We start from the raw sequence: 115,343 nt of genomic DNA, 5'->3' as shown, positions 1-115,343 counted from the left end.
TCGTTCTGCCTTACTGCGGTGCCGATCCGGTACTCTGCAAACGTCTGGAAGACGTTGGCTGCGCCGCCGTTATGCCGCTGGGCGCGCCTATTGGCTCTAACCAGGGGCTGGAAACCCGGGCGATGCTGGAGATCATCATTGAGCAGGCCACCGTGCCGGTGGTGGTGGATGCGGGTATTGGCGTACCAAGCCATGCGGCGCAGGCGCTGGAGATGGGGGCGGATGCGGTGCTGGTGAACACGGCCATCGCGGTTGCCGACGATCCGGTCATGATGGCGCGCGCGTTTCGCATGGCGGTGGAGGCTGGCCTGCTGGCACGGCAATCAGGCCCTGGCTCGCGCAGTTTTCAGGCGCAGGCCACCAGCCCGCTGACCGGTTTTCTGGAGGCAATCTCATGACCACCTTTACCGACCGCTGGCGGCAGCTTAACTGGGACGACATTGCCCTGCGCATCAACAGCAAAACGCCGGTCGACGTCGAGCGCGCACTGAATGCGCGCCATCTGACCCGCGACGATTTAATGGCCCTGCTCTCCCCTGCGGCCAGCGCTTATCTGGAGCCGATGGCCCAGCGCGCCCAGCGTCTCACCCGACAGCGCTTTGGCAACACGGTGAGCTTTTACGTCCCGCTCTATCTCTCAAACCTGTGCGCCAATGACTGTACCTACTGCGGCTTCTCCATGAGCAACCGCATTAAGCGTAAGACGCTTGATGAGGAAGAGATCGCGCGCGAGTGTGCGGCGATCCGGGAAATGGGCTTCGAGCATCTCCTGCTGGTCACCGGTGAGCACCAGGGCAAAGTCGGGATGGACTACTTCCGCCAGCACCTTCCTGCCATTCGTCATCAGTTCGCCTCGTTGCAGATGGAAGTGCAGCCCCTGTCGCAGGATGAGTATGCGGAGCTCAAAACGCTCGGACTGGATGGAGTGATGGTCTATCAGGAAACGTACCACGAAGCGACCTACGCCCAGCATCACCTGAAGGGCAAGAAACAGGACTTCTTCTTCCGCCTTGAAACGCCGGACAGGCTCGGACGTGCCGGGATCGACAAAATTGGCCTTGGTGCGCTGATTGGGCTTTCCGATAGCTGGCGCGTGGATTGCTACATGGTGGCGGAACATCTGTTGTGGCTTCAGCAGCACTACTGGCAGAGCCGCTACTCCATCTCCTTCCCCCGGCTGCGCCCGTGTGCTGGCGGGATTGAACCGGCCTCACTCATGGACGAGCGCCAGCTGGTACAAACGATCTGCGCGTTTCGCCTGCTTGCCCCGGAGGTTGAATTATCGCTCTCAACACGTGAATCACCGGCGTTCCGCGACCGCGTGATCCCGCTTGCGATAAACAACGTGAGCGCATTTTCCAAAACACAGCCGGGCGGTTATGCCGATGATCACCCTGAACTGGAGCAGTTTTCCCCGCATGATGGACGACGTCCGGAAGCAGTCGCCGCGGCCCTGAGCGCTCAGGGGCTGCAGCCGGTCTGGAAAGACTGGGACAGCTGGCTGGGAAGAGCCTCGCAATTACGCTGAAACATACTGCAACTCCGCAGAAATAAAACGAGTCGGCACGGAGAGTCACAACCGGATGATTGTCAGCTATCGTCCGGTTTTTTATTGTCATGTGGTCAGCAACGGACGCTGACCAGGGCGAAAAGCTTCTTCCTCGTTTCGCCCTGCCTCTGACTTATCGTGCACACTGAATTTCTGATTTTATGAGTAATTTCTTAGCCATTCTTAAGATAAATCATCTCGTCTGAAATCGTGTTCCGTATAATTCACAGCTAACCGCAGGACTGCGACTATGCTGAGAGGATATCGGCAGACGAAAAGCATTCACCCTCAGGAATGATGTACAACTCATGGCACTTCACAGCAAAAAACTCTCTTTTACCCGGCCAATAATGGCCAGCTTCGCGGGGATACTGTGCAGTTTTGCACTGATCGCTGTCGTGGTTACGCTTTCGCAGCGAAAGGATTTTCTTGAGGATTATCATAAAATTAATGGTAATTTTACGCATAATCTGGCGGTTAACTATACCGAATCAATGTTGCGTGAAAACGACTATATTCTTGGTCGTTCTGCGATGTACTTTTCCCGCAACGAGATACTGAATGAGACGCTGAACGTCAACCCGACGCAAGGGTTGCAGATGTTGATGCATTTGCAAAACCTGATGCCGACCGTGTCATCCATCTCGCTGGCCGACACGGAGGGGCATTATTTGCACGCTCCAGAAGCGCCTCCCACGGAAAAGAGTAAAAACGTCGATCCGCGGACGCGCCCGTGGTTTGTCGCCCACGCGGAAGCCAGTATTTTCAGCCATTATACCCACCCTTATATGGACTACTTTACCGGGCATCCAACAGTCACGCTTTATAAGCCGTTGATTTCAACAGAAGGCAGACTCAAGGGAACCCTCGCCTTTCATCTTGATTTGGCGTCGATGGGGTATACCCTTCGACAGATGGTGGCTCCTGTACAAGGGGAATTCTTCGTCGTCGAGCGCGATGGAACCGTGGTGCTTCATCCTGACACGGGCGCGCTGTTCAAAAAATACGTGAGCGAAGCGCTGATGGACAAAATGACCAGCGGCGAGGGGCATTTATACGACCGGAAAAGTAAAACCTGGTATTACTACTACTCCTTCACTAACCCGGATTGGTTTGTCATCTACCGGGTCTCTGGCGCGACCCTGACGGATATTACCCGCCACGAAACCACTATCGTTGGCTGGGGATTTGCACTGGCGGCAATTATTATCATTCTCTTCGGTTTATACCTTCGCCATGCCTCGCGTACCGTGTTAATGCATATTATCAACGCCATCAAAACTGGCGACGTCAGCCAGGCACCGCGTCTGGAAGCGATGCTGAGTCATACCATCCAGTCGAATAAAGAGCGTGAGATGGCATATGTCCGCCAGGCAACCCATGATGCGCTAACAGGCTGCAAAAACCGCCGCGCGTTCGATACCGATGTGGAAGAGTTAATGGCGGCTCAACAGCCTTTCGCACTGGCGCTGGTGGACATCGATAACTTCAAATCAATCAACGATACCTGGGGCCACCTTAGCGGCGATATTGTCCTGCGTAACGTGGCGCGTGAAGGGATCCAGATCATGCAACCGCACCACATCTCGGTGTACCGGTACGGTGGAGAAGAGTTTGCGGTGGTCTTCCAGGCTGCGCAAATTGCTAATGCAATCTCGTTGCTGGAAGCGTGGCGTACCACCATTGAAAAACGCGTCTGGCGGGAAGAAAACCTGCAGGTCACGTTCAGTGCAGGCCTGGGGGAATGGCATTTCGAACCGCTGGAGCAATTTGTCGGGAGCGTGGATAACGCACTTTACAGCGCAAAACAACAGGGTAAAAACCGCATCCTTCAGACCTCCATCCGTTAATTTCACCCCTCCCACGCTTTCCGTTTCGACGGGCAGCGTGCACTTTCATGCAAAATTGTAACCGGTTTCAGAAAATCACCCATTTCTTTGTGATGCCTGACACACAATCGCGGTAAAGCGGTTGTTGAAGCGGTCTGCACGGGATAATTATCAATAAACACATGTAGATCGAGGCTGATTATGAAGAACATCGTTTTATGCTGTGCAGCGGGAATGTCAACCAGCATGCTGGTTCAACGTATGAAAGACGCCGCGCAGAAAAAAGGGGTTGAAGTCACCATTAAGGCCGTTCCGGTTGCGGAGTTTAAAGATAATATCGCGACGGCTGACATCGTATTGCTGGGGCCACAGGTTAAATACGAGCAGGCTAAACTTCAGGCGCAGGCCGATCCGCTGGGTAAAAAGGTCGCGGTGATCGACATGATGGATTACGGCATGATGAAAGGTGATGTCGTCCTGGAAAAAGCGCTTAAATTACTGGAGTGACCCGTGGAAGATTTAGAAACAACGATCATGGAACTGCTGGTCAACGCGGGAGCAGCGCGCAGTGCTGCCCTTACGGCGTTGCAGATGGCCCGTAAAGGTGACTTTGACGAAGCCGAAAAGGCGATGGAAGAGTCGCGTGAATACGTGAAACATGCCCACACCATCCAGACGCAGCTGATTGGTCTTGATGAAGGGACCGGAAAGCTGCCGGTTAACCTGATCACCGTCCACTCTCAGGATCACCTGATGAACGCGATGGTCATTCAGGACCTGGCGGGCGATATGATTGAACTGTATCGTCGGCTACCGCTGATAAACTGAAAAATATGCAGACATAAAAAAACCCGCCGAAGCGGGTTTTTTATTTGCTGAATCAACGATTACTCGTTGTCAGAACCACCCAGACCTGCGTTCAGCAGTTCTGCCAGGCTCGCGGATGCATCTTCAGCAGTTACCTGCGGTGCAGCTGGCAGTTCGCCTGCAGCACGACGACGCATACGATCCTGATGGTACGCATAACCGGTACCAGCCGGGATCAGACGACCTACGATAACGTTCTCTTTCAGACCGCGCAGTTCATCACGCTTACCTGCTACAGCGGCTTCGGTCAGGACACGCGTGGTCTCCTGGAACGATGCTGCAGAGATGAAGGACTCGGTTGCCAGAGACGCTTTGGTGATACCCAGCAGATCGCGCGAGAAGGTCGCAGCGATTTTGCCGTTCGCTTCCAGATCGCGGTTAGCGATCTTGACGCGTGAGTATTCAACCTGCTCGCCTTCCAGGAACTCAGAGCTGCCCGCGCTATCGATGGTTGCTTTACGCAGCATCTGACGAACGATAACTTCGATGTGTTTATCGTTAATCTTAACGCCCTGCAGACGGTATACGTCCTGTACTTCGTTAACGATGTAACGAGTAACAGCATGCACACCACGCAGACGCAGGATGTCGTGCGGCGCTTCTGGACCGTCGGAAACCACGTCACCACGTTCTACACGTTCACCTTCGAACACGTTGAGCTGACGCCACTTAGGAATCATCTCTTCGTACGGCTCGCTGCCATCTACTGGGGTGATAACCAGACGGCGTTTACCTTTGGTCTCTTTACCGAAGGAGATGATACCGCTGATTTCAGCCAGGATTGCAGGCTCTTTCGGACGACGTGCTTCGAACAGATCCGCAACGCGTGGCAGACCACCGGTGATGTCCTTGGTACCGCCGGATTCCTGAGGAATACGCGCCAGGGTGTCACCAGAACTGATCTGTACGCCATCTTCCAGCTGTACAATCGCTTTACCCGGCAGGAAGTACTGCGCAGGCATATCGGTACCAGGGATCAGAACGTCGTTACCCTGAGCATCAACGATTTTCAGTGCAGGACGCAGATCTTTACCACCGGCAGTACGCTCAGCAGAGTCCAGAACGACCAGAGAAGACAGACCGGTCAGCTCGTCGGTCTGACGAGTAATGGTCTGGCCGTCGATCATGTCAGTGAAGCGGATGAAACCACTTACTTCGGTGATAACCGGCATGGTGTGTGGATCCCAGTTTGCAACGGTTTCACCGCCAGCAACCTGCTCGCCATCACCTTTCGCCATAACAGCACCGTAAGGCACTTTATAGCTCTCTTTGGTACGACCGAATTCGTCGATCAGCTTCAGCTCGGTGTTACGAGAGGTCACAACCAGCTTGCCTGCGGAGTTAACAACAGACTTCGCGTTGCTGAGCTTGATGCTACCTTTGTTTTTCACCTGGATGCTGGATTCAGCAGCCGCACGAGATGCCGCACCACCGATGTGGAACGTACGCATCGTCAGCTGTGTACCCGGTTCACCGATGGACTGTGCCGCGATAACACCGATTGCTTCACCTTTGTTGATGATGTGGCCACGCGCCAGGTCACGACCATAGCAGTGCGCACATACACCGAAATCGGTGTCACAAGATACAACGGAACGAACTTTCACAGAGTCAACAGAGTTCGCTTCCAGCAGGTCACACCACTGTTCGTGCAGCAGCGTGTTGCGTGGAACCAGAATGTCTGCGGTACCCGGCTTCAGAATGTCTTCCGCGGTTACACGACCCAGTACGCGATCGCGCAGCGGCTCTTTAACATCACCACCCTCGATAACCGGGGTCATGGTGATACCTTCGAGGGTGCCACAATCGTCTTCGGTCACAACCAGATCCTGCGCAACGTCAACCAGACGACGCGTCAGATAACCGGAGTTCGCTGTTTTCAGTGCGGTATCCGCCAGACCTTTACGCGCACCGTGAGTAGAGATGAAGTACTGGAGTACGTTCAGACCTTCACGGAAGTTCGCGGTGATTGGCGTTTCGATGATGGAGCCATCTGGCTTCGCCATCAGACCACGCATACCTGCCAGCTGACGAATCTGTGCTGCAGAACCACGCGCACCGGAGTCGGCCATCATGTAAATGCTGTTGAAGGAAACCTGCTGCTCTTCTACGCCGTCACGGTTAATCACGGTTTCGGTTTGCAGGTTATCCATCATCGCTTTGGATACACGATCGTTCGCCGCAGCCCAGATATCGATAACTTTGTTATAGCGTTCGCCCGCGGTAACCAGACCAGACTGGAACTGCTCCTGGATCTCAGCAACTTCGGCTTCCGCTTCAGAGATGATCTCGTGTTTCTTCTCTGGGATAACCATGTCATCGATACCAACAGATGCACCTGAACGCGCTGCATATGCAAAGCCGGTGTACATTGTCTGGTCAGCGAAGATAACCGTCGGCTTCAGACCCAGAATGCGGTAACAGGTGTTCAGCATTTTGGAGATCGCTTTCTTACCCAGCGCCTGGTTGACGATGGAGAAAGGCAGACCTTTCGGTACGATCATCCACAGAATGGCACGGCCAACGGTCGTGTCTTTCAGGCTGGTTTTCGCAACGAATTCGCCGTTAGCATCTTTTTCATATTCAGTGATACGCACTTTGACACGCGCATGCAGAGAGGCCAGGCCAGCGCGATAGATACGCTCAGCTTCTTTAGGGCCAGTCAGCACCATGCCTTCGCCTTTGGCGTTAACACAGTCACGGGTCATGTAGTACAGACCCAATACAACGTCCTGAGAAGGAACGATGATTGGTTCACCGTTCGCTGGAGACAGGATGTTGTTAGTAGACATCATCAGCGCACGCGCTTCGAGCTGGGCTTCCAGCGTCAGCGGTACGTGAACAGCCATCTGGTCACCATCGAAGTCGGCGTTATATGCCGCACAAACCAGCGGGTGCAGCTGGATAGCTTTACCTTCGATCAGTACCGGTTCAAATGCCTGGATACCCAGACGGTGCAGTGTTGGTGCACGGTTCAGCAGTACCGGGTGTTCGCGGATAACTTCGTCCAGGATATCCCAAACGACAGCTTCTTCACGCTCAACCATTTTCTTAGCGGCTTTGATGGTGGTGGCCAGGCCACGCAGTTCCAGCTTGCCGTAGATGAACGGTTTGAACAGCTCCAGTGCCATTTTCTTCGGCAGACCGCACTGATGCAGACGCAGGTATGGACCTACGGTGATAACAGAACGACCGGAGTAGTCAACACGCTTACCGAGCAGGTTCTGACGGAAACGACCCTGTTTACCTTTGATCATATCGGCCAAAGATTTCAGAGGACGTTTGTTAGAACCGGTGATCGCACGACCGCGACGACCGTTATCCAGCAGGGCATCTACCGCTTCCTGCAGCATACGTTTTTCGTTACGTACGATGATGTCCGGCGCAGCCAGATCCAGCAGACGTTTCAGACGGTTGTTACGGTTGATAACGCGACGATACAGATCGTTTAGATCCGACGTTGCGAAACGACCACCATCCAGCGGAACCAGCGGACGCAGATCTGGCGGCAGAACCGGCAGAACGGTCAGGATCATCCACTCTGGTTTGTTCCCAGACTGAACGAATGCTTCCAGCAGTTTGATACGCTTGGTCAGCTTTTTACGCTTGGTTTCGGAGTTGGTTTCGTTCAGCTCTTCACGCAGCTGCTCGCACTCTTGCTCCAGGTCCATGCTTTTCAGCAGGGCCTGAATAGCTTCCGCACCCATCTTCGCGTCGAATTCGTCACCGAACTCTTCCAGCGCGTCCAGATACTGTTCTTCGGTCAGAATCTGGTGGCGTTCCAGATTCGTCATACCGCCTTCGATAACCACATAAGATTCGAAGTACAGAACACGTTCGATATCGCGCAGCGGCATATCCAGCAGCAGGCCGATACGGGACGGCAGAGATTTCAGGAACCAGATGTGCGCAGTTGGAGATGCCAGTTCGATGTGGCCCATGCGCTCACGGCGCACTTTGGTCTGGGTCACTTCAACGCCGCACTTCTCACAGATCACACCACGGTGTTTCAGGCGCTTGTACTTACCGCACAGGCACTCGTAGTCTTTTACTGGCCCGAAAATTCGTGCACAGAAAAGGCCGTCACGCTCAGGCTTGAACGTACGGTAGTTGATGGTTTCCGGCTTTTTAACTTCACCGAAAGACCATGAACGGATCATGTCTGGCGAAGCCAGAGCAATTTTGATCGCATCAAACTCTTCGGTTTTAGTCTGCGCTTTCAGAAACTTTAATAAATCTTTCACGGATTTGCTCCCGTCGGAGTTAGCACAATCTGGTGTCGGGGGTTAGCCCGACACCAGTGACCTGTTTGAGCGAGAATTACTCGTCTTCCAGTTCGATGTTGATACCCAGCGAACGAATCTCTTTCAACAGTACGTTGAAGGACTCTGGCATGCCCGGTTCCATCTGATGATTGCCGTCCACGATGTTTTTATACATCTTGGTACGACCGTTCACGTCATCAGACTTAACGGTGAGCATTTCCTGCAGGGTGTATGCTGCGCCGTATGCTTCCAGCGCCCACACTTCCATCTCCCCGAAGCGCTGACCACCGAACTGCGCCTTACCACCCAGCGGCTGCTGAGTAACCAGGCTGTAAGAACCGGTAGAACGAGCGTGCATCTTGTCGTCGACCAGGTGGTTCAGTTTCAGCATGTACATGTAACCTACGGTTACCGGACGCTCGAACTGTTCACCGGTACGGCCATCAAACAGCGTAATCTGACCAGACGTTGGCAGACCACCCAGTTGCAGCAGCTCTTTGATTTCAGCTTCTTTTGCACCGTCGAATACCGGCGTTGCAATCGGCATACCTTTGCGCAGGTTCTCTGCCAGACGCAGCACTTCTTCATCGCTGAAGGTGCTCAGGTCGACTTTCTGACGAACGTCGGTACCCAGATCGTAGGCACGCTGGATGAATTCGCGCAGTTTCGCGACTTCTTCCTGCTGTTTCAGCATGGCGTTGATCTTATCGCCGATACCTTTCGCAGCCATACCCAGGTGGGTTTCCAGAATCTGACCGATGTTCATACGAGACGGTACGCCCAGTGGGTTCAGTACGATATCTACCGGCGTACCGTTAGCATCGTGCGGCATATCTTCGATCGGGTTGATCTTAGAGATAACACCCTTGTTACCGTGACGACCTGCCATCTTATCACCAGGCTGGATCTGACGTTTAACAGCCAGATACACCTTAACAATCTTCAGCACGCCTGGTGCCAGATCGTCGCCCTGAGTGATTTTACGGCGTTTCGCTTCGAGTTTTTTCTCGAACTCGTGTTTCAGTTCGTCATACTGCTCAGCCAGCTGTTCCAGCTGATTTTGTTTCTCTTCGTCGGTCAGGCCCAGTTCCAGCCAGCGATCGCGTGGCAGTTTGTCGAGCTTCTCAGCTTCAACGCCACCGGCAACCAGCACCGCATAGATACGGCTGAACAGACCCGCTTCGAGGATCTGCAGTTCTTCAGACAGGTCTTTCTTAGCCTGTTTGAGCTGCATCTCTTCGATTTCCAGCGCACGCTTATCTTTCTCAACGCCGTCACGGGTGAAGACCTGAACATCGATAACCGTACCGGAAACACCGTTTGGTACGCGCAGAGAAGAGTCTTTAACGTCAGACGCTTTCTCACCGAAGATAGCACGCAGCAGTTTCTCTTCTGGCGTCAGCTGGGTTTCACCTTTCGGCGTTACCTTACCAACCAGAATGTCGCCGCCGGTCACTTCTGCACCGATGTAAACGATACCGGATTCATCCAGTTTGGAGAGCGCAGCTTCACCCACGTTAGGGATGTCAGCGGTGATCTCTTCTGGCCCCAGCTTGGTGTCACGGGACACACATGCCAGTTCCTGAATGTGGATGGTAGTGAAACGATCTTCCTGAACCACACGCTCGGAGACGAGGATGGAGTCTTCGAAGTTGTAACCGTTCCACGGCATGAACGCTACGCGCATGTTCTGACCGAGCGCCAGTTCACCGAGGTCAGTGGACGGACCGTCTGCCAGCACGTCGCCGCGCTCAACGGGTTCACCCAGAGACACACAAGGCATCTGGTTGATACAGGTGTTCTGGTTAGAACGGGTGTATTTGGTCAGGTTATAAATGTCGATACCTGCTTCGCCCGGGTACATCTCGTCTTCGTTAACTTTGATAACGATACGGGAAGCATCCACGTACTGAACAGTACCGCCACGTTTAGCCACCGCAGTAACACCGGAGTCAACGGCAACAGCACGTTCCATACCGGTACCAACCAGCGGCTTATCAGCACGCAGAGTTGGAACGGCCTGACGTTGCATGTTCGCACCCATCAATGCACGGTTGGCGTCATCGTGTTCCAGGAACGGGATCAGGGACGCACCGACGGATACCACCTGCTGGGTGGATACGTCCATGTAGTCAACCTGGTCGCGGCTGAACAAGCTGGATTCGCCTTTGCTACGGCAGGTAACCAGATCTTCTACAAAGTGGCCTTCGTCATCCAGGTTGGAGTTCGCCTGAGCGATAACGTAGTTGCCTTCTTCGATAGCAGACAGGTAGTGAATTTCGTCAGTTACAACACCGTCGGTCACTTTACGGTACGGCGTCTCAAGGAAACCGTATTCGTTAGTCTGTGCGTACACGGACAGGGAGTTGATCAGACCGATGTTTGGACCTTCAGGCGTTTCGATTGGACATACGCGACCGTAGTGAGTCGGGTGTACGTCTCGAACTTCGAAGCCTGCACGTTCACGGGTCAGACCGCCTGGGCCGAGTGCAGAGATACGACGTTTGTGCGTGATCTCAGACAGCGGGTTGTTCTGGTCCATGAACTGAGACAGCTGGCTGGAACCGAAGAACTCTTTCACTGCTGCAGAAATCGGCTTGGCGTTGATCATATCCTGAGGCATCAGGGTATCCAGATCGCCCAGAGACAGACGCTCTTTCACCGCACGCTCAACACGTACCAGGCCAACGCGGAACTGGTTTTCCGCCATTTCGCCGACGGAACGGATACGACGGTTGCCGAGGTGGTCGATATCGTCCACTTCGCCTTTGCCGTTACGGATATCGATGAGCTTCTTCATCACTTCGATGATGTCGTCTTTGCTCAGGATACCGGAACCTTCGATCTCATCACGCAGCAGAGAACGGTTGAACTTCATACGACCAACCGCGGACAGATCGTAGCGGTCTTCGGAGAAGAACAGGTTCTCGAACAGGCTTTCAGCCGCTTCGCGAGTTGGTGGTTCACCAGGGCGCATCATACGGTAGATTTCTACCAGCGCGCTCAGACGATCGGTCGTTGGATCGACGCGGATAGTCTCAGAGATATAAGGACCGTGGTCCAGATCGTTGGTGAACAGCGTTTCGATGCGTTTGTGGCCAGACTGGCTCAGCTTAGCCAGCAGATCCAGGCTCAGCTCCATGTTCGCCGGGCAGATCAGCTCGCCAGTTGATTCATCAACGTAATCTTTCGCGGCTACTTTTCCAGCAATGTATTCAACCGGAACTTCGATGAGTTTGATATCATCTTTTTCCAGCTGACGGATGTGGCGCGCGGTAATACGGCGGCCTTTTTCCACATACACTTTGCCGTCGGCTTCGATGTCGAACGACGCGGTCTCACCACGCAGACGCTCTGGCACCAGCTCCATCTGCAACTTGTTGTCGCGGATTTCAAAGATTACTTTCTCAAAGAACAGGTCCAGGATCTGTTCAGTGGTGTATTGCAGCGCACGCAAAATGATGGTCGCAGGCAGTTTACGACGACGGTCGATACGGACAAACAGGTTGTCTTTAGGATCGAACTCGAAGTCCAGCCAGGAACCACGGTAAGGAATGATACGCGCGTTATACAGTACTTTACCGGATGAGTGTGTTTTACCTTTATCGCTGTCGAAGAAGACACCCGGGCTACGATGCAGCTGGGAAACGATAACACGCTCAGTACCGTTGATGACGAAAGTACCGTTGTCTGTCATGAGTGGAATTTCACCCATGTAGACTTCTTGTTCTTTAATGTCTTTTACGGTGCCTTCTGGCGCTTCGCGCTCATAGATCACCAGACGCAGTTTTACGCGCAGCGGTGCGGAATAGGTCACGCCACGGATCTGACATTCCTGAACGTCAAACACCGGTTCGCCAAGGCGGTAGCTGACGTACTGCAGCTCGGAGTTACCGCTGTAGCTCTGAATCGGGAACACGGAACGGAAGGCTGCTTCCAGGCCGTACTGCCCTTCAGGATCTTGCTCGATAAACTTCTGGAACGAGTCAAGCTGGATAGAAAGGAGATATGGAATGTCCAGAACTTGTGGACGTTTACCAAAATCCTTACGAATACGTTTTTTCTCGGTATAGGAGTAAACCATAGGGTTCCTCAGCTCGCTGACAAGTCGACCCATCTGTCCGACGAAGGGACAGTTTGTGCAACACCATTTTGTGGACCGGAAAATTGAATACTTTCCGCAATACCTGTTGCTATCACGCTTAAATCATTTCGTCGCGATTTACACAGAGCGCGCACCCTGTCGCAATATATTAAGTCGTCGATAGAAACATGCATTGTCAGGACAACCAGTAGTCAAACAGTGTGAAATGCTACTGATGCCTTACAGCGCAAAAAGGCTGGTGACTAAAAAGTCACCAGCCATCAGCCTAATGACTTAGGCTGCAACCAGAAAAGTTGGCTTATTTAACTTCAACTTCAGCGCCAGCTTCTTCCAGAGATTTTTTCAGTGCTTCTGCGTCGTCTTTGCTCACGCCTTCTTTCAGCGCAGCTGGAGCAGCTTCTACCAGGTCTTTAGCTTCTTTCAGACCCAGGCCAGTTGCGCCACGTACTGCTTTGATAACAGCAACTTTGTTAGCGCCAGCAGCTTTCAGAATTACGTCGAATTCAGTTTTTTCTTCAGCAGCTTCAACCGGGCCAGCAGCTACAGCTACAGCAGCAGCAGCGGAAACACCGAATTTTTCTTCCATTGCAGAGATCAGTTCTACAACGTCCATTACGGACATAGCTGCAACTGCTTCAATGATTTGATCTTTAGTGATAGACATTTAAATTGTTCCTGAAAATCAGAATAAGTTTATACGTAAGCAAATGCTTTATAAAGATAACTGCGATTAAGCAGCTTCTTTCGCATCGCGAACAGCAGCCAGAGTGCGAACCAGTTTGCCAGCCGAAGCTTCTTTCATGGTTGCCATCAGGCGTGCAATTGCTTCTTCGTAGGTCGGCAGGGTTGCCAGGCGATCGATTTGCGATGCCGGGATCAACTCACCTTCAAAGGCTGCAGCTTTGACCTCAAATTTTGCATTCGCTTTCGCGAACTCTTTGAACAGACGAGCAGCAGCGCCCGGGTGTTCCATAGAGTATGCAATAAGGGTCGGACCAACAAACGTGTCTTTCAGGCACTCGAAAGGAGTACCTTCAACTACGCGACGCAGCAGGGTGTTACGAACAACACGCATGTATACGCCAGCTTCACGACCTGCTTTACGCAGTTCAGTCATTTTGTCTACAGTAACGCCACGGGAATCCGCAACTACTGCAGACAGCGCGCCTTTGGCTACTTCGCTGACTTCAGCAACAATCGCTTGTTTGTCTTGAAGATTTAAAGCCATTAGCTTTGCTCCTGGATGTTTGCCGGAACTCATGTTCCGGAACTCACTTCACTCTCCCCAACGGAAAGAGCGTCTTAATACGGTGAGCAGAAACAAGCCAGAGTATCCAAAAATAATCTTAGCGTTCTGTCACCGTCTACGCAGGGCATTAAGTTTCTTGCGAAACACCTGCGGTCTTCGACGGAGGCCTGGATTAGGCCAGGCTCCAACGAACAAATCTTTTAGCCGCTAACTTTTGTTAGCAAACGTGGGGGTAAGATTGTAGACAAAATCACCGCCCACGTAAAGGCATTAGTTTGCAGCAGCGCTCAGGCCAGCCTGGTCAACTGCAACACCTGCACCCATGGTGGTGGAGATGCTAACTTTCTTGATGTACACGCCTTTCGCCTGAGTTGGTTTTGCTTTTTTCAGCGCAACCAGCAGAGCTTCCAGGTTTTCTTTCAGTTTGTCAGCGTCAAAGTCCACTTTACCGATGGTGGTGTGGATGATGCCGTTTTTGTCGTTACGATAACGAACCTGACCTGCTTTAGCGTTCTTAACAGCTTCAGCAACGTTAGGGGTTACAGTACCCACTTTCGGGTTTGGCATCAGGCCGCGTGGACCCAGAACCTGGCCCAGCTGGCCAACAACGCGCATTGCATCTGGAGAAGCAATAACAACGTCAAAGTTCATTTCGCCTTTCTTGATCTGGTCAGCCAGATCTTCCATACCTACCAGTTCAGCGCCGGCAGCTTTAGCCGCTTCAGCGTTTGCACCCTGAGCAAATACAGCTACGCGTACGGAACGGCCAGTACCGTGTGGCAGTACAGTTGCACCACGAACGTTCTGATCAGATTTACGAGCATCGATGCCCAGGTTAACAGCAACGTCAACGCTTTCAACGAACTTAGCGGTAGCCAGTTCTTTCAGCAGAGCGATAGCTTCGTTGATGTCGTACTGTTTGGTCGCATCAACTTTGTCACGGATCACGGACATGCGCTTGGTCAGTTTAGCCATTTCTTAGTCCTCCACTACCAGGCCCATGGAACGTGCAGTACCTTCGATTGAGCGAGTCATCGCTTCAATGTCGGCACCAGTCATGTCGGCAGCTTTGGTCTGCGCGATTTCCTGCAGCTGAGCGCGGGAAATTTTACCCACTTTGTCTTTGTTCGGTTTACCGGAACCAGACTTGATACCCGCCGCTTTCTTCAGCAGAACTGCTGCTGGAGGGGTTTTGGTAACGAAAGTGAAAGAACGGTCAGCGTATACAGTGATAACAACTGGGATTGGCAGACCTTTTTCCATGGATTCGGTTTTGGCGTTGAACGCTTTACAGAATTCCATGATGTTCACACCCTGCTGACCCAGAGCTGGACCAACTGGTGGACTTGGGTTCGCCATACCTGCTGCAACCTGCAGCTTGACGTAGGCTTGTACTTTCTTAGCCATTCTAAAATCCTCTGATTGGGTGATAACGCCTCAAGGAGGCTCCCCGTGAATAAAATCGTTTTACAGGCCGCAGCCCATAAAAACAAAAGGCGCGAAATTGTATTCCAATCTCGCGCCTTGTGCAACGATTAAATCGTCGCTTTTTTGATCGCTGCTTAGGCTTTTTCTACCTGGGCAAAGTCCAGTTCTACCGGGGTCGCACGACCGAAGATAGAAACGGACACTTTCAGGCGGGACTTTTCGTAGTCCACTTCTTCAACCACGCCATTAAAGTCAGCAAACGGACCGTCATTAACACGAACCATTTCACCCGGTTCAAACAGCGTTTTCGGACGCGGCTTATCACCCACCTGCTGCAGGCGGTTCATAATCGCATCAACTTCTTTGTCGCTGATTGGTGCCGGACGGTCAGACGTGCCGCCGATAAAGCCCATCACGCGCGGTACGCTGCGCACCAGGTGCCAGCTCGCGTCGTTCATAACCATCTGAACCAGCACGTAACCCGGGAAGAATTTACGCTCGCTTTTGCGACGTTGGCCGCCACGGATCTCGACCACTTCTTCGGTCGGAACCATAACTTCGCCAAATAACTCTTCCATGTTGTGTAATTTGATATGCTCACGCAGCGACGTTGCTACGCGGCCTTCAAAACCGGAAAACGCCTGAACGACGTACCAGCGCTTTTTAGGGGCTTCAGACATCTCAGAACCTCAGGCCAGTGATAAAGGATACCAGGCGAACCAGAATACCATCCAGTCCCCACAGGATCAGTGACATTACAGCGGTAACCGCCGCTACGATCAGCGTGGTGTGCAATGTTTCCTGGCGAGTCGGCCAAATTACCTTGCGGACTTCGGTACGCGCTTCGCGAGCAAAAGCGACAGTCGCTTTGCCTTTTGTCGTCAACAGCGCGACACCACCCGCTGCAGCAATCAGAATTACCACTGCAAGCGCGCGTAGCGGCAGCATCATGTCACGATAAAGGTAGTTGCCGACAATCGCTACAATCAGCAGCACGGCTACGACTACCCATTTCATCGCTTCCAGGCCGCGCCCGCTCCCTTGAGCTTCGGTATTCGCACTCATAAACCAACCTGTCAGAAGTATTCTACAAACATTTTCACCCCGCTATTGCGAGGCAAACCAAATCGAAATGCTAATTCGCTTTTCGGATTATACGCTCTCTGCAGAGCCTGTCTCAGCAATGATTATGACAAATTTAATCACTGATGAGCCAGGTTCTGATCTGAAAGCGTGCAAAAAGGGCATCAAATGATGCCCTTTTATTGCGCATTGCGTCAAATGTTATCAGCAATTAGCCGAGAACTTTAGCAACCACGCCCGCGCCAACGGTACGGCCACCTTCACGGATTGCGAAACGCAGACCGTCGTCCATCGCGATTGGGTGGATCAGCGTCACAACCATCTTGATGTTGTCGCCTGGCATTACCATCTCAACGCCTTCTGGCAGTTCAATGGTACCGGTCACGTCAGTTGTACGGAAGTAGAACTGTGGACGGTAGCCTTTGAAGAACGGAGTATGACGGCCGCCTTCGTCTTTGGACAGGATGTACACTTCAGATTCGAACTTGGTGTGTGGCTTGATTGAGCCTGGCTTAGCCAGTACCTGACCACGTTCGATTTCTTCACGTTTGATACCACGCAGCAGAACACCTACGTTCTCACCAGCACGGCCTTCGTCCAGCAGTTTGCGGAACATTTCAACGCCAGTACAGGTAGACTTAGCAGTCTCTTTGATACCAACGATTTCAACTTCTTCGCCAACTTTGATGATACCGCGCTCAACACGACCGGTAACAACGGTACCACGACCGGAGATGGAGAATACGTCTTCGATTGGCAGCAGGAACGGCTTGTCAATCGCACGCTCTGGTTCTGGGATGTAAGAATCCAAGAAGCCAGCCAGTTCGATGATTTTCGCTTCCCACTCTGCTTCGCCTTCCAGCGCTTTCAGCGCGGAACCACGAACGATTGGAGTGTCGTCGCCTGGGAAATCGTACTGAGACAGCAGTTCACGAACTTCCATCTCTACCAGTTCCAGCAGCTCTTCGTCATCAACCATGTCACATTTGTTCAGGAACACGATGATGTAAGGAACGCCTACCTGACGACCCAGCAGGATGTGCTCACGAGTCTGAGGCATTGGGCCGTCAGTCGCAGCAACAACCAGGATCGCGCCGTCCATCTGCGCAGCACCGGTGATCATGTTTTTAACATAGTCGGCGTGGCCTGGGCAGTCTACGTGTGCGTAGTGGCGAGTCGGGGTGTCGTACTCAACGTGAGAGGTGTTGATGGTGATACCACGAGCTTTTTCTTCTGGTGCGTTATCGATCTGGTCGAATGCACGAGCAGAACCACCGTAGGTTTTAGCCAGAACGGTAGTGATTGCAGCGGTCAGCGTTGTTTTACCATGGTCAACGTGGCCGATAGTACCGACGTTAACGTGCGGTTTTGTACGTTCAAACTTTTCTTTAGACATCGATTGTCCCTCTAAGACACGGATAAATCGGTGATATCACCACATCAACCAGGCGAAATGCCTGAATTGTTGAATACAGTAAAATTGAAACAGAGAGAAACGGGAAGGAGAAGTGAAGTGGTGCTGATACCCAGAGTCGAACTGGGGACCTCACCCTTACCAAGGGTGCGCTCTACCAACTGAGCCATATCAGCACGTATTGGAGCGGGCAGCGGGAATCGAACCCGCATCATCAGCTTGGAAGGCTGAGGTAATAGCCATTATACGATGCCCGCATCCTGAAACTCGGCTACCCAGTTCTTTCTGTAACAAAAAAAGAGATTTCTCTCTTTTTAGGTTCGAGCTGATTCAATTTTCAAACCAGCTCCGGCGGCTTAACGCTGCCAGAAAGTGGTGGTGGGGGAAGGATTCGAACCTTCGAAGTCTGTGACGGCAGATTTACAGTCTGCTCCCTTTGGCCGCTCGGGAACCCCACCGGACTTGATGGTGCCGACTACCGGAATCGAACTGGTGACCTACTGATTACAAGTCAGTTGCTCTACCTACTGAGCTAAGTCGGCATCAAGTAGCGCGCATTCTATGGAGACATGCGCAGTCATGCAACTAAAAAATTGCATAAAACGTTCTTTCGCTCACATTTTATTCGAAACCAGGGTTAACCGCTGTAAATTCATCCACTCAAGGTCAAAAATTCAACATCAGCGCCCGATTTACACCACTTATACCGTATCGTGATGACTCCCGCGTAAAGCATCGCTTCCCCATATTTTTTCTTATTATTCCTGTCATCTGGTGTTAACCTCCTGCCCATTGTCCAAAATTAACTATGTTGAGCCCGGACGCGCTGTGTTGTGCTGGCTCACTGAAGCATGCTTATGAGCAAAAAAGAGCAAACGTTAATGACACCTTATCTTCAGTTTAACCGTAGCCAGTGGGCTGCACTGCGTGACTCCGTCCCGATGACGCTGACGGAAGGCGAAATCGCACGGTTAAAGGGGATAAACGAAGATCTGTCGCTGGAAGAAGTGGCAGAAATCTATTTACCACTCTCGCGCTTGCTTAACTTCTATATCAGCTCCAACCTGCGCCGTCAGGCGGTGCTGGAGCAGTTCCTCGGGACGAACGGCCAACGCATTCCTTATATCATCAGCATTGCAGGCAGCGTGGCCGTCGGTAAAAGCACCACCGCACGTGTATTGCAGGCGTTACTGAGCCGCTGGCCAGAACACCGCAGCGTGGAGCTCATCACCACTGACGGTTTCCTGCACCCGAATGAGGTGTTAAAGGAACGCGGGCTAATGAAGAAGAAGGGCTTCCCGCTCTCTTATGATATGCACCGTCTGGTGAAGTTTGTCTCTGACCTGAAATCGGGCGCGCCTAACGTGACTGCTCCGGTCTATTCGCACCTGATCTACGATCGCATCCCGGGTGGAGACAAAACGGTGGTTCAGCCGGATATCCTGATCCTCGAAGGGTTAAACGTCCTGCAAAGCGGGATGGATTATCCTCACGATCCCCATCATGTGTTTGTCTCTGACTTCGTCGATTTCTCTATTTATGTCGATGCGCCGGAAGACCTGCTGCAGAACTGGTATATCAACCGCTTCCTGAAGTTCCGCGAAGGGGCGTTCACCGATCCTGACTCCTATTTCCACCACTACGCCCAGCTCTCTGAAGAAGAAGCCATTAATGTGGCGCGAGGGCTGTGGAATGAGATCAACTACGTGAACCTGAAAGAGAACATTCTGCCCACACGTGAGCGCGCCAGCCTGATCCTCACCAAGAGTGAGAAACACGCTGTCGACCAGATCCGTCTGCGCAAGTAATCACGCAGACATAAAAAAACCGGCTTAGCGCCGGTTTTTTTATTGATGGATTACGCCATCGGCTTTTCGCCATTCTCATCCTGATCGACCGCGAAGCAGGCAACCAGCTGACCGCCATAATCCTTGAGCTGTGGCTGCAACTGGGTGCACGGGCCAAAGCGGCGACTGCAGCGGGCGTTGAATGCACAGCCTGGAGGCGGATTCAACGGGCTGGGCAATTCACCCGTCAGCTTGATACGCTCACGACGATCGTCAGGGTTCAGACGCGGGGTCGCAGACAGCAGCGCCTGGGTGTACGGGTGACGAGGATGAGTAAAGATCTGCTCTTTTGTCCCCTTCTCCACGCAGCGCCCCAGATACATCACCATCACTTCGTCGGCAATGTGCTCCACAACCGACAGGTCGTGCGAAATAAACACGTACGACAGCCCCATGTCCTGCTGCAGATCCATCATCAGGTTCAACACCTGCGCACGCACAGAAACGTCGAGGGCTGATACCGGCTCATCGGCGATGACCACGTCAGGGTCGAGCATCAAACCACGCGCAATCGCGATACGCTGGCGCTGGCCGCCAGAGAACATATGCGGATAACGATCGTAATGCTCGGTCTTCAGGCCCACTTTCGCCATCATCGCCAGCGCTTTTTCACGACGCTGCTCTTTGTTCAGATTGCTGTTAATCAGCAGGGGCTCTTCCAGAATCTGTCCCACTTTTTTACGCGGATTCAACGATCCGTACGGGTTCTGAAACACAATCTGGATTTTCTGACGGCGCAGTTTCTGCGCCTGCGGATCGTGCTTGAGCAGGTCCTGTCCCTGATAATAGAGCTCACCGCCGGTGGGGACTTCAATCATCGTCAGCAAACGACCCAGCGTCGATTTGCCACAGCCTGACTCACCGACCACCGCCAGCGTTTTGCCGCGTTCAAGGGTAAAGGATACGCCATCCAGCGCTTTCACAAGGCGTTCAGGCGCAAACAGCCCCTTTTTCACCGGATAGTATTTTTTCAGGTCGATAGCCTGCAACAGCGGTTGTTGCTTGGTGGCCTGTTGCGTACTCATAGTGTTGGCCTCCCGGCATCATCGAGTGGGTAGTGGCATTTCGACTGACGACCGTCAGCAAGCAGGTTGAGCTCTGGCTCTTCTGCACGACATTTGTCTGTAGCATACGGACAACGCGGATTAAGCAGGCAGCCCTGCGGTCGGTCATATTTACCCGGTACGACGCCCGGAAGTGATGCCAGACGCGCTTTGTCCTGGGCAAACTCCGGCAGCGCACGCAAAAGCGCCTGCGTATACGGGTGACGCGGCGCGCGGAAAATATCGTGCGAATGTCCAGTCTCGATCACCTGACCTGCATACATCACGATAATTTTGTGCGCCGCTTCGGCCACCAGCGCCAGGTCATGCGTAATCAGCACCAGCGCCATGTTCTCTTTCTGCTGCAGTTCCAGCAGCAGCTCGATGATCTGCGCCTGGATAGTCACGTCCAGTGCCGTTGTCGGTTCATCCGCGATCAGCAGTTTTGGCCGACAGGCAATCGCCATGGCGATCATCACACGCTGGCTCATCCCACCGGAGAGCTGGTGCGGGTAAACGTCCAGACGCGATGCCGGGTCAGGGATACCAACCTGATTCAGCAGATCGATCGCACGCTGACGCCGGGTCTTCTTATTCCCGCCCTGGTGCACCTTGATGGCTTCCATAATCTGGAATCCCACGGTGTAACAAGGGTTCAGGCTGGTCATTGGGTCCTGGAAGATCATCGCCACTTCCGCACCGACCAGCTGGCGGCGCTGCTTTTCGGAGATACGCTGCAGGTCCTGACCGTTAAACTCCAGACTTTCGGCCATCACACGGCCGGGATAATCAATCAGCCCCATGATGGCCAGTGAACTGACCGACTTACCGGAACCCGACTCACCCACAATGCCGACCACTTCGCCCTGATTTACGCTGTAGCTGATGCGGTCCACGGCGCGAAACGGAGTGCCTTCGTCACCGAAGTGCACCGATAATTTATCTACATTTAATAACGCCATCTCGTGCCTCTTACTGCTTCAGTTTGGGATCAAGTGCATCACGCAGGCCATCACCCATCAGGTTAAATGCCAGCACCGTCAGCAGGATTGCCAGACCCGGGAAGGTCACAACCCACCAGGCGCTTTGGGCGAACTGCAACACATCGGAGAGCATGGTGCCCCACTCCGGTGTTGGTGGCTGCGCACCCATGCCCAGGAAGCCAAGAGCGGCCATATCAAGAATGGCGTTAGAGAAACCGAGCGACGCCTGAACAATCAGCGGCGCCAGGCAGTTCGGGAAGATGTTGACGAACATTTGACGCATCGCGCCAGCACCCGCCACGCGGGAGGCCGTTACGTAGTCGCGGTTTACTTCCACCAGCACCGCCGCACGCGTGAGTCGCACATAGTGGGGAAGCGCCACGAAGGTTAATGCCAGCGCGGCGTTACTGATCGACGGACCAAAAATCGCCACCAGTACCAGCGCCAACAGCAAGCTGGGCAGCGCCAGCATGATGTCGACGATACGCATGATGATGTTATCGATAATGCCGCCGAAGTAGCCAGCAACCAGACCGAGTACGATCCCCATAACCAGCGACAACACGACCACCAGGCAGCCGACCAGCAGCGACAGACGCGCACCGTACATCAGACGCGACAGCACATCGCGGCCCACGTCATCGGTACCCAGCAGGTGCGACAGGCTACCGCCGTCCTGCCATGCTGGTGGTGCCAGCAACGCATCACGGAACTGATCCGCCGGGTTATACGGTGCGAGCACGTTGGCAAACACCGCAATCAGGATCATGACAGAGACATAAACCAGCCCCACCACCGCGCCTTTGTTGCGCTTGAAGTAGTGCCAGAATTCCTGCAGCGGCGTCATGGGAACCGGTGCAGTAACCACTTTATTTTCAGAAATGTGTGACATGATGGCCCCTTACTTCTTATGACGAATACGCGGGTTCACCACGCCGTAGAGCAAATCGACCAGCAGGTTGACGAGAATAATCATCGTCGCGACCAGCAATACCCCGCCCTGCACTACCGGATAATCACGGCGTTGCAGTGCGTCAATCAGCCAGCGTCCGAGGCCCGGCCAGGAGAAGATGGTTTCGGTCAGGATCGCCCCCGCCAGCAACGTCCCCACCTGCAGACCAATAACAGTCACCACCGGCAGCATGGCGTTACGCAGGGCGTGAACGATAATGACGCGCATACGCGTCAGACCTTTGGCGCGTGCGGTGCGAATGTAATCCTCACCCAACACTTCCAGCATTGAAGAACGGGTCATACGCACGATAACCGCCAGAGGAATGGTGCCGAGCACCATCGCAGGCAGGATCATATGTGCCACCGCATCAATGAAGTTACCCTCTTCGCCCCAGATAGCCGTATCGATCAGCATGAAACCGGTCAGAGGATTCGTATCATCCAGGAAGACCATATCGCTGACGCGTCCGGAGACCGGCGTCAGGTTTAGCTGCACCGAGACCAGCATGATCAGCATCATGCCCCACCAGAAGATAGGCATGGAGTAACCCGTCAGCGCCAGGCCAACAGCCGTATGGTCGAAAATAGAGCCACGCTTCACGGCAGCCAAGACCCCAACAGGGATACCCACCGCAGTGGCGAAAATCATGGCGCAGACACCAAGCTCCAGTGTCGCTTTAAAACGCGGCACGAACTCGTCCCACACCGGAAGACGGCTTTTCAGCGAAATCCCTAAATCACCGTGCAACACGCCCCAGATATAGTTGAGGTATTGCTGCCACAGTGGTTTGTTCAGGCCAAGCTCAGCCAGCAGCTGTGCATGGCGTTCAGGTGAAATACCACGCTCGCCCGCCATAATCATTACCGGGTCGCCGGGGATCATATGGACGAAGGCAAAAGTGAGAAGGGTGATACCGATAAACGTGGGGATAACAAGTCCCAGACGTCGGAGGATGAACTGCAACATAACCCGGATTCTCTCTGATGACGTACAACCAGTTGGCGTGACGTCTGTATTGCTCACAAATGTAAATTCCCTCTCTCTTCAGGAGAGGATTAGGGTGAGGGAATGCATGCACGCCCTCACCCCTGCCCTCTCCGTGAAGGAGAGGGTGAACACCCTACTTATTATTCAACAGAGACGTTTTCGAAGTGGTGTTTGCCCAGTGGATCAACCACGTAGCCCTTCACTTCTTTACGCACTGGTTCGTACACGGTGGAGTGAGCCACAATCAGAGCCGGAGCCTGATCGTGCATCACAACCTGAGCCTGTTTGTACAGCTCGATACGTTTGTTGTGATCGTCGGTCGCACGCGCCGGCTGGATCAGGTCTTCAAACGGCTTGTAGCACCAGCGAGAGTAGTTAGAACCGTCTTTCGCGGCTGCACAGCTGAACAGGGTAGCGAAGAAGTTGTCCGGATCCCCATTGTCACCGGTCCAGCCCATCATCACCGCCTGATGCTCACCCGCTTTGGCACGCTTCAGATACTCGCCCCACTCGTAGGTCACAATCTTGGCCTGAACGCCCACTTTAGCCCAGTCAGCCTGAACCATTTCAGCCATACGGCGTGCGTTCGGGTTATACGGACGCTGTACTGGCATCGCCCACAGCTCAACGGTAAAGCCTTTCTCCTGGCCTGCTTCTTTCAGCAGCGCTTTCGCTTTCTCAGGATCGTAGGTGTAGTCTTTAACGTCGTCGTTATAGCCCCACATGGTTGGTGGGATCAGGTTCTTGGCGGCAACACCCGCGCCCTGATAGACCGCTTTAATGATCGCTTCTTTATTCACCGCATAGGTCAACGCCTGACGGACTTTCACGTCATCAAACGGTTTCTTCTCGGTGTTGAAGGAGAGGTAACCCACGTTCAGACCAGCCTGCTCCAGCAGGTTGATGTTTTTATCCTGCTTCATGCGCGCGATGTCAGCCGGGTTCGGGTATGGCATGACCTGGCATTCATTTTTCTGCAGTTTTGCGTAACGCACAGAAGCATCAGGCGTGATGGAGAAGACCAGACGATCGATCTGCGGCTTGGTGCCCCAGAAGCCCGGGAAGGCTTTATACAGAATACGGGAATCTTTCTGGTACTGCAGAAGCTGGAACGGACCGGTACCGATTGGGTTCAGGTCCACTTTCTCCGGGGTGCCGGCTTTCAGCATGTTGTCCGCGTACTCTTTAGACAGAATAGAGGCGAAGTCCATGGCCAGGTCAGCCAGGAATGGTGCTTCCGGACGCGTCAGCACGAACTGAACGGTTTTATCGTCCACTTTTTTCACTTCAGCGATCAGGTCCTGCAGGCCCATCCCTTCGAAGTATTCATAGCTGCCGCCAGACACTTTGTGATACGGGTTCTGAGCGTTTTTCTGACGGTCGAAGGAGAACACAACGTCATCGGCGTTAAAATCGCGCGTTGGTTTGAATTCTTTGTTGTCCTGCCACTTCACGCCCTGGCGCAGGTGGAAGGTATAGGTCTTACCGTCTTCGCTGACGTCCCACTTCTCCGCCAGACCTGGGATCACTTCCGTGGTACCGGTTTTGAATTCAACCAGACGGTTATAGATAGGCACAGAGCTTGCGTCGTAAGTCGTACCAGAGGTAAAGAGCTGTGGGTTAAAGCCTTCCGGCGAGCCTTCAGAACAGTAAACCAGGGTTTTTGCCTGTACGCTTGCTGCCACGGTCATAGCCACCAGGCTCAGACCAAGCTTTAGCATCCCTGACTTCTTCAAGGAAATACTCATTATTCTGCTCCAATGTGATGTTTTGCTTTGTTGTGTTACGCCGCCAGACCTTTATTTATTTTTTACCCGGTCCGGTCGGTGATGCCCGAAGGCGTTTAAGGGATGGAGAATCCTTTCAGAAGAGCGTTTGAGTTGCAGCGCAGATCGTCCCTGAAATGCCCCTCATGCCCTACAATCTGTCAACAGAATGTGAAAACGTCAATACAGGTGACGGGGATTTACGCTGAGTGTGAGAAACCGCAAACAAAGATTAAAAAAACTATGTATGCCAGTTTTCAGCAGGGAAATTTATGCTACTCGCTATGTTGCAGCACAATTATCTTCATATTTCGCAACAATCAGTGATTAACTTTTATTCAGATCGGGTAAATTTTCTTGCAGAACGGTGATTATCTGAGCACTAAATACCGCGAACGTTAAAACGCACAGCGAAAAATGCTGAGGTTATCCATAAGCAACGCGAAAAAAGATCAATCTATATATAAAAAAATACAATGGATTATGTCACAAAATCGTTAACAGACAGGAAGAAGGCGGGATAAGGGGCGTTTTGGTGAATCAGGATGAGTAAGCTGCTAATGCAAAAAGGGCTAACCTTGCGGTTAGCCCTTCTTTAAATGTGGTCGGCGAGAGAGGATTCGAACCTCCGACCCACTGGTCCCAAACCAGTTGCGCTACCAAGCTGCGCTACTCGCCGAATGCGGAGCGCATCTTACTGCTGAGGTGCGCCCCCGTCAATCCCTTAAATTAAAAAAGCCCTTCAACTGGCGATATTCTCGCCAGACGCGTTACTGCGCGGCTTTCGCCTTGCTATCAGGAAGTTTGCACCAGTTGTTATTTTCGTTGATACCGCCGTCAGGAGAGGTATAACCCAGGCAACCCAAAATGGTGTCATACAGCTCAACATGACGACGCGGCACCTTCATGTCTGCCTCTTTTTTCAGGTGGGCAAACATCTTCGCTTTCTCCGGGTCTTCGAGGTACTTGTCCGACATCCACACCATCATGGGCACGCGGAACTGTTCCGGAGGAGCCATATTACGTGGCGTACCATGCAGGTGCTCAAATTCATTAATTGACTCACCGTGATCCGCTGCATAGAACACAATCGCTTTCTTATCGCGTACCTGGTCAATCACCGAATCGATAAAGTGATCCACATACAACACTGAGTTATCGAAAGAGTTAATCAACTGGTCTTTGGTACAGTCTTTATCCACACCAATACATTCCGGCGTCCACCTGGCAAAGCTACGCGGATAACGTTGGGTGTAATTAAAGTGCGATCCTTTGGTATGCAGAATAATCATATGCTTTCCATCAGGATTCCCATTAAGAGAGAGCTTCATCTCATTAATCAGCAACATATCATCGACAGACTTGCCACGGTTACGTGGCTCCGCACCGATTTGCTCACGATAGGCAATGTTCTGCGCCATGGTGTTACTGTAGAACCACATCTCGCTTTGCATTGCATACAGAGCGGAAGTAAAGCCGAGCTGGTGAAGCACCGAGAAGACATTTTGCTCTTTCAGTGTTCGCTGCGGGTTATCGCTCGCTCCACCCTCGCGCACAAACATGCAGCGTAAGGAGAGCTTGGTGGCGGTATCACAGGAGTAACCGCGATAGGCAACCAGGTTTTTCTCCTGAGCCAGTTTAGGCGTGGTATCACGGTCATAACCCAGAATGCCCATATGATCCCAGCGTGTCGTTTCACCAATGATAAAGACGACATAGGTATCATCGATATCTTTTGGCGCGTCATAGGTAAATTTCTTTGCCGGGTTCAACAACGATTTGTTATCAGAGGATTCATCCACCTGTGCCCAGGCATACAGCCCCAGTGCGGAAATCCAGTTTGACGGCAAATAAGAATTTGCAACCACACCACCGTAGCTTGGCATGTCCACGCCAGACGTACGCTCATAATTTTTCTGCTTCACTTCCAGCAGGCGAATCGGCCCCCAGACCATCAACCCAGCGAGCAGCACAATCGCGACACTTCTGAAACGTTTCCCCGGCGTGCGAATCTGGTGTACCAGCGTGTACCGGCAGCGGTTGCTCCAGATGAGCAGCAGAGGCAAGGTACTGACTGCCACCAGCCAGAGAATAAAGTGCAGACCAACGACCTCTTTAGAGAGATCTATATCCGTCGTCATCACCGAAGCAATAATGCCGTAGCCAATGACAACGTTCATAAAAGTCATGTAATAACTGGCACCAGCGGAGCACAGCACAATAAACGTTGCCAGTACTCGCCATACGCGGCGGCCAAACAGGGTGAGAACCCGGAATAAAAAGAAGGTGACCAGTACAGCAGCGACCAATTCGACAACCGCTGCAACTCCTTTCCAGACGGTAAAATCGTGCGCATACCCGTCAAACCGACGGAAAAAAACTGCGCCATTCATAAACAGGCCGATGTACAACGCCAGCAAAAAGCAGAGCTTTTGTTGCGCCATCGATTTAATGTATTTCATGCAAGCTACCCGGAAAAAGGGACGGTACCACCGCCCACTCGGTATTAAAAGTAGGCAGATTAGATATACGCTCAGGGGATCGTTAATCAGAAACGTCTACAAGCGTGGTAAGTAGACCACAGGGATGGGAAAAAGTGGCAACAGAGAATGTGATCGGTGCAGTTATTTACAAAAAAGCAAATCCTGAAACCGACGTTTTCATCTAAGTCTCAGTTTTTAAGATAATAAAAAGGCCGGATAACCGGCCTTTTTTTGTTGTTGTCAGGCATGCGCTTCGTTAAAGACTTCACGCTGCGGCTGGCGAATGGTGGTCGACAAGGCCAGCGAGATTATCAGCAAAGCAAATATCACGCAGAAGGTCACATAGAACCCGCCGAACAGCGAGGCGATTAACGAGCCGCAGATACTGCCGATGCCAAAGCCCAGATAGATAACACCATAGTTTTTCGCCAGATTGTTCAGGCCGAAGAACTCACTGACCAGCGACGGGAAGACGGTAATCGTGCCGCCGAAATTAAAGGCCACACAGGCAATTGCGGCGAAGAACGTGGCTTCGTTCAGTGGGGCAAACAACAGCGCCGCCATCCCAACCAGCGAGACAACCTGCCCGATGGTAATCACGCGGATACGGGCAATTTTGTCAGACAGAATCCCGAGCACCAGACGGCCAGAGAGGTTGGCAATGGAGATGACGGTGACCGCATTCGCTGCTGTTGCCGCATCCAGTTTCACCATTCCCTGAGCAATATCTTTCGCCACCCCAATCACATACAGACCGCTCATGCAGGCTGTCAGGAACATGACCGCCAGCATCCAGTACTGTGGTTGACGCATAGACTGCGCGAGGGTGAAATCATTCTCCACCACACCGTTAACGGTTTTCACCTCTTGCTGCGGCGCATCTTTCATCAGCGTGGCGCCGAACAGGATCATGACCAGAACGATAGCGCCCCAGATCATGAACGTTTTTTCGAGCCCCACGGAAGCAAGCAGGTGGGAATCAATAAATTTAAAACCGAGGCTCCCCAGGCCATAGGACCCGATGGCAAACGCAGAGATTAAACCTTTACGTTCCGGGAACCACTTCACACAGTTTGACAGGGTCAGCAGATAACCTGCACCGTCGGCAAGTCCCACCAGCACCCCGGCGCTCAGCCACAGCATCATCAGGTTACTGGAATGCGCCGTCAGGAAAAAGCCCACGCCCAACAAGATACCCGATGCCATCGTCACCCGCTTCACGCCGAATCGCTCCTGCAATTTTCCCGCGACGGAAGATGAAAGCGCCAGCCCGAGGCTCAGCAAGCCGAAGGAGAACGCCACCTGGCTGACCGGTGCACCAAGCTTATCGGAAAGCGCACTGTTAAACAGGCTCCAGGTATAGACCGACCCCAGCGCAAACTGGGTCACGATGGTGCCAAAAAGCGTTAGCCAGCGCGTACGGTTGTAAGTTGATGTGTTCATGGCAGTTGTCCTGCAAGAGAAAGTAAGGGAATTCGCTGAGGACAACGATAAACAAAACCTTAATATGCCTGGGGTAAAACGGCATGAAATGCAGGAGGAATGGAATGAAATGCCATAAATCGGGAATGAATGACCTTGCCGGGGAATGAAGCGACAGCGTGTTAGTGACTGCTATCGCTACAACCCCCACGGCTATTGTATTCAGGATGTTATCGGCACGTTTAAAAAAGTAACAACCTTAAAAATTAGCGCTCACGCCCAGGGTGTACATAAACTCCTCACCGGTGGTGGTGTATTCCCCTTGTGCCAGCGACGCATAGGCCGCCATATGCGTGTTAAACGGAATATCCGTTCCGACGGTTACATCCATCCAGTTGCCGCTTTGCGTCGGTGCCGGCGTCTGTGGCATCCCAAACTGGGATTTCCACTGGTTTTCACCAAACTGCTGGTTATAGCTTATCTGCGCCCACGGGCGAAGCTCGCCGTACTGTGTATCCACGCGCCAGCCGAGCGTGCTGACGCTAGCATGCCAGAGTGGGTCGGTAAGCCCCTGCGTCGTCGCGCTGTCACCAAATTCGTTGATCATCATCGGTGCCGTGCCGTCATAACGCCACGCCATCACCGGACCGGTCGTGATACGCCCTGACACCGGAATGTTCCAGCCCACGCTCATGGCCCCTGCCGGCGTGGAACCCGACGGTAAACTCAGGGCAAGCCCGGGGGCATTTTGTGATGACTGAATCCGCTCGGCGAGAATATCCTCATAACGCGGTTGGTGATCCGCATCCCATGTATAGCGTTCCGCCGTATTACTTTGGGCGTCTGAAACGATATATTCCTGTTGCCAGGCAAATGCTGTATTACAAAAAAACAGACAGGCTGAAATCCCCGCCAGGCCAGAAACAGCATGGCGACCACTGATTTTTTTTATCATCATCAAAGCGACTCCAGAGAGAGCCGAATTCGGCGATATTTGTCATTGTTTAGGAAGAGTTTTGCGGGCATATGGCCCTGTATTAACTATTGTCTTTATAGTAGACACGTCAAGCCTGACAGAATGAAAATTTTGCGATAACCGTTTCATTAAGGGAGATAACCGATGCAGCGTTGCGGTTGGGTAAGCCAGGATCAGCTTTATATCGACTATCACGATCGGGAATGGGGCGTACCGGAGACAGAAGGGAAAAAGCTTTTTGAGATGATCTGCCTGGAAGGTCAACAGGCGGGCTTGTCATGGATTACGGTGCTTAAGAAACGTGAAAACTATCGTAATGCCTTCCATCAGTTCGATCCGGTCGCCGTCGCTGCCATGACCGAGGACGATGTGGAACGGCTGGTCCAGGATGCAGGCATCATCCGCCATCGCGGTAAGATCCAGGCCATCATTGGTAACGCGCGCGCTTATCTGGCGATGGAGCAAAACGGAGAACCGTTCTCAGAATTTGTCTGGACGTTTGTGAACAACACGCCGCAAATTACCCAGGCCGCCACGCTCGCGGAAATCCCGGCCTCCACCCCGGCGTCGGATGCGCTCTCTAAAGCGCTAAAAAAACGCGGCTTTAAATTTGTCGGCTCCACCATCTGTTACGCCTTTATGCAGGCCTGTGGCCTGGTCAACGACCACGTTACCGGCTGCGTCTGTCATCCAGGGAGGCACCATGATCCGCAAATGGGAAAGTGATAATGCCGGGCCACTCCTGAGTCTGTGGCTTGAAAGCACCACGGAGGCGCACCCGTTTATCAGCGCAAGCTACTGGAAAGAGAACGAAGGTATGGTGCGGGATGTTTACCTGCCCGCCGCCGAAACCTGGGTATGGGAAGAAAATGGAATGCTGCGCGGCTTTATCAGCGTCATGCAGTCCCAGTTTGTGGGCGCGCTGTTTGTCTCAACTGACTTTATTGGTCGGGGTATTGGGCGTGCGCTGCTGCACCATGTTCAACAGCGCTTCCCGTATTTAAGCCTGGAGGTCTACCAGAAAAATGTCCGGGCGGTGAATTTCTATCATGCACAGGGTTTTCGCATTGAAGACAGCGCCTGGCAGGATGACACTCAGCACCCAACGTGGATCATGAGCTGGCAGGCGGATCAAACGCCGTGAGCGTAAGCTCGGGTCCCTGATATTTCTCGACCCAGGCCAGCGCCGTGTTCCCCGCGCAGCCATTCCCCAGCTTCGAGCTGGGGAGATCTTTGGTCAGAACGTTTACTGCACCGTTTTTACAAATACCGCCTTCGCTCGGCTCCAGGTCTGGCCATGCCCCCTGGTGAATGCAGATAACGCCAGGTTTAATCCCGTCGCTCACTACCGCCCCTGCCAGCACCTGGCCACGCTGATTCCAGACGCGAACCACGTCACCGTCAACGATCCCACGCGCGCGCGCATCTGCGCTGTTCAGGGTCACGGGCTCTCGCCCGGCAACCGCATACCGCTCGCGCAGTGATGAATAGTTAAGCTGGCTGTGCAGGCGATGGGCAGGATGGGCCGATAACACCTGCAGCTGTTCCGGCTGGGCATTACCGTGCCACTCGTCCGGCTCAAGCCACGTTGGATGCGCCGGACAGTCGGCATACTTAAATTGGGCGATACGCTCGCTGTAGATCACAATCTTCCCGCTCTCGGTTTTCAGCGGATGGTTCTCCGGGTCGCGGCGGAAATCGGCGAAGCGAACAAACTGCGCATTCTGTTCGCTCTCCGGCATCTCAATAATCTGGTTCGCTTCCCAGAACTGTGCAAATGGCGGCAGCGTCACGCCCTGCGGGGCCCCGCGCTGGCCTGCAATCTGGTAGAACGTCTCCAGCCACTGCAAATCCGTTTTGCCCTCGGTAAAACGCTCGCGCCCCCCCGTTTCCCACAACTCGCTCAGCTCAGCAAACACCTCAAAATCATCACGCGCCTCATCACGCGGCGCTACGACGCGCTTCATCGGTACCATATGCTGATTGCTGTAGTCACCGGTCATGGTGAGGTCGTTACGCTCAAACGAGGTGGTCGCCGGCAGCACAATATCGGCATGTTTGGCTGAGGCGGTCCAGAAGCATTCTGAGATAACCACCAGTTCTGGCTTCTGCCAGGCGCGGATCAGGCGATTCGTGTCCTGGTGATGAGTAAAGTTCGCGCCGCCGGCCCACCAGACAAACCGGATATCCGGGAAGTGGCGATCCAGACCGTTATGCTGATAAAACCCGCCCGGGTTTTCCAGGGCTTCAACAATGCGCGCCACCGGGATTTTATCCACGGCATCCACACCGCCCTGAACCGAGCCCTGCAGAGAAGCCAGCACTGCCGCTTTGCGGGTTGGGTTGCCGCCATTGGCGAAGTGATAAGAGAGACCAAACCCACCGCCCGGCGTACCGATTTGCCCGAGCATGGCGGCCAGCGTCACGAGCATCCAGTGTTTCTGCTCACCGAACTGCTGGCGCTGCATCCCCCACCCAGACATTAACATCGTGGTGTTTTGGTGGAATAACGCTGCCAGTTCACGCAGTTTGGCCGCAGGAACCCCACAAATCTCTGCCGCCCACTCTGCCGTTTTGGCAATACCGTCTGTATTGCCCGTCAGATAGTCGGCGAAGTTGTCAAAACCGGTGGTACAGCGTGCGAGGAACCCGGTATCGTGCCAGCCGTTCTCCACCAGCGTATGGGCAATGCCCAGCATCATCGCCACGTCGGTGCCCATGTGCGGGGCAATCCACTCGGCGCTGTCGCCAAAGAAGTCCATGGTTTCCGAGCGCATCGGGTCAATGCAGATGATGCGCTTGCCGCTTTTACGCAGCGCATCGAAATACGGGATCCCCTGCTCGTCACTGGCATTCCACGCGATTTTCAGGGTGTTGAGCGGGTTGGCGCTCCACAGCACCACCACATCGGTGTGCTCCAGCACCAGCGGCCAGCTGGTCTGCTGCTGATACACTTCGTTACCGCCCACCACGTAGGGCATGATCGCCTGCGCTGCGCCGGTGGAGTAATCCCCAAGATGGCCAGTATACCCCCCGGCCAGACTCATATAGCGCTGCAGTAACGTCGAGGCCTTATGCAGCACGCCGTTTGAGCGCCAGCCGTAAGATCCGGCAAAAATGGACGACGGGCCATACGTGTCGCGAATACGTTTGTGCTGCGCATGGATCAGCGCCAGCGCGTCATCCCAGCTCACCCGGACAAACTCATCCTGACCACGAATACCCTGCGGCTTGTCTGGCGACGCCAGAAATCCTTTACGCACCATCGGCCAGCGCACGCGCGTTTTGCTGTGCACCTGATCGCGAACGACGGTCTGTAAAGAGTTGGGATGTTGCGTTGGCAATGCCCCGCGAGACGACAGAACATTTTCGCCATCGGTTTCGACCAGCATCGGCCCCCAGTGGGCGGCGGTCAGAATCGTTTTTGTTGAGGTGCTCAAGCGTGCGCTCCTGGTTGCGTGCAGGTTTTACGGCCTTCTTAGTGAGGCAGTTTATGGTTTGTCACAAATTTCAGAGTTATACCCGGAATTTTCTCCGTATCTGGACGTCATAATCAACTGCCACGCGCGTCGTGGCAAAGAATAAAAAGGATTAAGGAAATAAGATGAAAAAACGCGTATTCGTTATTGCCGCTCTGGTGAGCGGTGCACTGGCTGTTTCTGGCTGCACAACAAACCCTTACACCGGTGAAAGCGAAGCAGGTAAATCCGGCATCGGCGCGGGTCTCGGCTCGCTGGTAGGGGCTGGTGTGGGCGCACTCTCCTCCTCCAAGAAAGACCGCGGTAAAGGCGCGTTAATTGGCGCAGCGGCAGGTGCAGCCCTGGGCGGCGGCGTGGGTTATTACATGGATGTGCAGGAAGCAAAACTGCGCGACAAAATGAAAGGCACCGGCGTGAGCGTGACGCGCAGCGGCGATAACATCATCCTGAATATGCCAAACAACGTCACCTTCGACAGCAGCAGCGCAACGCTGAAACCTGCGGGGGCGAATACCCTGACCGGCGTGGCAATGGTGCTGAAAGAGTACAACAAGACCGCGGTGAATGTGATCGGTTATACCGACAGCACCGGCAGCCAGGATCTGAATATGCGCCTGTCTCAGCAGCGTGCCGATTCTGTGGCCAGCTCGCTGATCACGCAGGGCGTTGCAGCAAACCGCATCCGCACCAGCGGCATGGGCCCTGCAAACCCTATCGCCAGCAACAGCACGGCGGAAGGCAAAGCGCAGAACCGTCGCGTTGAGATTACCTTAAGCCCAATTCAGTAAGGGCTGCCCCCCTCTTCCAGGGGGAGAGGGGATAAGGGCATCATGCCGCCACGTCGGCATGAACCGCTTGCCATCGCTAATTTTCCCGCTAAGGTGTTCTCACTCACTTCAGGGAATTCAGCGATGAGCAAACCAACACGGGCCACAATCAGCGACGTGGCGAAAGCCGCAAACACCGGTAAAACCAGCATTTCACGCTACCTCAACGGCGAGAAACACCTGCTGTCCGATGCGCTGCTCGCTCGTATTGAACAGGCCATTGCCGATCTCGACTACCGCCCGAGCCTTATGGCGCGCGGGCTCAAACGGGGTCGTACCCGTCTTATCGGGCTTATCATCGCCGATATCACCAATCCCTACTCCGTTAACGTATTGAGCGGAATTGAAGCCGCCTGTCGCGAAAAGGGCTTTACGCCGCTGGTCTGTAATACCAACAACGAAGTCGATCAGGAGCTGCATTACCTGGATCTGCTGCGCAGCTATCAGGTCGAAGGGATTGTGGTAAATGCCGTGGGCATGCGTGAAGAGGGTTTAAACCGCCTGCAGCAATCCTCCCTGCCGATGGTTCTCATCGACCGCAAAATTCCGGAATTCGCCTGCGATGTCGTCGGGCTGGATAACACTCAGGCGGCGACAACCGCCACTGAGCATCTGATTGAACAGGGCTTTGAAGCCATCCTGTTTCTGAGCGAACCTCTGGGCATGGTCAACACCCGTCGTGAGCGACTGAGCGCGTTTCGTGCCACGCTGGAGCGTTACCCCGGCGTGATTGCCGAGAATGCCGAAACGCCACTTCATGAAACCGATCAGCTCGACAATACCCTGCGGCAGTTCCACACCCGCCATCGCGGAATGCGTAAAGCCGTTATTTCTGCCAACGGGGCGCTGACCCTGCAGGTCGCCCGCTCGCTTAAGCGCATTGGCCTGCACTGGGGAAGCGATATCGGTCTGCTGGGGTTCGACGAACTCGAGTGGGCAGAACTGGCTGGCGTCGGGATCACCACCCTCAAACAACCTACCTGGCAGATTGGCTATGCCGCTGTTGAACAAGTGGTTCGTCGTATTGAAGGCACCAGCGATGCCGTTCGCGAACAGGTATTTTCTGGCGAGTTGATTGTTCGCGGCTCCACCGCCCGTTAATTTTCCCTTGTGATACCGATCATAAATTCAACATCCTGACCTTTTCTTTGGAACCGGTTCCATCTAGCGTAATAGTATTGATGTATTGCGATGGAGTCCGACGATGGGCAGAAAAATCATGGTGGTCACCGCCGCGTATGGCGCGGAACAGGTGCGACAGGCAGGTGGTCAACGGGCAATGCTGCCCGTCATTGCGGGCGCGGGTGCCGACGGCGTCGAGATCCGCCGCGAGCTGTTTAACAGCGAAGAGCTGCTGGCGCTGCCCGCGCTGGGTGAATCCATTGAGCTGCTGGGCCTGCTGGCATGCTACTCCGCCCCTGCGGCCCTGTTTATGCCCGATGGCACCCTCAACCCTGACCTGCCCCGTTATCTCAGCGAAGCCAGTACCCTGAATGCGCTGTGGCTCAAGGTCTCACTGGGTCATTTCAGCGACACCCAGCCGCTTCACGCCCTGCGTGCCCTGCTCGATGAAAGCGGTATGGCCCTGGTGGTGGAAAACGACCAGACCGACTGCGGCCAGCTTGCGCCGATGCAGCGCTTCAAAGCCGCCTGCCGGGACATGGCGCTGCCCGTCACGCTGACGTTCGACATGGGCAACTGGCTGTGGGTGGGCGACTCCCCGGAAGAAGCCGCGCGCCATCTGGCCTCCGCAGTGAGCTATATCCACGTTAAAGCCGCCGTGCCGCATAAAGAAAATTTCCGCGCCGTGGCGCCGGATCGGGCCGATGCGCGCTGGCTGGATCTGCTTTGCCAGCTGCCCGCCGATGCCCCGCGTGGTATCGAGTTCCCGCTGGAAGGGGCGGATTTAACCGCCGTCACCCGTCATTACGTAAACCTGCTGCGTGAGGAGTAAACCATGCACAAGACGCTGGATGTGATCACTATCGGCGAAGCCATGGCGATGTTTGTCGCCACCGAAACGGGCGACCTGAGTACGGTGGAGCACTTTATCAAACGCGTGGCGGGGGCTGAGCTGAACGTCGCGACCGGCCTGGCGCGCCTGGGTCTGAACGTCGGCTGGGTCAGCCGCGTGGGGGATGACAGCTTTGGCCATTTCGTTCTCGATTCGCTGAAAAAAGAGGGCATTGATGCTTCCGGCGTCACCCTTGATGGACGCTTCCCGACCGGTTTCCAGCTTAAATCGAAAGTCGAAAATGGAACCGATCCCATTGTGGAGTATTTCCGTAAAGGGTCTGCGGCGAGCCACCTCTCAGTCGAGGATTACCACGCCCACTATTTCGCCTCCGCACGCCATCTGCATCTGAGCGGCGTGGCGGCTGCGCTTTCAGCCAGCTCGTATGCATTACTGGATCATGCCGCAACCACCATGAAGGCTCAGGGGAAAACGATCTCATTCGATCCTAACCTGCGCCCGGTGCTGTGGAAAAGCGAAGCGGAAATGATCGAGAAGCTGAACCGTCTGGCGTTTCAGGCTGACTGGGTTCTGCCGGGCGTGAAAGAAGGAATGATCCTGACCGGTAAGAACACCCCTGAAGGGATTGCCGATTTTTACCTTAACAAAGGGGTAAAAGCGGTGGTGCTGAAAACCGGCGCCGATGGCGCCTGGTTTAAAACGGCTAACGGCGAGCAAGGCGCAGTCGCGGCCGTGAAGGTCGATAACGTGGTTGATACCGTCGGCGCTGGCGATGGTTTTGCCGTGGGGGTCATTAGTGCCCTGCTGGAAGGCAAACCGCTGCAGCAGGCCGTCGCCCGGGGCAATAAAATTGGCTCGCTGGCAATCCAGGTGCAGGGCGACAGTGAAGGATTACCGACCCGCGCACAGCTGAACGAATAAATTCCGTTTCCCTCCCCCTCTCCTCAGGTAGGTCAGGGGGAAACAAAACAAACCACCGTGTACCCTACATACAACGGCGGTACAAACCTCAACAACAGAGGCAAGCCTATGAACAGTTCGACCAATGCAGTAAAACGCTGGTGGTACATCATGCCAATCGTGTTTATCACGTACAGCCTGGCGTACCTTGATCGTGCCAACTTCAGTTTCGCGTCCGCGGCAGGGATCACCGAAGACCTGGGGATCACCAAAGGTATCTCTTCGTTGCTGGGTGCCCTTTTCTTCCTGGGCTACTTCTTCTTCCAGATCCCCGGCGCTATCTATGCGGAGCGTCGCAGCGTCCGCAAATTGATTTTCGTTTGCCTGATCCTGTGGGGTGCCTGCGCCTCACTGACCGGCGTGGTGAATAATATTCCTGCTCTGGCAGCCATTCGCTTTATTCTTGGGGTCGTTGAGGCAGCGGTAATGCCCGCGATGCTGATTTATATCAGCAACTGGTTTACAAAATCCGAGCGCTCACGAGCCAATACTTTCCTGATCCTCGGTAACCCGGTCACCGTGCTGTGGATGTCGGTGGTTTCTGGCTACCTGATCCAGTCCTTCGGCTGGCGCGAAATGTTCATTATCGAAGGGGTGCCGGCGGTTATCTGGGCATTCTGCTGGTGGATGCTGGTAAAAGACAAACCTGCGCAGGCGAAATGGCTCTCCGAAGATGAAAAAGCCGCTCTGCAGGCGCAGCTGGATAAAGAACAGCAAGGCCTGAAAGCGGTGCGTAACTACGGCGAAGCATTCCGCTCGCGTAATGTGATTTTGCTCTGCGCCCAGTATTTCACCTGGAGCATTGGCGTGTACGGTTTCGTACTGTGGCTACCATCGATTCTCCGCAATGCCGGTGAAAACCTTGGCATGGTGGAAGTGGGCTGGCTGTCGTCCGTGCCTTACCTCGCAGCAACAATCGCCATGATCATTGCGTCATGGGCATCGGACAAAATGCAGAACCGTAAGCTGTTTGTCTGGCCGCTGCTGCTGATCGCTGCCTTTGCCTTTATTGGTTCCTGGGCCGTCGGCGCGAACCATTTCTGGGTCTCTTACACCCTGCTGGTGATTGCGGGCGCGGCAATGTACGCCCCTTATGGACCGTTCTTTGCGATCATCCCGGAGATGCTGCCGCGTAACGTCGCAGGCGGCGCGATGGCACTGATTAACAGTATGGGAGCGCTGGGCTCGTTCTGCGGCTCCTGGTTTGTGGGTTACCTGAACGGAGCAACCGGCAGCCCGTCCGCATCGTACATATTTATGGGGGTAGCGCTTTTCGCCTCCGTGTGGCTTACTCTGATTGTTAAGCCTGCTAATAATCAACAATTACCTGTCGGCGCACGCCACGCCTGAATCCTTAAAAATCAACGGAGATTAGCATGAAGCCGTCCGTCATTTTGTATAAAGCACTGCCGGAAGATCTGCAGAAACGCCTTGAGGAACACTTCACCGTTACCCAGGTGAAGAACCTCAGCCCGGAAACCGTGGCACAGCACGCCGATGCGTTCGCCAGCGCCGAAGGTTTGCTGGGTTCGAGCGAAAAAGTGGATGTCGCCCTGCTGGAGAAAATGCCGAAGCTTCGTGCTACCTCTACCGTTTCCGTGGGCTATGACAACTTCGACGTGGATGCCCTTAACGCCCGCAAGATCCTGTTGATGCATACGCCACATGCGCTGACGGAGACCGTGGCCGACACGCTGATGGCGCTGGTCCTCAGCACGGCGCGTCGTGTGGTCGAAGTGGCCGATCGCGTCAAAGCTGGCGAATGGACAAAAAGCATTGGTCCGGACTGGTTTGGGGTGGATGTTCATGGCAAAACGCTGGGCATCGTTGGCATGGGCCGTATTGGCCTGGCCCTGGCGCAGCGAGCACATTTTGGTTTTAACATGCCGATTCTGTATAACGCGCGTCGTCATCACAGTGAAGCCGAAGAACGTTTTAACGCCCGCTACTGCGAGCTGGATACGCTGCTGCAGGAAGCCGATTTTGTCTGTTTGATCCTGCCGCTGACGGACGAAACCCGTCATCTTATCGGTAAAGAGGCGTTTGAAAAAATGAAGAAAACGGCCATTTTCATCAACGCGGGTCGTGGCCCGGTGGTGGATGAGAAGGCGTTGATTGAGGCTCTGCAACAGGGTGAGATCCATGCTGCCGGTCTTGACGTGTTTGAACAGGAACCGCTGCCGGTGGACTCACCGTTGCTTTCATTGCCCAACGTGGTGGCCCTGCCCCACATCGGCTCAGCAACCCATGAAACACGCTACAATATGGCTGCAACCGCGGTAGACAACCTGATCGCTGCCCTTAGCGGAAAGGTGGAAATCAATTGCGTTAACCCGCAGGTTCAGCGATAGAAATGAAAAAACCCGCCAGAAGGCGGGTTTTTAAAATTTGTGCTACTGGGTTGGAAGCTTACAGGCTTACAACGTTACCAGCTGCTGGGCCTTTAGCGCCGCTTTCGATGGTGAAGGAAACTTTCTGACCTTCATCCAGAGATTTGTAGCCTTCGTTCTGGATAGCAGAGAAGTGTACGAACACGTCTTTAGAGCCATCGTCAGGAGTGATGAAGCCGAAACCTTTATCAGCGTTGAACCATTTTACCAGACCAGTCATTTTAGCAGACATAGAATTACCTTAATTAACAAATATATTGTGCCTTCCGGCTTGATGGATTGTGTTACAGATTTTTAAGCGATGAAGGAAGGGTCACTACGAAGGGTATCTATGGATAACAATCTGGACTGCTTTACTAAACTGCTTTAGGTCTGTGTAACAAACCGACCTGTATAGTTATACCGATGTGGTAGAAGAATAACAAGCGTTATTTTCGCCCGGAATAAAAAACCCCGCCTGAGGCGGGGTTTTCCGATTTATTCTGTGGCAGCGACCGCTGCACTCCACGCCTGACTAAAGGCCTGGTGCTGGGAGGCCAGTGGCCCAATCAGCGCATTATACTGGCTTGCCTGCTGCGAGGTCGGGAACTGAATACCGTTGGCCACAAAGCTCACCTGAGTGCCCTGCTGGGAGATGAAGTCCCCCACCTGAACCAGCTGCTGCGTGAAAATTTGCGCGGCTGGGATCAGCGGTTGCATCGCTTCAGAAGGTTTCGACACTACTTTCTCATACACTTTGTCGAAGACCGGTTTGAGATCGTCGCCCTGCTTCAGCGCGGAACGTGACGCGTCCGCCTGCATTTTCGCATTCTGCAGCTGTTGGCTCAGCACGCCGAGCGCACCGTTGGACTGGCGCAGCGGTTCACGTTGCGTCATGTAATCCTGCGGGACGCGAATAGCGTTCACGCTATCCACAACCGGACGGATACCGGAATCCATCGCCTGGCTCACCTGCTGTGAATAACCATAAAGAATGGCGTAATCAGACACGAAGGGGCCAAACTGTTTTTTCTGATCCGCAGTCAGCGTCGGCAACCGTTCACCGCTGCGCATCACCGTATTCTGTAGAAAATCGATAAACGCTTTGCGCTGATCGCCTTCTTTATCAAAACACCCACTCAGGCTAACAACCATCAACAACGCCGCAATAGGCGCAAACCAGCGAGAGCAGGACTTTCCTGTCGCCATTTCATTACTCCTTTCACCCAAAAAAGCGCACACCGGCACATGCGTGCCCGACGCTGACAAGGATAGTCCAGGTCAGCCCTGCAAGATACTCTTTTCATGCAAAACGGCTATTGCCGTTTTATTTCTTACTATTTACAAAAAAATACCTGGCGAAGCCGACATAAGCGTAATCAGGTAATTAGTCTCACCCTGGCAACGGCTGAAACGCATAAAGCGATCGTTACCGCACGATTAATCACATCCGTGACGATCCGTCGTTTGTATTAGGGACTATTCTTAACAGGCTCTCTGATGTTCTTGATCCCGGTATGTGATTTAAGAGGAGTCCTCAATGGAATATAAAGATCCTGAGCTTGAGCTGCTGAGCAGCCTGGAACAGATTATTTTTAAAGATGTACCGCAGACGTTAACCCTGCAACAAAGATCCAATCCCTTTAAAGAATATGAGCAATTGCGCAAAGGGACTGGATTAAAAACTGAAGAATTCGCCAGAGCGATGGGTGTCAGCGTGGCTATGGTGCAGGAGTGGGAGTCAAAACGCGAAAAACCCACCCCAACCGAGCTAAAGCTGATGCGCCTGATTCAGGCCAACCCTGCACTCAGCAAGCATATAGCATGATGCAGTAAAGTGGGTTACCGCCCCCGCCTTTGCGGGGGCTTGTGTTTTAAAGGGGGGCACACCGCCAACCCGCCTCTTCCCAGACCAGTTCATGCGTCAATGCTAACCCCCGCAAAAAAGCCTCATCGTGAGAAACCACCAGCAATGCCCCGGGGAAACCGGCCAGTGCGGCTTCAATCGCCTCGACCGAGGCCAGATCCAGATGGTTGGTCGGTTCATCCAGCAGTAAAAGCTGCGTAGCGTCTTCACGCCACAAGACACAGGCCAGAGCAGCCTTGAGACGTTCCCCGCCGCTCAGCTCAGCCAGCGGAAGCGCCACTTTGTCAGCGCCCAGTTGAAGCTGCGCTAAACGGGTTCGCAGCACACCCTCTTCCAGAGGTGTATGACTCAGATTGAGTTGCGCCATCACCGACTGCGAAAGATCGAGCTGCGACAGATGTTGATCGAGATAAGCGCAGTTTACCGATACCTTACACGTTCCTGAGAGCGGAGCCACTTCGCCGAGAATGACTTTTAAAAGCGTCGATTTACCGCAGCCGTTTGGTCCTTTTAGCGCCACGCGCATCGGTCCGTCCATTCGCCAGTTGGTCGGCGGGAGAGTGACGTGTGGCAGCACCAGCCCCTCCATCACCAGCACCTGTTTCCCCTCAGCAATCTGGCTTCCAGGCAACGTGAACATCACCGGATTCTCCTCTTCAACTCGCTCCCGGGCCTTGTTCACCGCGGCATTCAGCGCTTCATGTTGATCGCCATGCTGTTTTTTCCAGGTGCCAATGCGCTCTTTGGCGGCCATTTTGTATCTGACCCGCTCGAACGAGGCGATATTAAGGTTATCGACCGTACGTAACGTCTTCGCCGAACGCCGCTGGCTTTCGTCATGCTCTTTTTGCATCCGTGCGCGGGTGCGTTTGCGCTCTGTTACCGCATGTTCCAGTGCCGCACGGGCTGCCTGCTGTTCGGCGTCCCGCTGATGCGTATAGTCGTCGTAACTGCCACCGTAGTGGCGAAGACCCGAGGCGCTCAGTTCAAGAATACGCGGTACCTTCGCCAGCAGTTCACGGTCGTGGGAGGCCACCAGCACGCCCCCCTGATAACGGGCGAGCTGGTCGTAGAACCACTCACGTCCCTGCCGGTCGAGATGGTTGGTGGGCTCGTCCAGCAGCAGATAATCCGCATCAGCCGTAAACGCGCCACAGAGCAACGCGCGAATGCGCTCGCCGCCGCTGAGTTCCATGGCTGATTTATCCGGGTCAAATGGTGGAAGTTTTGCGTGGAAAAACGCCTCGCTCAGACGTTCTGCTACATCCCAGTGTCCGTCGAGTAACGCCAAATCATCTGGCTGGTAATCACCGCTGTCGATGCGCTTACGCGCCGCAAAAATCGCCTCATACCCCAGCAGCTCAGCAAGCGTGGTTCGCGGGGAGATATCGGGCTGTTGTGCCACATAAGCGTGCGTTGCAAAACGTTCGATATGACCGCTGGCAGGTTCATCACACCCTGCCAGCAAACGTAGCAGACATGTTTTACCGCTGCCGTTGCGGCCAACCAGCGCGCACAGTGACGGCGCCAGAGAAAGATTCAGCGGACCAAAAAGGGTATCGCCCGTCGCAAACTGACAGGACACCTGATGCAAAATAAAAGAAGGGGATTGCGCAAAATGAGCCATAAGCACTCCTGAATGAAATCAAAACATCCCCTGCCGACGCGGTCGCGTTTAGCAAGGATCGAAATTCATCAGTCGTGTTTGTTCATTTTCGGGATGCGCTCCTGAGGGAGAAATATAACGAGAAACAGGATAACGGTAATTTGCTGACCATTTCAAGGTGAATTTTTAGGCGATTGCACTGCGCTTAGCTGGTCCATAAAAAAACGAGACATAAAAAAAACCCGCCGAAGCGGGTTTTTTCTCAACTGCTGGTCCGTCACCGGGCACATGCATGTTACTGCAGCAGCGAAATATCCGCCACGCGCAGGAACAGCTCACGCAGTTTTTCGAGCATAGAGAGACGGTTGATACGCAGCTCTTTATCTTCCACGTTCACCATCACTTTCTCGAAGAAGGCATCGATGACATCACGCAGTTCCGCCAGCTCCACCAGGGCTTCCTGGTAGCGGCCTTCGGCGAAATACGGCTCCAGCTTGTCACGCAGTACCACAACCTGCATCGCCAGGGCGATCTCTTCTGGCTCTTTCAGCGTCGCAGCGTTGACACGCTCGTTCAGCGTTTCGTCGGATTTCGCCAGAATGTTAGAGACACGCTTGTTAGCCGCGGCCAGTGCAGATGCCGCTTCCAGCGTACGGAAGTGGGAAACCGCCTTCATACGCGCATCGAAATCTGCCGGACGGGTTGGACGACGTGCCAGTACCGCCTGAATGGTATCGACGGTGTAACCTTCGTCCTGATACCACGCACGGAAGCGACCAAGCATAAAGTCGATCACATCATCGACCACGTTGGCGTTGGTCAGCTTATCACCGTACAGACGTACCGCTTCTTCAGTCAGGGTCTGCAGATCCAGGTTCAGGTTCTTTTCAACGATGATACGCAGCACGCCCAGGGCAGCACGACGCAGCGCAAACGGGTCTTTGTCGCCTTTTGGATGCTGACCGATGCCAAAGATACCTGCAAGGGTGTCCATCTTATCGGCAATCGCGACCGCACAGGCCACCGGATTAGACGGCAGCGCGTCACCCGCGAAGCGCGGCTGATACTGCTCGTTCAGGGCCACGGCCACATCTTCCGCTTCACCGTCGTGACGCGCGTAGTGCATCCCCATCACACCCTGGGTGTCGGTAAATTCGAACACCATGTTGGTCATCAGGTCACACTTGGACAGTAAACCCGCGCGCGTTGCGTGGTTCACATCCGCACCGATTTCACGTGCGATCCAGCCAGACAGCTCCGCAATACGGTCAGTCTTGTCGCGCAGCGTACCCAGCTGTTGCTGGAACAGCACGGTCTGCAGACGTGGCAGGTGATCTTCAAGACGCTTTTTACGGTCGGTGTTGAAGAAGAACTCGGCATCCGCCAGACGTGGACGCACCACTTTCTCGTTACCGGAGATAATCTGGATCGGATCTTTTGATTCAATGTTCGCCACGAAGATGAAGTTTGGCAGCAGCTTGCCGTCGTTGGCGTAAACCGGGAAGTACTTCTGGTCACCCTTCATGGTGTACACCAGCGCTTCAGCCGGCACGGCCAGGAATTTCTCTTCGAACTTCGCGGTCAGTACCACTGGCCATTCAACCAGAGAGGTTACTTCTTCCAGCAGGCTGTCGCTCAGATCCGCTTTACCGCCAATCTTACGCGCCGCGTCTTCCGCATCCGCCTTGATTTTGGCTTTACGCTGTTCGTAGTCAGCAATAACTTTACCGCGCTCCAGCAGGATCTGCGGATACTGGTCAGCATTGTCGATGGTGAACTCAGGCTCGCCCATGAAGCGGTGCCCACGGATCACGCGATCGGACGCCACACCCAGGATGGTAGCCGGAATAACAGTATCGCCCAGCAGCAGCGTCACGGTGTGCACAGGACGCACAAAGTGCACGTCGCTTGCGCCCCAGCGCATCAGTTTTGGAATCGGCAGCCTGGCCAGCGACGTGGCGATCATGTCAGGCAGCAGCGCTTGCGCACTTTCACCTTTCACATGAGCACGGTACAGCAGCCACTCGCCTTTATCGGTGGTCAGACGCTCAGCCTGATCGACGGTGATACCACAACCACGCGCCCAGCCTTCAGCCGCTTTGCTTGGCTTGCCTTCAGCATCAAATGCCTGAGCAATCGCCGGTCCACGTTTTTCAACTTCACGATCCGGCTGAGACGCCGCCAGGTTCGCCACTTTCAGCGCCAGACGACGCGGAGCAGCAAACCATTCAATTTTACCGTGTGCCAGGCCAGCGTTATCCAGCTCAGCAGTCACGTTCGCAGCAAAAGATTCAGCCAGGCTGCGCAGGGCTTTTGGTGGCAGCTCTTCGGTGCCAATTTCCACCAGGAAAGTTTTCTCAGACATGGCCGCCTCTTATTTGTTTCGGTTGCACATCGGGAAGCCAAGGGCTTCACGGGACGCATAGTACGCTTCTGCAACGGCTTTGGTCAGGGTACGAATACGCAGAATGTAGCGCTGACGTTCAGTCACGGAGATGGCTTTGCGGGCGTCCAGCAGGTTGAAGCTGTGGGCGGCCTTCAGAATACGCTCGTAAGCAGGCAGCGGCAGCGGAGACTCCAGCGCCAGCAACTGCTGCGCTTCTTTCTCGTACTGCTCGAAGCAGGTGAACAGGAAGTCCACATCCGCGTATTCGAAGTTATAAGTGGATTGCTCCACTTCGTTCTGATGGAACACGTCGCCGTAGGTGGTTTTACCCAGCGGGCCGTCGCTCCAGACCAGGTCGTAAACGCTGTCTACGCCCTGAATATACATGGCCAGACGTTCCAGACCGTAGGTGATTTCGCCGGTAATCGGTTTACATTCCAGACCGCCAACCTGCTGGAAGTAAGTGAACTGCGTCACTTCCATACCGTTCAGCCACACTTCCCAACCCAGACCCCAGGCACCCAGCGTTGGGTTCTCCCAGTTATCTTCCACGAAGCGGATGTCGTGAATGGTTGGATCCATACCCAGCTCTTTCAGTGACCCGAGGTACAGTTCCTGAATGTTGTCTGGCGATGGCTTAATCACCACCTGGAACTGATAGTAATGCTGCAGACGGTTCGGGTTTTCGCCGTAACGGCCATCGGTCGGACGACGTGAAGGTTGCACATAAGCAGTCGCCATTGGCTCCGGCCCCAACGCGCGTAAGCTGGTCATTGGGTGTGAAGTGCCTGCGCCTACTTCCATGTCCAAAGGTTGAACAATGGTACAGCCCTGACGAGCCCAGTAATCCTGTAAGGTCAGGATCAGGCCCTGGAAGGTCTTGGTATCAAACTTTTGCATAGTATGTCGTGCTGGATACGTGTGGTTTTAAATGGAAGGGACCAGTATACCCGCTGCCTGCAAGATATACAGTACGAAACGGGTTTGTTTAGGGAAAATTGGGGAAATAAGCCACCACGCCAGGCAGCTGCCGGCGTCTGGCTGTTGATTATGCGAGCGGCTTAGCGCATGGAGAGATGTAAAAACTGACCGTCTGCGTCAAACGAACAGACAAAGCCCTCTTTACGGGACGTATGGCCTTTCAGCTCATAACTCCCCTGGAATCGCTCAAATCCGGTGACATCAATGTTCTGCGCATCCGAGTTATAGCGGCGCGCAGCCTGATCCTTACAGAACTGCTCCATATTCAGGGAGCGTTCCGGGCTGATTTTTCCCTGCTGTGCTTTTTGCACGGGTGCAGAGGGTGGCGTACTGCATCCTGCCAGGATAAACAGCAGAAAGAGTGACGCCGCACGCTTCATCATCATTTTTATTACCGCCCTGTTCAGTGGCTGTTATTTTTAGTAGCAAAGCTTTTATAGATTATGCCCTGGCATTCTGCGAACCTCGCGGCTTTCAAACAAGGCTGCTCAATAAAACTCAGAATTTTCCAGAGAGAGGCTTCAATACAATCGCAGTCACACTGAATTTACAAGGGATGATGAGGAACTGATGTCGTCAAAAATTAGCTGGATTGATAATCTGCGAGGAATAGCGTGTCTGATGGTGGTCATGATCCACACGACGACCTGGTATGTTACCAATGCGCACAGTATCAGCCCTGTTAACTGGGATATAGCCAATATTCTTAACTCCGCGTCGCGGGTCAGTGTGCCGTTATTCTTTATGATTTCCGGCTTTCTCTTTTTTGGCGAGCGTAGCGCGCAACCGCGTCATTTTATCCGCATCGCCGCCTGCCTGGGCTTCTACAGCGCCGTGGCCTTGCTCTATATCACCCTGTTCACCTCGATTAACGCCGGGCTATCACTCAAATACCTTCTGCAAAAACCCGTCTTCTACCATCTGTGGTTTTTCTTCGCCATTATCGTTATCTATCTGGTTTCCCCACTGATTCAGGTGAAAACCGTGAGCGGGAAAATGCTGCTGGCGCTGATGGTGGTCATTGGCATCATAGCCAACCCGAATACGGTCTCGCAGAAAATTGATGGTTTTGAATGGTTACCGGTCAATCTCTATATCAACGGCGATACCTTTTACTACGTGCTCTACGGCATGCTGGGGCGAGCTATCGGGATGATGGACACCCAAAAACGCGGCATGAACGGGCTATGTGCAGCGTTGTTTATCATCGGCGTGATCGTGATTTCGCGTGGAACGCTGCATGAACTGCAATGGCGCGGCAATTTTGCCGATACCTGGTACCTGTATTGCGGCCCGATGGTCTTCATCTGTGCCGTATCCCTGCTTACACTCGCCAAAAACACCCTGAACGCACGCCCCCTTCCGGTGCTGAGCGTTATCTCCCGACACTCGCTCGGAATATACGGTTTTCACGCGCTGGTGATCCACGCCCTGAGAACGAGAGGGGTCGAGTTCAAAAGCTGGCCGGTGCTGGATATCCTCTGGATTTTCACCGTCACGCTGATGGCGAGCCTGCTGCTGTCAATGCTGCTGCAGAAGGTCGACACCCGCCGCTTCGTCAGTTAACGCTGCGCTGTCGGGCACGATGATACTGGCGCGGGGAGGAAAACCCCGCGGCCAGTGAGGCCTGTTCCACGCCACGCCCTTGCAACAGCCACTGTTCAGCCACCGCCAGACGCAACTGCTCCAGATAGTCGCGAACGCTTATCCCTAAATGCGTCTGAAAAAGCCGCGTTAAATGGCGCGGGCTGACATGCGCCAGAGCGGCAATCTCGGGTAAAGCCCAGGCTTTGTGCGGCTCGGTGGTAAGCGCATCCTGCGCACGATGAATGGCCGGGTGAAGATGATTACGGTAGCGTAACCATGGCGACAGCTGGGGATCGTCCCCCGAGCGACGAAACCAGACCACCATTTCGCGCGCCACGGCCAGCGCTTTTTCTGCGCCACACAGACGGTTAATCATATGCAGCGCCAGGTCGATGCCCGAGGTGATGCCGGCGCTGGTCCAGATATTCTCATCCTGCACGAAGATCCGGTTTTCTTTGATGATTGCCGTCGGAGCCGCCGTACGCAAACGGCTTATAACGTCATGATGCGTTGTGCACTGCCGGTGGTTCAGCAAGCCCGATTTTGCCGCCAGCAACGCCCCTGAACAGACACACATGACGGTGATATCCTGACGATGAATGTGCGGCTGCAGGCGCATTAACCAGTGCTGAATCAACTGCGCCTGCGGCGTTGAAAACTGAAAGCGGGAGTCGCTTACCCCCGGCAGCACCAGCAAACTGCCCTCAGGCAGGCTTTCCGGCAGCGGCTGAATACCGCCCATCATCAGACTAATCGACGTCGGAACCTCTGCCTGCGGACCAATGTAATGCAGGCGAAACGCGTCCCCTGCCAGCACAAAGGTCTCTGCCGGGCCCGTCATGTCTAATGACAGCACCCCGGGCAACATCACAAACCAGACGTCGATGCTCATTACAGTGACTCCAGCGTCTCCGCAACCGTTTTAATGTCGGCAAACCGCCCGGCCAGTACCGTCTCGGTACGATGACGCAGTTCCTCTGCGCTCAGGGTTATCCCCTTGTGCGTCATTGGAAACGTGAGCGTTGCCTCGCTAACAAAGGTCACAGCATAGCCCAGATCGGATGCCACCCGCGCAGTGGTTTCACAGCATTGTTCCGTGCGAATGCCGCACACGATGAGCTGATTAATGTCTCGCTCACGCAGCCAGCGGTCAAGCCCGGTATCCGTGAACGCATTATGGACGTGTTTCTGGAAGACCACGTCCGGCTGATGACGTAAAAAGGCCATCGGTTTGACATAGCCGCTTTGCAGTGTGAACGGACCGTCTTCATCTACATGGAAAATATCAACGACAGGAATGCCACGCGCCTGGCAGCCCTCAATCAGCCCCAGCATCGCCTGCTGAAAGGCAGGAATCTCGTCCTCCTGCCAGTAATGACGATGATGAAAAGACTGCTGAGTATCGATGTTGATTAATGCAGTACGTGACATGTTGAATCTCCTCGCCAGTGGGTATGACACCATACTGGCAAGGAAATAAAGGCCCGCACAGACCAAAAAAGGACAACCTCGTGCCTCTGACAGACAACCGTATTTACGACATCAGCGGCAGCAGCTGTTGGTAGATTTTGCGAAAGACCTCGCGTCTTTGCGCATAACGCGCATGACGTGCCGCATCAGGCAGATGCGCCTGTTCCAGTTGAAGCTGCGGTAACAGCTGAGAAAGCGGCGTTTCCGGGTTCATGGCAATCTGTGCCAGTCGCGCTGCACCGAGCGCAGGCCCCACATCACCACCGGTACGAAAATCGAGCTGCAGTCCGCTGATATCAGACAGCATCTGGCGCCAGTAGCTGCTACGCGCACCGCCGCCAATCAGGGTGATACTCGCCGGCGTCACACCGCAGTCATGCACCACGTCCATTCCGTCCGCCAGGGCATATCCCACGCCTTCCAGAACGGCACGAGCCAGTTCCGCCGGACCATGCTGATGGGTTAACCCAAAGAATACCCCTTTCGCTTCCGGGTTGTTATGCGGCGTGCGCTCGCCGGAAAGATAGGGTAAAAACCAGACGGTACCCGCACTTTCATCCGCCTGCTGTGCAGCAGCAATCAGTGCCGGAACATCAGCCATCCCGGTCAGTTTCGCGGCCCAGTCAAGGCAAGAGGCGGCGCTCAACATAACCGACATCAGATGCCATTTTCCCGGCAGCGCATGGCAGAAACTGTGAACGGCACTTTCAGGATTACTGCGATAACCCTCGCTGACCGCAAAATAGACGCCAGACGTTCCCAGCGAAAGCATCGCCTGCCCGGCTTCCACCATCCCGACCCCCACGGCACCCGCCGCGTTGTCACCGCCACCGGCCACCACCGGGACAGCGGGCATATTCCAGCGTTCTGCGACGGCAGGCTGTAAGGTACCCGTTATCTCACTGCCCTCATAGAGCGCTGGCATATGTTCGCGAGTCAGATGGCAGGCATCGAGCATGGCCTCGCTCCAGTCACGTTTGGCCACGTCGAGCCACATCGTGCCGGCAGCGTCGGACATGTCGCTGGCGAAATCACCCGTCATGCGAAAACGCAGATAATCTTTTGGCAGTAAAACTTTCGCCACCTGACGGAAAATTTCCGGCTCATGGCGGTGTACCCACAGTAACTTTGGTGCGGTAAAACCGGGCATCATCAGGTTGCCGGTAATACTGCGGGAGGTGGGTACTCGCTCTTCAAGGAGTGCGCACTCTTCCGCACAGCGACCATCGTTCCAGAGAATGGCCGGTCGCAGAACGTGATGCTGACTGTCCAGTAACGTCGCGCCGTGCATTTGCCCGGCAATGCCGAGGGCTTTTACGTCACGCAGACTGTGCTGTTCACCTAGCGCTTTGATTGCACGATCCGTTGCCAGCCACCACTGCTCCGGATCCTGTTCCGACCATAGCGGATGCGGACGTGAGACCTGCAGCTTTTCTGTCTGCGTTGCTAACACGTCGCCCTGCTCGCTTAACAGGATGGCTTTCACACCCGATGTGCCAAGATCAATCCCGATATACATTCGGTGACTCCTTTAACAGAAATGCCCGGTGGCGCGACGCTTACCGGGCTTACGTTATTATCTACTCGCTGTTATTTATCGAACAGGTAGTGATTAACCAGGTTTTCCAACAGCTCCTGATGCCCGCTCTGATGCTGCGGCGCCAGTTGATGCTGTTCAGCGTACTTCGCGACGTCCGCAAGCGATAACTGGCCTTTCAAAATTTGCTGACCCAGCTCACTGTTCCAGCCGCTATAACGCTTCGCGACACGTTTATCCAGTTCACCGTCTTCAATCATACGGGCGGCGACTTTGAGCGCCAGCGCCATGGTATCCATTGCGCCAATATGGCCGTAGAACAGGTCGTATTTGTCGGTGCTCTGACGGCGCACTTTGGCATCGAAGTTCAGCCCGCCGGTGGTGAAACCACCCGCTTTGATAATTTCATACATCACCAGCGCATTCTCTTCCACGCTGTTCGGGAACTGGTCGGTATCCCAACCCAGTTGCGCATCGCCGCGGTTAGCATCAACAGAACCGAAGATACCCAGCGCGATAGCAGACGCGATCTCGTGATGGAAAGAGTGGCCGGCCAGCGTGGCATGGTTGGCTTCAATGTTAACTTTGATCTCTTTTTCCAGGCCGAACTGTTTCAGGAAGCCGTACACGGTAGCAACGTCGTAGTCGTACTGGTGCTTAGTCGGTTCCTGAGGCTTCGGTTCGATCAGCAGCGTGCCGCGGAAACCGATTTTGTGTTTATGGTCGACCACCATCTGCATAAAGCGGCCAATCTGCTCGCGCTCCTGACGCAGGTCGGTGTTGAGCAGGGTTTCATAGCCTTCACGACCGCCCCACAGCACATAGTTTTCGCCGCCCAGCTGATGCGTGGCGTTCATTGCGGTAACCACCTGCGTTGCCGCCCAGCTAAACACTTCCGGATCCGGATTGGTTGCCGCACCCGCGCCATAGCGTGGGTTGGTAAAGCAGTTGGCCGTGCCCCACAGCAGCTTCACGCCGCTTTGCTGCTGTTTAGCCGCCAGCACATCCACCATCTGCGCGAAATTATTCAGATACTCTTTCAGTGAGGCGCCTTCCGGCGACACATCCACGTCATGGAAGCAGTAGTACGGCACGTTCAGTTTGTGGAAGAATTCAAAGGCGACATCGGCTTTACGCTTCGCCAGCTCGATGGCCTCACCCGGCTGCTGCCATGGACGGTCAAAGGAACCCACGCCGAACATATCGGCTCCGTTCCAGCAGAAGGTATGCCAGTAACAGGCGGCAAAGCGCAAATGATCTTCCATGCGCTTACCCAGCACCAGCTCATCCGGGTTGTAGTGACGAAATGCTAAAGGATTGGTTGTTTTCGGGCCTTCGTAACGAACACGATCGAGTTGGTCGAAATAAGCTTGCATATTGAGCTCCATAATCAGGGTATGCGGCGAGTCGTTGATACAGGAGTAATAGTGAATAGACATTTTGGCTTGCTCAATTACGTTATTTCACACTGCTATTGAGAGAATGCACAACTGTGCGCTGGCTCGCAAAATAATGTGCAGGCAAACTATTTTTCGGTCCCTCTTCCATAATCAAATGTAATTAAGACGTTACGTATTTTAAAATTCGATCGCGGTCATAAATTCAGAAATAAACCAAATATCATAATGCGAAGATAAAAATCTGTAATTGCCAGCCCGCCTTTCCCCGTTAAAAATTTGCTGCGTCCCAGCAGTGAATGTTTCTTTTATCTCAGCAACACATACCCCTACAAAAAGGCCCTATAATTATGAAGATAAAGAACCTGTCCCTTACTCTCTGCACTACGCTCCTCCTTGCAAGCTTTGCCGGACATGCCAAGGAAGTCAAAATTGGCATGGCGATTGACGATCTCCGCCTTGAACGCTGGCAGAAAGATCGCGATATTTTTGTGAAAAAAGCGGAATCACTTGGCGCGAATGTGTTTGTGCAATCCGCGAACGGCAACGAAGAAACGCAAATGTCGCAAATTGAGAATATGATCAACCGCGGCGTCGATGTGCTGGTCATTATCCCTTATAACGGCCAGGTATTAAGTAATGTCGTTAAAGAAGCCAAACAAGAAGGCATAAAAGTCTTAGCCTATGACCGCATGATTAATAATGCGGATATCGATTATTATATTTCGTTCGACAATGAAAAAGTGGGTGAATTACAGGCTAAAAGCCTGATCGACAAAGTACCTCAGGGCAATTATTTCCTGATGGGCGGCTCGCCGGTTGATAACAACGCCAAGCTGTTCCGCGAAGGGCAAATGAAAGTCCTGAAGCCGTATATCGACAGCGGTAAGATTAAAGTGGTCGGCGATCAGTGGGCGGATGGCTGGCTGCCAGAAAACGCGCTGAAAATCATGGAAAACGCCTTAACCGCCAACAACAACAAAATCGATGCTGTCGTCGCATCCAACGATGCCACCGCAGGGGGCGCAATCCAGGCGCTCAGCGCCCAGGGGCTGGCAGGAAAAGTGGCTATTTCGGGTCAGGATGCCGACCTCGCGGGCGTCAAACGCATCATGGCAGGCACACAAACCATGACCGTCTACAAACCGATTACCCAGCTTGCGAATACGGCGGCGGAAATTGCCGTGGAGCTGGGAAATGGTAAGCAACCTAAGGCAGACGCGACGCTGAATAACGGGCTTAAAGATGTTCCGGCTCGTCTGCTCACCCCCATTGAAGTCAATAAAGAGAACATTGACGCCACCGTCATTAAAGACGGTTTCCACAAGAAGAGTGAACTGTAATCCAGCGCGCCCCTGCTCTGCGGGGGCGCATAGAGTTGTACTGTTCTTCCCTCGGGTCATGTGGAGCAGTTATGCCTTATTTACTTGAAATGAAAAGCATCACCAAGCGCTTTGGCGCGGTGAAAGCGGTCGACAACGTCAGTCTGCGGCTCAATCCCGGCGAAGTGGTCTCGCTGTGTGGCGAAAACGGATCGGGCAAATCGACGTTGATGAAAGTGTTGTGTGGGATCTACCCGCACGGCAGTTACGAAGGCGAAATTGTCTTTGCCGGTGAAGTGATTCAGGCGACACACATTCGCGATACCGAACGCAAAGGCATCGCCATCATCCACCAGGAGCTGGCGCTGGTGAAGCACCTCACCGTGCTGGAGAACATTTTTCTGGGGGCCGAAATTTCACGTCATGGCGTACTGGATTACGACACCATGACGCTACGCTGTGAAAAACTGCTGGCCCAGGTAAGTCTCGCGATTTCCCCGGATACGCGCGTCGGTGATCTTGGCCTCGGGCAACAACAGCTGGTTGAAATCGCCAAGGCGCTGAACAAACAGGTAAGGCTGCTGATCCTCGATGAGCCAACGGCCTCCCTCACCGAGCAGGAAACGGCCGTCCTGCTCAATATCATTCGCGATCTGCAAAACCACGGCATTGCCTGCATCTACATTTCGCACAAGCTCAATGAGGTAAAAGCCATTTCGGACACCATCTGTGTGATCCGCGACGGTCAGCACATCGGCACACGTGAAGCTGCCGGCATGAGTGAAGATGACATCATCACCATGATGGTGGGGCGCGAGCTCACGGCGCTCTATCCAAACGAACCGCACACCATGGGTGACGAAGTGTTACGCGTGGAAAACCTCACCGCGTGGCATCCCGTTAACCGCCACATCAAGCGCGTTAATGACGTCTCGTTTTCCCTTCACAGCGGCGAAATCCTCGGTATTGCGGGGTTAGTCGGGGCCGGGCGCACTGAAGCCGTCCAGTGCCTGTTTGGCGTGTGGCCGGGCCGCTGGGAAGGCCGTATTTTTATCGACGGACAGCCGGTAAAAATCGAGAACTGCCAGCAGGCGATTGCCCACGGTATCGCCATGGTACCGGAAGATCGCAAGAAAGATGGCATCGTCCCGGTCATGGCGGTGGGTAAAAACATCACGCTTGCCGCGCTCGATAGGTTCTCCGGTGCGCTGAGCAGCCTCGATGATGCTGCTGAGCAGCAGTGCATTCTCCAGTCGCTCGCCAGACTCAAGGTCAAAACATCCTCCCCGGAACTGGCCATTGGACGCCTGAGCGGGGGCAACCAGCAGAAGGCAATCCTGGCGCGCTGCCTGCTCCTCAACCCACGCATATTGATCCTGGACGAGCCGACGCGTGGGATCGATATCGGCGCCAAGTACGAAATCTACAAACTGATTAATCAGCTTGTACAGCAAGGGATTGCCGTCATTGTCATCTCGTCTGAGTTACCCGAAGTGCTCGGCCTGAGCGATCGCGTGCTGGTCATGCACGAGGGAAAACTGAAAGCCAATCTGATTAACCAGAGCCTGACGCAGGAGCAGGTGATGGAAGCCGCTTTAAGGAGCGAACGTCATGTCGAAAAGCAATCCGTCTGATATTAAAGTCGCTGTTCCGACGCCCGGCGCGTTTGCCGGACTAAAAGCGCTGAACCTGCAGGTTTTCGTGATGATCGCGGCGATTATTGCCATCATGTTGTTCTTTACCTGGATGACCGATGGCTCGTACTTAAGCGCGCGTAACGTCTCTAACCTGCTGCGTCAGACTGCCATTACCGGCATCCTCGCGGTGGGCATGGTATTCGTGATCATCTCGGCGGAAATCGACCTGTCGGTGGGGTCGATGATGGGTCTGCTCGGTGGCGTGGCGGCCATTTTTGACGTCTGGCTTGGCTGGCCACTGCCGCTGACCATTGCGGTTACGCTGGTGCTGGGTCTGCTGCTGGGTGCCTGGAACGGCTGGTGGGTTGCCTACCGTAAAGTCCCGTCGTTCATTGTCACGCTGGCGGGGATGCTGGCCTTCCGCGGGATCTTAATTGGCATTACCAACGGCACCACCGTCTCCCCTACCAGCGCAGCCATGTCACAAATTGGTCAGAGCTACCTCGCCGATAGCGTCGGCTTTACGTTCGGTGTGATTGGGTTGCTGGCGTTTGTGGCCTGGCAGTGGCGTGGACGAATGCGCCGTAAGGCGTTGGGTCTGGCATCGCTAGCGTCAACGTCCACAGTCGGTCGTCAGGCACTCACTGCGGTCATTGTACTGGGCGCAATCTGGCTTCTGAACGACTATCGCGGTGTCCCGACGCCAGTATTGCTGCTGGCACTGTTGCTGCTGGCCGGGATGTTTATGGCCACGCGTACCGCGTTTGGTCGCCGTATTTATGCCATCGGCGGCAACCTTGAGGCTGCTCGCCTTTCAGGGATCAACGTCGAGCGCACCAAACTCGCCGTCTTCGCCATTAACGGCCTGATGGTTGCTATCGCCGGGTTGATCCTCAGCTCGCGTCTGGGGGCGGGTTCTCCCTCGGCCGGGAACATCGCCGAGCTGGATGCTATCGCCGCCTGCGTCATTGGCGGCACCAGCCTCGCAGGCGGTGTCGGCAGCGTGGCTGGCGCGGTGATGGGGGCATTTATCATGGCTTCGTTGGATAACGGGATGAGTATGATGGACGTCCCGACGTTTTGGCAGTATATCGTCAAGGGGGCCATTCTTTTGCTGGCAGTCTGGATGGACTCTGCAACCAAGCGACGAGCCTGATAACAATATTGTGACTTATTTGGGAAGTTAGCCATGTTTGAAAAGCGTCACCGCATCACGTTGTTATTCAATGCCAACAAAGCCTACGACCGTCAGGTGGTGGAGGGCGTTGGTGAATATTTGCAGGCGTCGCAATCCGAGTGGGATATTTTTATCGAAGAAGATTTCCGAACCCGTCTCGAAAACATCAAAGAGTGGCTGGGCGATGGGGTCATCGCTGACTACGACGACCCCGTCATTGAGCAATTGCTGACTGACGTCGACGTTCCGATTGTTGGCGTCGGCGGGTCTTACCATGCGCCCGAACACTATCCGCCGGTTCACTATATCGCCACCGATAACCATGCGCTGGTTGAGACCGCCTTCCTGCATTTGAAAGAGAAAGGCGTCCATCGCTTCGCGTTTTATGGTCTACCGTCAACCAGCGGCAAGCGCTGGGCAGTTGAGCGCGAACATGCTTTCTGCCAGCTTGTCGCGCAGGAGAAGTACCGCGGCGTGGTTTATCAGGGGCTGGAAACCGCGCCGGAAAACTGGCAGCACGCGCAAAACCGACTGGCGGACTGGCTGCAAACTCTGCCGCCGCAAACCGGCATCATTGCCGTCACGGATGCTCGTGCCCGCCACGTTTTGCAGGTCTGCGAACATTTACACATTCCGGTGCCGGAAAAAGTGTGCGTCATTGGCATTGATAACGAGGAGCTGACGCGTTACCTCTCTCGCGTGGCGCTCTCGTCCGTGGCACAGGGTACGCGTCAGATGGGCTATCAGGCGGCAAAGTTACTGCATCGTCTGCTGGATAAAGAAGCGTTGCCGCTTCAGCGCTTACTGGTTCCCCCTGTCCGTGTAGTTGAACGCCGTTCAACGGATTACCGCTCCTTAAGCGACCCGGCAGTTATTCAGGCCATGCACTACATTCGCAACAACGCCTGCAAAGGGATTAAGGTCGATCAGGTGCTGGACTCGGTGGGTATTTCCCGTTCGAATCTGGAGAAGCGGTTTAAAGAGGAAGTGGGCGAAACCATTCATGCCGTCATCCACGCCGAGAAACTGGAGAAAGCACGCAGCCTGCTGATCTCCACCTCATTGTCGATCAACGAAATCTCACAGATGTGCGGTTACCCGTCGCTGCAATATTTTTATTCGGTGTTCCGAAAGGAGTATGAAAGTACGCCAAAAGAGTACCGGGAGCGTCACAGCGAAGTGATGATGTAGAAAAAAGAGAAAAGAAAACGCCTTCCGATGGAAGGCGTTTTTTTTGAATTACATATGTGCGGCGATTAAGCGCTGGTTATCCTGGTACATCGCGAACAGATAGTTGTTATAGCTCTGTCCCTTGGTCGAATAACCTTTCAGCTTGTGGATCATCGTGCTGGCCGTCACTTCCTGATCCGCTTTACGCAGCTGAGCGCGCGATTTACGGAACGATGAGTAGGCCGGATGCGTGTTCAGATTCACCACGTAGGCATTCACGGAATCTTTCACCGATTCAAACTGAGAATAACCTTTCACCTTACCTGGAGCATTGTTACAACGCCCCTTGATACATTTCATACCAAACAGGTTGTTGTTATTACGCGCCAGTTTCGAGGTACCCCAGCCACTTTCGGCTGCAGCCATGGTCGCAACCATGCTCCCCGGGATAATGTCGACACGCTCTAAGAGAGAGTTCCACGGCACACGGCGCGTGTTACCGTTCCAGCTCACCTTGTAGCGTTTGGTGATATCTTTCAGGCGCGCGCGTTCTGATGGCGACCAACGGCTGTCGTACTGTTTGGCAATCAACCAGTTACGATCCGCAGTAATCGCGGCGTTTTGACTTGTGATGTAAGGCATTACCGTCCGGAGAAACGCTTTTTTCCTTGGTGTTCCGGAAGGGTATTTTCGCAAATCAGGAAGTGAACTACTCTTTGCACTATTGCGAGAATACTCTTGTTTACTGCTAACCTTACTACTTGTCGTCTTTATTACGTGGGCTTTCTTACTCGTTGTATCCGTGTGCGTCTTCGCAAGCACCTCACCCGAAAATGCCATGGTGAGTAACATGAGTATCGCGGCCCCATATCGTCGAATGGGAGTCGATATCATTAGGTCTCCTGGTCGGATATAAACATTCCAACACCTTATTTTTTTCACAAATTTGAGAGCGGAATCTCAAATCATAACAAAAATAGACTGCAAGAGCACGTATAGAAATAGTCCAATTCCGAAACTATGTCACCTGAAACCTGCTCACATAAGCATCAATTCTGAAAAATTGTGCGCGAACTCGCAGATAACTTCCTAATTTTGCGCGGGATCACTCATCCTCACGCGTCATCCTTGCAGAAAGCCCCGGGGGATGAGTTTTTACCCCACACCTGATGGCACACTGGTCAAAAATGCCGCGACAGGAAAATGGAATGAAACGCACCGCATTAGCTTTTCTGATGTTACCCGCACTGGCTCATGCTGACTGGTCATCACCGGGTTTCAACGCCTTTAGCGCCGAAGGTACCGGGATATTCACCAGCCAGGCAAAGCTTGCGAAGGGTACTCGCCCTCTTACGCTGAGTTTTGACAACACGTGCTGGCAGCCAACGGATGCAATAAAACTCAATGAGATGCTGTCGCTTAAAAAATGTGACGGCACGCCGCCGCAGTGGCGACTGTTCCGCGACGGCGAGTATCAGATGCGTGTCGATACCCGCTCCGGTACGCCCACACTGATGCTGACTATTCAGAGCGCAACGGAACCGTCGCTTGCAAACGTTACCCGCCAGTGTCCGAAGTGGGACGGTAAACCCCTGACGCTTGAAGTTGGCAACGATTTCCCGGAAGGATCGGTGGTCCGTGATTTCTACAGCAAACAGACTGCAACAGTGCAGAATGGAAAAATCACCCTGCAACCCGCCGCCAACAGCAACGGCCTGCTGCTGCTTGAACGCGCCGAAACCGACAAACCTGCGCCGTTTAGCTGGCAAAACGCCACCGTCTATTTCGTGCTAACTGACCGCTTTGTCAACGGCGATCCCTCTAACGATAACAGCTATGGACGCCACAAAGATGGCATGCAGGAGATCGGCACCTTCCACGGTGGCGATCTCAAGGGGCTTACAACCCGGCTCGATTATTTACAGCAGCTGGGCGTGAATGCGCTCTGGATAAGCTCCCCGCTGGAGCAGATCCACGGCTGGGTTGGCGGTGGCACCAAAGGTGACTTCCCCCACTACGCCTATCATGGCTACTACACCCAGGACTGGACCACGCTTGATGCCAACATGGGCACCGAAGATGATTTACGCCACCTTGTCGATGAAGCGCATAAACGCGGTATCCGCATCCTGTTTGATATCGTCATGAACCACACGGGTTACGCGACGCTCGCAGACATGCAGGCGTTCCAGTTTGGGGCCCTTTATCTGCAGGGTGATGAACTGAAAAAAACGCTGGGCGAGCACTGGACGGACTGGAAGCCGGGAGCAGGCCAAAGCTGGCACAGCTTCAACGATTACATCAACTTCAGCGACAAAGCCGCCTGGGAAAAATGGTGGGGTAAAAAGTGGATCCGCACCGACATTGGCGATTATGACAATCCCGGCTTCGACGATTTAACCCTGTCGCTGGCATTCCTGCCGGACCTGAAAACGGAGTCGACGACCCCTTCCGGTTTACCCAACTTCTACCAACATAAACCTGATACCCACGCGAAGGCCATTTCGGGCTACACCCCGCGTGATTACCTGACCCACTGGCTCAGCCAGTGGGTACGTGACTATGGCATTGACGGTTTCCGTGTGGATACGGCAAAACACGTGGAGCTCGAGGCCTGGCAGCAGTTGAAAGATCAGGCAAGCCAGGCGCTGGCAGCCTGGAAAGGCGCGAACCCCGACAAAAAACTCGACAACACCCCGTTCTGGATGACCGGCGAGTCATGGGGCCACGGCGTGATGCAAAGCGATTATTACCGCCACGGGTTTGACGCGATGATCAACTTTGATTATCAGGAGCAGGCAGCAAAAGCGGTCGGTTGTCTGGCGGACATCGACCTGACCTGGCAGCAGATGGCGGAAAAACTGCAAAGCTTCAATGTCCTGAGCTATCTCTCGTCGCATGACACACGCCTTTTCCGTGAAGGCGGCCAGCGTGCCGCAGAGCTGCTCCTGCTCGCCCCGGGCAGCGTACAAATTTACTACGGCGATGAATCCGAGCGGCCATTCGGACCGACAGGGTCCGATCCATTACAGGGCACCCGCTCGGATATGAACTGGCAGGACGTGACGGGCAAGCAGGCCTTAACCGTCGCCCACTGGCAGGTTCTGGGCCAGTTCCGCGCCCGTCATCCCGCAATAGGTGAAGGCAAACAAACCACGCTGTCGCTGAAAGAAGGCTACGGCTTCGTTCGCGAGCACAATGGCGATAAGGTCATGGTGGTGTGGGCGGGTAATCAATAACGACGCCAACCGGTTCCCTCTCCCCCTCCGGGAGAGGGATATTTCACCAGAACAATCCACTACCTAAATACCTTCCCACCACATAAAACAACAATCCCGACCGCATCTCTCGATTTGCACCAGCACGGTGCTAGCGTTATGGTTACCCACTTTCAAAATAAGCTCGACAGATCACCTGCTATGACGTTTTCACTTTTCGGCGACAAATTCACCCGCCATTCAGGCATTACTCGCCTGATGGAGGACCTCAACGACGGGCTGCGCACACCAGGCGCCATCATGCTCGGCGGCGGAAACCCGGCTCAAATCCCGGAGATGAACACCTATTTTCAGACGCTGCTGGCTCAGATGCTGGAAAGCGGGAAAGCAACCGATGCGCTTTGCAACTACGACGGCCCACAGGGTAAAACCGAACTGCTGACACTGCTTGCTGAAATGCTGCGCAAAGAGCTGGGTTGGGATATCGAACCACAGAATATTGCACTGACAAACGGCAGTCAGAGCGCATTTTTCTACTTGTTTAATCTGTTCGCAGGCCGTCGTGCCGACGGCACCACCAAAAAAGTGCTGTTCCCGCTGGCGCCAGAGTACATCGGCTATGCCGATTCCGGCCTCGAAGAGGATCTGTTCGTCTCGGCGCGCCCGAATATTGAGCTGCTGCCAGAAGGCCAGTTCAAATATCACGTCGACTTTGAACATCTGCATATTGGTGAAGAGACGGGCATGATCTGCGTATCACGTCCAACCAACCCAACGGGCAACGTCATCACCGACGACGAACTGATGAAGCTGGATGCGCTGGCGAATCAGCACGACATCCCGCTGGTGATTGATAACGCTTATGGCGTGCCGTTCCCGGGGATCATCTTCAGCGAAGCACGTCCGCTGTGGAACCCGAACATCGTCCTGTGTATGAGCCTTTCCAAGCTGGGTCTGCCGGGCAGCCGTTGCGGGATCATCATCGCCAATGAAAAAATCATCACCGCCATTACCAACATGAACGGCATTATCAGCCTTTCCCCGGGGGGAATCGGCCCGGCGATGATGTGCGAAATGATCAAACGTAATGACCTGCTGCGCCTGTCGAACGAGGTTATCAAGCCGTTCTATTACCAGCGGGTACAGGAAACGATCGCCATTCTTCGCCGCTACTTACCGGAAGAACGCTGCCTGATCCACAAACCTGAAGGGGCGATTTTCCTGTGGCTGTGGTTTAAGGATCTGCCGATCACCACCGAGCTTCTCTACCAGCGCCTGAAAAAGCGCGGCGTGTTGATGGTGCCGGGTGATTACTTCTTCCCGGGGCTGGATAAGCCGTGGCCGCATACGCATCAGTGCATGCGCATGAACTACGTGCCCGATCCGGAGAAAATCGAAGCGGGCGTGAAAATTCTCGCCGAAGAGATCGAGTACGCCTGGCGCGAAGATAGCCAGTAACGCGTTACGCCAGATTATGCAGCCGTTCGGTGCGTAATCTGGCGGGGTCAACGCAGCGCAGCGCGTGGGTTGGGCACGCCTCCACACAGGCGGGTCCAGCCTCGCGATCTGCGCACAAATCACATTTCACCGCCTGAACGCGGTTCCCCACTCGCTGAACCTGCATCGCCCCAAACGGGCACGCTACCACACAACTTTTACAGCCAATACAGCGCGCCGGCTCCACCCGCCAGGCACCCGCGGTGTGGCGAATCGCCTGTGTCGGACAAACAGTGGCACAAGGGGCATCTTCACACTGATGGCAACCCACAGCCGTAGTGAATGCACCGCCTTTGACCACCCGAATGCGGGGCGTAAACGCGCCTGCAGAAAGCATTCCCTGATGCGACACCACGCAGGCCACTTCGCAGGTACGGCAGCCAATGCATTTTTCCGTATCAGCCAGGATAAATCGGTTCATCTGTCACGCTCCGCGCACGTTAAAACCCAACTCTTTTGAGATAGCCTCTGCCGTTTCCCGCAGCGGTTTCAGCAGGTTTTTTTCACCAATTTGCTTCATGCGGGACGTCGAGAGCGAAATGGAGATCGCGTACGGCACGCGGCCATGAATATCAAACACCGGTACGGCAAGACAGGAGACGCCCAGCTCGTTCTCTTCTTTATCCATCGCCATGCTGTGCTCGCGGATTTCCGCCAGCTCGTCATACATCGCGCTCAGTTCGGTAATCGTGTTGCGGGTGAGCGGCTGGATCTGCTCCTGATGGCTCTGCCAGTAGCTCGCCACATAGTCCTGATGACCAAACGCCATGTAGATTTTGCCCATCGCCGAACAATAAAGCGGCATATGCTGACCGATGTAAGCGCGCGTGCGCAGCATACCGGTTGTGGGCTCCAGCTTATAAATCAGAATCGCGTGATCGTCCTCGCGGCTTGAGAAGTTCACCGTCTCACCGGTGGCGATATTCAGCGTCTCAAGGTGCGGGGCCGCCACGTGAATGATATTCAGCGACGACAGCGCCTTTTGCCCGACGGCGATAAATTTGGTGGTCAGGCGGTAGCTGCCCGCCGCAGGCGCCGGGGTAACGTACCCGCACGACTGTAACCCCTGCAGTAAGCGGTGCACGGTGCTTTTATTCAGCCCTGCCAGTTCCGATAAATGGGCCAACGGACACCCGTTCGGGTAGTTGCTGAGGATCTCAATCAGCATCAGGCCGCGAAACAAGCTCTGGCTACCTGCTGGCCTCTCTTTTTCTTGCGTCATTTCGCTCTCTTTCGTGCTCATCCAATGGCTCCTTTTTATCGCGTCCTGATGGTAGCGCAAAGTGTGGTTCAGTTCACGATCTCAACAGAAAAAACACAACCAGTTGATTTTAATTGATTTTGAAAATCATGAATGTCGTTGATCTGGCAAAATTTGATCGCTATATTTGAAATCAGATTTCGCATAGTGAAATTTAGCGATAAAAAAGCACTCGCACTTGCCCCGACAAAAACAGGAGAACAGGGATGAAAGTGACCTTTGAAGAGTTAAAAGCGGCGTTCAGGCGGGTCCTGGTCGATCGCGGCGTAAAAGCGGACACCGCCGACGCCTGCGCGGAGATGTTTGCCCGCACCACGGAATCGGGCGTCTATTCACACGGGGTTAACCGCTTCCCTCGTTTCATTCAGCAGCTTGATGCCGGCGACATCATTCCTGATGCCCAGCCAACACGGGTGACCTCGCTAGGTGCCATCGAACAGTGGGATGCCCGACGTTCGATTGGCAACCTGACGGCGAAAAAGATGATGGATCGCGCCACCGAACTGGCCGCCGACCACGGTATCGGCCTTGTGGCACTGCGAAACGCCAACCACTGGATGCGCGGCGGCAGCTACGGCTGGCAGGCCGCAGAGAAGGGGTACATCGGGATCTGCTGGACTAACTCCATTGCCGTCATGCCAGCCTGGGGCTCGAAAGCGTGCTGCATCGGCACTAACCCTCTGATCGTGGCGATTCCGTCTACGCCGATCACAATGGTCGATATGTCGATGTCAATGTTCTCCTACGGCATGCTGGAAGTGAATCGCCTGGCCGGACGCACGTTGCCGGTGGATGGGGGCTTTGATGATGAAGGGCACCTCACCAGAGAACCTGGCGTGATCGAGAAAAACCGCCGCATTCTGCCGATGGGCTACTGGAAAGGATCGGGCTTATCCATCGTCCTCGACATGATCGCAACCCTGCTCTCCAACGGATCCTCCGTTGCGGAAGTGACCCAGGACAACAGCGACGAATATGGCGTGTCACAAATCTTTATCGCCATCGAGGTCGATCGTTTGATCGACGGACCCACCCGCGATGCCAAACTGCAGCGCATCATGGACTTTATCATCAACGCCGAGCGGGCTGATGACAACGTCGCGGTTCGACTGCCGGGTCATGAATTCACACGTCTGCTCGAAGAGAACCGCCGCAACGGCATCACCATTGACGACAGCGTGTGGGCGAAAATCCAGTCTCTGTAAGGAGTGGGCCATGATTTTAGGACATATATCGCAGCCAAATCCGTGTCGCCTGCCGCGGGCGATAGAGAAAGCACTCGATTTTCTGCGCACCACGGATTTCACGGCGCTGGCACCTGGCGTGGTGGACATTGACGGACGTAACATCTTTGCTCAGGTGCTCGACCTCACCACCCGGACGTGGGATGAGAACCGTCCCGAAGTGCACCGTCGCTATCTGGACATACAGTTTCTGGCATGGGGTGAAGAGAAAATCGGTGTCGCCATTGATACCGGCAATAACGAAATAAGCGAATCGCTGCTGGAACAGCGGGATATTATTTTTTATCACGGCAGCGAAAATGAATCATTTATAGAAATGACGCCCGGCACGTACGCCATATTTTTTCCGCAGGATGTTCACCGTCCTGCCTGCATTAAAAATAAGGTATCGGCAATTCGTAAAATTGTGGTGAAAGTAGCAATCAGCGAAATAGATTAATTTTCTGAACTCTATTGGGAATGCGAAATGACTAACACCGGTTTTATAATTGGTGCGTACCCCTGCGCACCCTCGTTTCACCAGCAAGGGGAACAAGAAGAGCAGGACTTCTGGCGAGCGCTTTCCGATACGCCAGATATTCGCGGGCTGGAGCAACCGTGTCTTGAGGATCTCCATCCGTTGGGTGACGAATGGCTGTTCCGCCATACGCCGGGAGACTGGCAAATGGTGGTTACCGCGGTGATGGAAACCATGCGCCGCCGCGGCACAAATGGCGCGTTTGGCCTGGCCTCTGCCGATGAAGAACAGCGCAAAGCCTGCGTTGAATATTACCGCCATCTGCTGCGAAAGATTGATGCCATCAATACTCGCTTTCCAGGCAAAATTATTGCCCTGGAGATGCAAGCCGCGCCGCAGGCGGGAAACCCGTCTGTTGAACAAGCTACCGCTGCGTTTTCCCGTTCTGTACGTGAAATCACCTCATGGGACTGGTCATGCGACCTGGTGCTTGAACACTGCGATGCCATGACCGGCCCCGCGCCACGCAAGGGTTTTTTGCCCTTAGCGCAGGTGCTTGAGGTGGTGAAAGAAACGGATATCAGCGTATGCATTAATTGGGCGCGGTCGGCTATCGAAGGACGCAATACCACGCTGCCGCCTGAACATGTTAAAGCTGCACTTGAGGCCGGGAAGCTGGGCGCACTGATGTTCTCCGGGACCTCCGTTCGCGGAGCGTACGGCGAATGGCAGGATCTGCACGCGCCATTTTCCCCGTTCTGCGCCGACAGTTTAATGACCACCGAACAGGTAAAAGCACTTTTTACTGCGGCGAGCGCCGCAACATTGAAATTCTCCGGTATTAAATTACTGGAAATAAATGCTAATGCTAACGTCAGCCATCGCATCTCTATTTTGCGCGACGGCATTAGTGAAATGAAAAAAGCAACGCAATAACAATAAAAATCTTATTCCGGTTACATTCACTGAGATATTAAATATGAATATTTCTACTCATGCTCTACAAGCGGATATTCCGCGCCAGCGCTGGTTAAGAATCATTCCGCCTATTCTTATCGCCTGTATTATTTCATATATGGACCGCGTGAATATCGCATTTGCGATGCCAGGCGGTATGGATGAAGAGTTAGGTATCTCTGCCACCATGGCAGGCCTGGCGGGTGGGATCTTCTTTATCGGTTATCTGTTCCTGCAGGTGCCCGGCGGCAAGATTGCCGTGCATGGCAGCGGTAAGAAGTTTATTGGCTGGTCGCTGGTTGCCTGGGCGGTGATTTCGGTCCTGACCGGCGTTGTGACCAACCAGTATCAACTGCTGGCACTGCGCTTCTTACTCGGTGTGGCAGAAGGCGGGATGCTGCCCGTGGTGCTCACGATGATCAGTAACTGGTTCCCGGATGCCGAACGCGGCCGCGCCAATGCGATTGTCATCATGTTTGTTCCCATTGCGGGGATCATCACCGCGCCCCTGTCGGGCTGGATTATCACCGCACTTGACTGGCGCTGGCTGTTCATCATTGAAGGGCTGATGTCCATTGTGGTGCTGGTGCTCTGGGTGTTCACCGTCTACGACCGCCCGCAGGAGGCTCGCTGGATCTCCGAGGCCGAGAAAAATTATCTGATACAAACGCTGGCCGCAGAACAGCAGGCTATTGCCGGAAAAGCGGTGAAAAATGCCTCGCTGAGGGCGGTTCTGTCCGACAAAACCATGTGGCAGCTGATTGCCCTGAACTTCTTCTACCAGACCGGGATTTACGGTTACACCCTCTGGCTGCCGACCATTCTCAAAGAGCTGACGCATACCAGCATCGGCCAGGTGGGAATGCTCGCCATCCTGCCTTATGTCGGCGCCATTGCGGGCATGTTCCTGTTCTCCTCACTGTCTGACCGTACCGGCAAGCGCAAGCTGTTCGTCTCCCTGCCGCTGATTGGCTTCGCGCTCTGCATGTTCCTCTCCGTGGCGTTGAAAGAGAACATCTGGCTGGCCTATGCCGCGCTGGTGGGCTGTGGCTTCTTCCTGCAGTCCGCTGCGGGTGTGTTCTGGACGATTCCGGCGCGCCTGTTCAGCGCAGAGATGGCCGGTGGCGCTCGCGGCGTGATTAACGCCCTGGGTAACCTCGGTGGGTTCTGTGGCCCTTACGCGGTGGGCGTGCTGATCACCCTCTACAGCAAAGATGCCGGGGTGTATTGCCTCGCGGTTTCGCTGGCGCTGGCCTCGCTGCTCGCCCTGATGCTACCGGCGAAATGCGATGCCGGAGCGGAACCCAACCCCGGCGTGAACCCGCATAAGCACGCAGCCTGATCCCCCCGCCCTCTCCTGAAGAGAGGGCGTAAGACAAGAGAGTCAACGATGAGTGAAAAAGAGCCCTTCTGGCTGGGTATCGATTGTGGCGGAACGTATCTGAAAGCCGGTCTGTACACCCGCCAGGGCCAGGAAGTCTGTATTGAGCGCCGCGCGGTTGCCACACTCAGCCCACACGCAGGCCACGCTGAGCGGGATATGCACCAACTCTGGCAGCAGTGCCACACCACCGTCGCCCTGCTGCTTAAGAAGGCCGACATTGGCGGCGCACAAATCAAAGGCGTCGGGATATCGGCACAGGGTAAGGGACTGTTTTTACTGGACGATCATGACCAGCCGCTCGGCAACGCCATGCTCTCCTCTGACCGCCGGGCGCTGGAGATTGTACAGCGCTGGCAGCAGGACGGTATTCCTGAAAAGCTTTATCCGCATACGCGCCAGACGCTATGGACGGGGCATCCCGCCTCCCTCCTGCGTTGGGTGAAAGAGAATGAACCGCACCGTTATCAGCAGATTGGCTGTGTGATGATGGCGCACGACTACCTGCGCTGGTGCCTCACCGGCGTTAAAGGGTGTGAAGAGAGCAACATCTCTGAATCCAATCTCTACAACATGAACACCGGGCAGTACGATCCGCAGCTCACACGCTGGCTCGGCATCGATGAAATTGACGGCGCACTGCCGCCGATCGTCGGTTCAGCAGAAATGTGCGGGGAAATCACCACTCAGGCCGCCGCCCTGACCGGTCTCGCAGCGGGTACACCCGTTGTGGGGGGGCTGTTTGATGTGGTTTCCACCGCGATCTGCGCCGGGTTACATGACGACAGCACGCTCAACGCCGTGATGGGCACCTGGGCTGTCACCAGCGGGATCGCCAACGGTATAGGCCATAACGAGCCGTATCCCTATGTGTATGGGCGCTACGTTCATCCGCAGCACTACATCGTTCACGAAGCCAGCCCCACCTCGTCCGGTAACCTCGAATGGCTGACCACACAGTGGGGCGACATGTCATTCGATGCGATCAACCAGGCCGTGGCCAGCCTGCCGAAAGCCGGAAGCGATCTGCTCTTCCTGCCGTTCCTCTATGGCAGCAACGCCGGGCTGGAGATGACCTGCGGGTTTTACGGCATGCAGGCCCTACACACCCGCGCGCATCTGTTGCAGGCGGTCTATGAAGGTGTGGTCTTCAGCCATATGACCCATCTTAACCGCATGCTACAGCGCTTCACGCACGTGCAGGCATTGCGCGTAACCGGCGGCCCTGCCCATTCAGATGTGTGGATGCAAATGCTCGCGGACGTCAGCGGTCTGGCAATAGAACTGCCGCAGGTCAAAGAGACCGGCTGTTCCGGCGCGGCGCTGGCCGCGCTGGTGGGTACCGGCGTTTATCCCGATTTCCGCACCGCGCAGCAGGCTGTCAGACATCACATTCGCGTCATCACACCCGACAAGCATGCCCATGCGGCCTACCAGCGCAAGTATCAGCGCTACCAGTTACTGATTTCAGCACTACAGGGCTATCACGCCCATGTTAAGGAGCACGACCTATGAGCCGACCATTACTGCAGCTGGCGCTCGACCATACCTCACTTCAGGCCGCACAGCGCGACGTCGAGCGGCTTGCGGATCATGTCGATATTATCGAAGCAGGCACCATTTTGTGTCTCACCGAAGGGCTTAATGCCGTGCGCGCACTGCGCCAGCAGTGCCCGGAAAAAACGATCGTGGCTGACTGGAAAGTGGCCGATGCCGGAGAAACGCTGGCTGAACAGGCGTTTGGCGCAGGCGCGAACTGGATGACCATCATCTGCGCCGCGCCGCTGGCAACCGTCGAGAAGGGTCACGAGGTGGCTCTGCGCTGCGGCGGGGAAATTCAGATGGAGCTGTTTGGTCACTGGACGCTGGATGATGCGCGTGAATGGCACCGTATCGGGGTCACACAGGCCATTTATCACCGTGGGCGCGACGCACAGGCCAGCGGCCAGCAGTGGGGCGAGGCGGATCTCGACAGCATGAAAGCCCTCTCGGATATCGGCCTGCAGCTCTCGATCACCGGCGGCATTACCCCCGCCGACCTGCCGCTGTTTAAGCAGATCAATGTGAAAGCGTTTATTGCCGGACGGGCACTGACAGGCGCTGCCAACCCACCGCAGGTGGCCCATGCATTCCATTCACACATCCGCGACATCTGGGGGGAGTAACCATGCGTCAGCATCCGTTAGGTATCTACGAAAAAGCGCTGCCGAAAGCGCTCACCTGGCCAGAGCGCCTGGTGCTGGCAAAAAGCTGCGGATTTGATTTTGTCGAGATGTCGATCGATGAAACTGATGAGCGTTTGTCCCGCCTTGAATGGAACACCGCGCAGCGCGCCTCTCTGGTTGAGGCGATGCTGGAAACCGGGGTCGCGATCCCGTCGATGTGTCTGTCTGCCCACCGCCGTTTCCCGTTTGGTAGCCGGGACGAGACCGCCCGCGAACGCGCACGCGCCATCATGACCAAAGCCATCCGTCTGGCGCGCGATCTCGGTATTCGCACCATCCAGCTTGCCGGGTATGACGTCTATTACGAAGAACATGACGAAGGTACCCGGCAACGCTTTGCCGAAGGGCTGGCATGGGCCGTGGAGCAGGCCGCCGCCGCGCAGGTCATGCTGGCAGTGGAGATCATGGATACCGCGTTTATGAACTCCATCAGCAAATGGAAAAAGTGGGACGAAATGCTCGCTTCGCCATGGTTCAGCGTTTATCCGGACGTCGGCAACCTGAGCGCGTGGGGTAACGATGTGGCCGCCGAGCTGACGCTGGGCATCGATCGCATCGCCGCCATCCACCTGAAAGATACCCAGCCCGTGACTGAACAAAGCCCCGGACAGTTTCGTGACGTACCGTTCGGCGAGGGGTGCGTCGATTTCGTGGGCATATTTAACACGCTGAATCAGCTCAATTATCGCGGCGCATTTCTGATTGAAATGTGGACTGAAAAAGCCAAAGAGCCGGTACTGGAAATCATCCAGGCACGCCGCTGGATTGAAGCCCGGATGCAGGAAGGAGGAATGACATGTTAGAACAACTCAAAGCCGAGGTCCTGGCGGCAAACCTGGCGCTGCCCGCCCACCAGCTGGTGACTTTCACCTGGGGCAACGTCAGTGCGGTGGATCGTGAACGCGGCCTGATGGTGATTAAACCCTCCGGCGTGGAGTATGACGTGATGTCCGCAGAGGATATGGTGGTGGTGGACATTGCCACGGGTCAGGTGGTCGAGGGGGTTAAAAAACCCTCTTCCGACACGCCAACCCACCTGGCGCTGTATCGCCGTTACCCTGAAATTGGCGGCATTGTGCATACCCATTCCCGCCACGCCACTGTCTGGGCGCAGGCAGGGCAGGATTTACCGGCATGGGGTACCACGCACGCTGACTATTTTTATGGTGCGATCCCCTGCACGCGGTTGATGACCCCGGCTGAAATTGCGGGTGAATACGAATACCAGACCGGTGAAGTGATCATCAAAACCTTTGAGGAGCGCGACGTAAACCCGATGCAGATCCCGGCGGTGCTGGTGCATTCTCACGGCCCGTTCACCTGGGGAAAAAATGCGGCCGATGCGGTACATAACGCTGTGGTGCTGGAAGAGTGCGCCTTTATGGGGCTGTTTTCACGCCAGCTTGCGCCACAACTACCGACGATGCAGCAGGAACTGCTCGATAAACATTACCTGCGCAAGCATGGAGCAAATGCCTACTACGGGCAGTGATTACCCGGAATTAATATGCTCCTTACAGTACCGCCGTTTCCAGACGGCGGGCGTTAAGCCGGTATGCTTTGAAAATATCTGCCGGAAATACCCGACATCATTAAAACCGCAGCGGGTTGCCACTTCGGTCAGGGACGCGGAGTCGTTCAGCAACAGCTTTTCTGCCGCCCTGACGCGCTGGCGATGGATCGCCTCCGTCAGGGTTAAGTGAAAGGTCCGGCGAAATACGCGTCCCAGATAATCGGCATTGCAGTGCAAGGCTTTTGCCAGTTGCGATGTGGAAAGCGGCAGATGAAACTGCGTGCGAATAAGCTGTTTTGCCTTCCATGCCATGGCCGCGCCGGCTTCATCGGCTCTGTCTTCATAACCTGAGGAGATCGACACTTGCTGTAAAATCAGCAGCAAAATCATTTCCAGCGCCACGCTTCGCTGTAATTTTTCCTGCTCACTCAGGAATTGCCGGAATAGCGCAATCACATATTGAGCATCGCGCACGCAGCAATGTTGTTCAATGGCCACCGGAAAAGCATGTGGCAAAGGCGACGATTGCGCTTCGACCTCAAAATGCAGCCAGTAGAACCGCAGGTCCGCCGGGAAATCTTCTGTCCCCACGTGTCGACGCGCCGGCCAGAGCAGTAAGCTCTCTCCCGCTTTCACCTCAAAGAGCGTGTTTTCTTCCTGGATCGTTAATGTCCCTTTTTCGACGAAGATAATCTCCCACGAGGTTAATTTGCGCGCCGGATGCCGGCCCACGCCCCGGGAAATAAAGAGCCCACCATTTTGCACTTTAATCGGAAGCGCTATGGATAATTCAAGCATGGATATTCACCATTCCGCTCTAATTGCCATTAATATTCATCTTATGCTTTGATTATTAATGAATATCTTCCTGCCTTCCCGATCGAAATCACAAATTTATCATCAGGTCGGAATCGTCACCTTTTTATACTTTTCCCTTCCCTTGTTGGCCTGAGCGTTCGGTGCAGAATGAATGGGGTACCTTGCATAAATACGATAAAAATCGATTACCGAGGAGTTACCTCATGACTTCCACACCGATTACAGAATCACAGGTCGTACAAGGGGCTATGGATGACCGCCTGTCAGTCCGCGAAAAAATAGGCTACGGCCTGGGTGACGCGGGTGGCACGGTCATTACCTGCCTGATCATGAATTTTCTTACCTTCTTCTACACCGACGTTTTTGGTCTGACGCCTGCGCTCGTTGGCACGCTGTTTATTGCCCTGCGCGTGTTTGATGCCATTTCCGATCCGGTGATGGGGGTGATTGCCGACCGAACACAAAGCCGTTGGGGGCGTTTTCGCCCGTGGCAGCTGTGGGTGGCGCTTCCTGTCGGGGTTATCGGTGTACTGACCTTCACCGTGCCTGACGCCAGCATGGGGGTGAAAATCGCCTGGGCGTTTGGTACCTATCTGCTGTTGTCAGTGGGCTATACCGCCATCAACGTGCCCTACTGCGCACTGATCAACACCATGACCACCCGCCACAGCGAGGTCATCTCCTGCCAGTCATGGCGCTTTGTGCTGTGCGGTGTGGCGGGCTTTTTGGTCTCTGTTGGCCTGCCGTGGCTGGTCGCAGCGCTGGGCGAGGGCAACGCTGCCCGAGGCTATCAACTCGGCGTTGGGGTGTTGTGCGCCATCGCCGTGGTGATGTTCCTCTGCTGCTTCTTCTGGGTGCGTGAGCGCGTCCCGCTGGCGCTGATGGGCAAATTCACCTTACGCGAGCACCTGGCCGGCCTGCGCAACAACGATCAGCTCCTGCTGATGCTGGTGATGTCATTCCTGCTGATCAACGTCTTCAACATTCGTGGCGGCGGCTACATGTACTTCATCACCTACGTGCTCCAGGGCAGTACCGCTTATACCTCGCTGTTCTTCACGATGGTGACCTTTGCGGCCATTCTCGGCGCGGTGATCGTGAATCCCCTTTCTCGCCGGAATGATACCGTCAAACTCTATTACTACACCAACCTCGTGCTGGCCGCGCTCGCGGCGGGAATGTGGTTTCTGCCAGGCGGTCCGGCTCATCAGACGCTCTGGCTGATCGTTATTCTGAGTAACGGCGTCATTCTCGGTTTTACCCTGCCCCTGCACTTCTCGCTGATGGCATTTGCAGATGACTATGGTGAGTGGAAAAACGGGGTACGTTCATCTGGCATGAACTTCGCTTTTAATCTGTTTTTCATCAAGCTCGCCTGGGCGTCCAGCGCCGGGATCATCAGCCTGGTGTTTATCGCCGTCGCCTACCAGCCGGGCGCGGGCAACCAGACGCCAGCCTCGTTGCAGGGAATTACTGCGATGGAGACACTGCTCCCCGCCCTCTTCCACCTGCTGCTGGCGGTCTCAATCCGCTGGTGCAGACTCAACAATCCCATGATGTCGCGCATTGCCACCGATCTGCGCCAGCGTCACGTATCGTCCTGAGGAGAATGACATGTCCATAATGGAAGCCGACCTGCACACACTGAACATCAACGACCCGTTTCTCGGTCAGTATCAGCGGCTGGTGCGTGATGTGGTGATCCCCTACCAGTGGGATGCGCTAAACGATCGCGTTACCGAAGCCGAACCGAGTCACGCCATCACCAACTTCCGCATTGCGGCAGGGCTGGAACAGGGGGAGTTCTATGGGATGGTGTTTCAGGACAGCGACGTGGCGAAATGGCTGGAAGCCGTCGCGTGGTCGTTGTGCCAGAAGCCCGACCCGGAACGTGAAAAAACCGCCGATGAGGTGATTGAGCTGATTGCGGCGGCGCAGTGTGACGATGGCTATCTCAACACCTACTTCACGGTGAAAGCACCCGGCGAGCGCTGGACGAACCTTGCCGAATGCCACGAACTGTACTGCGCCGGACATATGATTGAAGCCGGCGTGGCCTATTTTCAGGGGACCGGAAAACGCCGTCTGCTGGAGGTGGTATGCAAACTGGCGGACCATATCGACCGGGTCTTTGGCCCCGGCGAGGAGCAGCTTCACGGTTATCCGGGCCATCCGGAAATTGAGCTCGCGCTTATGCGGCTTTACGACGTCACTCAGGAACCGCGTTACCTGGCCCTTGTGAAATATTTTATCGACACGCGCGGCACACAGCCTCATTTCTACGATATCGAATATGAGAAACGGGGCCGGACATCGTACTGGAACACGTACGGCCCGGCGTGGATGGTCAAGGACAAAGCCTATAGCCAGGCGCATCAACCGCTTGCCGAACAACACACCGCCATCGGCCACGCGGTTCGATTTGTCTATCTGATGGCGGGCATGGCGCATCTTGCTCGCCTGAGTCATGACGAGGATAGACGCCAGGACTGCCTGCGGCTGTGGAATAACATGGCCCAGCGACAGCTCTATATTACCGGCGGGATCGGCTCGCAAAGCAGTGGCGAAGCCTTCAGCAGCGATTACGATTTGCCTAACGATACGGTATATGCCGAAAGCTGCGCCTCCATTGGCCTGATGATGTTTGCCCGCCGGATGCTGGAGATGGAAGCGGACAGCCAGTACGCCGACGTGATGGAGCGTGCCTTATACAACACGGTACTGAGCGGCATGGCGCTGGACGGTAAACATTTCTTCTATGTGAACCCGCTGGAGGTACACCCTAAAACGCTGGCATTTAATCATGTTTACGACCACGTTAAGCCGGTTCGCCAGCGCTGGTTCGGCTGCGCCTGTTGCCCGCCCAATATCGCCCGCGTGCTCACTTCGCTGGGCCACTATCTCTATACCGTTCGTCAGGACGCGCTCTTTATCAACCTCTATGTGGGGAACGACGTCGCCATACCGGTAGATGAGGGCACCTTACAGCTACGGATTAGCGGTAATTATCCGTGGCAGGAAGAGGTCAACATCGAGGTCACCTCACCTGCCCCGGTGACCCACACGCTGGCACTACGTTTACCGGACTGGTGCGCAAGCCCGGCTGTGTCACTGAACGGCGAAAGTGTCACGGGTGATGTCTCCCGGGGGTATCTGTACCTCACCCGCCGCTGGCAGGAGGGAGATACCCTTACGCTGACCTTACCCATGCCGGTCCGCCGCGTGTACGGTAACCCGCTGGTACGCCAGCAGGCCGGCAAAGTCGCGCTGCAGCGTGGCCCGCTGGTCTACTGCCTGGAAGAGGCCGACAATGGCGCGAACCTGCATAACCTCTCCCTGCCTGAGCAGAGCGAATTTCGGGTCTTTGAAGGAAAAGGGATCTTTGCGCACAAGATACTGATTCAGGCGGAGGGCATCGCGCGTCACGCTGATGAGGAAGGCACGCAGGCACTGTGGCAGTACGATCGCGCCCCGGTGCAGCGCCAGCCCCGGACGTTGACCTTTATTCCGTGGTTCAGCTGGGCAAACCGGGGAGAAGGGGAAATGCGGATTTGGGTGGATGAGGCCTGAAGGCATCTGTCCTGTCAGCCTCACCCCAACCCTCTCCCACAGGCGCGGGAGATAAAAACCGAGGCCGGGTAGGCAATCGCCACCCGGCTTTAGATCAGAAACGCCAGGACATGCCGGTCATCAGCGCGAAACTGTCTTCGCGGTCGATCATCGGACTGTTCTTCACGTCGTCAGGTAACACGGTATAGACCGCGCTGGCGTTGATAAACAGATTCTGGGTTAACTGATATTTAGCCGCGAGACCCACATACGGCGTCCAGCTATCACCTGCGGTGTATTCATTGAGGCCTGAGCGGCGAGACTCATTGCCGGATACGCCGTAGTAGTAATCGTTATAGCTTTCGTCGCTGTAGAAAATACCTACCGATGGCGTCAGCGTCAGACGTTCCATCCGAACCGGACGGAAGTATGAGATTTCACCGATCACGCCGCCGCTCTCATCCATCGCATCACCCGAGACCGCCACTTTCAGCGAGCCCCAGTGTTCATGGCGGTAGTACGCCCCGCCGAGAAACGCTGATGCTTTACGCTCATCGAGGTGTTTCATCTGAGCGTCGTCGTTATCTTCAGGATCAAATCGCAGTGGCATCCACGATGCGGTCATGCTGAATTCATTTTTTTCGTCTTTCCACAGGATCCATCCGCCAGTGGTCTGGCGAATATAAAACCGGTCGCCTTCATAGCTAATTAACGGTACCGCCGTGGTATTTTCGTTATATCCTTTATAAGGCGACTCATTAAATACAGCCCCCGCCCCAAGTGAAAAGTCACCAGCCATTGCAGATGATGTTGCAAATAACGTGGCTGCGATGAGTAAATTGTATTTAATAGTCATTACATGTAATCCATTTAGACGCCAAACAAGCGAGGCGAATAATAATGGTTACAAATTTGCCAATGCAACGCTGCAGTTTATATAATATTATATATAAAAACATATAGATGGGTGCGCATGATGAATAAGTTCCAGCTAAAGCCACGCGAGTTAAAAATTATTTCCGTCATCGCAGCCACCCACAGTATTGGCGATGCCGCCGCCCTGCTGGGTATGGCACAGGCTAACGTCAGTAAATACCTTTCTGATTTTGAAACGCGTGTCGGTCTTAAGGTATTTGAGCGCACGACCCGTCAGCTGGCGCTAACCCAATTTGGCGAAGCGTTACTCCCCTACATTGACGCCACGCTGGATAAAAATAGCCAGCTCATTAATTTCATTGCTGATTATAAGCATGAGAAGCGCGGAAAAGTGACCATTTACGCCCCAACGGGTATCGTGATGTATCTGGCGCGACACGTGATCCATCAGATTGAGGACATCGGTGATATCCGCATCTCGTTAAAAACGTACAACCTGGATCGTAATGAATATTCCGAAGGGGTCTCGTTCCCCGATGATTGCGATATTCTCATTACCTATGCTCAGCCGAAAGATGAAAGTCTGGTCGCCAGTGTGTTAACGAAATATTCCGTCACGGCATTTGCCACAGAAGAATATTTGAAAAACCACCCCTTAACCGGACCTGAAGATTTAATGAATCACTCCTGTATTTTAATAGACTCGATGCTGGTGGATGAGGCGAACATCTGGCGTTTCCGCGTCCACGGTAGTGAGACCGTATATGATTACAGAGTGACCGGAAATTATATTTGCGACAATACGCAGACGGCGCTGGAACTGGCACGAAATAATCTCGGTATTGTTTTTGCGCCGAAAGAAAGCCTGAAAAAAGAGCTTAAGAGTGGTTCTCTGGTTCCCTGCTTCCCCCATCAGGAAGAGTGGTGGCTCGACCTGACGGCGATATTCCGCAAACGTGAATACCAGCCCTGGCGCGTGCAGTACATTCTGGACGGCGTACTGAACTGCCTGCGTCAGCAAATTGCTCAGGCTGCCCAGGGGCAACCTGAGCTGGAGGGTTAGAACAGCCCCAGTGGTTTATCGGAATAACTCACCAGCAGGCATTTCGTCTGCTGATAATGCTCCAGCATCATCTTGTGGGTTTCACGCCCGATGCCCGACTGCTTATAGCCCCCAAAGGCCGCGTGCGCCGGATAAGCATGGTAGCAGTTGGTCCACACGCGCCCGGCCTGAATGCCCCGCCCCATTTTATAAGCCAGATTACCGTTGCGGCTCCAGACGCCAGCCCCGAGGCCATACGGCGTATCGTTAGCAATCTCCAGCGCCTCTTCCATCGTTTTGAAGGTGGTGACGGCCAGCACCGGTCCGAAAATTTCCTCCTGGAAGACGCGCATGTTGTTTTTGCCGAACAGGATCGTCGGCTCCAGGTAATATCCGTCCTGCAGATCGCCGCCCAGCATTTTACGCCGACCGCCGGTCAGGACATCCGCCCCTTCTTTCTTGCCAATATCAATGTAGTTGAGGATAGTGTCCATCTGCCCGTGCGAGACCTGCGCGCCCATCTGGGTCACGTTATCAAGCGGGTTACCGCTGCGGATAGACTCGACGCGGCGAATGGCTCGCTCCATAAAGCGCTCATAGATAGACTCCTGCACCAGCGCGCGGCTTGGGCAGGTACAGACTTCACCCTGGTTAAAGGCAAACAGCGCAAAGCCTTCCAGGGCTTTATCGAAGAAGGCATCCTCTTCCTCCATGACGTCGGCGAAGAAAATGTTCGGCGATTTACCGCCCAGCTCCAGGGTCACTGGAATGATGTTCTGGGTCGCGTACTGCATGATCTGCTGACCCACTTCCGTCGACCCGGTAAACGCGACTTTGGCGATCCGTTTTGAGGTCGCCAGATATTCCCCTATCTCACCCCCCGCACCGTTCACCACGTTAATCACGCCTGGCGGGAGAAGGTCGCCAATGACTTCCATCAGCAGCAGGACTGACTGCGGGGTCAGGCGGGCCGGTTTGAGCACAATGCAGTTACCCGCCGCCAGCGCGGGCGCCATTTTCCAGCTCGCCATCAGCAACGGGAAGTTCCACGGAATGATCTGCCCCACCACGCCCAGCGGTTCGTGGAAGTGGTACGCCACGGTGTCGCTGTCTACCTCGCTAATTCCGCCCTCCTGAGCGCGAATACAGGAGGCAAAATAGCGGAAGTGGTCAATGGCCAGCGGCACGTCTGCCGCCATTGTTTCACGGATTGGCTTGCCGTTATCCCAGGTTTCCGCCGTTGCCAGCAGCTCCAGATTCTGTTCCATCCGGTCAGCGATTTTGAACAATATCGCCGCTCTGTCCTGAACAGAGGTATGCCCCCATTTGTCTTTGGCTTTGTGCGCGGCGTCCAGCGCCAGGTCGATATCCCCCTTGCTGGAGCTGGCTATTTCACACAGCGGCTGGCCGGTAACGGGCGTCAGATTGGAATAGTATTCGCCGCCGACGGGTGCAACCCAGTCGCCGCCGATAAAGTTTTCATAACGGGGCTTCAGCTTGAGGGGAAAACCATACTCGCCAGGCTGGATACGCGATGAGGGAGGATTGTTTGTCATAACCGTCTCCTTGCTGTTGGTGTACAACAAGGGTAGTTCCGGCTGGCGATTTTCTCGCCAGCCGGTAACGGTGTTTACGACGGGGGTCACGGAGTTTCAGGAAATAATAACGAATCCCGCAATAAATGATCGTTGCCACGACGACGGGTAAAGCCGATGCGGTTGAAATATTCCAGGATCTGAATCGCCAGCTTGCGCCCGACGTTCAGCCGATCGCGGAAATCTGCTGCACAGGTCGTGCCTCGCGCCTGATCCAGCTCGCGGATCAGGTTAGCAAACGCCACAATGCGATCGTTACGGTAATAACGATCTTTCACGATCGCGACAATTAACCCCTGCTGCGCCGCATGGCGCAATACCTGGCGCATCACCTGTTCGTCGGTATTCGTTTCACGTGCGAGATCGCGAACCCACCAGGGCTCGTCGCCAAACAGCGGGGCCACTTTCTGCCATATCGCCTCTTGCCCGGCGTTAAACCCGGCTTTGTGATCCGGCAGATGCAGCCAGCCATGGTGGCTTTTTATCAGCCCACTTTCGCGCATGTTTTCAATCAGCAGCAGCACCAGCGCATCGTTTTCCATCGGCAACGCCATGCGTCGCAGGCGTTCACGTCCCGGGCCGGGTTCATCCTGATGTTGTTCATGGTAAGTGGCGAGCGTGGTCAATACCTTGCGCTGCCAGCATGCTGCGACCGGGGCATTCAGTAAATTGTTACCCGCCTGAATAAAACCAGGCTCCTGGGTCAGCAGGCGTAATCCTTCCGCGCTGAGCTGACGAGCCCATGCGAAATCGCTCAGATTGACGGCACCGCGCTCAAGATGAACAAGCAACGCGGCTTTATCATCCGCGGCCTGCGCCAGCGCTCCCAGCCATTGCAGATACTCCGGCTTGCGCTTGCCGCGACGCGGCGGGTTGAGCGTGACCACCCGCGCCCCGGCCAGCGTCTCCCGGGCCGAAATGTCACGCAGTACCAGACGGTCATTATCCGCGAGCCACAGTGGCGAATCGAAAACCAGTTCGGCAAGGTCGTTTTCCAGCAGTGACACGCGCCCGGTGATATGGCTGGCCGCGTGGTGGATATGCAGCGGCTGCCATTGGGTCAGCGGCACATGCGTCTGCAGGGCGACGATCGCCCGCTCAGAAGGCTCTGGCGGTACACCGGCCAGCAGCCAGTCGCCACGGTTAAGCTTCTCTTTTTCCGCATCGCCCGCAATATTGAGCGCGATGCGCTGCCCGGCATGGGCATGCTCTACGGGCTGGTTCTGCGCATGCAAACCGCGCACACGCATCGGGGCGTTGGCACCCGTGAGCCATAAGGTATCGCCCACGTTCACTTCACCGCTCAGCGCGGTACCGGTGACCACCAGCCCCGCGCCTTTAACGGTAAAGGCCCGGTCGATCGCCAGACGGAAACGATGATGGCTGGCATGCTCGCGTGAAGTAAGCTGCTGCAAATGGTGGCAAAGTTCGTCAATACCGCGCCCTTCTGTCGCCACGGTGACGAATAATGGCGCATCGGCAAATCCATACTCCCGCAAGGTCGCCTGCACGGTTTCGCGTACCCCGTTGAGTCGCGCCTCATCGACGCGGTCAGCTTTGGTCAGCGCAACGGTCAGCTGCGGGTTGCCCGTCAGCTGTAAAATTGCCAGATGTTCACGCGTTTGCGCCATCACGCCGTCATCACAGGCCACCACCAGCAGAGCATGATCGATGCCACCGACGCCCGCCAGCATGTTAGAAAGAAACTTCTCGTGTCCCGGTACATCAATAAAACCCAGCACCCGGCCATCAGGCTGAGGCCAGTAGGCATAGCCCAGATCGATGGTCATGCCGCGTTTTTTCTCTTCCGGCAGACGATCGGCATTCACCCCGGTCAGGGCCTGTAATAAGGTGGTTTTTCCGTGGTCGACGTGACCGGCGGTGGCAATAATCATTTCAACAGCATCTCCAGAAATCGCGCTTCATCTTCAAGACAGCGTAGATCCAGCCACATTCGGCCATCGTAAATGCGCCCGATAACCGGTGCTGGCAAGGCACGCCAGCGCGCCGACAAAGCGTCAAGCTGGCTGCCGCGTCCGTCACGGGGTGTAAATGTGAGCGCCGCGCTGGGCAGCCTGTCCACCGGCAGTGAACCGCTGCCGATCTGCGACTGACAAGCTTCAAGGCGCATGTCAAAATCGGGGTAGTGCGGCGCAACGTGTGGCAATAGCAGTTCACCCTGGGCGCGAATTGAGGCGGCATCACGGGCCAGCAGGCGCAGCGTGGGCAGACGTTCAGCCAGTTTTTCCGGGTGGAGATAAAGGCGCAGCGTCGCTTCCAGCGCAGCAAGCGTCATTTTATCGGCTCGCAGTGCACGCTTGAGCGGGTGCTGCTGCAGCTTCGCAATAAGCGCACGTTTACCCACGATAATCCCCGCCTGCGGTCCGCCAAGCAGTTTGTCGCCGGAGAAACTCACGAGACTGACGCCCGCCGCAATCATCTCCTGCGGCATGGGCTCTTTTGGCAGACCGTACTGGCTCAGATCGACCAGCGAACCGCTACCGAGGTCGGCCACCACCGGCACACCCAGCTCACGGCCCAGCTCCGCCAGCTCCGCCTCTTCAACGGTTTTGGTGAATCCGGCTATCTGATAATTACTGGTGTGAACCTTCATCAGCAGCCCGGTATTTTCATTCACTGCCGCGCGATAATCTTTTGCATGCGTGCGGTTGGTGGTGCCCACTTCATGCAGGGTACAGCCCGCCTGGCGCATAACATCCGGAATGCGAAACGCACCGCCAATCTCGACCAGCTCGCCACGGGAAACCACCACCTCTTTACCGCTGGCGGTCGCTGCCAGCATTAATAGTACCGCCGCCGCGTTGTTATTCACGATGCAGGCATCTTCTGCGCCGGTCAGCTCGCAGAGCAGGTCCGCCAGCGCCCGATCGCGATGTCCGCGCCCTGCGCCGTCCAGATCGTACTCAAGCGTCACGGGGGAACGCATGGCCTGCACGACCGCAGCGACGGCCTCTTCTGCCTGTTGAGCGCGACCAAGGTTGGTGTGCAGCACGGTTCCCGTCAGGTTGATGACCGGGCGTAACGCGCTTTGTGCTTTCTCCTCGAGCCTCAGCTCCACTTCCTGCCCCCACGCCGCACACCAGTCCGGCAATGCATTTTCTGTCTGAATATGGCTGCGGGCTTCGTCCTGAAGCAGACGTAATATTTCAACCGTCGCGGTATGGCCGAACCGCGCAACGGCAGCATGCACGCGCGGCTCGCGAAGAAGACGGTCGGTTGCAGGGATCTGGCTGTACAGGGAGTGATGAGTTGTCATGAAAGCGCCTGGCGAGTAAATATCATCCCCCCTCCCGACGGGAGAGGGAGTCAACATAAGAAGGGATTGTACCGCCTCCTGCTGCGAAGTGTTATAACCCGCATCAAGCCTTTGGCGGTTCGGTACGGGCAAAGCTCTCGCGCTGAAAGAGTGTTTCTGCAAGCTTCACCAGCAACGGACGGTCGACGCACCAGCCGGGGGAAACGCGGCGGAAATTGAGATAACCGATGGCGCAGGCAATGGCTATCGTCGCCAGGTTCAGACTATCGGGTTGAATTTTTCCCTCCCGGATAAGCTGTTCGCACCAGTCCAGGCTGCGGCTGATTTTTTCACGCTGGCGTAACAGTTCCGTTTCAGACTGCTGAGCGGCGGGTCTTGCCTGCTCGCGTACGGACGTTAACGCCGCATCCATAATACCGTCGGCCAGCGCTTCAATTTGCTTCATTGCCAGCGCCGCGTTTGGATCGGCCGGTAACATCGCCGGGGCCACGCCGAGCAGCTCGATGTACTCCGCAATAATGGGGGAATCAAACCAGTACTGGCCTTCGTCTGTTACCAGCGCCGGCACTTTTCCCAGCGGGTTGTACTGCGCCACACCGTTTTCAGCGTGATAAGGCTGTTCATTGACGAACTCGAATTCAATCCCTTTCTCCAGCAGGAGAATCGAGATTTTTCGCACGAAGGGACTGGTGTAGCTGCCGATAAGTTTCATTGCCTGATCCTTGATGCCGAAAAAAGTCAGTATGGATCAAGCGATGAAAAAAGGGCAGGTATGCGTGTCGCATTCCTGCCCTGAAGGGGTTAGTGATCGAGATAGAGGTAGTGCATCCAGCTGGTCATACGCAGCAGCACCTTACGCATTACCGAGACGTGAGCAAAGTGATCCGAATAGACCGCCACCTGAGCATAAATGCCGTCGGGCAGCGCATCGACATCAGCATTCGGCTCCAGCTCGATAGTGCCTAATACGCCATCGGTGCCAGGGATCACGGTCAGCGACTGCAGCGCACCCTGCGCCTGGTATGACCCCCCCGGCACCACCGGCAGAATACTGGTGAGCTTGCCGGAGAAGACCTGGCCCGGCAGCGCGTTGAAGACCACTTCCGCTTCGTCGCCCGGCTTCAGACGCAGCAGCGAGTTCTGACGGAACTGGGCCACAATCTGGCGTTTCTGTTCAGGAATAAAGACCATGACCGGGCGCAGCGGCAGCGCGGCAGCATAGGTCCCCGGACGAATCAGCACCTGCGTGATATAGCCATTGCTCGGCGCACGCACCACGGTCTGATCCAGGTTGTATTTCGCTTCAGCAAGCTGAGCACGCAGGGAAGCAACCTGGGATTGCTCACCGTTGACCATACTGTCTAACTGACTTTGTATTTGCGTCTGTTCAGCCACCGAGCCTTTTACCAGCGCATCCTGCGCCAGATAGTTTTGCCGTGCGTTGTCGATATCGCTTTCAGAGAACGGGTTAACCTTTGCCCGGCTGCCCTTCAGGTAGCGCTGGTAATCTTTATACAGGCGGTCACGTTCAGCGGACACGCGCGTGGTATTGGCGACCGCTTCCGCAAGCTGCGCTTTGAGATTGTCGATATTGTGCGTGGCGGTGACCAGGTCGGCCTGCAGTCTGTCGACGCGCGCCTGATAGCGGCCCGGATCAAGTTTAAATAACACTTCGCCTTTTTTAATTAGCTGGTTATTTTTATCGGTAACTTCACTCACTACCCCAGTAACCTGCGGCGTAATCGGAATGGAAATAACCGCTTTTTGCGCCGTAAAGGTATAGGGATGGTTATAGTTCATCAACAGGATAAGCCCGGCGACAATAAACACCCCACCTAATGTTGCGGTCGCGAGGGTCCACTGGTTTACCGGAATACGGAATATTTTAAAAATGGCCCAGGCAAAGGCCACATAGGTCAAAATAATCAGCAGATCCATGATTAGTGCTCCAGCGTGTTCTTGTCAGCCGTGGGAGGTACTGCTGCCAGTTTTTGTTCTAATTCGGCCACACGTTTAGTCAGAGCATCCATACCCGGGACCTCATCAGGTTTTGAGATGTGGTTCTGCATCCCCCAGCCGCGATCTTCGCGGTACAACGTGGCCCAAATCCACAGGAACGGCCAAATCGCATGGAGCGTAAACAGGCTAATCCATCCCGCCGTATGAATGGCATCCGCATGGGGATGATTCCGTTTTTTGGCCATATTATAAGGAATATCATGGATGGCGATGATTCCGTAAAAAAGAACCAGAAATACAAAAATCAATACGCCCAGCGCAAAATAGTTGAGAAACATATTCTCCTCACTTAAACAACGTCAACTCATTAAATTAATAAAACGGTACGCAACCTAATTAATTTTTTATAAATACGAGGTGTACTTATATTCCAGAGCCGGGGAGTATCGTTTTTTATAATATCTCCATGCAAGTTTATAAGCGTGTCAAAATATATCCTGAATAATAATAGACTTAACCTTACAATATGAGCGTAACGTACCTTATTGCTTTTCGCCATACCACACATGAAAAGTCATTTTTTAGCTTTATGTGTGACTTCATGACATCCTGGCGTTGAATCGCCAGGCAGAATTTGTCGCCGATCACATCCGGAGAATTCTGCATAAAAATTTTTTGTGAAATTAATCACAATCCAGAAACAAACTCACGACAACCAAATGTGATTTACATCACAGAAGTGGGTGGTTTTTGCTTTATTTATCGCCATCGTATTTTTTTTATCCACCATTTTTGTGATGAAGATCACTTCATTCATGTCTGCACCCCCTACATTTACGTGATTCATATCACACAAATTTCCGTCGTCTGGACAGTTGAACGATTCAGTGCCAGATTTCACAGCATCAGAACAGGGCCCGGCTACCTCTGCCGCCTCATTAACAATAAACCTCGGGCCGCAAGCCTAAGCGTAAACAGAAGAAGGGGTGTTTTATGTCATCCGATTTCAAGATCAAAGTTCAAAGCTTTGGTCGTTTCCTCAGCAATATGGTGATGCCAAATATCGGCGCGTTTATCGCGTGGGGTATCATCACTGCGTTGTTCATTCCGACAGGGTGGTTGCCTAACGAAACGCTGGCGAAACTTGTTGGCCCAATGATTACCTACCTGCTGCCGCTGCTTATCGGGTTTACCGGTGGTCGTCTGGTGGGTGGAGACCGTGGTGGCGTTGTGGGTGCCATCACGACGATGGGGGTTATCGTCGGTGCGGATATGCCGATGTTCCTCGGTGCAATGATTGCGGGCCCTCTGGGCGGCTGGGCAATTAAGAAATTCGACGTCTGGGTTGATGGCAAGATCAAATCCGGCTTCGAAATGCTGGTGAACAACTTCTCTGCGGGCATCATCGGTATGATCCTCGCGATTCTGGCGTTCCTCGGCATTGGCCCTGCGGTTGAAGTGCTGTCCAAAGTTCTGGCGGCAGGCGTTAACTTCATGGTTGCGCACGACATGTTGCCGCTGGCGTCTATCTTTGTTGAACCGGCGAAAATCCTGTTCCTCAACAACGCCATTAACCACGGTATCTTCTCACCGCTGGGCATTCAGCAGTCTCATGACCTCGGCAAGTCCATCTTCTTCCTGATTGAAGCCAACCCGGGCCCGGGCATGGGTGTTCTGCTGGCGTACATGTTCTTTGGTCGCGGCAGTGCGAAACAGTCTGCGGGCGGTGCGGCTATCATCCACTTCCTGGGCGGTATCCACGAAATTTACTTCCCTTACGTGCTGATGAACCCACGTCTGATCCTGGCCGTTATCCTCGGCGGTATGACGGGCGTGTTCACCCTGAGCGTGCTGGGCGGTGGTCTGGTTTCTCCGGCCTCTCCAGGCTCCATCCTGGCGGTCCTGGCGATGACCCCGAAAGGTGCCTATTTCGCTAACATCGCAGCCATCTGTGCGGCAATGGCCGTCTCCTTCGTGGTCTCTTCTATCCTGCTGAAAACCAGCAAAGTGAAAGAAGATGACGATATCGAAGCGGCAACCCGTCGTATGCATGACATGAAAGCCGAATCAAAAGGCGCCACGCCGCTGGCGGCGGGCGATGTCTCTAACGACCTGAGCCACGTACGTAAAATCATCGTGGCCTGTGATGCAGGTATGGGTTCCAGCGCCATGGGTGCCGGCGTGCTGCGTAAGAAAGTGCAGGATGCGGGTCTGACCAACATCTCCGTCACCAACAGCGCCATCAACAGCCTGCCTGCAGATGTTGACCTGGTGATTACGCACCGCGATCTGACCGAACGTGCGATGCGTCAGGTTCCTCAGGCACAGCACATTTCGCTGACCAACTTCCTGGACAGCGGCCTGTACACCAACCTGACCGAACGCCTGGTGGCCGCACAGCGTCATGAAGATAACGAAGTCAAAGTCCGCGACAGCCTGAAAGACAGCTTTGACGCGAACGACAGCCACCTGTTCCGCCTGGGCGCAGAAAACATCTTCCTGGGCCGCACGGCGTCCCACAAGGAAGAGGCGATTCGCTTTGCCGGTGAACAGCTGGTGAAAGGCGGCTACGTGCAGCCTGAATACGTTGACGCGATGCTGGAGCGTGAAAAGCTGACTCCAACCTATCTGGGTGAATCCATTGCGGTTCCACACGGTACGGTTGAAGCGAAAGACCGCGTACTGAAAACCGGCGTGGTGTTCTGCCAGTATCCGGATGGTGTACGCTTCGGTGAAGAAGAAGACGACATCGCCCGCCTGGTGATTGGTATCGCCGCTCGCAACAACGAGCACATCCAGGTGATTACCAGCCTGACCAACGCGCTGGATGACGACTCTGTCATTGAACGTCTGGCCAACACCACCAGCGTGGAAGAAGTGCTGGCGCTGTTGAACAAGTAACGGAACCTCTTCCCTCTCCCCTGTGGGGAGAGGGTTAGGGTGAGGGCCAAGCCTCACCCCAGCCCTCTCGGGTAAAAACATTGATTAAGGTTAATACTATGAAAGCATTACATTTTGGCGCAGGTAATATCGGTCGTGGCTTTATCGGTAAACTGCTGGCAGACGCAGGCATTACGCTGACATTCGCCGATGTGAATCAGGTAGTCCTGGATGCCCTGAATGCCCGTCATAGCTATCAGGTACACGTGGTAGGCGAAAACGAGCAGGTTGAGACGGTGTCTGGCGTTAATGCGGTAAGCAGCATTGGCGAAGACGTTATCGACCTCATCGCCAGTGTCGATCTGGTGACCACGGCCGTTGGCCCGGTGGTGCTTGAGCGCATTGCCCCTGCGGTGGCGAAAGGCCTGGCAAAACGTAAAGCGCAGGGCATCGACACACCGCTGAACATCATCGCCTGTGAAAACATGGTGCGCGGCACCACGCAGCTGAAAGGCCATGTGCTCGCCGCCGTCGCGGACGAAGATAAAGCCTGGGTGGAAGCGCACGTCGGCTTTGTGGATTCCGCCGTTGACCGTATCGTTCCGCCGTCAGAATCCGCCACCCACGATCCGCTGGAAGTGACCGTGGAAACCTTCAGCGAGTGGATCGTTGATAAAACCCAGTTTAAAGGCGCGCTGCCAACCATTCCGGGGATGGAATTAACCGATAACCTGATGGCCTTTGTCGAACGTAAACTCTTCACGCTGAACACCGGGCATGCTATAACCGCGTACCTCGGAAAATTGGCCGGTCATCAGACCATTCGTGACGCGATCCTCGATGAGAGCATCCGTGCGGTGGTTAAAGGGGCAATGGAAGAGAGCGGCGCGGTGCTGATCAAACGCTACGGTTTTGATGCTGAGAAACATGCAGCATACATCCAGAAAATCCTCGGTCGTTTTGAAAACCCGTATCTGAAAGATGACGTTGAGCGCGTAGGCCGTCAGCCACTGCGTAAACTGAGCGCGGGCGATCGCCTGATTAAACCGCTGCTGGGCACGCTGGAGTATGATCTTGCGCACGCCAACCTGGTGAAAGGGATTGCGGCCGCGATGCATTACCGCAGCGAACAGGATCCACAGGCGCAGGAGCTGGCTCAGCTGATTAACGATAAAGGCCCGCAGGGTGCGCTGGCGCAGATCTCTGGTCTGGATGCCAACAGCGACGTGGTTGTGGAGGCGGTGAACGCTTACAACGCAATCAAATGATGCAGAGTGCGGCGCAGGATAGCCTGCGCCCAAATAACAGATTGTCAGATATGCAGGCAATAATGGAACAAACCCAGGCCTTTGAAAATCGCGTGCTTGAGCGTCTGAATGCTGGCAAAACCGTACGAAGTTTCCTGATTGCCGCCGTCGAGTTGCTAACCGAGGCGGTGAATATTCTGGTACTTCAGGTGTTTCGCAAAGACGACTACGCGGTAAAATATGCTGTAGAACCGTTACTGGACGGAGACGGACCGCTGGGCGATTTATCGGTACGTCTGAAGTTGATTTATGGTCTTGGCGTGTTGAACCGACAAGAGTATGAAGATGCCGAGCTGCTGATGGCGCTGCGCGAAGAGTTAAATCATGACGGTAATGAGTACACCTTTACCGATGATGAGATCCTTGGCCCCTTCGGCGAGCTACACTGCGTCACCGCGCTTCCCCCTGCTCCCCATTTTGATAACAGTGACCCTGAGCTGTACGCGATGCAAAAGCTGCGTTATCAACAGGTTGTCCGTTCCACAATGGTCCTTTCCCTGACTGAGCTGATTTCCCGAATCAGCTTAAAAAAAGCGTTTCAGAAGTAAGCCTGCTCACATTGGTGTATCCTTCCCTGTAAATTCCCCGTTTTCAGAGTTATTTGTCATGAAAGAAGTCGAAAAGAACGAAATTAAACGCCTGAGCGACCGCCTGGATCTGATCCGCCACCAGATGGCTGGTCTCTCGCTGGTTGAGTCCGCCGAGAAGTATGCCGAGCTGGAGAAAGAGAGTGAGAAGCTTGAAGCGGAAATCGAGCGTCTGCGCGAAGTCAAAGGCCAGAAGCTGAGCAACGAAGCCCAAAAGCTGTTGAGCATGCCGCACCGTCGCGCCATCACTAAAAAAGAGCAGGCCGACATGGGCAAGCTGAAGAAAAGCGTCCGTGGCCTGGTGGTGGTTCATCCCATGACCGAGCTTGGTCGCGAAATGGGTCTGAAAGAGATGACGGGTTTTTGTAAGACCGCGTTTTGATCGTCCCCCGCCCTCTCTCCCAGGCGAGAGGGCGAAAACCACACCGCGTCGCCCCCCTCACCGCTTAAAATTGGCCCAACCAATCTCCCGGTAATCACTTTCCTGGTTCACAATTCCACTAATTCCCCTCACAAAATCATTGCTGACTCATAACAACTGGTTAACCATTTATTGTCATTCACCCTACAACACAATATTGGCAGGACCACTTTTACACAGTTTGTGACGCAGAGATGAGCGGAGACTCACCCGCTACGCAGACTGTCTGGTCCTCAGGAGACCTGCATGAGCCTCTGGCAACAAAACTACGATCCGGCTGGCAATATCTGGCTGTCGAGCCTGATCGCATCGCTTCCGATCCTGTTCTTCTTCTTTGCGCTGATTAAGCTCAAGCTGAAGGGATACCTGGCCGCGACGTACACCGTTGCCATTGCGCTGATGGTGGCACTGTTCTTCTATAAAATGCCGGTCGATCGCGCGCTGGCCTCCGTCGTCTATGGTTTCTTCTACGGCCTGTGGCCGATTGCGTGGATCATCATCGCGGCGGTCTTTGTCTACAAAATCTCGGTGAAAACCGGGCAGTTCGACATTATCCGCTCATCGATACTTTCCATTACCCCGGACCAGCGTTTGCAGATGCTGATTGTCGGTTTCTCCTTCGGGGCTTTTCTGGAAGGGGCGGCCGGGTTTGGCGCACCGGTTGCCATCACCGCGGCGCTGTTAGTCGGGCTGGGGTTCAACCCGCTTTACGCCGCAGGTCTTTGTCTGATCGTTAACACCGCGCCGGTGGCGTTTGGTGCGATGGGGATCCCGATTCTGGTCGCCGGGCAGGTCACCGGTCTGGACAGCTTTGAAATTGGCCAGATGGTTGGCCGTCAGCTGCCGTTCCTGACCATCATCGTGCTGTTCTGGATCATGGCGATTATGGATGGCTGGCGCGGCGTGAAAGAGACATGGCCTGCGGTGGTCGTCGCTGGCGGCTCGTTTGCCATTGCCCAGTATCTCAGCTCGAATTTCCTCGGCCCCGAATTGCCGGACATTATCTCTTCACTGGTGTCGCTGGTCTGCCTGACGCTGTTCCTGAAACGCTGGCAGCCGGTACGCATCTTCCGTTTCGCCGATATGGGTGCTTCACACGTCGATCAAACCCTGGCACGTACCGGTTATACCGCGGGACAAATCATTCGCGCATGGTCTCCGTTCCTGTTCCTGACCGCCACGGTTACGCTCTGGAGTATTCCACCGTTTAAGGCCCTGTTCGCACCGGGTGGCGCACTGTATGAGATGGTCATTAACATCTCCGTGCCGTTCCTCGACAAGATGGTCGCCCGTATGCCGCCCGTGGTGCACGCCGCCACGCCGTATGCCGCGGTGTATAAATTTGACTGGTTCTCAGCAACCGGCACCGCAATACTGTTTGCCGCTATCCTGTCTGTGGTGTGGTTACGCATGAAGCCAGCGGCTGCAGTACAGACTTTTGCGGCTACCATTAAGGAGCTGATGCTGCCGATCTACTCCATCGGCATGGTGCTGGCGTTCGCGTTTATCTCGAACTATTCCGGCCTGTCATCGACACTGGCGCTTGCGCTGGCGCATACCGGCCACGCCTTCACGTTCTTCTCGCCGTTCCTCGGCTGGCTGGGGGTGTTCCTGACCGGTTCAGATACCTCATCTAACGCCCTGTTTGCGGCCCTGCAGGCGACGGCAGCCCAGCAGATTGGCGTGTCGGACATCCTTCTGGTGGCCGCCAATACTACCGGCGGCGTGACCGGCAAGATGATCTCACCGCAATCCATCGCCATTGCCTGTGCGGCGGTGGGACTGGTCGGTAAAGAGTCGGACCTGTTCCGCTTTACCGTGAAACACAGCCTGATATTCACCTGTATGGTCGGGGTGATCACGACCCTGCAGGCCTATGTCTTAACCTGGATGATCCCATGATAGTCATGCCCAGACGCCTGTCCGACGAGATTGCCTCTCGCGTACGGGCGCTGATTGAAGAACAACAGCTAGAAGCGGGCATGAAATTGCCCGCCGAGCGCCAGTTCGCCGCCCAACTGGGTGTATCTCGTAACTCACTGCGCGAGGCGCTGGCGACGCTGGTCAGCGAAGGGGTACTGGTAAGCCGTCGGGGCGGCGGCACCTTTGTCCGCTGGCAGCACGATGACTGGTCCGAGCAAAACATCGTGCAGCCGCTTAAAACACTGATGGAAAACGACCCGGACTACAGCTTCGACATCATTGAAGCGCGGCACGCCATCGAAACCAGTACCGCCTGGCATGCGGCCATGCGGGCCACTGAAGCCGACAAAGAGAAGCTCAAAGCCTGCTTTGACGCCACCCAAAGCAGCGACCCGGACATCGCCTCGCAGGCGGACGTGCGGTTTCATCTGGCGATTGCTGAAGCGTCGCACAACGTCGTTCTGCTCCAGACCATGCGCGGTTTCTTCGACCTGTTGCAATCCTCCGTGAAGCAGAGCCGCCAGCGTATGTATCTGGTCCCGCCGGTATTTGCCCAACTGACCGAACAGCACGAGGCGGTACTCAACGCCATTCTGGCCGGGGATGCAGAGGCCGCGCGCAAAGCGATGATGGCGCATCTGGGGTTCGTGCACACCACCATTAAACGATTCGATGAAGATCAGGCCCGACAGGCGCGTATTACTCGTCTGCCTGGCGACAGTGATATTTCCAGGGAGAACAAAGCATGATTATTTCAGCAGCCAGTGACTATCGCGCCGCAGCGCAGCGCATTTTGCCGCCGTTCCTGTTCCACTATATCGACGGTGGGGCATATGCCGAATACACCCTGCGCCGCAACGTGGAAGATCTGTCGGAAGTGGCGCTGCGCCAGCGCGTGCTGAAAGATATGTCTGAGCTGAGCCTTGAGACAACGCTGTTTAACGAAACGCTTTCCATGCCGGTGGCCCTTGCACCAGTCGGTTTGTGCGGCATGTACGCCCGCCGGGGTGAAGTCCAGGCGGCAGGGGCAGCGGATGCTAAAGGTATTCCGTTTACCCTCTCCACCGTCTCCGTCTGCCCGATTGAAGAAGTGGCCCCGACCCTCCAGCGTCCGATGTGGTTCCAGCTGTACGTCCTGCGCGATCGCGGCTTTATGCGCAACGCGCTGGAGCGTGCCAAAGCCGCGGGCTGTTCAACGCTGGTCTTTACCGTTGATATGCCGACGCCTGGTGCCCGTTACCGCGATGCCCACTCCGGGATGAGCGGCCCAAATGCTGCCCTGCGTCGCTACTGGCAGGCGGTAACGCACCCGCAATGGGCCTGGGATGTCGGTGTGAATGGTCGCCCGCACGATCTGGGGAATATCTCGGCCTATCTCGGTAAACCCACCGGGCTGGAAGATTACATCGGCTGGCTGGCGAATAATTTCGATCCGTCCATCTCGTGGAAAGACCTGGAGTGGATCCGCGAATTCTGGGATGGCCCGATGGTGATCAAAGGGATCCTCGACCCGGAAGATGCCCGCGATGCCGTGCGCTTTGGCGCTGACGGTATTGTGGTCTCTAACCACGGCGGACGTCAGCTTGACGGGGTACTCTCTTCCGCACGCGCACTGCCGGCGATTGCCGATGCGGTGAAAGGTGATATCGCTATCCTCGCCGACAGCGGTATCCGCAACGGGCTTGACGTGGTGCGTATGATTGCCCTTGGCGCAGACAGCGTATTGCTCGGACGCGCATATCTTTATGCACTGGCTACGGCTGGTCAGGCAGGGGTGGCGAATCTGCTCAACCTGATCGAAAAAGAGATGAAAGTGGCGATGACGTTGACCGGCGCAAAAACGATTCGCGAAATCAGCAAGGACTCCCTGGTGCAGGAGTTGGGTAAATTACCCGCCGCACTGGCACCGCTTGCCCAGGGTGACGCAGCCTGACGCCCGTCTGATACCCCTTCCCCTCTCCTCGCGTCCGAACTCCCCTCGGGCGCTTTTTTTTGTCAAAAATAACATCCAGGTAACATATTGGATAAGAAAATTTGACATACCTGTGCCGCACGCAATTGTATAGACAAGCAAATACAAGAACACAAAAACACCATCACATCAGAGGGGAGCGTATGAGATATTCAGGTCAGGTGGATATTCAGCAGGTGATCGACGACAGTCCCTTTTCCGGGTTTCACTGGGTGCTCATCGTGCTGGGCTTTCTGGTGCTGGCGATCGATGGTTTCGATACCGCAGCAATGGGCTACATTGCGCCCACGCTGTCGGCAGAATGGGGCATACACAAACAGGATCTGGGACCGGTACTGAGCGCAGCACTGCTCGGGCTGTCGCTGGGAGCGCTGGTCGCAGGCCCGGTATCGGACCGGATAGGCCGCAAGCGCGTACTGGTCTTTTCTTGTCTGTTCTTCGGCCTTTCAAGCCTGGGGACGGCCTGGGCACAAAGCCTTAACACCCTGACGCTATGGCGGTTTCTGACGGGTCTGGGGCTGGGTGCCGCCATGCCGAACGCCATCACCCTCATCTCAGAGTTTGCCCCTCAGCGCTGTCGCGCCATGGCGATTAATACCATGTACTGCGGCTTCCCGCTGGGCGCGGCCGGCGGTGGGGCGATATCATCCTGGCTTATCCCGCATCATGGCTGGCGAAGCGTACTGCTGACCGGCGCGATAGCACCGCTGATATTAACGCTGCTGCTGATGCTGTTTTTACCGGAATCGGTAAAGTACCTGGTGCAGCGCGGGAAAGACATGATGCAGATCCGCCGTATCGCCAGCCGTTTCGCCCGCACGACCCTCGATGGCGTCACCGGTTTCTTCCTCGCAGAGGATCGGGTCGCCGCCAAAAAAGGGAGCGTAGCACAGCTGTTCTCACAGCCCTGGCTGCCCGGCACCCTGATGCTATGGGTAACCTATTTTATGGGGCTGGTGATTTATTACGTCCTGCTTAGCTGGATGCCGACACTGATGCTGGGGATGGGCTATCCCCTCGCGGAATCCGCATGGCTCACCTCGCTGTTCACCTTCGGCGGTACCGCAGGCATCCTTCTCGCGGGCTGGATGATGGATCGCTGGGAGGCACACAAAGTGGTCGCAGGTGGCTTTGTCCTGACCATGCTGCTCATTCTGGCGCTCGGCATTGAACATAACCATATCGCCCTGTTTGGCGGCTTGATTTTCCTGATGGGGATCGCGATGAACGGCGCGCAATCGGGAATGCAGACGCTGGCAGCCACCTTTTATCCTACCGAGTGTCGCGCAACGGGCATTGCCTGGATGCAGGGCATTGGCCGCTTTGGTGGCGTGGCGGGCACCATGACCAGCGCGCAGCTTCTCTCCATGCAGTGGCAGGCAGACAGTATTTTGATGATCCTTAGCCTGCCCGCCCTGCTGGCGGCCGCGGCAACCTTCTACAAAATGCTGCGTTGCCGCTCGCAGGATCTCGGCGTCGCATAAGCGGCCCGGTTTCTGCTATTCTGCCCCCGCAATTAAGGGGGCAGCATGCTTAACATCGTTTTATTCGAACCAGAAATTCCGCCGAATACCGGCAATATTATCCGCCTGTGCGCCAACACCGGTTTTCGTCTGCATATCATCGAGCCGATGGGTTTTACGTGGGACGACAAACGTCTGCGCCGCGCGGGGCTGGATTATCATGAATTTACGGCCGTGGTTCGCCATCATGATTACGCCGCGTTTCTGGAAAGCGAAAACCCGCAGCGCATGTTCGCCCTGACCACCAAAGGTACGCCGGCACATAGCGCCGTGCGCTATCAGGACGGTGATTATCTGATGTTTGGCCCGGAAACGCGCGGCCTGCCGGCCACCATTCTTGATGCCCTGCCCGCTGAGCAGAAGATTCGTATTCCGATGATGCCGGACAGCCGCAGCATGAACCTGTCAAATGCGGTGTCGGTGGTGGTGTATGAAGCATGGCGCCAGCTGGGATACCCGGGCGCCATTCTCAGAAGTTAAATACCGTCACCATACTCAAACGTATGGTGAATACCGTTGAAGTGCTGATCCATATCCATCGACGGTTTGTCGCTGTCTGGTTTACCGACAATACGTGCCGGTACGCCAGCGGCAGTCGTGTGCGGCGGAACAGGCTGCAGAACAACCGAACCGGCGCCAATCTTCGCACCACGACCCACTTCGATGTTGCCGAGGATCTTGGCGCCCGCGCCAATCATCACCCCTTCACGGATTTTCGGATGGCGATCGCCGCTGGTTTTACCGGTACCGCCTAACGTGACCGACTGCAGAATCGAAACGTCATCTTCAATCACCGCGGTTTCACCGACGACAATGCCGGTGGCGTGGTCAAGCATGATCCCGCGGCCAATTTTCGCGGCCGGGTGAATATCCACCTGGAAGGTCACGGAAACCTGGTTTTGCAGGAAGATAGCCAGCGCGCGGCGGCCTTCATTCCACAGCCAGTGGCCGATGCGATACGCCTGCAAGGCATGAAAGCCCTTCAGATACAGCAACGGCGTAGAGTATTTGTCCACCGCCGGGTCACGCGTGCGCACGGCCTGGATATCACAGGCGGCAGAAGCGATCATTTCAGGGTCAGCGGCATAGGCCTCTTCCACCACTTCACGAATGGCGATGGCGGGCATAATCGAGGAAGCCAGTTTATTGGCGAGCATATAGCTCAGGGCGCTGCCGAGGTTTTCGTGCTTGAGTAGCGTCGCATGATAGAAACTGGCCAGCATTGGCTCGCAGTCAGCCAAAGCCCGGGCTTCAGCTTTAATATTGTTCCAGACGATATCCAGTTCTTCACACGGCATTGCTTACTCCAGACGACATGTTAATGACCGGCCAGTTCTGTGCTGGCCGGGTCATAGTGCTAACAAGAATCCCTGCGACTAGTTACTGCTGCGCTCATCCTTGCGCGAACGACCTAATAAGGTCAATGCTGCCTCGCGCGCATTTTTTCCGCAATACAATACCTGATAAATTTCCTCGGTTATTGGCATTTCGACACCAAAACGGTGCGCCAATTCGCGAACTTCTTTGGTATTGCGATAGCCTTCAACCACCTGACCAATCTTCTCCTGCGCGCCTTTCACATCCATGCCCTCACCGAGCATCATGCCAAAGCGGCGGTTACGGGACTGGTTGTCGGTACAGGTCAGCACCAGATCGCCCAGGCCCGCCATGCCCATGAAGGTGGTCGGATCGGCACCCAGTGCTGCGCCAAGGCGGGACATCTCGGTTAAGCCGCGCGTAATCAGTGCGGTACGTGCGTTGGCACCAAAGCCAATCCCGTCGGACATTCCGGCGCCGATCGCAATCACGTTCTTCACCGCACCGCCCAGCTGTACGCCGATAAAATCGGGGTTGCTGTAAACGCGGAAGCTTTTACCGCAGTGCAGCAGATGCTGAAGATCGTCGGAGAAGGCCTGATCGGTTGATGCCAGCGAGATCGCCGTCGGCAGGCCAGCGGCCAGCTCTTTAGCAAACGTCGGCCCCGAGATAACCGCCAGCGGGATGTCATCACCCAGCGCTTCGCGGGCGACATCCTGCAACAGGCGTCCGGTTTCGGCTTCCAGCCCTTTGGTGGCCCATACAATGCGCGCATCAGGGCGCATCAGCGGCTTGATCTGACGCAGCACTTCGCCAAACACATGGCTCGGCACCACAATCAGAATGTTGCGGCTGGCCGCCAGCGCGGTCGCAAGGTCACTTTCAAGGTGCAGGGAGTCTGGGAACGGAACGTCCGGGAGGAACGCCACGTTGCAACGGTCGCGTTGCAGCGTCGCGATATGTTTTGGGTCGTGGCCCCAGAGAACCACTTCGTGACCATTTCTTGCCAGCGTGATGGCAAGAGCGGTGCCGTATGAGCCGGCACCGATCACAGTCATTGACGCATTAAGAGTGCTCATCAGGCATCCTGATGTTGTTCAGTACCTTCGCCAGCTTGCTGCTGCAGATAGTTCATGAACAGCGCATCAAAGTTAACTGGCGCAAGGTTCAGTTGCGGGAATGTACCGCGAGAAACCAGGCTGGTGATGCATTCGCGAGCATACGGGAACAGAATGTTCGGGCAGTATGCACCCAGGCAGTGCGCCATCTGGTTGCCTTCGATGCCGCCGATGGAGAAGATGCCGCCCTGCTGAACTTCACACAGGAATGCAGTCTCTTCGCCCAGAGAGGCAGTAACAGTCACACGCAGTACGACTTCATACACGTCATCCGCCAGTTGGGTAGATGCGGTATCAAGATCAAGTTTAACCTCTGGCTGCCAATCTTTCTGGAAAACGTGTGGCGCATTTGGCGCTTCGAAAGAGACATCCTTGGTGTAGATACGCTGGATCTGGAAAGTCATTTCGGTGTTGTTTTGTTCTGACATGGAAAAACCCTTTTTAATTGTCCTAAAGTCTCTTAGCTCAGCAGCGGATCGAGTCCACCACGGGCATCGAGCGCATACAAGTCATCACAGCCGCCAATGTGCTGCGCATCAATAAAAATCTGCGGAACCGTCGTACGACCACTACGTTGGATCATCTCTTCGCGTTTAATCGCGTCACCGTCAATCGGCAGTTCTTTGAACGCTACGCCTTTGCTGTTCAGAAGCGCTTTTGCACGGTGGCAGAACGGGCACGTTGCTTTGGTGTAGATCTCGATATTGGCCATTACTGAACTCCTTATTTACCGCGAACCAAAGGAAGATTTTCCCCGCTCCAGCCGGAAATACCTTCTTTCAGAACCGTTACGTTTTCGAAGCCTGCTTTATGCAGCGCGCTGGCAGATTCCTGCGCCTGCATACCGGTCGCGTCAACAACGATAATCGGCTGGGCTTTATGTTTCTCAAGCTCGCCAACGTTGTTCGCTTTGATTTCAGCAGGTAACAGGTTGATAGCACCAGCAATGTGACCTTTACGGAAATCGTCACGCTGACGCAGATCGACCACGACGGCATCTTCTTTGTTAATCAGACGCGTCGCTTCACCACGGGTGATAACCTTAATCTTAGACGTCAGGCCTTTAAATGTGGTGAACAGCACAGCAGCCAGCAGGCCAATCCACGCGATGCTCAGAACCGGATGGCGGCTAACGAATTGCATAATTTCTTGCATGGAGGGTAACTACTCCGACTTAGTGATTAAAAAAAACCAGGACAGGAGTATACCTGTGCGTTGTGGCAAATACAGCCAGCGACCATAACCTAATCCATTTTCTGAGGCCTGCCACCTAAAAAATTGCCTCAAAAGCGTCCGCTAAGCACCTTGCCCCTGCGCTTTCTTTGATCTTCTGCGGCTATTTGATCGATTCAGCTGTAGTAAAATTACGCAAATTTTGACTCTTGAGCATGAGGTTGTCGCAATGTCGGTTTCTAAAAAACCTATGGTACTGGTGATTCTGGATGGCTATGGCTACCGTGAAGATCAACAGGATAACGCCATTTTCAACGCCAAAACGCCGGTGATGGACGCGCTGTGGGCAAAACGTCCCCACACCCTGATTGATGCGTCCGGGCTGGAAGTGGGTCTGCCAGATCGTCAGATGGGCAACTCCGAAGTGGGTCACGTAAACCTGGGTGCAGGTCGTATCGTGTATCAGGACCTGACGCGTCTGGACGTTGAAATCAAAGAACGTACCTTCTTCAACAATCCAGTGCTTTGCGGCGCGGTGGACAGAGCCGTGGCGGCCGGTAAAGCAGTTCATATCATGGGTCTGCTCTCCGCCGGTGGCGTACACAGTCACGAAGATCACATCATGGCGATGGTTGAACTGGCGGCTGAGCGCGGCGCAGAAAAAATCTATCTGCACGCTTTCCTGGACGGTCGTGATACGCCACCACGCAGCGCAAAAGGTTCACTGGCCTCCTTCGAAAACAAATTCGCCGCGCTTGGCAAAGGACGTGTGGCCTCTATCATCGGGCGCTACTACGCAATGGACCGCGACAACCGTTGGGATCGCGTTGAACAGGCCTATGACCTGATGACGCTGGCAAAAGGTGAATTCCAGTTCGCGACCGCGGTGGAAGGTCTGGAAGCCGCTTACGCGCGTGATGAAAACGATGAATTCGTGAAAGCAACCGTCATTCGTGCTGAAGGCCAGGCTGATGCCGCCATGGAAGACGGCGACGCGCTGATCTTCATGAACTTCCGTGCTGACCGCGCGCGTGAAATCACCCGTGCGTTCGTGAACAGTGATTTCGACGGTTTCACCCGTAAGAAAGTGGTGAAGATCGACTTTATTCAGCTGACCGAATACGCCGCTGACATCAATGCGCCATGCGCTTATCCACCCGCTTCACTGGCCAATACCTTCGGTGAGTGGATGGCGAAGAACGACAAGACCCAGCTGCGTATCTCCGAAACCGAGAAATATGCCCACGTCACCTTCTTCTTTAACGGCGGTGTTGAAGAGCCGTTCAAAGGCGAAGATCGCATTCTGATTAACTCACCCAAAGTGGCCACCTACGATCTGCAGCCAGAAATGAGCTCTGCCGAGCTGACTGAAAAACTGGTTGCGGCAATCGAAAGCGGCAAATACGACACCATCATCTGTAACTACCCGAACGGCGACATGGTGGGTCATACCGGCGTGATGGAAGCCGCCGTAAAAGCGGTTGAAGCGCTGGATCACTGTGTTGACCAGGTCGCGAAAGCGGTTGAATCCGTTGGTGGCCAGCTGCTCATCACCGCTGACCACGGTAACGCAGAACAGATGCGCGACCCGGCAACCGGCCAGGCGCACACCGCTCACACCAACCTGCCTGTTCCGCTGATTTATGTGGGTGATAAATCACTGAAAGCAGTGGAAGGCGGCAAGCTTTCCGACATCGCACCAACCATGTTGTCGCTGATGGGCATGGAGATCCCTGAAGAGATGACTGGTAAGCCGCTGTTCATCGTGGAATAATCGCTCCCCATGAGGGGAAAGGCGATTTTTTCAATCACATGGGTCGTGAAGCCGCTTAGGTTATCAGTCAGACCTCTGCTTTGCGCCAGCGCACTCAGCGCTGGCGTATTGCTGTGCGCCGCATCCGCCCACGCGGATGACCGTGACCAGCTGAAATCCATTCAGGCCGATATCGCCGCGAAAGAGCGTGCGGTACGCCAGCAACAGCAACAACGCTCTGCTCTGCTCGCTCAGCTTAAGCAGCAGGAAGAAGCCATCTCCGCTGCCGCACGTAAATTACGTGAAACGCAAAACACCCTCGCCCAGTTGAATAAACAGATCGACGAAATGAACGCGTCGATTGCCAAACTGGAACGCCAGCGTGATGCCCAGGAACGCAACCTTGCCGCACAGCTTGATGCTGCTTTCCGCCAGGGAGAGCACACGGGCCTTCAGCTGATCCTCAGCGGTGAAGAGAGCCAGCGCGGTCAGCGTCTGCAGGCCTACTTTGGTTATCTGAACCAGGCGCGTCAGGAGACTATCGCGCAGCTGAAACAGACGCGCGAAGAGGTCACCACGCAAAAAGCCGAGCTCGAAGAGAAGCAGAGCCAGCAACAGACGCTGCTCTACGAACAGCAGGCGCAACAAGCGAAGCTCGAGCAGGCCCGCAACGAGCGCAAGAAAACCCTTTCCGGTCTCGAGTCCTCTATTCAGCAAGGCCAAAGCCAGCTGAGCGAAATGCGCGCCAACGAATCGAAACTGCGTAACAGCATCGCCCGCGCGGAAGCGGCGGCGAAAGCGCGCGCCGAAAAAGAGGCCCGCGAAGCGCAGGCCGTACGCGACAAGCAGCAGGAAGCCTCACGCAAAGGTACGACCTACAAGCCAAGCGAAAGCGAACGCTCCCTGATGTCACGTACCGGCGGTTTAGGCTCCCCTCGTGGTCAGGCTTACTGGCCCGTTCGCGGTACAATTCTGCATCGCTATGGCGAACAGCTGCAGGGTGAACTACGTTGGAAAGGGATAGTTATCGGTGCGTCTGAAGGTAGCGAAGTAAAAGCCATCGCTGATGGCCGTGTGATTCTGGCCGACTGGCTGCAGGGTTACGGGCTTGTGGTAGTGGTGGAGCACGGTAAAGGCGATATGAGCCTTTACGGCTACAACCAGAGCGCACTGGTCAGCGTCGGTACTCAGGTGCGCGCCGGCCAACCCATCGCCCTCGTGGGCAGCAGTGGCGGTCAGGGCCGCCCGTCACTCTATTTCGAAATTCGTCGCCAGGGTCAGGCGGTCAATCCACAGCCGTGGTTGGGAAGATAAGTTTTGCTTCAATTTCGTCGAATTGTTCTCTCCTTCACCAGTGCACTGGCGCTGGCAGCACCGGTCTACGCTGGCAAACTCGCGATAGTGATTGATGACTTCGGTTATCGTCCGCACACCGAGAATCAGGTGCTGGCTATGCCGGCCGCCATCTCTGTCGCCGTCCTCCCGAATGCGCCGCACGCGCGTGAAATGGCGATCAAAGCGCATAACAGCGGCCATCAGGTTCTCATCCATCTGCCGATGGCACCGCTCAGCAAGCAGCCGCTGGAAAAAGATACTTTGCGCCCTGATATGAGCAGCGATGAGATCGATCGCATCATTCGCGATGCTTACAATAAAGTGCCGTACGCCGTCGGGCTGAACAACCACATGGGTAGCGCGATGACCTCCAGCCTGTACGGGATGCTCAAAGTGATGCAGTCGCTGGAGCGCTATAACCTCTATTTCCTCGACAGCATGACCATCGGCAACAGCCAGGCGATGCGTGCCGCGCAGGGTACAGGCGTGAAGGTAATAAAGCGCAAGGTGTTCCTCGATGACACCCAGAACGACGCGGATATCCGCGGACAGTTCAATCGCGCCGTACAGCTAGCCCGACGCAATGGCTCGGCTATTGCTATCGGCCACCCGCACCCGTCTACCGTTCGCGTTCTGCAGCAGATGCTGCCGACATTGCCCTCTGATATTACGCTGGTTCGTCCAGGCGATCTGCTGAATGAGCCACAGGTTGATACGTCGCGTCCTGGCAATGCACAGCCACCGGTAACGCAGCCGCGCAATCCATTCAGGGGTGTGAAAATTTGCAAGCCTAAGCAGTCACCAGAGCCTGTATATGCTACTCGATTCTTTACCGTGATAGGGGAAAGTATCAGCCAAAGTTCCTTAGTGAAATATATGCAGCATCAATGGCAAGGCTGGGGTAAAAAAGCATAATTGGCCCGCCAACGCAGGCGGGCAGAGCATGGCAACGAGATGAGCGCCCGTATACTTCCTGCATGCGGGCTATTTTTTATCCTCAAACTGATACCAGGCTTTGAAATATTTGAGAAAACTGTATAGCGTTGCATAGAGTCCCGTCACGACGCCCACTTTCCCCTGCCGCCAGGCACCACTGAAAAGATACCATTTAAAAAACGCCCCAATGGCACTAATAAGGCCTCGTCCAATTGAAGGGCGGATCTTCTGATATTTGACCAGCCTTGTTGTATAGCTATTGAGCTTATTAAACACTTCATTCAGGTCATAAAAGGTATCATGGCGTACATGCCCAGCCATGATGAAAGCATTAAGTTCACCTTCCACCTTGTCATCTACTGGTCGGAGATTAAATTTTGCACAGGTGCGATTAAAAAGACGTACAGGGAAATCTGGCGACGATACTGGATAGATAGTACGAACTTCTTTTCCGAGTACGTACCAGTGTCGAGCAATACGCCAGGCATGATCCGGTGGAGGCTCAGCCCCACTCTTCAGATTCAGAATAAAGGATACAGTCAGGTCATCCAGGATTTCATCGCTATCCATGCATAACACCCAATCATGAGATGCAAGACTCACCGCATAGTTCATTTGGTCCCCATGCATCGTATATTGTCTATAGATAGGGCTTAAATTATAACTTTCACAAATGGATAGCGTGTTATCTTTACTTCCGGAATCAACAACAATCATTTCATCTGCAATTTTAAGAAGAGGAGGCAGAACATGGTTAAGAACCCTGGCTGAATTGCAGGTGAGTAAACAAACAGTTAACTTGAACATTCCCTTACTCTTTTCGAAAATGACCTACACAATTGTAGCAGGGAAAGTCTATTTAAGTGAATATCGAAACAATCAGCAAATAATAAATAAAATCGTCTTTTGTGACATCCATTCCATACTCTTCATTCCTTAAAGTAGGCCTGTAAACATACTTTTGCCTTTATCCAGGCACTAAAAAGCACTGTTTGACCAGCAGAGAGTGACCTGCACAGCGCGCCAAGCGCCATAACTCATTGAAATTATTAAATAAAAAATTAATTCCTCATTAAAATAGATGTTCACATTACTTATCATTATGCTTATACTGTTAGCAGAATGTTTAAAATGTGGTTTGTCAAACAAATGAAAAAAATCATCCTTTATTTTAAAGCACTTAATCGCCAACGAAATCATAAGACTCATGAATTAAAACGTCGGCTTAAACTCTATAAATTATCTAAAAACATTCCCGATAAAAGAGGCAAACCTTTCGATAGTTCCTCAGTAAAGCGGATCCTTTTTCCTTTTTTAGATTTAGGGATTGGTGATGCCGTTTGTCATACCGGCATGTGGAGAGAACTGAAAAAGGCTGGGTATATTGTCCAGATCGCGGCAGAAGAAAGAAACAGGGCTTTATTTGAAAAAATCGTTGATATTGATGAGATTTTTATCATTGATATCAATGATTTAAACTCCATCTCACAAATAGAGACTGACCTGATCATTAATCCTTATGCATGGATGAAAAGAAAAGAGCTCTTTAGTGTACAACTGCTGCAGAAAACGAAATATAAATATGCGATGAGTTTTGGTGGCTGGCTTAATAAGCCCTACAATTTACAACTGCCAGCGGAGGGAGACTTTCACATTACTGATCCACAGAAAAAGATGCTTACTGCATTAAATATTCACAGGAAACACTTATCTTACTCTTTACCAGCTTTACCGAGCCACGAAGAGACTATTAATGAGTATCTTCTTCCTTTTAAAGGAAAAAAGTGGATCGTAATCAACCCCTTTGCCAGTGTAGATGAGCGAAGTCTTAGTCGCGAGCAATTAGTAAGCCTGATTTCAAAAATTTCAGAACCAAAAGATAATCATATTTTCATTGTTGGTGAAAGAAAAAAGACTGAAAAATTAAACATTCAGGATCCTGCAGTTTCCGTATCTATTTTCCCGTCATTATGGGACACCATTGCGCTAATCAAGCAAGCAGACCTTGTCATTTCAGTGGATACCGCTATTGTCCATATTGCCTGCGCTTTAGATAAAAAGCTCGTAGCTATATATTACTCAATGCTTCTTGATCATAATAAGAATTACGAAGGCAATAAAATATTCGGCCCGATAGGCGAAAATGCAAAACAACTTATTTTCAATAAATACGATAGAAAAATCGACATAAATTTAATTGCCACTGAAGCCAAGAATATTTTAGATGGCAAATGCGTTATAGAAGAAAAAGATAAATACCTGTGATGAAAGCCGGTCGGATTTAAATCCGGCCGGCTTTTACTCTCAATCCCAGCTCAGGATAACCTTCCCGGACTGGCCAGAGCGCATCGCGTCAAAGCCTTCCTGGAACTCATCGATGGAGAAGCGATGGGTGATAATCGGAGAGAGGTCCAGACCAGACTGGATCAGTGCCGCCATCTTGTACCAGGTTTCGAACATCTCGCGGCCGTAGATACCTTTGATGAACAGCCCCTTGAAGATAACCTTGTTCCAGTCGATAGACATATCAGACGGTGGAATGCCCAGCATCGCAATACGTCCGCCGTGGTTCATGGTGTCCAGCATGGTGCGAAACGCCGGTGGTGCGCCGGACATCTCAAGACCCACGTCAAAACCTTCGGTCATGCCCAGCTCTTCCATCACGTCGCTCAGGCTCTCTTTAGAGACATCCACCGCGCGGGTCACGCCCATTTTGCGCGCCAGCGACAGGCGATACTCGTTCACATCGGTAATCACCACATTGCGGGCACCAACGTGCTTCGCCACCGCGGCCGCCATAATTCCGATGGGACCCGCGCCGGAAACCAGCACATCTTCGCCGACCAGGTCGAAAGAGAGCGCCGTGTGTACCGCGTTGCCGAAGGGATCAAAGATAGAGGCCAGATCGTCAGAAATGTTGTCCGGGATTTTGAACGCGTTAAACGCCGGGATCACCAGATATTCTGCGAAGCAGCCCGGACGGTTCACGCCCACGCCGATTGTGTTACGGCACAGGTGCGTGCGTCCACCGCGGCAGTTACGGCAGTGACCACAGGTAATATGACCTTCACCCGAGACGCGGTCGCCAATGTTGAAGCCTTTTACTTCCTGACCCATGCCCACCACTTCGCCGACATATTCGTGGCCCACGACCATCGGTACCGGAATGGTTTTCTGCGACCACTGGTCCCAGTTGTAGATATGAACGTCAGTGCCGCAAATGGCGGTTTTACGAATTTTGATCAGCAGATCGTTATGACCGACTTCCGGCTCCGGCACGTCGGTCATCCAAATCCCTTCTTCCGCTTTCAGTTTGGATAACGCTTTCATCACACGTCCTCAGGCAATTACGCCCAGCTGTTTGCCGATGCGGGTAAAGGCTTCCACCGCACGTTCAATTTGTTCAGGCGAATGCGCCGCAGACATCTGGGTGCGGATACGCGCCTGGCCTTTTGGTACCACCGGGAAGAAGAACCCGGTAACGTAAATTCCTTCTTTCTGCAGCTCGCGAGCAAAATTCTGCGCCACAACCGCATCGCCCAGCATCACCGGGATAATGGCGTGATCGGCACCGGCGAGCGTAAACCCTGCGGCACCCATTTTTTCACGGAACAGACGGGCGTTTGACCACAGACGGTCGCGCAGCTCAGCGCCAGACTCCACCATTTCCAGGACTTTAATGGATGCGGCAACGATCGCCGGTGCCAGCGAGTTGGAGAACAGGTATGGACGGGAACGCTGGCGCAGCCACTCAACCACCTCTTTACGCGCAGCAGTATAACCCCCTGACGCGCCGCCGAGCGCTTTACCCAGCGTACCGGTGATAATGTCCACGCGACCCATTACGTCACAGTATTCGTGAGATCCACGGCCGTTCTCACCAACAAAACCGACGGCGTGTGAATCATCAACCATCACCAGCGCATCGTATTTGTCTGCCAGGTCGCACACGCCCTTCAGGTTGGCAATCACGCCATCCATAGAGAACACGCCGTCTGTGGCAATCAGCACATGGCGGGCACCTGCTTCACGCGCTTCTTTCAGGCGCGCTTCCAGTTCCACCATGTCGTTGTTGGCGTAGCGGAAGCGCTTCGCTTTACACAGGCGCACACCGTCAATGATAGAAGCGTGGTTCAGGGCGTCGGAGATAATGGCATCTTCTGCGCCGAGCAGCGTCTCAAACAGACCACCGTTGGCGTCGAAGCACGAGGAGTACAGGATCGCATCTTCCATCCCCAGGAAGTCCGCCAGCTTTTTCTCAAGCTGCTTATGGCTGTCCTGCGTACCGCAGATAAAGCGTACGGAGGCCATACCGAAACCGTGGGTGTCCATGCCTTGTTTTGCCGCGGCAATCAGCTCAGGGTGATTCGCAAGACCTAAGTAGTTGTTCGCACAAAAGTTGATCACATGGCTGCCATCGGCAACGGTGATGTCCGCCTGCTGAGCAGACGTGATAATACGCTCTTCTTTGAACAACCCTTCCGCACGTGCGGTGTCGAGGTCGCTGTTTAACTGTTTGTAAAAATCACCACGCATTGCAATTCTCCAGACTCGGCAAATTTTGGCACATATTACCCAACCCTGGCCGCCATGACGAGATGACACATTATCTCTTCTCGTTTTTGCAGCATAAATCACGTGTACCCTTGCGCTATGTCGGTGAATGGCTGAAGGGCAGCCATACTAATGATATGATAAGAACATTAGCGTCCGGGATTGTCCCCGGACTCCACACTTCAAAGGTTACAGTTATGATCATCGTTACCGGCGGCGCGGGCTTTATCGGCAGCAACATTGTTAAGGCCCTCAATGACAAAGGCATCACCGACATTCTGGTGGTGGACAACCTGAAAGACGGCACCAAGTTTGTAAACCTGGTGGATCTGAACATCGCTGACTATATGGATAAAGAAGACTTCCTTATCCAGATTATGGCAGGTGAAGAGTTCGGCGAGATCGAAGCCATCTTCCACGAAGGTGCATGCTCTTCCACCACCGAGTGGGATGGCAAGTACATGATGGACAATAACTATCAGTACTCCAAAGAGATCCTGCATTACTGCCTGGAGCGTGAAATTCCGTTCCTGTACGCCTCTTCTGCAGCAACCTACGGTGGCCGTACGTCAGACTTCATCGAATCCCGCGAATATGAGCAGCCGCTGAACGTCTATGGCTACTCCAAATTCCTGTTCGATGAATACGTGCGTCAGGTTCTGCCTGAAGCCAATTCCCAGATTGTGGGTTTCCGTTACTTCAACGTGTACGGACCGCGCGAAGGCCACAAAGGGAGCATGGCGAGCGTCGCGTTCCACCTGAACACGCAGCTGAACAATGGCGAAAGCCCGAAACTGTTTGAAGGCAGTGACGGCTTCAAGCGTGATTTCGTCTACGTAGGCGACGTGGCGGCAGTGAACCTGTGGTTCTGGGAAAACGGCGTCTCCGGTATCTTTAACCTGGGGACAGGCCGTGCGGAATCCTTCCAGGCCGTGGCGGACGCCACCCTGGCGTACCACAAAAAAGGCAGCATTGAATACATTCCGTTCCCGGACAAACTGAAAGGTCGTTACCAGGCCTTCACGCAGGCGGATTTGACCAACCTGCGTGCGGCGGGTTACGACAAACCGTTCAAGACCGTTGCCGAAGGCGTAACGGAATACATGGCCTGGCTGAACCGCGACGCGTAAGTATGAAAATTCTGGTGATCGGCCCGTCATGGGTGGGCGACATGATGATGTCGCAAAGTCTCTATCGCACGCTCAAGGCGCGTTATCCCCAGGCGATAATTGATGTGATGGCACCTGCCTGGTGCCGTCCGTTGTTATCGCGTATGCCGGAAGTTAACGAGGCGATCCCAATGCCGCTCGGCCACGGCGCGCTGGAAATTGGTGAGCGTCGCAAGCTCGGCCATAGCCTGCGCGAAAAGCGCTATGACCGCGCCTATGTCCTGCCTAACTCCTTTAAATCCGCCCTGGTACCCTTCTTTGCGGGCGTCCCCCATCGCACCGGCTGGCGTGGAGAAATGCGCTACGGTCTGCTAAACGACGCGCGCGTGCTTGATAAAGACGCCTGGCCACTCATGGTCGAGCGCTACGTCGCGCTGGCCTATGACAAAGGCGTGATGCGCAGCGCAAAAGATCTGCCGCAACCGCTGCTCTGGCCCCAGCTCCAGGTCAACGACGGTGAGAAATCCCACACCTGCAACGCGTTTGGAATTTCATCAGAACGCCCTATGATCGGTTTCTGCCCGGGAGCAGAGTTCGGCCCGGCAAAACGCTGGCCGCATTATCATTACGCTGAGCTGGCAAAACAGCTGATCGATGAAGGTAATCAGGTCGTGTTGTTTGGCTCGGCGAAAGACCACGAGGCGGGTAACGAAATTCTGGCTTCGTTGAATACAGAACAGCAGGCATGGTGCCGTAATCTGGCAGGGGAAACCCAGCTGGAACAGGCGGTAGTTTTACTTGCCGCCTGTAAAGCCGTCGTCACCAACGACTCAGGCCTGATGCACGTCGCCGCTGCGCTCAACCGGCCGCTGGTTGCTCTGTATGGCCCCAGCAGCCCTGACTTTACGCCACCGCTTTCTCATAAAGCGCGCGTCATACGTCTGATCAGCGGTTATCACAAGGTGCGAAAAGGCGATGCGGCTGAAGGCTATCACCAGAGCCTGATCGACATCACGCCCGAGCGTGTCCTTGAAGAGCTCAACGAGCTGCTGTTGAGTGAAGAAGGATAACGGATGCGGGTATTGATCGTTAAAACCTCTTCCATGGGCGATGTCCTGCATACTCTGCCGTCGCTCACCGACGCCATGCAGGCCATTCCCGGCATTCGTTTTGACTGGGTGGTGGAGGAGGGCTTCGCACAGATCCCCACCTGGCATGAAGCAGTAGACCGCGTGATCCCGGTTGCTATCCGCCGCTGGCGTAAAGCGTGGTTCTCAGCACCGATTAAGGCTGAACGTCAAGCCTTCCGTGATGCGGTGCAAGCGCAGCGTTACGATGCCATCATTGACGCACAGGGTCTGGTCAAAAGCGCCGCGCTGGTCACGCGTCTGGCGCACGGCGTAAAGCACGGTATGGACTGGCAAACCGCCCGCGAGCCGCTGGCGAGCCTGTTCTATAATCGCCGCCACCATATCGCGAAACAGCAGCACGCCGTGGAGCGCACCCGCGAGCTGTTTGCGAAAAGCCTCGGCTATGCAAAACCGGACACGCAGGGTGATTACGCTATTGCGCAGCATTTTTTGCGCGATGCGAAGACGCACACACCGCCCTATCTGGTCTTTCTGCATGCCACAACGCGCGATGATAAGCACTGGCCGGAATCACACTGGCGAAGACTCATTGAGCTAATGCAACCGACCGGCATCCATATTAAACTCCCGTGGGGCGCAGAACACGAAAGGCAACGCGCAGAGCGTTTGGCCGCGGGTTTTTCAAATGTGGAAGTGTTACCTAAACTCACGCTGGCTCAGGTTGCCGCGCAACTGGCAGGCGCCAACGCCGTCGTATCCGTGGATACCGGATTAAGCCACTTAACCGCAGCGCTGGACCGCCCCAATATCACCCTCTTCGGTCCGACCGACCCGGGACTGATCGGGGGGTACGGTAAAAACCAGCATCAAATGGTCAGTCCGACGCAGCAGATGAGAGACATTACCGCAGATGCGATTTTTTCGTTTTTACAGGGCAGCCATCGGCTTTCTAACAGGGATATTTAACCCATGAGTTATGTATTTCTGCTGATTTTACTTTTTCCGGTGAAACTCATCCGGAAGCTGTTTCGCAAAGACACGGGCAGAAACCTTGTCATTCAGACAGCCAAAATCGGTGACTTTATCAATGCAACGCCTCTACTGGCGTATCTGCAAAAAAGCGATGTGCTGATCAGCCGCAGCGTTAACGCATTGGCTCAGCATGACGACAGTATCGAAGAGATCTTTTTTGTGGAGCAGCAAAAGCGCAACCTGTGGCGTAAGCTCTGCTTCGCCTGCCGGATAATGAATCGCTACGACAATGTCTATCTGCTGCAGCCCAACAGTGTGAATCTCTTTTTCGCCTCAGCCTGTAATGCAAAAAACAAACAATTTTTAAGCACTTATACACGCAGGTGGTATCACGGAATTTTTTATGCCACGGCTGATGGTACCGTTGAGCATGGCAAAAAGACGCTGTCCGTCACTAACTATCTCAAGCTCGCCGATCGCGCGCTCACCTGGCAGGACTCACCCAAGCACGCCACAAAGCCCCTGTTCAAGCCTGCGGTTTACCCGCAAATTCTCGATAAACCCGGGGTTATCCGAATTGGTATCAGCATTTCTGCCGGTAACAAAGCAAAGACGGTTCCCCCGGCAATCTGGAAACGTATTGTCGATCATCTTGCCGACCTGCCCTGCGAGTTTTATGTTTTTGGCGCACCAAACGAACAGCCGTGGATGGATGACATCACCCGCGCTTACGGTGAAATTCCCAATTTTATCAACCTCATTGGCAAAATATCGCTCGAAGAACTGCCGTGGGCGATATCCAAAATGGATTGTTATATTGCGTCAGATTCAGGGAATATCTACATTGCCGATGCGGTGGGCGTCCCGGTGGTGTTGCTGTTTGGCCCTTGCTGCCATTATGAACAACGTCCGCTTGGCAAAGTATTGCTGATTGGGAATGATGAAAATATAAACTCTTACGTCTTTGAAACGCGTTACTACTTCAGCCAGCCGAAAGAAGAGCTCTTTGAGGTAACAGACGAAGATTTGGCAAAAATCAGTCATTTGTTGTCTACTGTTGCGCATAAAAATAGTGAAATCAAGAAGGCTTAAGATGGGCTCTCTGACTAAGCAGTTTTATCGTTATACTCATAAACGAAACATGCGTCACAATGAAAATTTGTGGCCGTATGTGAAGATTGCGCGTAATGAAAGCGGCGAGATTTCTGATTTTGTCTATCGTGGTCAGCCCGTTCAACTTACCTCCCTCACTTCTCTCAAAAATGCATTTAGCGGAGAAGTGTTAATTACCGCCACTGGCCCCTCAGTCAAAAAAATAGATTTTTCAACATTACCCGTAGATGTCATTCGTACGGGGGTAAATGGGGCATGGCACCTTCATAACCAGCTTAATTTTAGCCATTACTTTATCGTTGACATGACTTTTATTGACCGGCAAACAGCGTTGTTAAAGCGTATCGTGGCCAATAAAAATTTGCTTCTGTTTACAACGGCTATGGGGGTGGTTAAGCTTATTGACCGTTTTTCATACGAAAATATCCACTGCCAGATAGCCATAATCGAAGATATTTGCTACGAAACGTATAAACCCTCAATCAAACGCGAAGCGCTTTTTGATACCCTCAAGGATCGTCCTGGGATCGTTTTTTCTGAAAATACGCCAAATAGCGCTTTTAGCCTCGATATTTGTCAGGGTATTGTTGATGCCGGTACAGTGGTTTACTGGGCATTGCAGGTCTTATATTACATGGGGTTCTCAAAAATCTATATTGCTGGACTGGATATGACACACTTCTCTCAACCGCGATTTTATGAGAAAGCCGAAACCATGCTGCCTTCGTTTCTGGAAGATAAAGTACAGGATATTGTTCTTCCTGCACTCTCTCTTGCAAGTAAGATTTTTGCTTCTGCAAACAAAGAGGTGATTAATCTTTCCCCTCAAAGTGCTATACCTTCTTCTGTTTTTGTCAGAAAGGATTTTACGGATGTATTTAAATAGACTGCCGCGTATTACATTTTACCCTTTTGTAGCATTTATGTTTTTAAGCATGATATTCTGTGGGGTATCTAAGGTAAATATTCTTTTCCACGTTTCCCTGGCCCTTTTTCTTATCACTATAATGCTGGTAAAAAGCGCCAGAGAGCGGTTTATACATGACAAAGAATTTCTTCCTGCACTTGGGCTGCTAACTCTCTTTGTCCTTTATTTTTCCCTCTCGAACCTTTGGGCCGAGACATCACACTTAAGTTCTGCTCTTACCCATTCATTTTACATCCTTATTTTCTTCTGCCTGTACCGGCAATGTGAGCTTGAAAACAAGAAGACATATCTTGTTGGCGCGGCCTATTTTGGCATTATCGTACTCACGTTGATGACATTTATTTATGTTAACAAGCCTCACCTGTTCGTTGGGCGTTTAATGAACGCTTTTCCTTATGCACCCGACAACGTCATTGATCTGGGTGGCTATATGGCATTGGGGATTATTTTAAGTGCAATTCTCGTTCGAGAAACCCGCAGCCTTTGGTATTATGTTCCGGTTCCGTTGTTGTTGAGTGGCTTATTACTGACGCAAAGCCGCGGACCATTATTGGCGTTAATAATAGCAACAGCTGTCATATTCTGTATTAAACCAAAATGGAACAACAAATTTGTGTTCTTGTCCCTGGCCTCTCTGCTTATACTGGGCATTACACTTTATTACAGCGGTTTTTACGACCTGCTAATAAAGCGGTTTGAAGATTCTAACCAGGCTGGCTCCGTTCGTTTTGGCATCTGGCAGCATGCTTTTGAAGTAACAAAAGAAAGATTAGTATTTGGCTGGGGATTTAATAAAGAGCTGTCATTCATTAATGGTTATGAACAGCATGTGACGACTACACACAGCCTCTACTTCGGTGCCTTTCTTAAGGGCGGAATTGTAGGGCTAACGCTGTTTTTAGCGATGATTGCCTACGCATTCAGGCAATGCCTGAGACACCTTGCTGTAGACCACAAAGCCGAGGTTGCGGTACTGATTTTCGCGCTCGTATTTTATTCCACTCAGGGGATGTTCGTTATCAGTAATCCTCGAGAATACTGGGTGTTATTCTGGATACCATTAGCCATCATATTTAGTACACCCGTGAAAAAAACCGTTCAGAGATAATCTTTAGGCGCCGGTTAACCGGCGCTTCTTTTACTCCGATAAAACTCCGCCAGCGTCATCCCCACCGTCTTGTCCGACAGCCATGTAAACAACTGTTCCAAATCCTGGTACAACCCTTCAATGGCCGCATCATCTTTGAACGTAGGACTTCCGCCGGGCATAAATTCTGAAGAATGGAGCATAAACTCCACATAATCATTGCCCTGCGACAAGCACTGTTGTGCGACCTTAATCATCTCAGACGCATTTCCACCGGACGGACGCAGCCAGTTAACTGACGGGGAACGGTATTTCCCACGCAGCCGATCGTAGCCCTGTTTAACGGTGTTCAGCCAGGCCGGGTGTTTATACTGAATACTCATCGGCACTTCGAGCAGAGGGCTATTTCCCGGGCGGGAAATATCCTCTGTATCGATAAAGTAGGCATGGTCAGGGAAATGCTGGTAATTCGTTCCTCCGTGACCCTGCGGCGCCCCTTTGGCATTTCGCCAGTTCACCCGTGGGGTGACGGAACAGTCAACCTGATAACCCAGCTCTATCAGCAAGTTTGCGTAGCGACGATCAAACGCCCAACGCCCGGCACGGTGGCTCAGCATTTTGGTCTGGAAGGTCTCTTCCAGTAAGTGCGTCATAAAAAGCACTTTCTCGCGCATAATTTCATCTGAAAACTCAATCAGATAAGGCTGCCAGCGCCAGTCATCACCGGTGAGGTCATGTTCAGGTGGGCTGTTCCACGCATGAAGATGCATGCCAACCTCGCCCTGGCCGCGGGCAATCACATCTTTTGCGAACTCAATGAAAACCGGTTCGATCGCCATCTCATAGTTGGTCAGCCAGACCGGCTTAAAACCAAAACGCTCGCATAGCGCCTGAAATCGTGCCAGGTAGCGTGCATTTTCCGTTTTGATAACACGGTGGTTTTGCCAGAGATTATCGCCTTCTGTATCAATGGTGATGATAAACGCTGGTTTTTTCATAATGAGTCCGTAAGACGTAAGAGTGAGGGCTATGTTACGCACTCTGCGAAGGAGGAGTAAACCCTTCCAGGGAAATTCCTGACATTATGGAGAAAGAGTGCAAGTCGCCATCAGGTCTATTAGAATTGCTGACAGTATACCGCTGATAAGATGATGATGATTAACCTACTCGACACGCCTGATTTACGTATTTTACTTATCAAACTTCGACATCATGGCGACATGTTACTCACAACTCCGGTCATTAATTCGTTACGTCAAAAATGGCCCACGGCGCAAATCGATGTTCTTCTTTATGAAGAGACACGCGATATGCTCGCCGCGCATCCGGCGATCGGCACCATCTACGGTATAGATCGTAAATGGAAGCAGCTCGGC

General features: G+C 54.1%; 101 protein-coding genes and 5 tRNA genes (2 of these 106 only partly in view). 53 read left to right on the top strand and 53 right to left on the bottom strand.

Annotated features, from left to right (window positions below):
• From thiG to ACN9MQ_RS01070, 5 genes are all read left to right on the top strand, one after another.
• A protein-coding gene (thiG, locus tag ACN9MQ_RS01090; protein ID WP_014168160.1) for a thiazole synthase crosses the window boundary here: on the top strand, window positions 1-398 show its 3' portion. It extends 373 nt beyond the left edge of the window; 398 of the gene's 771 nt are visible here — the last part of the coding sequence; the start codon falls outside the window, past its left edge; the stop codon is at window positions 396-398.
• The gene (gene thiH / locus ACN9MQ_RS01085) at window positions 395-1,528 is read left to right on the top strand and encodes a 2-iminoacetate synthase ThiH (protein ID WP_426021632.1); all 1,134 of its coding nucleotides are present in this window, start codon (window positions 395-397) and stop codon (window positions 1,526-1,528) included. The genes thiG and thiH overlap by 4 nt, the downstream gene beginning before the upstream one ends.
• Before the next feature lie 329 nt (window positions 1,529-1,857).
• A complete protein-coding gene (locus ACN9MQ_RS01080; protein ID WP_073397817.1) occupies window positions 1,858-3,399 on the top strand; it encodes a sensor domain-containing diguanylate cyclase in 1,542 nt (513 codons plus the stop codon).
• Between the two features lie 180 nt (window positions 3,400-3,579).
• Entirely contained in the window at window positions 3,580-3,885 is a 306-nt protein-coding gene (locus tag ACN9MQ_RS01075; protein WP_014068453.1) for a PTS sugar transporter subunit IIB, read from the top strand.
• A gap of 3 nt (window positions 3,886-3,888) precedes the next feature.
• Window positions 3,889-4,206: a PTS lactose/cellobiose transporter subunit IIA gene (locus ACN9MQ_RS01070; protein ID WP_014168157.1), complete on the top strand. Its 318-nt coding sequence runs from the start codon at window positions 3,889-3,891 to the stop codon at window positions 4,204-4,206.
• Window positions 4,207-4,265: 59 nt separating this feature from the next.
• Here ACN9MQ_RS01070 and rpoC read toward each other — a convergent pair whose 3' ends face one another.
• The 13 genes from rpoC to ACN9MQ_RS01005 form a co-directional block, all read right to left on the bottom strand.
• Window positions 4,266-8,489 carry a DNA-directed RNA polymerase subunit beta' gene (gene rpoC, locus ACN9MQ_RS01065; protein WP_014168156.1) on the bottom strand — a complete coding sequence of 1,408 codons (4,224 nt, stop codon included), beginning with the start codon at window positions 8,487-8,489 and terminating at the stop codon, window positions 4,266-4,268.
• A gap of 76 nt (window positions 8,490-8,565) precedes the next feature.
• Window positions 8,566-12,594 (bottom strand): DNA-directed RNA polymerase subunit beta, encoded by a 4,029-nt coding sequence (rpoB, locus tag ACN9MQ_RS01060; RefSeq protein ID WP_020882980.1) that lies wholly within the window; start codon window positions 12,592-12,594, stop codon window positions 8,566-8,568.
• A gap of 319 nt (window positions 12,595-12,913) precedes the next feature.
• Window positions 12,914-13,279, bottom strand: coding sequence for a 50S ribosomal protein L7/L12 (gene rplL, locus ACN9MQ_RS01055; protein ID WP_014168154.1), 366 nt, complete (start codon window positions 13,277-13,279; stop codon window positions 12,914-12,916).
• Window positions 13,280-13,345: 66 nt separating this feature from the next.
• Window positions 13,346-13,843: a 50S ribosomal protein L10 gene (gene rplJ / locus ACN9MQ_RS01050; protein WP_004097644.1), complete on the bottom strand. Its 498-nt coding sequence runs from the start codon at window positions 13,841-13,843 to the stop codon at window positions 13,346-13,348.
• Window positions 13,844-14,134: 291 nt separating this feature from the next.
• On the bottom strand, window positions 14,135-14,839 hold the full coding sequence (rplA, locus tag ACN9MQ_RS01045) for a 50S ribosomal protein L1 (protein ID WP_006810530.1): 705 nt from the start codon (window positions 14,837-14,839) through the stop codon (window positions 14,135-14,137).
• A gap of 3 nt (window positions 14,840-14,842) precedes the next feature.
• Entirely contained in the window at window positions 14,843-15,271 is a 429-nt protein-coding gene (gene rplK / locus ACN9MQ_RS01040; RefSeq protein WP_008808007.1) for a 50S ribosomal protein L11, read from the bottom strand.
• A 155-nt stretch (window positions 15,272-15,426) separates the two neighbouring features.
• Entirely contained in the window at window positions 15,427-15,972 is a 546-nt protein-coding gene (gene nusG / locus ACN9MQ_RS01035; protein WP_003862341.1) for a transcription termination/antitermination protein NusG, read from the bottom strand.
• A gap of 1 nt (window position 15,973) precedes the next feature.
• On the bottom strand, window positions 15,974-16,357 hold the full coding sequence (gene secE, locus ACN9MQ_RS01030; RefSeq protein WP_003862342.1) for a preprotein translocase subunit SecE: 384 nt from the start codon (window positions 16,355-16,357) through the stop codon (window positions 15,974-15,976).
• 229 nt (window positions 16,358-16,586) lie between these two features.
• Complete coding sequence (gene tuf, locus ACN9MQ_RS01025; RefSeq protein ID WP_023326212.1) at window positions 16,587-17,771, bottom strand: elongation factor Tu; 1,185 nt, start codon at window positions 17,769-17,771, stop codon at window positions 16,587-16,589.
• A 118-nt stretch (window positions 17,772-17,889) separates the two neighbouring features.
• Window positions 17,890-17,965, bottom strand: a tRNA-Thr gene (locus tag ACN9MQ_RS01020).
• Window positions 17,966-17,971: 6 nt separating this feature from the next.
• Window positions 17,972-18,046: transfer RNA gene (locus tag ACN9MQ_RS01015), tRNA-Gly, on the bottom strand.
• A gap of 116 nt (window positions 18,047-18,162) precedes the next feature.
• Window positions 18,163-18,247 (bottom strand) — tRNA-Tyr (locus tag ACN9MQ_RS01010).
• Window positions 18,248-18,255: 8 nt separating this feature from the next.
• Window positions 18,256-18,331, bottom strand: a tRNA-Thr gene (locus ACN9MQ_RS01005).
• A gap of 315 nt (window positions 18,332-18,646) precedes the next feature.
• Here ACN9MQ_RS01005 and coaA point away from each other — a divergent pair.
• Window positions 18,647-19,597 carry a type I pantothenate kinase gene (gene coaA, locus ACN9MQ_RS01000; protein WP_025206418.1) on the top strand — a complete coding sequence of 317 codons (951 nt, stop codon included), beginning with the start codon at window positions 18,647-18,649 and terminating at the stop codon, window positions 19,595-19,597.
• A gap of 50 nt (window positions 19,598-19,647) precedes the next feature.
• Here coaA and dppF read toward each other — a convergent pair whose 3' ends face one another.
• The 9 genes from dppF to ACN9MQ_RS00955 all read right to left on the bottom strand — a co-directional run bounded on the left by dppF (window position 19,648) and on the right by ACN9MQ_RS00955 (window position 30,233).
• Window positions 19,648-20,661, bottom strand: coding sequence for a dipeptide ABC transporter ATP-binding subunit DppF (gene dppF / locus ACN9MQ_RS00995; protein ID WP_108647632.1), 1,014 nt, complete (start codon window positions 20,659-20,661; stop codon window positions 19,648-19,650).
• A complete protein-coding gene (dppD, locus tag ACN9MQ_RS00990) occupies window positions 20,658-21,641 on the bottom strand; it encodes a dipeptide ABC transporter ATP-binding protein (RefSeq protein WP_426021471.1) in 984 nt (327 codons plus the stop codon). Before dppD ends, dppF begins: the two co-directional genes overlap by 4 nt.
• A 10-nt stretch (window positions 21,642-21,651) precedes the next feature.
• Window positions 21,652-22,554: a dipeptide ABC transporter permease DppC gene (gene dppC, locus ACN9MQ_RS00985; RefSeq protein WP_040018429.1), complete on the bottom strand. Its 903-nt coding sequence runs from the start codon at window positions 22,552-22,554 to the stop codon at window positions 21,652-21,654.
• A gap of 9 nt (window positions 22,555-22,563) precedes the next feature.
• Window positions 22,564-23,583: a dipeptide ABC transporter permease DppB gene (gene dppB / locus ACN9MQ_RS00980; RefSeq protein ID WP_020882632.1), complete on the bottom strand. Its 1,020-nt coding sequence runs from the start codon at window positions 23,581-23,583 to the stop codon at window positions 22,564-22,566.
• A gap of 161 nt (window positions 23,584-23,744) precedes the next feature.
• Complete coding sequence (gene dppA, locus ACN9MQ_RS00975; protein WP_014168145.1) at window positions 23,745-25,352, bottom strand: dipeptide ABC transporter periplasmic-binding protein DppA; 1,608 nt, start codon at window positions 25,350-25,352, stop codon at window positions 23,745-23,747.
• Window positions 25,353-25,972: 620 nt separating this feature from the next.
• Window positions 25,973-26,049 (bottom strand) — tRNA-Pro (locus ACN9MQ_RS00970).
• Window positions 26,050-26,140: 91 nt separating this feature from the next.
• Entirely contained in the window at window positions 26,141-27,832 is a 1,692-nt protein-coding gene (gene eptB, locus ACN9MQ_RS00965) for a kdo(2)-lipid A phosphoethanolamine 7''-transferase (protein ID WP_025206419.1), read from the bottom strand.
• A 261-nt stretch (window positions 27,833-28,093) separates the two neighbouring features.
• Window positions 28,094-29,296, bottom strand: coding sequence for an L-lactate MFS transporter (locus tag ACN9MQ_RS00960; protein WP_025206420.1), 1,203 nt, complete (start codon window positions 29,294-29,296; stop codon window positions 28,094-28,096).
• Between the two features lie 238 nt (window positions 29,297-29,534).
• The gene (locus tag ACN9MQ_RS00955; protein WP_020882635.1) at window positions 29,535-30,233 is read right to left on the bottom strand and encodes an autotransporter domain-containing protein; all 699 of its coding nucleotides are present in this window, start codon (window positions 30,231-30,233) and stop codon (window positions 29,535-29,537) included.
• 162 nt (window positions 30,234-30,395) lie between these two features.
• Between ACN9MQ_RS00955 and tag the strand changes: the two genes are divergently transcribed.
• The gene (gene tag / locus ACN9MQ_RS00950; protein ID WP_014168140.1) at window positions 30,396-30,977 is read left to right on the top strand and encodes a DNA-3-methyladenine glycosylase I; all 582 of its coding nucleotides are present in this window, start codon (window positions 30,396-30,398) and stop codon (window positions 30,975-30,977) included.
• The gene (locus tag ACN9MQ_RS00945; protein ID WP_426021472.1) at window positions 30,955-31,395 is read left to right on the top strand and encodes an N-acetyltransferase; all 441 of its coding nucleotides are present in this window, start codon (window positions 30,955-30,957) and stop codon (window positions 31,393-31,395) included. Before tag ends, ACN9MQ_RS00945 begins: the two co-directional genes overlap by 23 nt.
• On the opposite strand, the gene ACN9MQ_RS00940 is transcribed toward ACN9MQ_RS00945, so the two are convergent.
• The gene (locus tag ACN9MQ_RS00940) at window positions 31,364-33,643 is read right to left on the bottom strand and encodes a molybdopterin guanine dinucleotide-containing S/N-oxide reductase (protein ID WP_426021510.1); all 2,280 of its coding nucleotides are present in this window, start codon (window positions 33,641-33,643) and stop codon (window positions 31,364-31,366) included. The two genes, ACN9MQ_RS00945 and ACN9MQ_RS00940, sit on opposite strands and share 32 nt — an antisense overlap.
• Window positions 33,644-33,855: 212 nt before the next feature.
• Here ACN9MQ_RS00940 and ACN9MQ_RS00935 point away from each other — a divergent pair, with 212 nt between their 5' ends.
• From ACN9MQ_RS00935 to ghrB, 6 genes are all read left to right on the top strand, one after another.
• A complete protein-coding gene (locus ACN9MQ_RS00935; RefSeq protein ID WP_014168137.1) occupies window positions 33,856-34,518 on the top strand; it encodes an OmpA family lipoprotein in 663 nt (220 codons plus the stop codon).
• 123 nt (window positions 34,519-34,641) lie between these two features.
• Window positions 34,642-35,658 (top strand): LacI family DNA-binding transcriptional regulator, encoded by a 1,017-nt coding sequence (locus ACN9MQ_RS00930; protein ID WP_426021473.1) that lies wholly within the window; start codon window positions 34,642-34,644, stop codon window positions 35,656-35,658.
• 103 nt (window positions 35,659-35,761) lie between these two features.
• Window positions 35,762-36,511, top strand: coding sequence for a sugar phosphate isomerase/epimerase family protein (locus ACN9MQ_RS00925; RefSeq protein WP_032679355.1), 750 nt, complete (start codon window positions 35,762-35,764; stop codon window positions 36,509-36,511).
• Window positions 36,512-36,514: 3 nt separating this feature from the next.
• The gene (locus tag ACN9MQ_RS00920) at window positions 36,515-37,453 is read left to right on the top strand and encodes a sugar kinase (protein WP_025206424.1); all 939 of its coding nucleotides are present in this window, start codon (window positions 36,515-36,517) and stop codon (window positions 37,451-37,453) included.
• Window positions 37,454-37,561: 108 nt separating this feature from the next.
• On the top strand, window positions 37,562-38,842 hold the full coding sequence (locus tag ACN9MQ_RS00915; protein WP_020882640.1) for an MFS transporter: 1,281 nt from the start codon (window positions 37,562-37,564) through the stop codon (window positions 38,840-38,842).
• 26 nt (window positions 38,843-38,868) lie between these two features.
• Complete coding sequence (ghrB, locus tag ACN9MQ_RS00910) at window positions 38,869-39,843, top strand: glyoxylate/hydroxypyruvate reductase GhrB (protein WP_014168132.1); 975 nt, start codon at window positions 38,869-38,871, stop codon at window positions 39,841-39,843.
• Window positions 39,844-39,901: 58 nt separating this feature from the next.
• On the opposite strand, the gene cspE is transcribed toward ghrB, so the two are convergent.
• Together cspE and ACN9MQ_RS00900 are read right to left on the bottom strand one after the other, a co-directional pair.
• Window positions 39,902-40,114: a transcription antiterminator/RNA stability regulator CspE gene (cspE, locus tag ACN9MQ_RS00905; protein ID WP_014168131.1), complete on the bottom strand. Its 213-nt coding sequence runs from the start codon at window positions 40,112-40,114 to the stop codon at window positions 39,902-39,904.
• 245 nt (window positions 40,115-40,359) lie between these two features.
• A complete protein-coding gene (locus ACN9MQ_RS00900; protein WP_020882641.1) occupies window positions 40,360-41,070 on the bottom strand; it encodes a DUF3053 domain-containing protein in 711 nt (236 codons plus the stop codon).
• 331 nt (window positions 41,071-41,401) lie between these two features.
• On the opposite strand from ACN9MQ_RS00900, the gene ACN9MQ_RS00895 reads away from it, so the two are divergent.
• On the top strand, window positions 41,402-41,689 hold the full coding sequence (locus tag ACN9MQ_RS00895) for an HTH-type transcriptional regulator (protein ID WP_014168128.1): 288 nt from the start codon (window positions 41,402-41,404) through the stop codon (window positions 41,687-41,689).
• A gap of 46 nt (window positions 41,690-41,735) precedes the next feature.
• Here ACN9MQ_RS00895 and ACN9MQ_RS00890 read toward each other — a convergent pair whose 3' ends face one another.
• The 4 genes from ACN9MQ_RS00890 to ACN9MQ_RS00875 all read right to left on the bottom strand — a co-directional run bounded on the left by ACN9MQ_RS00890 (window position 41,736) and on the right by ACN9MQ_RS00875 (window position 47,087).
• Window positions 41,736-43,355: an ABC-F family ATP-binding cassette domain-containing protein gene (locus tag ACN9MQ_RS00890; RefSeq protein ID WP_426021475.1), complete on the bottom strand. Its 1,620-nt coding sequence runs from the start codon at window positions 43,353-43,355 to the stop codon at window positions 41,736-41,738.
• A 274-nt stretch (window positions 43,356-43,629) separates the two neighbouring features.
• Window positions 43,630-45,699, bottom strand: a complete 2,070-nt coding sequence (gene glyS, locus ACN9MQ_RS00885; RefSeq protein WP_014168126.1) for a glycine--tRNA ligase subunit beta — start codon at window positions 45,697-45,699, stop codon at window positions 43,630-43,632.
• 9 nt (window positions 45,700-45,708) lie between these two features.
• The gene (gene glyQ, locus ACN9MQ_RS00880; protein WP_014168125.1) at window positions 45,709-46,620 is read right to left on the bottom strand and encodes a glycine--tRNA ligase subunit alpha; all 912 of its coding nucleotides are present in this window, start codon (window positions 46,618-46,620) and stop codon (window positions 45,709-45,711) included.
• A 161-nt stretch (window positions 46,621-46,781) separates the two neighbouring features.
• Window positions 46,782-47,087 carry a YsaB family lipoprotein gene (locus tag ACN9MQ_RS00875; RefSeq protein ID WP_014168124.1) on the bottom strand — a complete coding sequence of 102 codons (306 nt, stop codon included), beginning with the start codon at window positions 47,085-47,087 and terminating at the stop codon, window positions 46,782-46,784.
• Window positions 47,088-47,271: 184 nt separating this feature from the next.
• Here ACN9MQ_RS00875 and ACN9MQ_RS00870 point away from each other — a divergent pair, with 184 nt between their 5' ends.
• Window positions 47,272-48,267: an acyltransferase gene (locus tag ACN9MQ_RS00870; RefSeq protein ID WP_014168123.1), complete on the top strand. Its 996-nt coding sequence runs from the start codon at window positions 47,272-47,274 to the stop codon at window positions 48,265-48,267.
• Here ACN9MQ_RS00870 and ACN9MQ_RS00865 read toward each other — a convergent pair.
• The 4 genes from ACN9MQ_RS00865 to xylA form a co-directional block, all read right to left on the bottom strand.
• A complete protein-coding gene (locus ACN9MQ_RS00865; protein ID WP_063214999.1) occupies window positions 48,260-49,180 on the bottom strand; it encodes a GlxA family transcriptional regulator in 921 nt (306 codons plus the stop codon). The genes ACN9MQ_RS00870 and ACN9MQ_RS00865 overlap by 8 nt on opposite strands.
• Window positions 49,180-49,719: an isochorismatase family protein gene (locus ACN9MQ_RS00860; protein WP_020882645.1), complete on the bottom strand. Its 540-nt coding sequence runs from the start codon at window positions 49,717-49,719 to the stop codon at window positions 49,180-49,182. The genes ACN9MQ_RS00865 and ACN9MQ_RS00860 overlap by 1 nt, the downstream gene beginning before the upstream one ends.
• A gap of 103 nt (window positions 49,720-49,822) precedes the next feature.
• Complete coding sequence (xylB, locus tag ACN9MQ_RS00855) at window positions 49,823-51,277, bottom strand: xylulokinase (RefSeq protein ID WP_025206427.1); 1,455 nt, start codon at window positions 51,275-51,277, stop codon at window positions 49,823-49,825.
• A gap of 71 nt (window positions 51,278-51,348) precedes the next feature.
• A complete protein-coding gene (gene xylA, locus ACN9MQ_RS00850; RefSeq protein WP_086462926.1) occupies window positions 51,349-52,671 on the bottom strand; it encodes a xylose isomerase in 1,323 nt (440 codons plus the stop codon).
• A gap of 371 nt (window positions 52,672-53,042) precedes the next feature.
• On the opposite strand from xylA, the gene xylF reads away from it, so the two are divergent.
• The 4 genes from xylF (at window position 53,043) to xylR (ending at window position 58,019) form a co-directional block, all read left to right on the top strand.
• Window positions 53,043-54,035 (top strand): D-xylose ABC transporter substrate-binding protein, encoded by a 993-nt coding sequence (xylF, locus tag ACN9MQ_RS00845; protein WP_020882647.1) that lies wholly within the window; start codon window positions 53,043-53,045, stop codon window positions 54,033-54,035.
• 71 nt (window positions 54,036-54,106) lie between these two features.
• Window positions 54,107-55,648, top strand: coding sequence for a xylose ABC transporter ATP-binding protein (locus ACN9MQ_RS00840; protein WP_307373687.1), 1,542 nt, complete (start codon window positions 54,107-54,109; stop codon window positions 55,646-55,648).
• Window positions 55,626-56,807 carry a xylose ABC transporter permease XylH gene (gene xylH, locus ACN9MQ_RS00835; RefSeq protein WP_426021476.1) on the top strand — a complete coding sequence of 394 codons (1,182 nt, stop codon included), beginning with the start codon at window positions 55,626-55,628 and terminating at the stop codon, window positions 56,805-56,807. Before ACN9MQ_RS00840 ends, xylH begins: the two co-directional genes overlap by 23 nt.
• A 33-nt stretch (window positions 56,808-56,840) precedes the next feature.
• Window positions 56,841-58,019 (top strand): D-xylose utilization transcriptional activator XylR, encoded by a 1,179-nt coding sequence (gene xylR, locus ACN9MQ_RS00830; RefSeq protein WP_410377683.1) that lies wholly within the window; start codon window positions 56,841-56,843, stop codon window positions 58,017-58,019.
• Between the two features lie 48 nt (window positions 58,020-58,067).
• Here xylR and ACN9MQ_RS00825 read toward each other — a convergent pair whose 3' ends face one another.
• A complete protein-coding gene (locus ACN9MQ_RS00825; RefSeq protein WP_020882650.1) occupies window positions 58,068-58,892 on the bottom strand; it encodes a protein bax in 825 nt (274 codons plus the stop codon).
• Between the two features lie 314 nt (window positions 58,893-59,206).
• On the opposite strand from ACN9MQ_RS00825, the gene ACN9MQ_RS00820 reads away from it, so the two are divergent.
• Together ACN9MQ_RS00820 and avtA are read left to right on the top strand one after the other, a co-directional pair.
• A complete protein-coding gene (locus ACN9MQ_RS00820; RefSeq protein ID WP_020882651.1) occupies window positions 59,207-61,237 on the top strand; it encodes an alpha-amylase in 2,031 nt (676 codons plus the stop codon).
• A 180-nt stretch (window positions 61,238-61,417) separates the two neighbouring features.
• Entirely contained in the window at window positions 61,418-62,674 is a 1,257-nt protein-coding gene (gene avtA, locus ACN9MQ_RS00815) for a valine--pyruvate transaminase (protein ID WP_020882652.1), read from the top strand.
• Window positions 62,675-62,678: 4 nt separating this feature from the next.
• Here avtA and ACN9MQ_RS00810 read toward each other — a convergent pair whose 3' ends face one another.
• Window positions 62,679-63,134 carry a 4Fe-4S binding protein gene (locus ACN9MQ_RS00810; protein WP_032679988.1) on the bottom strand — a complete coding sequence of 152 codons (456 nt, stop codon included), beginning with the start codon at window positions 63,132-63,134 and terminating at the stop codon, window positions 62,679-62,681.
• 3 nt (window positions 63,135-63,137) lie between these two features.
• The gene (yiaJ, locus tag ACN9MQ_RS00805; protein WP_020882654.1) at window positions 63,138-63,956 is read right to left on the bottom strand and encodes an IclR family transcriptional regulator YiaJ; all 819 of its coding nucleotides are present in this window, start codon (window positions 63,954-63,956) and stop codon (window positions 63,138-63,140) included.
• A 224-nt stretch (window positions 63,957-64,180) separates the two neighbouring features.
• On the opposite strand from yiaJ, the gene yiaK reads away from it, so the two are divergent.
• Genes yiaK through araD form a run of 8 tightly spaced genes read left to right on the top strand, consistent with a single transcriptional unit; the run spans window position 64,181 to window position 71,730 of the window.
• Complete coding sequence (gene yiaK, locus ACN9MQ_RS00800) at window positions 64,181-65,179, top strand: 3-dehydro-L-gulonate 2-dehydrogenase (RefSeq protein ID WP_014168108.1); 999 nt, start codon at window positions 64,181-64,183, stop codon at window positions 65,177-65,179.
• Window positions 65,180-65,189: 10 nt separating this feature from the next.
• Window positions 65,190-65,657 carry a YhcH/YjgK/YiaL family protein gene (locus ACN9MQ_RS00795; protein ID WP_020882655.1) on the top strand — a complete coding sequence of 156 codons (468 nt, stop codon included), beginning with the start codon at window positions 65,190-65,192 and terminating at the stop codon, window positions 65,655-65,657.
• Window positions 65,658-65,684: 27 nt separating this feature from the next.
• Window positions 65,685-66,611 carry a DUF4862 family protein gene (locus ACN9MQ_RS00790; protein ID WP_426021477.1) on the top strand — a complete coding sequence of 309 codons (927 nt, stop codon included), beginning with the start codon at window positions 65,685-65,687 and terminating at the stop codon, window positions 66,609-66,611.
• Window positions 66,612-66,654: 43 nt separating this feature from the next.
• Window positions 66,655-67,974 carry an MFS transporter gene (locus tag ACN9MQ_RS00785; RefSeq protein ID WP_047742797.1) on the top strand — a complete coding sequence of 440 codons (1,320 nt, stop codon included), beginning with the start codon at window positions 66,655-66,657 and terminating at the stop codon, window positions 67,972-67,974.
• A 48-nt stretch (window positions 67,975-68,022) separates the two neighbouring features.
• Window positions 68,023-69,528 carry an FGGY-family carbohydrate kinase gene (locus ACN9MQ_RS00780; protein ID WP_426021478.1) on the top strand — a complete coding sequence of 502 codons (1,506 nt, stop codon included), beginning with the start codon at window positions 68,023-68,025 and terminating at the stop codon, window positions 69,526-69,528.
• Window positions 69,525-70,178, top strand: a complete 654-nt coding sequence (gene ulaD / locus ACN9MQ_RS00775) for a 3-keto-L-gulonate-6-phosphate decarboxylase UlaD (protein WP_426021479.1) — start codon at window positions 69,525-69,527, stop codon at window positions 70,176-70,178. Before ACN9MQ_RS00780 ends, ulaD begins: the two co-directional genes overlap by 4 nt.
• A gap of 2 nt (window positions 70,179-70,180) precedes the next feature.
• Window positions 70,181-71,041: an L-ribulose-5-phosphate 3-epimerase gene (locus ACN9MQ_RS00770; protein ID WP_073397584.1), complete on the top strand. Its 861-nt coding sequence runs from the start codon at window positions 70,181-70,183 to the stop codon at window positions 71,039-71,041.
• Complete coding sequence (araD, locus tag ACN9MQ_RS00765; protein ID WP_014168101.1) at window positions 71,035-71,730, top strand: L-ribulose-5-phosphate 4-epimerase; 696 nt, start codon at window positions 71,035-71,037, stop codon at window positions 71,728-71,730. Before ACN9MQ_RS00770 ends, araD begins: the two co-directional genes overlap by 7 nt.
• On the opposite strand, the gene ACN9MQ_RS00760 is transcribed toward araD, so the two are convergent.
• A complete protein-coding gene (locus ACN9MQ_RS00760; protein ID WP_025206441.1) occupies window positions 71,731-72,549 on the bottom strand; it encodes a helix-turn-helix domain-containing protein in 819 nt (272 codons plus the stop codon).
• 224 nt (window positions 72,550-72,773) lie between these two features.
• Between ACN9MQ_RS00760 and ACN9MQ_RS00755 the strand changes: the two genes are divergently transcribed.
• Window positions 72,774-74,174, top strand: a complete 1,401-nt coding sequence (locus ACN9MQ_RS00755; protein WP_032679341.1) for an MFS transporter — start codon at window positions 72,774-72,776, stop codon at window positions 74,172-74,174.
• Window positions 74,175-74,184: 10 nt separating this feature from the next.
• Window positions 74,185-76,140 (top strand): glycoside hydrolase family 127 protein, encoded by a 1,956-nt coding sequence (locus tag ACN9MQ_RS00750; protein ID WP_426021481.1) that lies wholly within the window; start codon window positions 74,185-74,187, stop codon window positions 76,138-76,140.
• A 94-nt stretch (window positions 76,141-76,234) separates the two neighbouring features.
• Here ACN9MQ_RS00750 and ACN9MQ_RS00745 read toward each other — a convergent pair whose 3' ends face one another.
• Complete coding sequence (locus ACN9MQ_RS00745; protein ID WP_014168097.1) at window positions 76,235-76,975, bottom strand: MipA/OmpV family protein; 741 nt, start codon at window positions 76,973-76,975, stop codon at window positions 76,235-76,237.
• 117 nt (window positions 76,976-77,092) lie between these two features.
• Between ACN9MQ_RS00745 and ACN9MQ_RS00740 the strand changes: the two genes are divergently transcribed.
• Window positions 77,093-78,058, top strand: coding sequence for a LysR family transcriptional regulator (locus ACN9MQ_RS00740; RefSeq protein WP_059305611.1), 966 nt, complete (start codon window positions 77,093-77,095; stop codon window positions 78,056-78,058).
• Here the strand turns inward: ACN9MQ_RS00740 and exaC are convergent.
• The 6 genes from exaC to ACN9MQ_RS00710 all read right to left on the bottom strand — a co-directional run bounded on the left by exaC (window position 78,055) and on the right by ACN9MQ_RS00710 (window position 85,206).
• The gene (exaC, locus tag ACN9MQ_RS00735) at window positions 78,055-79,593 is read right to left on the bottom strand and encodes an acetaldehyde dehydrogenase ExaC (RefSeq protein ID WP_426021482.1); all 1,539 of its coding nucleotides are present in this window, start codon (window positions 79,591-79,593) and stop codon (window positions 78,055-78,057) included. The two genes, ACN9MQ_RS00740 and exaC, sit on opposite strands and share 4 nt — an antisense overlap.
• An 86-nt stretch (window positions 79,594-79,679) precedes the next feature.
• Window positions 79,680-81,527, bottom strand: coding sequence for a selenocysteine-specific translation elongation factor (gene selB / locus ACN9MQ_RS00730; protein WP_049023115.1), 1,848 nt, complete (start codon window positions 81,525-81,527; stop codon window positions 79,680-79,682).
• Window positions 81,524-82,909: an L-seryl-tRNA(Sec) selenium transferase gene (selA, locus tag ACN9MQ_RS00725; RefSeq protein ID WP_426262674.1), complete on the bottom strand. Its 1,386-nt coding sequence runs from the start codon at window positions 82,907-82,909 to the stop codon at window positions 81,524-81,526. The genes selB and selA overlap by 4 nt, the downstream gene beginning before the upstream one ends.
• A 103-nt stretch (window positions 82,910-83,012) precedes the next feature.
• The gene (locus ACN9MQ_RS00720) at window positions 83,013-83,621 is read right to left on the bottom strand and encodes a glutathione S-transferase (protein WP_032679336.1); all 609 of its coding nucleotides are present in this window, start codon (window positions 83,619-83,621) and stop codon (window positions 83,013-83,015) included.
• An 89-nt stretch (window positions 83,622-83,710) separates the two neighbouring features.
• A complete protein-coding gene (locus tag ACN9MQ_RS00715) occupies window positions 83,711-84,847 on the bottom strand; it encodes an HlyD family secretion protein (protein WP_014168091.1) in 1,137 nt (378 codons plus the stop codon).
• A 2-nt stretch (window positions 84,848-84,849) separates the two neighbouring features.
• Complete coding sequence (locus ACN9MQ_RS00710) at window positions 84,850-85,206, bottom strand: DUF3302 domain-containing protein (RefSeq protein ID WP_014168090.1); 357 nt, start codon at window positions 85,204-85,206, stop codon at window positions 84,850-84,852.
• Window positions 85,207-85,861: 655 nt separating this feature from the next.
• Here ACN9MQ_RS00710 and ACN9MQ_RS00705 point away from each other — a divergent pair.
• The 9 genes from ACN9MQ_RS00705 (at window position 85,862) to trmL (ending at window position 95,961) form a co-directional block, all read left to right on the top strand.
• Window positions 85,862-87,769 carry a PTS mannitol transporter subunit IICBA gene (locus tag ACN9MQ_RS00705; RefSeq protein ID WP_014168089.1) on the top strand — a complete coding sequence of 636 codons (1,908 nt, stop codon included), beginning with the start codon at window positions 85,862-85,864 and terminating at the stop codon, window positions 87,767-87,769.
• A gap of 98 nt (window positions 87,770-87,867) precedes the next feature.
• Window positions 87,868-89,016 carry a mannitol-1-phosphate 5-dehydrogenase gene (gene mtlD, locus ACN9MQ_RS00700; protein ID WP_044858417.1) on the top strand — a complete coding sequence of 383 codons (1,149 nt, stop codon included), beginning with the start codon at window positions 87,868-87,870 and terminating at the stop codon, window positions 89,014-89,016.
• Window positions 89,016-89,603, top strand: coding sequence for a mannitol operon repressor MtlR (gene mtlR, locus ACN9MQ_RS00695; protein WP_025206446.1), 588 nt, complete (start codon window positions 89,016-89,018; stop codon window positions 89,601-89,603). The genes mtlD and mtlR overlap by 1 nt, the downstream gene beginning before the upstream one ends.
• A gap of 58 nt (window positions 89,604-89,661) precedes the next feature.
• Window positions 89,662-90,024: a YibL family ribosome-associated protein gene (locus ACN9MQ_RS00690; protein WP_014168086.1), complete on the top strand. Its 363-nt coding sequence runs from the start codon at window positions 89,662-89,664 to the stop codon at window positions 90,022-90,024.
• Between the two features lie 285 nt (window positions 90,025-90,309).
• Window positions 90,310-91,965, top strand: coding sequence for an L-lactate permease (lldP, locus tag ACN9MQ_RS00685; RefSeq protein WP_032680001.1), 1,656 nt, complete (start codon window positions 90,310-90,312; stop codon window positions 91,963-91,965).
• Complete coding sequence (gene lldR, locus ACN9MQ_RS00680; RefSeq protein WP_044858573.1) at window positions 91,962-92,735, top strand: transcriptional regulator LldR; 774 nt, start codon at window positions 91,962-91,964, stop codon at window positions 92,733-92,735. The genes lldP and lldR overlap by 4 nt, the downstream gene beginning before the upstream one ends.
• Window positions 92,732-93,919: an FMN-dependent L-lactate dehydrogenase LldD gene (gene lldD, locus ACN9MQ_RS00675; protein ID WP_014168083.1), complete on the top strand. Its 1,188-nt coding sequence runs from the start codon at window positions 92,732-92,734 to the stop codon at window positions 93,917-93,919. Before lldR ends, lldD begins: the two co-directional genes overlap by 4 nt.
• Before the next feature lie 182 nt (window positions 93,920-94,101).
• Window positions 94,102-95,442, top strand: coding sequence for an MFS transporter (locus ACN9MQ_RS00670; RefSeq protein WP_025206448.1), 1,341 nt, complete (start codon window positions 94,102-94,104; stop codon window positions 95,440-95,442).
• A gap of 45 nt (window positions 95,443-95,487) precedes the next feature.
• A complete protein-coding gene (gene trmL, locus ACN9MQ_RS00665; protein ID WP_014168081.1) occupies window positions 95,488-95,961 on the top strand; it encodes a tRNA (uridine(34)/cytosine(34)/5-carboxymethylaminomethyluridine(34)-2'-O)-methyltransferase TrmL in 474 nt (157 codons plus the stop codon).
• Here trmL and cysE read toward each other — a convergent pair.
• The 5 genes from cysE to ACN9MQ_RS00640 all read right to left on the bottom strand — a co-directional run bounded on the left by cysE (window position 95,958) and on the right by ACN9MQ_RS00640 (window position 99,071).
• Window positions 95,958-96,779, bottom strand: coding sequence for a serine O-acetyltransferase (gene cysE / locus ACN9MQ_RS00660; RefSeq protein ID WP_008502718.1), 822 nt, complete (start codon window positions 96,777-96,779; stop codon window positions 95,958-95,960). The genes trmL and cysE overlap by 4 nt on opposite strands.
• A gap of 78 nt (window positions 96,780-96,857) precedes the next feature.
• Window positions 96,858-97,877 carry an NAD(P)H-dependent glycerol-3-phosphate dehydrogenase gene (gene gpsA, locus ACN9MQ_RS00655; protein WP_014168080.1) on the bottom strand — a complete coding sequence of 340 codons (1,020 nt, stop codon included), beginning with the start codon at window positions 97,875-97,877 and terminating at the stop codon, window positions 96,858-96,860.
• Window positions 97,877-98,344: a protein-export chaperone SecB gene (secB, locus tag ACN9MQ_RS00650; RefSeq protein WP_014168079.1), complete on the bottom strand. Its 468-nt coding sequence runs from the start codon at window positions 98,342-98,344 to the stop codon at window positions 97,877-97,879. Before secB ends, gpsA begins: the two co-directional genes overlap by 1 nt.
• Before the next feature lie 32 nt (window positions 98,345-98,376).
• Complete coding sequence (gene grxC / locus ACN9MQ_RS00645; RefSeq protein ID WP_014168078.1) at window positions 98,377-98,628, bottom strand: glutaredoxin 3; 252 nt, start codon at window positions 98,626-98,628, stop codon at window positions 98,377-98,379.
• An 11-nt stretch (window positions 98,629-98,639) separates the two neighbouring features.
• A complete protein-coding gene (locus ACN9MQ_RS00640; RefSeq protein ID WP_014168077.1) occupies window positions 98,640-99,071 on the bottom strand; it encodes a rhodanese-like domain-containing protein in 432 nt (143 codons plus the stop codon).
• 247 nt (window positions 99,072-99,318) lie between these two features.
• On the opposite strand from ACN9MQ_RS00640, the gene gpmM reads away from it, so the two are divergent.
• The 3 genes from gpmM to ACN9MQ_RS00625 are packed head-to-tail and all read left to right on the top strand — an operon-like array spanning window position 99,319 to window position 103,092.
• Window positions 99,319-100,863, top strand: coding sequence for a 2,3-bisphosphoglycerate-independent phosphoglycerate mutase (gene gpmM / locus ACN9MQ_RS00635; protein ID WP_063214986.1), 1,545 nt, complete (start codon window positions 99,319-99,321; stop codon window positions 100,861-100,863).
• A gap of 33 nt (window positions 100,864-100,896) precedes the next feature.
• Window positions 100,897-102,156: a murein hydrolase activator EnvC gene (gene envC, locus ACN9MQ_RS00630; RefSeq protein ID WP_025206449.1), complete on the top strand. Its 1,260-nt coding sequence runs from the start codon at window positions 100,897-100,899 to the stop codon at window positions 102,154-102,156.
• Window positions 102,157-102,159: 3 nt separating this feature from the next.
• Window positions 102,160-103,092 (top strand): divergent polysaccharide deacetylase family protein, encoded by a 933-nt coding sequence (locus ACN9MQ_RS00625; protein ID WP_426021483.1) that lies wholly within the window; start codon window positions 102,160-102,162, stop codon window positions 103,090-103,092.
• Window positions 103,093-103,161: 69 nt separating this feature from the next.
• Here ACN9MQ_RS00625 and ACN9MQ_RS00620 read toward each other — a convergent pair whose 3' ends face one another.
• Window positions 103,162-103,920 carry a glycosyltransferase family 2 protein gene (locus ACN9MQ_RS00620; protein WP_063214984.1) on the bottom strand — a complete coding sequence of 253 codons (759 nt, stop codon included), beginning with the start codon at window positions 103,918-103,920 and terminating at the stop codon, window positions 103,162-103,164.
• 324 nt (window positions 103,921-104,244) lie between these two features.
• Between ACN9MQ_RS00620 and ACN9MQ_RS00615 the strand changes: the two genes are divergently transcribed.
• Window positions 104,245-105,378: a glycosyltransferase family 9 protein gene (locus ACN9MQ_RS00615; protein ID WP_426021484.1), complete on the top strand. Its 1,134-nt coding sequence runs from the start codon at window positions 104,245-104,247 to the stop codon at window positions 105,376-105,378.
• Between the two features lie 39 nt (window positions 105,379-105,417).
• On the opposite strand, the gene tdh is transcribed toward ACN9MQ_RS00615, so the two are convergent.
• On the bottom strand, window positions 105,418-106,443 hold the full coding sequence (gene tdh, locus ACN9MQ_RS00610) for an L-threonine 3-dehydrogenase (RefSeq protein ID WP_020882675.1): 1,026 nt from the start codon (window positions 106,441-106,443) through the stop codon (window positions 105,418-105,420).
• 9 nt (window positions 106,444-106,452) lie between these two features.
• A complete protein-coding gene (kbl, locus tag ACN9MQ_RS00605) occupies window positions 106,453-107,649 on the bottom strand; it encodes a glycine C-acetyltransferase (RefSeq protein ID WP_020882676.1) in 1,197 nt (398 codons plus the stop codon).
• A gap of 215 nt (window positions 107,650-107,864) precedes the next feature.
• Between kbl and rfaD the strand changes: the two genes are divergently transcribed.
• Genes rfaD through ACN9MQ_RS00575 form a run of 6 tightly spaced genes read left to right on the top strand, consistent with a single transcriptional unit; the run spans window position 107,865 to window position 113,988 of the window.
• Window positions 107,865-108,797, top strand: a complete 933-nt coding sequence (gene rfaD, locus ACN9MQ_RS00600; protein WP_008502707.1) for an ADP-glyceromanno-heptose 6-epimerase — start codon at window positions 107,865-107,867, stop codon at window positions 108,795-108,797.
• Between the two features lie 2 nt (window positions 108,798-108,799).
• Complete coding sequence (gene rfaF / locus ACN9MQ_RS00595) at window positions 108,800-109,846, top strand: ADP-heptose--LPS heptosyltransferase RfaF (protein ID WP_020882677.1); 1,047 nt, start codon at window positions 108,800-108,802, stop codon at window positions 109,844-109,846.
• A 3-nt stretch (window positions 109,847-109,849) separates the two neighbouring features.
• Window positions 109,850-110,833, top strand: a complete 984-nt coding sequence (gene rfaC, locus ACN9MQ_RS00590) for a lipopolysaccharide heptosyltransferase RfaC (protein WP_032679328.1) — start codon at window positions 109,850-109,852, stop codon at window positions 110,831-110,833.
• A 3-nt stretch (window positions 110,834-110,836) separates the two neighbouring features.
• The gene (locus ACN9MQ_RS00585; protein WP_426021485.1) at window positions 110,837-111,931 is read left to right on the top strand and encodes a glycosyltransferase family 9 protein; all 1,095 of its coding nucleotides are present in this window, start codon (window positions 110,837-110,839) and stop codon (window positions 111,929-111,931) included.
• Window position 111,932: 1 nt separating this feature from the next.
• Window positions 111,933-112,838, top strand: coding sequence for a sugar glycosyltransferase (locus ACN9MQ_RS00580; protein ID WP_422712892.1), 906 nt, complete (start codon window positions 111,933-111,935; stop codon window positions 112,836-112,838).
• The gene (locus tag ACN9MQ_RS00575) at window positions 112,825-113,988 is read left to right on the top strand and encodes an O-antigen ligase family protein (protein ID WP_025206457.1); all 1,164 of its coding nucleotides are present in this window, start codon (window positions 112,825-112,827) and stop codon (window positions 113,986-113,988) included. Before ACN9MQ_RS00580 ends, ACN9MQ_RS00575 begins: the two co-directional genes overlap by 14 nt.
• A gap of 14 nt (window positions 113,989-114,002) precedes the next feature.
• Here the strand turns inward: ACN9MQ_RS00575 and ACN9MQ_RS00570 are convergent, their stop codons facing one another.
• Window positions 114,003-114,965, bottom strand: a complete 963-nt coding sequence (locus ACN9MQ_RS00570) for a polysaccharide deacetylase family protein (RefSeq protein ID WP_108647642.1) — start codon at window positions 114,963-114,965, stop codon at window positions 114,003-114,005.
• Window positions 114,966-115,115: 150 nt separating this feature from the next.
• Here ACN9MQ_RS00570 and rfaQ point away from each other — a divergent pair, with 150 nt between their 5' ends.
• Window positions 115,116-115,343: the 5' portion of a putative lipopolysaccharide heptosyltransferase III gene (rfaQ, locus tag ACN9MQ_RS00565; protein ID WP_426021486.1), read on the top strand. 840 nt of this gene lie beyond the right edge of the window; the window shows 228 of its 1,068 coding nt (coding positions 1-228); its start codon is at window positions 115,116-115,118; the stop codon falls past the right edge of the window.

The sequence above is a fragment of the Enterobacter sp. R-25 genome, from assembly GCF_049913205.1.
Lineage (GTDB): Bacteria > Pseudomonadota > Gammaproteobacteria > Enterobacterales > Enterobacteriaceae > Enterobacter > Enterobacter ludwigii.
Note: the sequence above shows the minus strand (reverse complement) of the source record. Positions and strands in the feature narration are given on the sequence as shown.

Excerpts from the sequence above, each read along its gene's own strand:
- ACN9MQ_RS00795 (WP_020882655.1), top strand. The coding sequence starts at position 65,190 with ATGATTTTAGGACATATATCGCAGCCAAATCCGTGTCGCCTGCCGCGG.
- thiH (WP_426021632.1), top strand. The coding sequence starts at position 395 with ATGACCACCTTTACCGACCGCTGGCGGCAGCTTAACTGGGACGACATT.
- ACN9MQ_RS00930 (WP_426021473.1), top strand. The coding sequence starts at position 34,642 with ATGAGCAAACCAACACGGGCCACAATCAGCGACGTGGCGAAAGCCGCA.
- ACN9MQ_RS01080 (WP_073397817.1), top strand. The coding sequence starts at position 1,858 with ATGGCACTTCACAGCAAAAAACTCTCTTTTACCCGGCCAATAATGGCC.
- lldR (WP_044858573.1), top strand. The coding sequence starts at position 91,962 with ATGATAGTCATGCCCAGACGCCTGTCCGACGAGATTGCCTCTCGCGTA.
- xylF (WP_020882647.1), top strand. The coding sequence starts at position 53,043 with ATGAAGATAAAGAACCTGTCCCTTACTCTCTGCACTACGCTCCTCCTT.
- ACN9MQ_RS00710 (WP_014168090.1), bottom strand. The coding sequence starts at position 85,206 with ATGTTTCTCAACTATTTTGCGCTGGGCGTATTGATTTTTGTATTTCTG.
- ACN9MQ_RS00720 (WP_032679336.1), bottom strand. The coding sequence starts at position 83,621 with ATGAAACTTATCGGCAGCTACACCAGTCCCTTCGTGCGAAAAATCTCG.
- mtlD (WP_044858417.1), top strand. The coding sequence starts at position 87,868 with ATGAAAGCATTACATTTTGGCGCAGGTAATATCGGTCGTGGCTTTATC.
- selA (WP_426262674.1), bottom strand. The coding sequence starts at position 82,909 with ATGACAACTCATCACTCCCTGTACAGCCAGATCCCTGCAACCGACCGT.
- cspE (WP_014168131.1), bottom strand. The coding sequence starts at position 40,114 with ATGTCTGCTAAAATGACTGGTCTGGTAAAATGGTTCAACGCTGATAAA.
- cysE (WP_008502718.1), bottom strand. The coding sequence starts at position 96,779 with ATGCCGTGTGAAGAACTGGATATCGTCTGGAACAATATTAAAGCTGAA.
- ACN9MQ_RS00915 (WP_020882640.1), top strand. The coding sequence starts at position 37,562 with ATGAACAGTTCGACCAATGCAGTAAAACGCTGGTGGTACATCATGCCA.
- ACN9MQ_RS00760 (WP_025206441.1), bottom strand. The coding sequence starts at position 72,549 with ATGCTTGAATTATCCATAGCGCTTCCGATTAAAGTGCAAAATGGTGGG.
- ACN9MQ_RS00715 (WP_014168091.1), bottom strand. The coding sequence starts at position 84,847 with ATGGATCTGCTGATTATTTTGACCTATGTGGCCTTTGCCTGGGCCATT.
- tag (WP_014168140.1), top strand. The coding sequence starts at position 30,396 with ATGCAGCGTTGCGGTTGGGTAAGCCAGGATCAGCTTTATATCGACTAT.
- gpmM (WP_063214986.1), top strand. The coding sequence starts at position 99,319 with ATGTCGGTTTCTAAAAAACCTATGGTACTGGTGATTCTGGATGGCTAT.
- ghrB (WP_014168132.1), top strand. The coding sequence starts at position 38,869 with ATGAAGCCGTCCGTCATTTTGTATAAAGCACTGCCGGAAGATCTGCAG.
- ACN9MQ_RS00640 (WP_014168077.1), bottom strand. The coding sequence starts at position 99,071 with ATGCAAGAAATTATGCAATTCGTTAGCCGCCATCCGGTTCTGAGCATC.
- ACN9MQ_RS00780 (WP_426021478.1), top strand. The coding sequence starts at position 68,023 with ATGAGTGAAAAAGAGCCCTTCTGGCTGGGTATCGATTGTGGCGGAACG.
- xylH (WP_426021476.1), top strand. The coding sequence starts at position 55,626 with ATGTCGAAAAGCAATCCGTCTGATATTAAAGTCGCTGTTCCGACGCCC.
- dppA (WP_014168145.1), bottom strand. The coding sequence starts at position 25,352 with ATGAGTATTTCCTTGAAGAAGTCAGGGATGCTAAAGCTTGGTCTGAGC.
- trmL (WP_014168081.1), top strand. The coding sequence starts at position 95,488 with ATGCTTAACATCGTTTTATTCGAACCAGAAATTCCGCCGAATACCGGC.
- dppD (WP_426021471.1), bottom strand. The coding sequence starts at position 21,641 with ATGGCGTTATTAAATGTAGATAAATTATCGGTGCACTTCGGTGACGAA.
- ACN9MQ_RS01075 (WP_014068453.1), top strand. The coding sequence starts at position 3,580 with ATGAAGAACATCGTTTTATGCTGTGCAGCGGGAATGTCAACCAGCATG.
- lldP (WP_032680001.1), top strand. The coding sequence starts at position 90,310 with ATGAGCCTCTGGCAACAAAACTACGATCCGGCTGGCAATATCTGGCTG.
- rfaC (WP_032679328.1), top strand. The coding sequence starts at position 109,850 with ATGCGGGTATTGATCGTTAAAACCTCTTCCATGGGCGATGTCCTGCAT.
- ACN9MQ_RS00955 (WP_020882635.1), bottom strand. The coding sequence starts at position 30,233 with ATGATGATAAAAAAAATCAGTGGTCGCCATGCTGTTTCTGGCCTGGCG.
- glyS (WP_014168126.1), bottom strand. The coding sequence starts at position 45,699 with ATGTCTGAGAAAACTTTCCTGGTGGAAATTGGCACCGAAGAGCTGCCA.
- ACN9MQ_RS00940 (WP_426021510.1), bottom strand. The coding sequence starts at position 33,643 with ATGCTGGTCGAAACCGATGGCGAAAATGTTCTGTCGTCTCGCGGGGCA.
- ACN9MQ_RS00785 (WP_047742797.1), top strand. The coding sequence starts at position 66,655 with ATGAATATTTCTACTCATGCTCTACAAGCGGATATTCCGCGCCAGCGC.
- ACN9MQ_RS00790 (WP_426021477.1), top strand. The coding sequence starts at position 65,685 with ATGACTAACACCGGTTTTATAATTGGTGCGTACCCCTGCGCACCCTCG.
- yiaJ (WP_020882654.1), bottom strand. The coding sequence starts at position 63,956 with ATGAGCACGAAAGAGAGCGAAATGACGCAAGAAAAAGAGAGGCCAGCA.
- rpoB (WP_020882980.1), bottom strand. The coding sequence starts at position 12,594 with ATGGTTTACTCCTATACCGAGAAAAAACGTATTCGTAAGGATTTTGGT.
- coaA (WP_025206418.1), top strand. The coding sequence starts at position 18,647 with ATGAGCAAAAAAGAGCAAACGTTAATGACACCTTATCTTCAGTTTAAC.
- ACN9MQ_RS00705 (WP_014168089.1), top strand. The coding sequence starts at position 85,862 with ATGTCATCCGATTTCAAGATCAAAGTTCAAAGCTTTGGTCGTTTCCTC.
- ACN9MQ_RS00615 (WP_426021484.1), top strand. The coding sequence starts at position 104,245 with ATGTGGTTTGTCAAACAAATGAAAAAAATCATCCTTTATTTTAAAGCA.
- ACN9MQ_RS00960 (WP_025206420.1), bottom strand. The coding sequence starts at position 29,296 with ATGAACACATCAACTTACAACCGTACGCGCTGGCTAACGCTTTTTGGC.
- secB (WP_014168079.1), bottom strand. The coding sequence starts at position 98,344 with ATGTCAGAACAAAACAACACCGAAATGACTTTCCAGATCCAGCGTATC.
- ACN9MQ_RS00865 (WP_063214999.1), bottom strand. The coding sequence starts at position 49,180 with ATGAGCATCGACGTCTGGTTTGTGATGTTGCCCGGGGTGCTGTCATTA.
- ACN9MQ_RS00745 (WP_014168097.1), bottom strand. The coding sequence starts at position 76,975 with ATGACTATTAAATACAATTTACTCATCGCAGCCACGTTATTTGCAACA.
- eptB (WP_025206419.1), bottom strand. The coding sequence starts at position 27,832 with ATGAAATACATTAAATCGATGGCGCAACAAAAGCTCTGCTTTTTGCTG.
- rfaD (WP_008502707.1), top strand. The coding sequence starts at position 107,865 with ATGATCATCGTTACCGGCGGCGCGGGCTTTATCGGCAGCAACATTGTT.
- avtA (WP_020882652.1), top strand. The coding sequence starts at position 61,418 with ATGACGTTTTCACTTTTCGGCGACAAATTCACCCGCCATTCAGGCATT.
- ulaD (WP_426021479.1), top strand. The coding sequence starts at position 69,525 with ATGAGCCGACCATTACTGCAGCTGGCGCTCGACCATACCTCACTTCAG.
- ACN9MQ_RS00825 (WP_020882650.1), bottom strand. The coding sequence starts at position 58,892 with ATGATATCGACTCCCATTCGACGATATGGGGCCGCGATACTCATGTTA.
- ACN9MQ_RS00870 (WP_014168123.1), top strand. The coding sequence starts at position 47,272 with ATGTCGTCAAAAATTAGCTGGATTGATAATCTGCGAGGAATAGCGTGT.
- rplL (WP_014168154.1), bottom strand. The coding sequence starts at position 13,279 with ATGTCTATCACTAAAGATCAAATCATTGAAGCAGTTGCAGCTATGTCC.
- rplJ (WP_004097644.1), bottom strand. The coding sequence starts at position 13,843 with ATGGCTTTAAATCTTCAAGACAAACAAGCGATTGTTGCTGAAGTCAGC.
- ACN9MQ_RS00670 (WP_025206448.1), top strand. The coding sequence starts at position 94,102 with ATGAGATATTCAGGTCAGGTGGATATTCAGCAGGTGATCGACGACAGT.
- ACN9MQ_RS00575 (WP_025206457.1), top strand. The coding sequence starts at position 112,825 with ATGTATTTAAATAGACTGCCGCGTATTACATTTTACCCTTTTGTAGCA.
- rplA (WP_006810530.1), bottom strand. The coding sequence starts at position 14,839 with ATGGCTAAACTGACCAAGCGCATGTCCGTGATCCGTGACAAAGTTGAT.
- ACN9MQ_RS00900 (WP_020882641.1), bottom strand. The coding sequence starts at position 41,070 with ATGGCGACAGGAAAGTCCTGCTCTCGCTGGTTTGCGCCTATTGCGGCG.
- gpsA (WP_014168080.1), bottom strand. The coding sequence starts at position 97,877 with ATGAGCACTCTTAATGCGTCAATGACTGTGATCGGTGCCGGCTCATAC.
- ACN9MQ_RS00750 (WP_426021481.1), top strand. The coding sequence starts at position 74,185 with ATGTCCATAATGGAAGCCGACCTGCACACACTGAACATCAACGACCCG.
- nusG (WP_003862341.1), bottom strand. The coding sequence starts at position 15,972 with ATGTCTGAAGCCCCTAAAAAGCGCTGGTACGTCGTTCAGGCGTTTTCC.
- ACN9MQ_RS00690 (WP_014168086.1), top strand. The coding sequence starts at position 89,662 with ATGAAAGAAGTCGAAAAGAACGAAATTAAACGCCTGAGCGACCGCCTG.
- ACN9MQ_RS00860 (WP_020882645.1), bottom strand. The coding sequence starts at position 49,719 with ATGTCACGTACTGCATTAATCAACATCGATACTCAGCAGTCTTTTCAT.
- mtlR (WP_025206446.1), top strand. The coding sequence starts at position 89,016 with ATGCAGAGTGCGGCGCAGGATAGCCTGCGCCCAAATAACAGATTGTCA.
- ACN9MQ_RS00580 (WP_422712892.1), top strand. The coding sequence starts at position 111,933 with ATGGGCTCTCTGACTAAGCAGTTTTATCGTTATACTCATAAACGAAAC.
- ACN9MQ_RS00740 (WP_059305611.1), top strand. The coding sequence starts at position 77,093 with ATGATGAATAAGTTCCAGCTAAAGCCACGCGAGTTAAAAATTATTTCC.
- ACN9MQ_RS00935 (WP_014168137.1), top strand. The coding sequence starts at position 33,856 with ATGAAAAAACGCGTATTCGTTATTGCCGCTCTGGTGAGCGGTGCACTG.
- ACN9MQ_RS00810 (WP_032679988.1), bottom strand. The coding sequence starts at position 63,134 with ATGAACCGATTTATCCTGGCTGATACGGAAAAATGCATTGGCTGCCGT.
- kbl (WP_020882676.1), bottom strand. The coding sequence starts at position 107,649 with ATGCGTGGTGATTTTTACAAACAGTTAAACAGCGACCTCGACACCGCA.
- ACN9MQ_RS00585 (WP_426021485.1), top strand. The coding sequence starts at position 110,837 with ATGAGTTATGTATTTCTGCTGATTTTACTTTTTCCGGTGAAACTCATC.
- ACN9MQ_RS00770 (WP_073397584.1), top strand. The coding sequence starts at position 70,181 with ATGCGTCAGCATCCGTTAGGTATCTACGAAAAAGCGCTGCCGAAAGCG.
- ACN9MQ_RS00895 (WP_014168128.1), top strand. The coding sequence starts at position 41,402 with ATGGAATATAAAGATCCTGAGCTTGAGCTGCTGAGCAGCCTGGAACAG.
- yiaK (WP_014168108.1), top strand. The coding sequence starts at position 64,181 with ATGAAAGTGACCTTTGAAGAGTTAAAAGCGGCGTTCAGGCGGGTCCTG.
- ACN9MQ_RS00755 (WP_032679341.1), top strand. The coding sequence starts at position 72,774 with ATGACTTCCACACCGATTACAGAATCACAGGTCGTACAAGGGGCTATG.
- grxC (WP_014168078.1), bottom strand. The coding sequence starts at position 98,628 with ATGGCCAATATCGAGATCTACACCAAAGCAACGTGCCCGTTCTGCCAC.
- rfaF (WP_020882677.1), top strand. The coding sequence starts at position 108,800 with ATGAAAATTCTGGTGATCGGCCCGTCATGGGTGGGCGACATGATGATG.
- dppC (WP_040018429.1), bottom strand. The coding sequence starts at position 22,554 with ATGTCACACATTTCTGAAAATAAAGTGGTTACTGCACCGGTTCCCATG.
- ACN9MQ_RS00620 (WP_063214984.1), bottom strand. The coding sequence starts at position 103,920 with ATGTTCAAGTTAACTGTTTGTTTACTCACCTGCAATTCAGCCAGGGTT.
- selB (WP_049023115.1), bottom strand. The coding sequence starts at position 81,527 with ATGATTATTGCCACCGCCGGTCACGTCGACCACGGAAAAACCACCTTA.
- ACN9MQ_RS00570 (WP_108647642.1), bottom strand. The coding sequence starts at position 114,965 with ATGAAAAAACCAGCGTTTATCATCACCATTGATACAGAAGGCGATAAT.
- dppB (WP_020882632.1), bottom strand. The coding sequence starts at position 23,583 with ATGTTGCAGTTCATCCTCCGACGTCTGGGACTTGTTATCCCCACGTTT.
- dppF (WP_108647632.1), bottom strand. The coding sequence starts at position 20,661 with ATGAGTACGCAACAGGCCACCAAGCAACAACCGCTGTTGCAGGCTATC.
- ACN9MQ_RS00920 (WP_025206424.1), top strand. The coding sequence starts at position 36,515 with ATGCACAAGACGCTGGATGTGATCACTATCGGCGAAGCCATGGCGATG.
- ACN9MQ_RS00820 (WP_020882651.1), top strand. The coding sequence starts at position 59,207 with ATGAAACGCACCGCATTAGCTTTTCTGATGTTACCCGCACTGGCTCAT.
- rplK (WP_008808007.1), bottom strand. The coding sequence starts at position 15,271 with ATGGCTAAGAAAGTACAAGCCTACGTCAAGCTGCAGGTTGCAGCAGGT.
- ACN9MQ_RS00890 (WP_426021475.1), bottom strand. The coding sequence starts at position 43,355 with ATGGCTCATTTTGCGCAATCCCCTTCTTTTATTTTGCATCAGGTGTCC.
- ACN9MQ_RS00840 (WP_307373687.1), top strand. The coding sequence starts at position 54,107 with ATGCCTTATTTACTTGAAATGAAAAGCATCACCAAGCGCTTTGGCGCG.
- glyQ (WP_014168125.1), bottom strand. The coding sequence starts at position 46,620 with ATGCAAAAGTTTGATACCAAGACCTTCCAGGGCCTGATCCTGACCTTA.
- araD (WP_014168101.1), top strand. The coding sequence starts at position 71,035 with ATGTTAGAACAACTCAAAGCCGAGGTCCTGGCGGCAAACCTGGCGCTG.
- xylB (WP_025206427.1), bottom strand. The coding sequence starts at position 51,277 with ATGTATATCGGGATTGATCTTGGCACATCGGGTGTGAAAGCCATCCTG.
- lldD (WP_014168083.1), top strand. The coding sequence starts at position 92,732 with ATGATTATTTCAGCAGCCAGTGACTATCGCGCCGCAGCGCAGCGCATT.
- xylA (WP_086462926.1), bottom strand. The coding sequence starts at position 52,671 with ATGCAAGCTTATTTCGACCAACTCGATCGTGTTCGTTACGAAGGCCCG.
- secE (WP_003862342.1), bottom strand. The coding sequence starts at position 16,357 with ATGAGTGCGAATACCGAAGCTCAAGGGAGCGGGCGCGGCCTGGAAGCG.
- tuf (WP_023326212.1), bottom strand. The coding sequence starts at position 17,771 with ATGTCTAAAGAAAAGTTTGAACGTACAAAACCGCACGTTAACGTCGGT.
- ACN9MQ_RS00875 (WP_014168124.1), bottom strand. The coding sequence starts at position 47,087 with ATGATGATGAAGCGTGCGGCGTCACTCTTTCTGCTGTTTATCCTGGCA.
- exaC (WP_426021482.1), bottom strand. The coding sequence starts at position 79,593 with ATGACAAACAATCCTCCCTCATCGCGTATCCAGCCTGGCGAGTATGGT.
- xylR (WP_410377683.1), top strand. The coding sequence starts at position 56,841 with ATGTTTGAAAAGCGTCACCGCATCACGTTGTTATTCAATGCCAACAAA.
- ACN9MQ_RS00925 (WP_032679355.1), top strand. The coding sequence starts at position 35,762 with ATGGGCAGAAAAATCATGGTGGTCACCGCCGCGTATGGCGCGGAACAG.
- tdh (WP_020882675.1), bottom strand. The coding sequence starts at position 106,443 with ATGAAAGCGTTATCCAAACTGAAAGCGGAAGAAGGGATTTGGATGACC.
- ACN9MQ_RS00945 (WP_426021472.1), top strand. The coding sequence starts at position 30,955 with ATGATCCGCAAATGGGAAAGTGATAATGCCGGGCCACTCCTGAGTCTG.